This is a genomic window from Mesorhizobium sp. WSM4810 (assembly GCF_055811235.1).
This window is the reverse complement of the sequence record NZ_JBVVQV010000012.1, coordinates 1-115,343: the sequence shown is the minus strand read 5'-3', so window position 1 is coordinate 115,343 and position 115,343 is coordinate 1. Positions and strand designations below refer to the sequence as shown.

96 protein-coding genes, 1 tRNA gene and 1 pseudogene are annotated in these 115,343 nt (G+C 62.9%); 49 read left to right on the top strand and 49 right to left on the bottom strand.

All coding sequences use genetic code 11. The annotated features are described in order from the left end of the window. Nucleotides 1-31: 31 nt before the first annotated feature. Nucleotides 32-1,237 carry an acyl-CoA dehydrogenase gene (locus AC0L3O_RS18795; RefSeq protein ID WP_473535924.1) on the bottom strand — a complete coding sequence of 402 codons (1,206 nt, stop codon included), beginning with the start codon at nucleotides 1,235-1,237 and terminating at the stop codon, nucleotides 32-34. Between the two features lie 187 nt (nucleotides 1,238-1,424). On the opposite strand from AC0L3O_RS18795, the gene AC0L3O_RS18790 reads away from it, so the two are divergent. After that, nucleotides 1,425-2,321 carry a LysR family transcriptional regulator gene (locus AC0L3O_RS18790; RefSeq protein ID WP_473535923.1) on the top strand — a complete coding sequence of 299 codons (897 nt, stop codon included), beginning with the start codon at nucleotides 1,425-1,427 and terminating at the stop codon, nucleotides 2,319-2,321. Here the strand turns inward: AC0L3O_RS18790 and AC0L3O_RS18785 are convergent, their stop codons facing one another. The 8 genes from AC0L3O_RS18785 to AC0L3O_RS18750 form a co-directional block, all read right to left on the bottom strand. Next, entirely contained in the window at nucleotides 2,322-4,628 is a 2,307-nt protein-coding gene (locus tag AC0L3O_RS18785; RefSeq protein ID WP_473535922.1) for a Tex family protein, read from the bottom strand. A 363-nt stretch (nucleotides 4,629-4,991) separates the two neighbouring features. Continuing rightward, entirely contained in the window at nucleotides 4,992-6,173 is a 1,182-nt protein-coding gene (locus AC0L3O_RS18780) for a serine hydrolase domain-containing protein (RefSeq protein WP_473616271.1), read from the bottom strand. An 81-nt stretch (nucleotides 6,174-6,254) separates the two neighbouring features. Beyond that, a complete protein-coding gene (locus AC0L3O_RS18775) occupies nucleotides 6,255-7,451 on the bottom strand; it encodes a serine hydrolase domain-containing protein (protein WP_287259377.1) in 1,197 nt (398 codons plus the stop codon). 67 nt (nucleotides 7,452-7,518) lie between these two features. Continuing rightward, the gene (locus tag AC0L3O_RS18770; RefSeq protein ID WP_287173374.1) at nucleotides 7,519-8,553 is read right to left on the bottom strand and encodes an ABC transporter substrate-binding protein; all 1,035 of its coding nucleotides are present in this window, start codon (nucleotides 8,551-8,553) and stop codon (nucleotides 7,519-7,521) included. A gap of 13 nt (nucleotides 8,554-8,566) precedes the next feature. Further along, nucleotides 8,567-9,373, bottom strand: a complete 807-nt coding sequence (locus AC0L3O_RS18765) for an ABC transporter permease (RefSeq protein ID WP_128168904.1) — start codon at nucleotides 9,371-9,373, stop codon at nucleotides 8,567-8,569. Further along, entirely contained in the window at nucleotides 9,366-10,286 is a 921-nt protein-coding gene (locus AC0L3O_RS18760) for an ABC transporter permease (RefSeq protein ID WP_473535919.1), read from the bottom strand. The genes AC0L3O_RS18765 and AC0L3O_RS18760 overlap by 8 nt, the downstream gene beginning before the upstream one ends. Then, the gene (locus tag AC0L3O_RS18755) at nucleotides 10,286-11,380 is read right to left on the bottom strand and encodes an ABC transporter ATP-binding protein (RefSeq protein ID WP_128168902.1); all 1,095 of its coding nucleotides are present in this window, start codon (nucleotides 11,378-11,380) and stop codon (nucleotides 10,286-10,288) included. The genes AC0L3O_RS18760 and AC0L3O_RS18755 overlap by 1 nt, the downstream gene beginning before the upstream one ends. A gap of 125 nt (nucleotides 11,381-11,505) precedes the next feature. Beyond that, nucleotides 11,506-13,173, bottom strand: coding sequence for an amidohydrolase (locus AC0L3O_RS18750; RefSeq protein ID WP_473535918.1), 1,668 nt, complete (start codon nucleotides 13,171-13,173; stop codon nucleotides 11,506-11,508). Between the two features lie 141 nt (nucleotides 13,174-13,314). On the opposite strand from AC0L3O_RS18750, the gene AC0L3O_RS18745 reads away from it, so the two are divergent. After that, nucleotides 13,315-14,346: a histone deacetylase family protein gene (locus tag AC0L3O_RS18745; RefSeq protein WP_287259379.1), complete on the top strand. Its 1,032-nt coding sequence runs from the start codon at nucleotides 13,315-13,317 to the stop codon at nucleotides 14,344-14,346. Between the two features lie 155 nt (nucleotides 14,347-14,501). Here the strand turns inward: AC0L3O_RS18745 and AC0L3O_RS18740 are convergent, their stop codons facing one another. The 3 genes from AC0L3O_RS18740 to AC0L3O_RS18730 all read right to left on the bottom strand — a co-directional run bounded on the left by AC0L3O_RS18740 (nucleotide 14,502) and on the right by AC0L3O_RS18730 (nucleotide 16,543). Next, nucleotides 14,502-15,050, bottom strand: a complete 549-nt coding sequence (locus AC0L3O_RS18740; protein ID WP_473535917.1) for a dihydrofolate reductase family protein — start codon at nucleotides 15,048-15,050, stop codon at nucleotides 14,502-14,504. Between the two features lie 225 nt (nucleotides 15,051-15,275). Beyond that, a complete protein-coding gene (locus tag AC0L3O_RS18735) occupies nucleotides 15,276-16,202 on the bottom strand; it encodes an SRPBCC family protein (protein WP_023798025.1) in 927 nt (308 codons plus the stop codon). Continuing rightward, nucleotides 16,199-16,543 carry an ArsR/SmtB family transcription factor gene (locus tag AC0L3O_RS18730; protein WP_023798026.1) on the bottom strand — a complete coding sequence of 115 codons (345 nt, stop codon included), beginning with the start codon at nucleotides 16,541-16,543 and terminating at the stop codon, nucleotides 16,199-16,201. Before AC0L3O_RS18730 ends, AC0L3O_RS18735 begins: the two co-directional genes overlap by 4 nt. Nucleotides 16,544-17,004: 461 nt before the next feature. On the opposite strand from AC0L3O_RS18730, the gene AC0L3O_RS18725 reads away from it, so the two are divergent. Further along, nucleotides 17,005-18,648 (top strand): MFS transporter, encoded by a 1,644-nt coding sequence (locus tag AC0L3O_RS18725; protein ID WP_287064630.1) that lies wholly within the window; start codon nucleotides 17,005-17,007, stop codon nucleotides 18,646-18,648. 68 nt (nucleotides 18,649-18,716) lie between these two features. On the opposite strand, the gene AC0L3O_RS18720 is transcribed toward AC0L3O_RS18725, so the two are convergent. Next, nucleotides 18,717-19,718 (bottom strand): NADP-dependent oxidoreductase, encoded by a 1,002-nt coding sequence (locus AC0L3O_RS18720; protein WP_023798029.1) that lies wholly within the window; start codon nucleotides 19,716-19,718, stop codon nucleotides 18,717-18,719. Nucleotides 19,719-19,844: 126 nt separating this feature from the next. On the opposite strand from AC0L3O_RS18720, the gene AC0L3O_RS18715 reads away from it, so the two are divergent. Both AC0L3O_RS18715 and AC0L3O_RS18710 read left to right on the top strand, forming a co-directional pair. Beyond that, entirely contained in the window at nucleotides 19,845-20,447 is a 603-nt protein-coding gene (locus AC0L3O_RS18715; RefSeq protein ID WP_023798030.1) for a TetR/AcrR family transcriptional regulator, read from the top strand. Continuing rightward, nucleotides 20,444-21,310 carry an alpha/beta fold hydrolase gene (locus AC0L3O_RS18710; protein WP_473535916.1) on the top strand — a complete coding sequence of 289 codons (867 nt, stop codon included), beginning with the start codon at nucleotides 20,444-20,446 and terminating at the stop codon, nucleotides 21,308-21,310. The genes AC0L3O_RS18715 and AC0L3O_RS18710 overlap by 4 nt, the downstream gene beginning before the upstream one ends. A 193-nt stretch (nucleotides 21,311-21,503) precedes the next feature. Here the strand turns inward: AC0L3O_RS18710 and AC0L3O_RS18705 are convergent, their stop codons facing one another. After that, nucleotides 21,504-22,925, bottom strand: coding sequence for a coiled-coil domain-containing protein (locus tag AC0L3O_RS18705; RefSeq protein WP_287343876.1), 1,422 nt, complete (start codon nucleotides 22,923-22,925; stop codon nucleotides 21,504-21,506). A gap of 373 nt (nucleotides 22,926-23,298) precedes the next feature. On the opposite strand from AC0L3O_RS18705, the gene AC0L3O_RS18700 reads away from it, so the two are divergent. Next, nucleotides 23,299-23,583, top strand: a complete 285-nt coding sequence (locus AC0L3O_RS18700) for an SCP2 sterol-binding domain-containing protein (RefSeq protein WP_473535915.1) — start codon at nucleotides 23,299-23,301, stop codon at nucleotides 23,581-23,583. Between the two features lie 62 nt (nucleotides 23,584-23,645). On the opposite strand, the gene AC0L3O_RS18695 is transcribed toward AC0L3O_RS18700, so the two are convergent. Further along, nucleotides 23,646-24,317 (bottom strand): GNAT family N-acetyltransferase, encoded by a 672-nt coding sequence (locus tag AC0L3O_RS18695; protein WP_473535914.1) that lies wholly within the window; start codon nucleotides 24,315-24,317, stop codon nucleotides 23,646-23,648. A gap of 162 nt (nucleotides 24,318-24,479) precedes the next feature. Next, entirely contained in the window at nucleotides 24,480-25,613 is a 1,134-nt protein-coding gene (gene odc2, locus AC0L3O_RS18690) for an ornithine/lysine decarboxylase (protein ID WP_473535913.1), read from the bottom strand. A 543-nt stretch (nucleotides 25,614-26,156) separates the two neighbouring features. On the opposite strand from odc2, the gene AC0L3O_RS18685 reads away from it, so the two are divergent. The 5 genes from AC0L3O_RS18685 (at nucleotide 26,157) to AC0L3O_RS18665 (ending at nucleotide 31,400) form a co-directional block, all read left to right on the top strand. After that, nucleotides 26,157-27,356, top strand: a complete 1,200-nt coding sequence (locus AC0L3O_RS18685; RefSeq protein ID WP_473616269.1) for an amidase — start codon at nucleotides 26,157-26,159, stop codon at nucleotides 27,354-27,356. 1 nt (nucleotide 27,357) lies between these two features. Beyond that, on the top strand, nucleotides 27,358-28,257 hold the full coding sequence (locus AC0L3O_RS18680) for a LysR family transcriptional regulator (protein WP_128168892.1): 900 nt from the start codon (nucleotides 27,358-27,360) through the stop codon (nucleotides 28,255-28,257). An 85-nt stretch (nucleotides 28,258-28,342) separates the two neighbouring features. Next, nucleotides 28,343-29,011, top strand: a complete 669-nt coding sequence (locus AC0L3O_RS18675) for a DUF1007 family protein (protein ID WP_023798037.1) — start codon at nucleotides 28,343-28,345, stop codon at nucleotides 29,009-29,011. Nucleotides 29,012-29,069: 58 nt separating this feature from the next. Then, nucleotides 29,070-30,149: a nickel/cobalt transporter gene (locus AC0L3O_RS18670; protein ID WP_473535956.1), complete on the top strand. Its 1,080-nt coding sequence runs from the start codon at nucleotides 29,070-29,072 to the stop codon at nucleotides 30,147-30,149. A 480-nt stretch (nucleotides 30,150-30,629) separates the two neighbouring features. Beyond that, a complete protein-coding gene (locus AC0L3O_RS18665) occupies nucleotides 30,630-31,400 on the top strand; it encodes a transposase (protein ID WP_287286474.1) in 771 nt (256 codons plus the stop codon). Nucleotides 31,401-31,673: 273 nt separating this feature from the next. Here AC0L3O_RS18665 and denD read toward each other — a convergent pair whose 3' ends face one another. The 4 genes from denD to AC0L3O_RS18645 form a co-directional block, all read right to left on the bottom strand. Next, a complete protein-coding gene (denD, locus tag AC0L3O_RS18660; protein ID WP_473535911.1) occupies nucleotides 31,674-32,651 on the bottom strand; it encodes a D-erythronate dehydrogenase in 978 nt (325 codons plus the stop codon). A gap of 1 nt (nucleotide 32,652) precedes the next feature. Then, nucleotides 32,653-32,859, bottom strand: coding sequence for a hypothetical protein (locus AC0L3O_RS18655; protein WP_027153224.1), 207 nt, complete (start codon nucleotides 32,857-32,859; stop codon nucleotides 32,653-32,655). Nucleotides 32,860-32,922: 63 nt separating this feature from the next. Continuing rightward, nucleotides 32,923-33,900: a cation diffusion facilitator family transporter gene (locus AC0L3O_RS18650; RefSeq protein WP_473535910.1), complete on the bottom strand. Its 978-nt coding sequence runs from the start codon at nucleotides 33,898-33,900 to the stop codon at nucleotides 32,923-32,925. 186 nt (nucleotides 33,901-34,086) lie between these two features. Beyond that, on the bottom strand, nucleotides 34,087-34,770 hold the full coding sequence (locus AC0L3O_RS18645; protein ID WP_473535909.1) for a GNAT family N-acetyltransferase: 684 nt from the start codon (nucleotides 34,768-34,770) through the stop codon (nucleotides 34,087-34,089). Nucleotides 34,771-34,853: 83 nt separating this feature from the next. Here AC0L3O_RS18645 and AC0L3O_RS18640 point away from each other — a divergent pair, with 83 nt between their 5' ends. Continuing rightward, nucleotides 34,854-36,038 carry a pyridoxal phosphate-dependent aminotransferase gene (locus tag AC0L3O_RS18640; RefSeq protein ID WP_287074593.1) on the top strand — a complete coding sequence of 395 codons (1,185 nt, stop codon included), beginning with the start codon at nucleotides 34,854-34,856 and terminating at the stop codon, nucleotides 36,036-36,038. A gap of 34 nt (nucleotides 36,039-36,072) precedes the next feature. After that, nucleotides 36,073-36,453: a YciI family protein gene (locus AC0L3O_RS18635; RefSeq protein ID WP_023798044.1), complete on the top strand. Its 381-nt coding sequence runs from the start codon at nucleotides 36,073-36,075 to the stop codon at nucleotides 36,451-36,453. Nucleotides 36,454-36,645: 192 nt separating this feature from the next. Here the strand turns inward: AC0L3O_RS18635 and AC0L3O_RS18630 are convergent, their stop codons facing one another. From AC0L3O_RS18630 to trhO, 3 genes are all read right to left on the bottom strand, one after another. Continuing rightward, nucleotides 36,646-37,401 (bottom strand): SDR family oxidoreductase, encoded by a 756-nt coding sequence (locus AC0L3O_RS18630; RefSeq protein WP_473535908.1) that lies wholly within the window; start codon nucleotides 37,399-37,401, stop codon nucleotides 36,646-36,648. 278 nt (nucleotides 37,402-37,679) lie between these two features. Further along, nucleotides 37,680-38,432, bottom strand: coding sequence for a tellurite resistance TerB family protein (locus tag AC0L3O_RS18625; protein ID WP_473616268.1), 753 nt, complete (start codon nucleotides 38,430-38,432; stop codon nucleotides 37,680-37,682). A gap of 247 nt (nucleotides 38,433-38,679) precedes the next feature. Then, on the bottom strand, nucleotides 38,680-39,603 hold the full coding sequence (trhO, locus tag AC0L3O_RS18620) for an oxygen-dependent tRNA uridine(34) hydroxylase TrhO (protein ID WP_287240496.1): 924 nt from the start codon (nucleotides 39,601-39,603) through the stop codon (nucleotides 38,680-38,682). Nucleotides 39,604-39,793: 190 nt separating this feature from the next. Between trhO and AC0L3O_RS18615 the strand changes: the two genes are divergently transcribed. After that, a complete protein-coding gene (locus AC0L3O_RS18615; protein ID WP_287240497.1) occupies nucleotides 39,794-40,432 on the top strand; it encodes a 2-dehydro-3-deoxy-phosphogluconate aldolase in 639 nt (212 codons plus the stop codon). A gap of 152 nt (nucleotides 40,433-40,584) precedes the next feature. Here AC0L3O_RS18615 and mepK read toward each other — a convergent pair whose 3' ends face one another. Next, nucleotides 40,585-42,471 (bottom strand): peptidoglycan L,D-endopeptidase MepK, encoded by a 1,887-nt coding sequence (gene mepK, locus AC0L3O_RS18610; protein WP_473616267.1) that lies wholly within the window; start codon nucleotides 42,469-42,471, stop codon nucleotides 40,585-40,587. A 396-nt stretch (nucleotides 42,472-42,867) separates the two neighbouring features. Beyond that, nucleotides 42,868-44,391, bottom strand: a complete 1,524-nt coding sequence (locus AC0L3O_RS18605) for a sigma-54-dependent transcriptional regulator (protein WP_287253738.1) — start codon at nucleotides 44,389-44,391, stop codon at nucleotides 42,868-42,870. Between the two features lie 191 nt (nucleotides 44,392-44,582). Here AC0L3O_RS18605 and AC0L3O_RS18600 point away from each other — a divergent pair, with 191 nt between their 5' ends. The 4 genes from AC0L3O_RS18600 to AC0L3O_RS18585 all read left to right on the top strand — a co-directional run bounded on the left by AC0L3O_RS18600 (nucleotide 44,583) and on the right by AC0L3O_RS18585 (nucleotide 49,497). After that, nucleotides 44,583-46,421 (top strand): M3 family oligoendopeptidase, encoded by a 1,839-nt coding sequence (locus AC0L3O_RS18600; RefSeq protein WP_473616265.1) that lies wholly within the window; start codon nucleotides 44,583-44,585, stop codon nucleotides 46,419-46,421. Nucleotides 46,422-46,772: 351 nt separating this feature from the next. Further along, entirely contained in the window at nucleotides 46,773-47,564 is a 792-nt protein-coding gene (locus AC0L3O_RS18595; RefSeq protein WP_473535907.1) for a proton-conducting membrane transporter, read from the top strand. 173 nt (nucleotides 47,565-47,737) lie between these two features. Further along, nucleotides 47,738-48,886, top strand: a complete 1,149-nt coding sequence (locus tag AC0L3O_RS18590) for an aminodeoxychorismate synthase component I (protein ID WP_473535906.1) — start codon at nucleotides 47,738-47,740, stop codon at nucleotides 48,884-48,886. Next, nucleotides 48,835-49,497 carry an aminotransferase class IV family protein gene (locus AC0L3O_RS18585; protein WP_128168878.1) on the top strand — a complete coding sequence of 221 codons (663 nt, stop codon included), beginning with the start codon at nucleotides 48,835-48,837 and terminating at the stop codon, nucleotides 49,495-49,497. Before AC0L3O_RS18590 ends, AC0L3O_RS18585 begins: the two co-directional genes overlap by 52 nt. Nucleotides 49,498-49,625: 128 nt before the next feature. Here the strand turns inward: AC0L3O_RS18585 and aztD are convergent, their stop codons facing one another. Both aztD and aztC read right to left on the bottom strand, forming a co-directional pair. Continuing rightward, nucleotides 49,626-50,837, bottom strand: a complete 1,212-nt coding sequence (gene aztD / locus AC0L3O_RS18580; RefSeq protein ID WP_287259387.1) for a zinc metallochaperone AztD — start codon at nucleotides 50,835-50,837, stop codon at nucleotides 49,626-49,628. Nucleotides 50,838-50,921: 84 nt separating this feature from the next. Then, complete coding sequence (gene aztC / locus AC0L3O_RS18575) at nucleotides 50,922-51,905, bottom strand: zinc ABC transporter substrate-binding protein AztC (RefSeq protein ID WP_473616264.1); 984 nt, start codon at nucleotides 51,903-51,905, stop codon at nucleotides 50,922-50,924. A 596-nt stretch (nucleotides 51,906-52,501) separates the two neighbouring features. On the opposite strand from aztC, the gene AC0L3O_RS18570 reads away from it, so the two are divergent. From AC0L3O_RS18570 to AC0L3O_RS18525, 10 genes and pseudogenes are all read left to right on the top strand, one after another. Next, nucleotides 52,502-52,645, top strand: coding sequence for a transcriptional repressor (locus tag AC0L3O_RS18570; RefSeq protein ID WP_473535955.1), 144 nt, complete (start codon nucleotides 52,502-52,504; stop codon nucleotides 52,643-52,645). 87 nt (nucleotides 52,646-52,732) lie between these two features. After that, nucleotides 52,733-53,729: pseudogene (locus tag AC0L3O_RS18565) on the top strand (CobW family GTP-binding protein). 198 nt (nucleotides 53,730-53,927) lie between these two features. Next, on the top strand, nucleotides 53,928-54,077 hold the full coding sequence (locus tag AC0L3O_RS18560) for a hypothetical protein (protein WP_473535904.1): 150 nt from the start codon (nucleotides 53,928-53,930) through the stop codon (nucleotides 54,075-54,077). An 11-nt stretch (nucleotides 54,078-54,088) separates the two neighbouring features. Beyond that, nucleotides 54,089-54,262 carry a hypothetical protein gene (locus AC0L3O_RS18555; RefSeq protein ID WP_287227824.1) on the top strand — a complete coding sequence of 58 codons (174 nt, stop codon included), beginning with the start codon at nucleotides 54,089-54,091 and terminating at the stop codon, nucleotides 54,260-54,262. Between the two features lie 184 nt (nucleotides 54,263-54,446). After that, nucleotides 54,447-55,892: a homospermidine synthase gene (locus AC0L3O_RS18550; protein ID WP_128247073.1), complete on the top strand. Its 1,446-nt coding sequence runs from the start codon at nucleotides 54,447-54,449 to the stop codon at nucleotides 55,890-55,892. Between the two features lie 198 nt (nucleotides 55,893-56,090). Continuing rightward, entirely contained in the window at nucleotides 56,091-56,462 is a 372-nt protein-coding gene (gene omp10, locus AC0L3O_RS18545; protein WP_128170933.1) for an outer membrane lipoprotein Omp10, read from the top strand. Between the two features lie 176 nt (nucleotides 56,463-56,638). Continuing rightward, nucleotides 56,639-58,666: a 5'-nucleotidase C-terminal domain-containing protein gene (locus tag AC0L3O_RS18540; RefSeq protein WP_473535903.1), complete on the top strand. Its 2,028-nt coding sequence runs from the start codon at nucleotides 56,639-56,641 to the stop codon at nucleotides 58,664-58,666. 136 nt (nucleotides 58,667-58,802) lie between these two features. Next, complete coding sequence (hemH, locus tag AC0L3O_RS18535; RefSeq protein ID WP_128170928.1) at nucleotides 58,803-59,867, top strand: ferrochelatase; 1,065 nt, start codon at nucleotides 58,803-58,805, stop codon at nucleotides 59,865-59,867. Nucleotides 59,868-60,016: 149 nt separating this feature from the next. Further along, nucleotides 60,017-60,967, top strand: coding sequence for an SPFH domain-containing protein (locus AC0L3O_RS18530; protein ID WP_027153246.1), 951 nt, complete (start codon nucleotides 60,017-60,019; stop codon nucleotides 60,965-60,967). A 4-nt stretch (nucleotides 60,968-60,971) separates the two neighbouring features. Next, the gene (locus AC0L3O_RS18525; RefSeq protein WP_128170927.1) at nucleotides 60,972-61,442 is read left to right on the top strand and encodes an NfeD family protein; all 471 of its coding nucleotides are present in this window, start codon (nucleotides 60,972-60,974) and stop codon (nucleotides 61,440-61,442) included. Between the two features lie 76 nt (nucleotides 61,443-61,518). Here the strand turns inward: AC0L3O_RS18525 and AC0L3O_RS18520 are convergent, their stop codons facing one another. After that, nucleotides 61,519-62,520 (bottom strand): KpsF/GutQ family sugar-phosphate isomerase, encoded by a 1,002-nt coding sequence (locus tag AC0L3O_RS18520; RefSeq protein ID WP_023798068.1) that lies wholly within the window; start codon nucleotides 62,518-62,520, stop codon nucleotides 61,519-61,521. A gap of 162 nt (nucleotides 62,521-62,682) precedes the next feature. On the opposite strand from AC0L3O_RS18520, the gene AC0L3O_RS18515 reads away from it, so the two are divergent. Beyond that, nucleotides 62,683-64,413, top strand: a complete 1,731-nt coding sequence (locus AC0L3O_RS18515) for an outer membrane beta-barrel protein (protein ID WP_128247071.1) — start codon at nucleotides 62,683-62,685, stop codon at nucleotides 64,411-64,413. Nucleotides 64,414-64,482: 69 nt separating this feature from the next. Here the strand turns inward: AC0L3O_RS18515 and galU are convergent, their stop codons facing one another. Continuing rightward, nucleotides 64,483-65,388, bottom strand: coding sequence for a UTP--glucose-1-phosphate uridylyltransferase GalU (gene galU / locus AC0L3O_RS18510; RefSeq protein WP_023798070.1), 906 nt, complete (start codon nucleotides 65,386-65,388; stop codon nucleotides 64,483-64,485). A 212-nt stretch (nucleotides 65,389-65,600) separates the two neighbouring features. Here galU and AC0L3O_RS18505 point away from each other — a divergent pair, with 212 nt between their 5' ends. Then, nucleotides 65,601-66,824 (top strand): lytic murein transglycosylase, encoded by a 1,224-nt coding sequence (locus tag AC0L3O_RS18505; protein WP_473535902.1) that lies wholly within the window; start codon nucleotides 65,601-65,603, stop codon nucleotides 66,822-66,824. A gap of 127 nt (nucleotides 66,825-66,951) precedes the next feature. Next, complete coding sequence (locus tag AC0L3O_RS18500) at nucleotides 66,952-68,187, top strand: SGNH/GDSL hydrolase family protein (RefSeq protein WP_473616263.1); 1,236 nt, start codon at nucleotides 66,952-66,954, stop codon at nucleotides 68,185-68,187. Nucleotides 68,188-68,357: 170 nt separating this feature from the next. Here AC0L3O_RS18500 and AC0L3O_RS18495 read toward each other — a convergent pair whose 3' ends face one another. Next, entirely contained in the window at nucleotides 68,358-69,812 is a 1,455-nt protein-coding gene (locus AC0L3O_RS18495; RefSeq protein WP_473535900.1) for a glutamate synthase subunit beta, read from the bottom strand. Between the two features lie 143 nt (nucleotides 69,813-69,955). Beyond that, a complete protein-coding gene (gene gltB, locus AC0L3O_RS18490) occupies nucleotides 69,956-74,704 on the bottom strand; it encodes a glutamate synthase large subunit (RefSeq protein WP_473616261.1) in 4,749 nt (1,582 codons plus the stop codon). 573 nt (nucleotides 74,705-75,277) lie between these two features. On the opposite strand from gltB, the gene AC0L3O_RS18485 reads away from it, so the two are divergent. Continuing rightward, a complete protein-coding gene (locus AC0L3O_RS18485) occupies nucleotides 75,278-76,330 on the top strand; it encodes a threonine aldolase family protein (RefSeq protein ID WP_473535898.1) in 1,053 nt (350 codons plus the stop codon). Between the two features lie 70 nt (nucleotides 76,331-76,400). Here the strand turns inward: AC0L3O_RS18485 and AC0L3O_RS18480 are convergent, their stop codons facing one another. Next, the gene (locus AC0L3O_RS18480; RefSeq protein ID WP_473535897.1) at nucleotides 76,401-76,865 is read right to left on the bottom strand and encodes an Hsp20 family protein; all 465 of its coding nucleotides are present in this window, start codon (nucleotides 76,863-76,865) and stop codon (nucleotides 76,401-76,403) included. A 550-nt stretch (nucleotides 76,866-77,415) separates the two neighbouring features. Here AC0L3O_RS18480 and AC0L3O_RS18475 point away from each other — a divergent pair. Further along, on the top strand, nucleotides 77,416-78,390 hold the full coding sequence (locus AC0L3O_RS18475; RefSeq protein ID WP_473535896.1) for an alpha/beta fold hydrolase: 975 nt from the start codon (nucleotides 77,416-77,418) through the stop codon (nucleotides 78,388-78,390). A 116-nt stretch (nucleotides 78,391-78,506) separates the two neighbouring features. Here AC0L3O_RS18475 and AC0L3O_RS18470 read toward each other — a convergent pair whose 3' ends face one another. From AC0L3O_RS18470 to AC0L3O_RS18460, 3 genes are all read right to left on the bottom strand, one after another. Next, complete coding sequence (locus AC0L3O_RS18470; protein ID WP_128187916.1) at nucleotides 78,507-79,049, bottom strand: DUF1579 family protein; 543 nt, start codon at nucleotides 79,047-79,049, stop codon at nucleotides 78,507-78,509. A 120-nt stretch (nucleotides 79,050-79,169) separates the two neighbouring features. Then, entirely contained in the window at nucleotides 79,170-79,943 is a 774-nt protein-coding gene (gene hisN, locus AC0L3O_RS18465) for a histidinol-phosphatase (RefSeq protein WP_473535895.1), read from the bottom strand. 468 nt (nucleotides 79,944-80,411) lie between these two features. Beyond that, complete coding sequence (locus AC0L3O_RS18460) at nucleotides 80,412-81,353, bottom strand: N-formylglutamate amidohydrolase (protein ID WP_128173778.1); 942 nt, start codon at nucleotides 81,351-81,353, stop codon at nucleotides 80,412-80,414. 160 nt (nucleotides 81,354-81,513) lie between these two features. Here AC0L3O_RS18460 and cpdR point away from each other — a divergent pair, with 160 nt between their 5' ends. Beyond that, complete coding sequence (gene cpdR, locus AC0L3O_RS18455) at nucleotides 81,514-81,876, top strand: cell cycle two-component system response regulator CpdR (protein ID WP_006199474.1); 363 nt, start codon at nucleotides 81,514-81,516, stop codon at nucleotides 81,874-81,876. Nucleotides 81,877-81,994: 118 nt separating this feature from the next. Beyond that, nucleotides 81,995-82,069, top strand: a tRNA-Val gene (locus AC0L3O_RS18450). A gap of 303 nt (nucleotides 82,070-82,372) precedes the next feature. Here the strand turns inward: AC0L3O_RS18450 and fcl are convergent. Together fcl and AC0L3O_RS18440 are read right to left on the bottom strand one after the other, a co-directional pair. After that, complete coding sequence (gene fcl / locus AC0L3O_RS18445; protein WP_473535894.1) at nucleotides 82,373-83,335, bottom strand: GDP-L-fucose synthase; 963 nt, start codon at nucleotides 83,333-83,335, stop codon at nucleotides 82,373-82,375. Nucleotides 83,336-83,478: 143 nt separating this feature from the next. After that, the gene (locus AC0L3O_RS18440) at nucleotides 83,479-84,624 is read right to left on the bottom strand and encodes a dihydrodipicolinate synthase family protein (protein ID WP_473535893.1); all 1,146 of its coding nucleotides are present in this window, start codon (nucleotides 84,622-84,624) and stop codon (nucleotides 83,479-83,481) included. Nucleotides 84,625-84,864: 240 nt separating this feature from the next. Here AC0L3O_RS18440 and AC0L3O_RS18435 point away from each other — a divergent pair, with 240 nt between their 5' ends. The 13 genes from AC0L3O_RS18435 to AC0L3O_RS18375 all read left to right on the top strand — a co-directional run bounded on the left by AC0L3O_RS18435 (nucleotide 84,865) and on the right by AC0L3O_RS18375 (nucleotide 99,759). Next, the gene (locus AC0L3O_RS18435) at nucleotides 84,865-85,908 is read left to right on the top strand and encodes a LacI family DNA-binding transcriptional regulator (protein WP_023798089.1); all 1,044 of its coding nucleotides are present in this window, start codon (nucleotides 84,865-84,867) and stop codon (nucleotides 85,906-85,908) included. After that, a complete protein-coding gene (locus AC0L3O_RS18430; RefSeq protein ID WP_473616260.1) occupies nucleotides 85,905-86,921 on the top strand; it encodes a Gfo/Idh/MocA family protein in 1,017 nt (338 codons plus the stop codon). The genes AC0L3O_RS18435 and AC0L3O_RS18430 overlap by 4 nt, the downstream gene beginning before the upstream one ends. Continuing rightward, entirely contained in the window at nucleotides 86,918-88,519 is a 1,602-nt protein-coding gene (locus AC0L3O_RS18425) for an acyl CoA:acetate/3-ketoacid CoA transferase (protein WP_473616259.1), read from the top strand. The genes AC0L3O_RS18430 and AC0L3O_RS18425 overlap by 4 nt, the downstream gene beginning before the upstream one ends. After that, nucleotides 88,512-89,288 carry an enoyl-CoA hydratase/isomerase family protein gene (locus AC0L3O_RS18420; protein WP_473535890.1) on the top strand — a complete coding sequence of 259 codons (777 nt, stop codon included), beginning with the start codon at nucleotides 88,512-88,514 and terminating at the stop codon, nucleotides 89,286-89,288. The genes AC0L3O_RS18425 and AC0L3O_RS18420 overlap by 8 nt, the downstream gene beginning before the upstream one ends. A 20-nt stretch (nucleotides 89,289-89,308) precedes the next feature. After that, a complete protein-coding gene (locus AC0L3O_RS18415; RefSeq protein WP_473616257.1) occupies nucleotides 89,309-90,820 on the top strand; it encodes an aldehyde dehydrogenase family protein in 1,512 nt (503 codons plus the stop codon). Nucleotides 90,821-90,879: 59 nt separating this feature from the next. Then, complete coding sequence (locus AC0L3O_RS18410; RefSeq protein WP_036262246.1) at nucleotides 90,880-92,133, top strand: ABC transporter substrate-binding protein; 1,254 nt, start codon at nucleotides 90,880-90,882, stop codon at nucleotides 92,131-92,133. A 164-nt stretch (nucleotides 92,134-92,297) separates the two neighbouring features. Then, nucleotides 92,298-93,254, top strand: coding sequence for a carbohydrate ABC transporter permease (locus AC0L3O_RS18405; protein ID WP_091600425.1), 957 nt, complete (start codon nucleotides 92,298-92,300; stop codon nucleotides 93,252-93,254). Then, complete coding sequence (locus AC0L3O_RS18400) at nucleotides 93,251-94,195, top strand: carbohydrate ABC transporter permease (protein WP_091600410.1); 945 nt, start codon at nucleotides 93,251-93,253, stop codon at nucleotides 94,193-94,195. The genes AC0L3O_RS18405 and AC0L3O_RS18400 overlap by 4 nt, the downstream gene beginning before the upstream one ends. Before the next feature lie 4 nt (nucleotides 94,196-94,199). Next, nucleotides 94,200-95,315 carry an ABC transporter ATP-binding protein gene (locus AC0L3O_RS18395; protein ID WP_128173791.1) on the top strand — a complete coding sequence of 372 codons (1,116 nt, stop codon included), beginning with the start codon at nucleotides 94,200-94,202 and terminating at the stop codon, nucleotides 95,313-95,315. 5 nt (nucleotides 95,316-95,320) lie between these two features. Then, the gene (locus AC0L3O_RS18390) at nucleotides 95,321-96,823 is read left to right on the top strand and encodes a GMC oxidoreductase (RefSeq protein ID WP_473616256.1); all 1,503 of its coding nucleotides are present in this window, start codon (nucleotides 95,321-95,323) and stop codon (nucleotides 96,821-96,823) included. Nucleotides 96,824-97,031: 208 nt separating this feature from the next. Further along, complete coding sequence (locus AC0L3O_RS18385) at nucleotides 97,032-97,793, top strand: 3-ketoacyl-ACP reductase (protein WP_473616255.1); 762 nt, start codon at nucleotides 97,032-97,034, stop codon at nucleotides 97,791-97,793. 12 nt (nucleotides 97,794-97,805) lie between these two features. Further along, entirely contained in the window at nucleotides 97,806-99,434 is a 1,629-nt protein-coding gene (locus AC0L3O_RS18380) for a GMC family oxidoreductase (protein WP_473616253.1), read from the top strand. Nucleotides 99,435-99,444: 10 nt separating this feature from the next. Further along, nucleotides 99,445-99,759, top strand: coding sequence for a Dabb family protein (locus tag AC0L3O_RS18375; RefSeq protein ID WP_473535883.1), 315 nt, complete (start codon nucleotides 99,445-99,447; stop codon nucleotides 99,757-99,759). Nucleotides 99,760-99,863: 104 nt separating this feature from the next. On the opposite strand, the gene AC0L3O_RS18370 is transcribed toward AC0L3O_RS18375, so the two are convergent. The 12 genes from AC0L3O_RS18370 to AC0L3O_RS18315 form a co-directional block, all read right to left on the bottom strand. Beyond that, nucleotides 99,864-100,709, bottom strand: a complete 846-nt coding sequence (locus AC0L3O_RS18370) for an EamA family transporter (RefSeq protein ID WP_473616252.1) — start codon at nucleotides 100,707-100,709, stop codon at nucleotides 99,864-99,866. A 7-nt stretch (nucleotides 100,710-100,716) separates the two neighbouring features. Beyond that, nucleotides 100,717-101,631, bottom strand: coding sequence for an endonuclease/exonuclease/phosphatase family protein (locus AC0L3O_RS18365; RefSeq protein ID WP_473616251.1), 915 nt, complete (start codon nucleotides 101,629-101,631; stop codon nucleotides 100,717-100,719). A 95-nt stretch (nucleotides 101,632-101,726) separates the two neighbouring features. After that, the gene (locus AC0L3O_RS18360) at nucleotides 101,727-103,277 is read right to left on the bottom strand and encodes a cation:proton antiporter (RefSeq protein ID WP_473616249.1); all 1,551 of its coding nucleotides are present in this window, start codon (nucleotides 103,275-103,277) and stop codon (nucleotides 101,727-101,729) included. Between the two features lie 209 nt (nucleotides 103,278-103,486). Next, nucleotides 103,487-104,551 (bottom strand): ABC transporter ATP-binding protein, encoded by a 1,065-nt coding sequence (locus tag AC0L3O_RS18355; protein WP_473616248.1) that lies wholly within the window; start codon nucleotides 104,549-104,551, stop codon nucleotides 103,487-103,489. Nucleotides 104,552-104,580: 29 nt separating this feature from the next. Further along, nucleotides 104,581-105,375, bottom strand: a complete 795-nt coding sequence (locus AC0L3O_RS18350) for an ABC transporter permease (protein ID WP_473522085.1) — start codon at nucleotides 105,373-105,375, stop codon at nucleotides 104,581-104,583. Continuing rightward, nucleotides 105,372-106,280: an ABC transporter permease gene (locus AC0L3O_RS18345; RefSeq protein WP_473508093.1), complete on the bottom strand. Its 909-nt coding sequence runs from the start codon at nucleotides 106,278-106,280 to the stop codon at nucleotides 105,372-105,374. The genes AC0L3O_RS18350 and AC0L3O_RS18345 overlap by 4 nt, the downstream gene beginning before the upstream one ends. Before the next feature lie 59 nt (nucleotides 106,281-106,339). Beyond that, entirely contained in the window at nucleotides 106,340-107,446 is a 1,107-nt protein-coding gene (locus tag AC0L3O_RS18340; protein ID WP_473616247.1) for an ABC transporter substrate-binding protein, read from the bottom strand. Between the two features lie 242 nt (nucleotides 107,447-107,688). After that, on the bottom strand, nucleotides 107,689-108,861 hold the full coding sequence (locus AC0L3O_RS18335; RefSeq protein ID WP_473616245.1) for an iron-containing alcohol dehydrogenase: 1,173 nt from the start codon (nucleotides 108,859-108,861) through the stop codon (nucleotides 107,689-107,691). 18 nt (nucleotides 108,862-108,879) lie between these two features. Continuing rightward, complete coding sequence (locus AC0L3O_RS18330; protein WP_473616244.1) at nucleotides 108,880-110,268, bottom strand: aldehyde dehydrogenase family protein; 1,389 nt, start codon at nucleotides 110,266-110,268, stop codon at nucleotides 108,880-108,882. An 87-nt stretch (nucleotides 110,269-110,355) separates the two neighbouring features. Continuing rightward, the gene (locus AC0L3O_RS18325) at nucleotides 110,356-111,726 is read right to left on the bottom strand and encodes a glutamine synthetase family protein (protein WP_473616243.1); all 1,371 of its coding nucleotides are present in this window, start codon (nucleotides 111,724-111,726) and stop codon (nucleotides 110,356-110,358) included. A gap of 94 nt (nucleotides 111,727-111,820) precedes the next feature. Further along, entirely contained in the window at nucleotides 111,821-113,335 is a 1,515-nt protein-coding gene (locus AC0L3O_RS18320) for an amino acid permease (protein WP_473517416.1), read from the bottom strand. Between the two features lie 21 nt (nucleotides 113,336-113,356). Then, complete coding sequence (locus tag AC0L3O_RS18315; RefSeq protein WP_473616242.1) at nucleotides 113,357-114,178, bottom strand: N-formylglutamate amidohydrolase; 822 nt, start codon at nucleotides 114,176-114,178, stop codon at nucleotides 113,357-113,359. A 152-nt stretch (nucleotides 114,179-114,330) separates the two neighbouring features. Between AC0L3O_RS18315 and AC0L3O_RS18310 the strand changes: the two genes are divergently transcribed. Further along, nucleotides 114,331-115,158 (top strand): MurR/RpiR family transcriptional regulator, encoded by an 828-nt coding sequence (locus AC0L3O_RS18310; RefSeq protein WP_473616240.1) that lies wholly within the window; start codon nucleotides 114,331-114,333, stop codon nucleotides 115,156-115,158. Nucleotides 115,159-115,343 lie beyond the last annotated feature (185 nt).

Sequence of the window (115,343 nt, the reverse complement as noted above, 5' to 3'; positions counted from 1 at the left end):
TTTAAGCAGCGTTGCTGGCCTCGGGGCCGGCTCAGAAAAACGCCTGCAATCCGGTCTGCGCCCGTCCGAGGATCAGCGCATGCACGTCATGCGTGCCCTCATAGGTGTTGACCGTTTCCAGGTTCTGCGCATGGCGCATGACGTGGTAGCCGATCTGGATGCCGTTGCCGCCATGCATGTCGCGGGCCTGGCGGGCGATGTCGAGCGCCTTGCCGCAATTGTTGCGCTTGACGATCGAGATCATCTCCGGCGCCATCTTGCCCTCATCCATCAGGCGCCCGACCCGCAAGCTGCCCTGCAGCCCCAGCGCGATCTCGGTTTGGATGTCGGCGAGCTTCTTCTGGAACAGCTGCGTGCCGGCCAGCGGCTTGCCGAACTGCTTGCGGTCGAGGCCATATTGGCGGGCCCGGTGCCAGCAATCTTCCGCCGCGCCCATCGCCCCCCAGGAAATGCCGTAGCGCGCCCGGTTGAGGCAGCCGAACGGCCCCTTCAGGCCCGACACGTCAGGCAGCAGCGCGTCCTCACCGACCTCGACGCCTTCCATCACCACTTCGCCGGTGATCGACGCGCGGAGACTGAGTTTGCCGTCGATCTTTGGCGCCGACAGCCCCTTCATGCCTTTTTCCAGCACGAAGCCGCGAATCTCATTGTCCTGCGCGCCCCCACTCTTGTCGGACAACTTTGCCCAGACGACAAACACGTCGGCGATCGGGGCGTTGGAGATCCACATTTTCGAGCCCGAGATCCTGTAGCCGTTCGCCGTCTTCTCAGCGCGCGTCTTCATGCCGCCAGGGTCGGAACCAGCATCCGGCTCGGTCAGCCCGAAGCAGCCGATCCATTCGCCTGACGCCAGCTTCGGCAGGTATTTTTTGCGTTGCGCCTCCGAGCCATAGGCATGGATCGGATACATCACCAGCGACGACTGCACACTCATCATCGAGCGATAGCCCGAATCGATGCGCTCGACTTCGCGCGCCACCAGGCCATAGGTGACGTAGTTGGCGCCGAGCCCGCCATATTCTTCCGGAATGGTGATGCCGAGCAGACCCGCCTCGCCCATCTCGCGAAAGATCCCGGCATCGGTCTTTTCCTCGAGATAGGCTTCCTCGATTCTCGGAGCGAGCTTGTCGGCGGCGAATGCCGCTGCGCCATCGCGCACCATCCGCTCGTCTTCCGAAAGCTGGTCCTCGATCAGGAAGGGATCATCCCAGACGAATGCGTTCTTGTCGGCGGCCATGGCCTCGGTCTCCCAGCTCTTGCATGTCGCCCAAAAGCTTGCCCTCGGGCCTGACCCTAAGGTGTCCGGCGGTTTTGGGATAACGACAATGCATAAACAACAACATGAATTGGGGGGCTTATCGGCTTCCGGTTCGAAAAAATCAAACGAAATTGCTTCGCCAACCAATGAGCGTTAGTAATGAATCATGAACGTGCAGCGCCGCCTTTTGCATGGTATCAGCGCCCTTGCCGCCTTCGAGGCGGTGGCCCGGCTGGGCAGCTTCACCGCCGCCGCAAGGGAGCTCGATCTGACCCAGGGCGCCGTCAGCCGCCAGATTAGACTTTTGGAGGATCAGTTCGGCCGCCAGCTGTTCGAACGCGACAGCCGCAATGTCAGGCTGTCGACGGCCGGTGAGATCTATGCCGAAGCGGTGCGCGCCGCCTTGGGTCAATTGCGCGACGCAGCGCTTGGATTGATGAGCAATCGGCATAGTGGCATCTTGAACCTTGCGATCCTGCCAACCTTCGGCACACGCTGGCTGATGCCGCTCATCCCGGATTTCGTCGAAAGCAACCCTGACATCACCATCAATTTCGTCACCCGCATCGGCCGCTTCGACTTCGCCCGCGAGAGGCTCGACGCCGCCATCCATTACGGCCTGCCCGACTGGCCCGATGCCGACTCGACGCTGCTGGTGCGCGAGACAGTGGCGCCGGTTGTCTCGCCCGAATTTCTGGCTGGCCGCGCCATTGCCACGCATGCCGATATCGGCCGCCTGCCACTGCTGCATATGGCGACGCGGCCCGGCGCATGGACCGAGTGGTTCGAGCATCAGGGATTGAGCGTACCGACCGGGCCCGGCATGCAGTTCGAGCAATTCGGCACCGCCGCCCAGGCCTGCATGGCCGGGCTCGGCGTGGCGCTGCTGCCGCAGGTCCTCATCTCAGGCGAATTGCAACGGGGCCAGTTGGTGCCGGCGCCGGGCCGGCCGATGCAGAGCCGCAGCGCCTATTACCTCGTCGTGCCGCATGACAAGCGCGGCCATCCGCCGGTCGCCAGTTTTCGCGACTGGCTGCTGCGCCATGTGCCGCCGGAGAAGTAGCTACTTACGCTTCAACGCATCGGCCAACGCGGCGCCGAACGCGCCTTGTTGCACCGGCCGCTCCGGCTGGCGCTGCGGCGCCGGCGCTCGCGGCACCGGTCTGTTGCCATTGTCGCGCGGCTTCGGTGTACCGCCGTCACCATCCCTGCGCATCGACAGGCCGATGCGCTTGCGCTTGATGTCAATGTCGACGACGCGCACCTTGACCACGTCGCCGGCTTTTACCACCTCATGCGCATCCTTGACGAAACGGTCGGCCAGTTGCGAGACATGCACCAGCCCGTCCTGATGCACGCCGATATCGACGAAGGCGCCGAAAGCGGCGACATTGGTGACAGTGCCTTCCAGCAGCATGCCTGGCTTCAAATCCTTGATGTCGTCGACGCCGTCGGCGAAGGTGGCGGTCTTGAAGCCGGGGCGCGGATCGCGGCCGGGCTTTTCCAGTTCCGCCAGGATGTCTCGCACCGTCGGCAGGCCGAACCGCTCATCGACGAAGACATGCGGATCGAGCGCCTTGAGAGCGGCACTGTCGCCCATCAGCGAGCGGAGGTCACGTCCGCAGGCCGCAACGATCTTTTTCGCCACGCCATAGGCTTCCGGATGCACGGCCGAGGCATCGAGCGGTTCGGTGCCGTTGGCAATGCGCAGGAAGCCGGCGCATTGCTCGAAGGCGCGGGGTCCAAGGCGCGAGACCTTCAACAGGTCACGTCGGCTGGCGAAGGGACCCGCCGCGTCACGGTGCGCAATGATCGCCTCGGCCAGCGATGCGCCAAGACCCGAAACCCGCGCCAAAAGCGGCGCCGAGGCGGTGTTGAGGTCGACGCCGACGGCATTGACCGCGTCCTCGACCACCGCTTCCAGCGAGCGGCCGAGCCGGTACTGGTCGACGTCGTGCTGGTATTGGCCGACGCCGATCGACTTCGGCTCGATCTTGACCAGTTCGGCCAGCGGATCCTGCAGCCGCCGCGCGATCGACACCGCGCCGCGCAGCGACACGTCGAGGCCAGGGAATTCCGCCGCTGCTGTTGCCGAGGCGGAATAGACCGAGGCGCCCGCCTCGCTGACGATCACCTTGAGCGGCTTCGGCCCGGACTCGGCAGGCATGTCGGCCAGCATGTCTGCGACCAGCCTTTCCGTCTCGCGGCTGCCGGTGCCGTTGCCGATGGAAATCAACTCGACCTTGTGCAGGCGGATGAGTTTTGCCAGTTCGGCCTGCGTGCCGCGCACGTCATTCCTTGGCGGAAGCGGATAGACCGTCGTCGTCGCCAGCAGCTTGCCGGTGCCGTCCACCACCGCCACCTTGACGCCGGTGCGGATGCCGGGGTCGAGCCCCATCGTGGCGCGCGAGCCGGCCGGGGCAGCGAGCAGCAAGTCCTTCAGATTGCGGGCGAAGACATGGATCGCCTCCTCCTCGGCCCGCTCGCGCAGATCCCGCATCAAATCGAGCGTCAGATGCAGCGACAGCTTTACGCGCCAGGTCCAGCCCGCCACCTCCATCAGCCAGCGGTCGCCCGGCAGCTGGCGGCCGATGGCGTAGGCATCGGCGATCATCCGCTCGACCGGCTTCACCGGCGACGCGTCGTCGGCATCGACTTCGATATCAAGCGACAACACCTCTTCGTTGCGGCCGCGCAGCATCGCCAGGGCGCGATGGCTCGGCACATTGGCCCAGCGCTCGACATGGTCGAAATAGTCGGAGAATTTCGCGCCGGCTTCCTGCTTGCCGTCGACGACGCGCGACCGCATGAAGGCGCGTTCCTTCATGTAGCTCCGCAGCCTGCCGACCAGATCGGCATTCTCGGCGAACTGCTCGGACAGGATGTCGCGCGCGCCCTCGAGCGCCGCCTTGGCGTCGGCCACCTCTTCAGTGATGTAGGCCAGCGCCAGTTCGCTGGGCGCCGCCGCGCGGTCGGCAAGGATAGCCTCGGCCAGCGGTCCCAGCCCACGCTCGCGCGCGATCTCGGCCTTGGTCCGGCGCTTCGGTTTGTAGGGCAGATAGATGTCTTCGAGTTCCGCCTTGGTGGCGGCCGCAGCGATCTTGGTTTCAAGCTCTTCGGTCAGCCTGCCCTGGTCGCGAATGGAACCGAGAATGGTGTCGCGGCGCGCATCGAGCTCGCGCAGATAGGCTAGGCGCTCGGCCAGCAGGCGCAGCTGCGTGTCGTCCAGACCGCCGGTGACCTCCTTGCGGTAGCGCGCCACGAACGGCACCGTCGCGCCTTCGTCCAGCAGTCCGATCGCCGCCGCGGCCTGTTCGGGCCGGGCCGTGATCTCGGCTGCGATGATTGCTGCGATGCGCTCGGATGCCATGTCGTTCCTGCTGCCCTGTCGAAAAGAGCGGCGACCATAGGCGCAGAGCGTCGCCCCGCCAACCTCGCTCTTTTCGACCGATCAAGAGTTCCACAGGAAAGCACGTTGGAAATTCGCATGGCAGAATGCGCCCACGCCTGGATTTGCCGTGCCCTTCAGACGCTCATTGCCCTGCCGGGCATCTCTCCCCGTATAGTGACGGGGAGAAAGACGCCTTCGCAAAGGGTTTCGCCAACGACCAGCGTTGCAAAAAATAGCGCCGCGGGGCGGCCAGCCCCCTTCTCCCGTCAGTATACGGGGAGAAGGTGCCGGCAGGCGGATGAGGGGCAGCGCTGACATTGCCAGTCGGATACGATTGCCCTGCTAGACCATCCGGCTCAGCGCATCGAAGAAGGTGACCATATCGACATCGAGCGGCTCGTCGACCGGCTCCGGCTGCGACGACATCTTGGCGATAACCACCTCCGCCTTGGGATCGACGTAGAGCCACTGGCCGTGGATGCCGATACCGCAAAAAGCGCCGCTGGCCGCGCCGGTCTGGTACCATTTGTTGCGGTAGCGGCCTTGCGGGAAGAGGAACGCCATCGAGCCACGCTGCCAGGCGTCCGTGTCTCCGCCTGTGCTGACAGTGTCGCGCACCCAGGCTTCCGGCACGATGCGGCGGCCTTGGGCGATGCCGCCCTGCCGCATCATCTCGCCGACCCGGGCCAGATCGCGCGGCGTCGCCGAAATGCCGCCGGCCGTGCGCGCAGTGCCGGCCATATCGACTGTCACCGAGGCTTCGCTCATTGCACCAAGCGGCAGCCACAATTTCTCGTGCATCAACTCGGCGAAGCGCTGGCCGGACGCGCGCTCGAGCAGGATGCCGAGCAGGTCGGAATTGGGCGAGCGGTAGCGGAACGTCCGGCCATGCGGCTCGGCAAGGCGCTGCAGCGTCAGGATGAAGTCGGCCAGGCTTTCGGTGCCGCCGCCCGGATTCCACAGCGTCGCGCGGCGATAGCGGGCAAAGGCGCTTTCCGGATCGAGATAGGCTTCTTCGAAGTCAAGGCTGACGCTCATGTCGAGCACATGCCGCACGCTGGCATCGCCATAGGCCGAGCCGGCAGCTTCCGGCAGATAGCGGGTCACCGGCGCCTGCGGGTCGAAAACTCCCTCGCCTTCCAATATGCCGGCCAGAATGGCGGTCAGCGACTTGCTGATCGAGAAGATGATGTGGCGGGCGCCGAACTCCATATGCGGTGCGAACCAGTCGCCGACGAATTTGCCGGCTTTCGTGATCGTCAGCGCGTCGGTGTCGGAGCGCCCGAGAAAGGCCGCAACAGTCTCGGCGCCGCCGGTCAGCGCGATTTTTTCGTCAAGCAGCCCATCAAGATCCTGTGCCGGCGCCTCACTGCCGCTTGACGCTGCAGCGACACGTGCGCTCGGCACCAATTCGCCGACATTCTGGAACGACCACCGGCTGAACGGGCTTTCGCGCCAGTTGCCGAGCAGCACCTTGTTGCGGGCAAAGCCATGTCTGGTCCCGAACGCGGTCTTACCGGTCATAGCTTTTCCTTCCGGTTTTTAGGAACTTAGAGTCCGTTTCGAAATCAGATGGCCGCCAGAGTAGAGTTTCCAAACGGTCACTTAGCCAAGCGCGGCGGCGATCGCGTGGACGGCTTTCATCGTCGCCACCGAAAAGGCGATGCTGGTGAAATCGGGGTAACTCGAAAGCTTCACCACGACCATTCTCCTGTTCCAGTCGATATGGATCAGCTGGCCGAACACCCCCCGGCACATCAGCGCGCGCGAACGCGGGTCCTCGATCCAGAACTGGTTGCGGTAGCTGCCTTGCGGCAGGCTGGGATTGAAGTCCGGTCCATGCCTGCCGGTGCGCGTCGCCTCGATCCAGTCGGCCGGCACGACGCCGCCGCCATTGTCGAGGATCAACTGGCCGAAACGGCCATAGTCGCGCAGCGTGGCGTTGAAGCCGCCATCGGCGATGGCGTAGCCGGCGCTGTCGACGGTGAAGCAGGCGCTTTCATCCGCGCCGAGCTTTTGCCAGAGTTCTTCCGAAACCAGTTGCGCCAGCCGCTTGCCGGTCACCCGTTCCATGATGAAGGCGAGCACGTCGGTCTCTATCGAACGATATTCGAACGCAGCGCCATGCGGCCGGCTTGTCTCCTTGAGCCGCAGGATCAATTCGAACATATGCGATGGCCACTCGAAGGCCGGGTCGCTGTCTGGCGGCACCGGTTTCCAGCCGCTGGCGACATCGACCTGACCGATATCGGAATAGCGGTCGGTGTATTCCTCGGAAAAACGCACGCCGGACGTCATGTCGAGCACATGCTGCACGCTGGCGCCGGCCCAGCCGGTAGCTTCCAGCTCCGGCAGATAGGTCGTCACCGGCATGGCGGGATCGATCAGGCCGCGCCCGGCGAGTATGCCGAACACCGAGCCCGTGACCGACTTGGCCATCGACTGCGATAAATGCAGCGTGCGCTCGGTCATGCCGTTGCAATAGCGCTCATAGGCGATCTTGCCATCCTTGAGCACGAGGAACCCATCCGTATAGGTTTCGTCCAGCAGCCCGGCCAGCGTCGAAGGCTGCCCCGTGCTGCCGCCCACCGGCAGCGCATCGAGATCGACTTCGGCTCGCTCGAACCGGCGGCGATGGCCATTGCCGCGCCAGACTTCGACGGTCGGCAGGATTTCGCGGATGTGCTGGAACGCCCACCGGTTCCAGGGTCCCCTATCCCAGTTGAGCTTCGGCGGCACCATCTTGGGCGGCGACCCCTGCATGATCGGCGGCCGCGGATCGGAGTTGCGGTAAGAAGTCATGAGATGCGTCCCGGCAATATGAAAACGGACCCGGCGGCGCCTGCCGCCGGGTCCGTCAACGATGCGATCACTTCTGCAGTTCGGTCCAGATCCTGGTGTAGAGTGCCTGCACGTCGGGCGCGCAGGTCAGCATGAACGTGCCCTTGTCGGCGAACTCGGCGGGGATGTTGACCTCCGGCGCCGTTTTCATGTCCTCGGGCATGAAGGCTTCCGATCCCTTGATGCCGTTGGCGTAGCGCGCGAAAGTCGAGATCAGCGCGGCGTTCTTTGGATCCATGACGAAGTTCTGGAACAGCTTGGCGTTCTCGACGTTCTTGGCGTCCTTTAGCACCGCAAGATTGTCCATGAAGATTGGATAGCCCTCCTTCGGATAGCCATAGACGAAGTCCTTGTTCTGCAGGCGGGTGCGAAACGACGCGCCGTTCCAGTCGACGCTAGCGGCGAAGTCGCCCTTGGCGAACTTCTCGACCGTGCCGTAGTCCATGGAGATCCATTTCGGCTTGGCCGCCACCAGCACATCGCGCACCTTCTTCAGCACCTCCTTGTCGCCAGTGCACGGCTCGCCGCCGACATATCTGATGGCGAGATGCATGACGTCGGCCATTTCGGGAACGACGTTGATCTTGCCGACCAGTTCCGGCGGCGGATCCAAGAAGATGGCCGAGGTGTTGGGATCGCCCTTGTAGACTGCGGTGTTGACCGTGACGCCGGTCGTGCCCCACTGCCACGGCACGGTGTATTTGCGGCCCGGATCGAAGGGAACATCGACCCATTTCGGATCCATGTTCTTGAAGTTTTCCATCTTGTTCGGCTCTGTCTCCAGCAGCAGCCCTTCCTGGATCCAGATCGGCACGAAGCTCGCCGAGGGTACCACGACATCGAAGCCGCTGCCGCCCTGCCTGATCTTGGCCAGCGCCGTGTCGTTGGAATCGTAGTCGGTGACTGTCACCTTGACCTTGTATGTCTCCTCGAATTTCTTGACGAGTTCGGGGCTGGTGTAGTTGCCCCAATTGTAGATGTTGAGTTCGCCGTCGGCGCGGGCGAGACCCGCCGAGGCGAACAGCGCGGCGCTGAGTGCCGTCGCAGTCAGTTTCCACTTCATCGTATCTCTCCTGTCACTCGTGATCCTTTTTCCTGCTGATGAAAAAGAAGACGGTGACGATCAAGATAGAGATCAGCAGGAACACCGTCGAAATTGCGTTGATTTCCGGCGTGATAAAGCGCCGGAACTGGCCGAGCATGTAGGTCGGCAACGTGTCCTGGCCGCCGGACTTGACGAACTCGGTGATGACGACGTCGTCCAGCGAGATGACGAAGGCCAGCATCAACCCGGCAAGGATGCCTGGCCACAGCAGCGGAAAGGTGACGCGCCTAAATGCCTTCCAGGGTGTCGCGTAGAGGTCGGCCGCCGCGATCTCCAGCGACAGGTCCATGCTCTCAAGCCGCGCCCGGATCGGCAGATAGGCAAAGGGAATGCAAAAGGCGGTATGCGCCGCCATCAGGTAGCCCAGCCCCGAATAGCCGGTCCAGATCTTGATGCGCGAGAAGAAGATCAGCAGCGCCACCGCAGTGACGACCTCCGGCACCATCAGCGGCTGGTTGATGAAGGCGTATTTGAAGCCGAGGCCGGGATAGGGTTTGGTTCGGGTCGTGGCGAGTGCCGCCATCGTGGCAACGATGGTGGCAATGGTCGCGGCGACCAAAGCGATTTGCAGCGACCGGATGGCGGCATCGACGACCTGATCGTTGTTCCAAGCCTGGTAGAACCAGCGCAGCGACACGCCTTCCCAGACCGCGATCGAATTGCCTGAATTGAAGGCATAGACGACAAGCGTGACGATCGGCAGGTACAGCGCGAAGAAGCAGATCATTGCGATGGTGGTGAAGCCGGTCTGCCGGCGGATATCGAAGCGGCTAGCCATGCGCGCCTCCCCGGCGCCCGACGGAGCGGACATACAAAAGCAGCGCCACCATCACGATCGCCATCAGCGACAGCGACAGCGCCGAGCCGAGCGGCCAGTTGCGGCCTTGCCCGAACTGCAGCTCGATCAGATTGCCGAGCATCATGTTCTTCGACCCGCCGAGCACGCGCGGGGTGACATAGGCGCCCAGCGCCGGGATGAAGACCAGGATCGAGCCGGCGATGATGCCGGGCTTGACCAGCGGGATGATGACCCGCCTCAGCACCTGCAAGCGGTTGGCATAGAGGTCGTAACCAGCGTCGACCAGCCGGAAGTCGATCTTTTCCATGCTGGCATAGAGCGGCAGCACCATCAGCGGCAGATAGACATAGGTCATGCCGACCATCAGCGCGAAATCGGTGAACATCATCTGGATCGGCTGGTTGATGATGCCGAGCTTGATCAGCACCGTGTTGACGAGGCCCTCATTGCGGATCACCTCCTGGATGGCGAAGGTGCGGATCAAGAGATTGGTCCAGAACGGGATGGTGATCAGGAACAGCCAGATGTCGCGCTGGCGCGCCGGCCGGGTAGCGATGAAATAGGCGGTCGGGAAGCCAAACAGCAGCGTCAGGATCGTTGTCATGAACGACAGCTTGGCCGAGCGCCAGAAGATCGACAGATGCGCATCGGCGAAGGCCAGAGTGTCGTCGAAGATGTCGCGCTGCATCAGCACCGACAACCAGCCGTCGGTCGAGAATTTCCACACCACGCCGCCATACGGTCCCGGCGTCAGGAAGGAATAGACCACGACGATCAGCAGCGGGCCGGTCGCGGCGAGAAAGATGATGATCAGTGCCGGCGCCGACAGCAGCCAGCGATCGCGGATCTCTCGGCGCTCGGCCTCCTCAGCGACTTGTTCCGCGCTCGCCATCAATCCCTCAGCACTTGCGCGGCGTCGTTGCCGATCGAAATGCCGACCTTGTCGCCCCGCTCGAAACCGCAGCCGGCGCTGCGCGTGTTCTGCTGGCGCACGGTGAAGCTCTCGCTGCTGTCCAGGCGGACATGGATGTGCGTGTCGGTGCCGAAATAGACGATGTTTTCCACCGTGCCCGACAGGTCGCCCTTGCCGCTGGTCAGCTTGGCATGTTCGGGCCTGACCACCACGGTGGCATTGTCCTTCGGCAGGAAGCCCTCAGCCACGGTCGCGTCGATCGTCGCGCCGGATTTGAGCGTTGCGCGTGCCTTGCCGTTGCCCATGCCAGATATGGCCGCCGTCAGGAAATTGGTTTCGCCGATGAAGTCGGCGACGAAGCGCTCCGCCGGCTTGTCGTAGATGTCCCAGGGCGTGCCGACCTGCAGGATCTTGCCCGACGACATCACCGCGATGCGGTCCGACATGGTCAGCGCTTCTTCCTGGTCGTGGGTGACGAAGATGAAGGTGATGCCGGTCTCGTGCTGCAGCCGCTTCAGCTCGATCTGCATCTCCTTGCGCAGCTTGAAGTCGAGCGCCGACAGCGGCTCGTCGAGCAGCAGCACTTTTGGCTGCGGCGCGAGAGCGCGCGCCAGCGCCACGCGCTGTTGCTGGCCGCCGGAAATCTGGCTGGTGCGGCGGCTGCTCAGCGCCTCCATCTTGACCAGCTTCAGCATCTCGGCAACCCGCGCCTTGACTTCGGCCTTGGGCTTGCCAAGCATTTCGAGGCCGAAGCCGATATTCTCGGCCACCGTCATATGCGGGAACAGCGCATAGTTCTGGAACACCGTATTGACCGGCCGCTTGAACGGCGGCAGCGGCGCGATGTCCTGGCCATGCAGCAGGATCTCGCCGGCACTGGGGAAATCGAAGCCGGCGATCAGCCGCAGCAGCGTCGTCTTCCCGCAGCCGGAAGGACCAAGCAGCGTGAAGAATTCATTTTCGCGGATCGACACCGAAACCGTGTCGAGGGCGGCGACCTGTGACTCCCCGCTACCGAAGACCTTGCGGACGCCACGAACTTCAATTGCACTTTTACCCGGTTGTTCCGGCACGATTACCCCATTCTTGTGTCCGCTCTTCTGGCGGATCCAGTTCCCACTCGATTGTCAGCACACGGCGCATGGCTTGGCAAGCACACATCTGAATGTCGATCCAGAACGCAATTCCCGTGCCACCGTCAGGCCTGGTAGGTGATCTTGCCGCCGCAGATCGTCGTCACCGGCCGCACCATATGCAGCGCTTCCGGCGCGGTCGCCTCGATGTCGGCTGAGAGCACCACGAGATCGGCCATAAAGCCTGCCTTCAGGCGGCCCTTGCGGTGCTCCATGAACTCGGCATAGGCGCCTTCCACCGTGTAGCCCGCTAGTGATTCATGCAGCGAAAAGCTCTGGTCGGGATCGCCCTCTGCCCAAGGTTTGCGCAGCACCGCCGCCTGAATGCCCAGGATCGGATCGATCGGCGACACCGGCCAGTCGGAAGCGAAGACGACATGCGCGCCCGCCTGCTTCAGCGTCCGCCAGGCATAGCTCAGCGGCCATCTTTCGCGGCCGATGCGCGAAAGCGTCGGCTCCAGCGGGAAGTCCATGGCGCCGGGCGGGTGCGGCGGCTGCATCGAGGCGATGACGGCAAGCTCTGCGAAGCGCGGTATGTCGGCGGCAGTGACCACCTCGATATGCTCGACCCGGTGCCGGCTGTCGCGCCTGCCGTTCTTCCGCCGCGCCGCCTCATAACCATCGAGGACCGCGCGCACCGCGCCGTCGCCGATCGAATGCACGGCGACCTGCAGCCCGCGCCGGTCGGCCTCCACCGCCACCTCGGCGAGATGCTCCGGCGTAAACAGCGGCTCACCGCGCCAGCCCGGCCGGTCGGCATAGTCGTCGACCATGACCGCGGTCCAGCCTTCCAGCACGCCGTCGTAAAACATCTTGACCATGCCGGACGACAGCCATTCCGATTGGTAAGAGTTGGCCATGCTCGATGCCTTTTCCAGCCTGTCGAGCGTCATGAAGTTCTTGAAATGAAAAGGTATCTTGGTGCGGCAGAGCAGTCGCCCTTCCTGTTCCAGCCCGGCTAGCAGCTCGAGCTGGTAAAGATTGCCGTCCATGTTCTGGATCGAGGTGATGCCGTGGCGGGCGCACCATTCCAACCCGCGATGCATCAGGTCACGATCGGCCGCGACTTCGGCGGCGGAAGGGTACGGCTCGGGCTCTCCACCTGTCGCAATGCCGAGCCGCACTCGGTTCTGTCCCGAAAGCTCGAGGATTGGCCCGAACGCCTCCCCCTCGCGCAATTCGCCCGCCGCCAGGCCATCCGCTCCCATGATGATCTCGTTGCCGGGACCGAGTTGCTTGCCGTGCAGGGCGCCAGCCAGCTCCAGCGCCTTGGTGTTGGCCCACATCGTGTGATGATCGGAAGCCGACATGGCGAACGGCCGGTCGGCGATGATGCGGTCGAGATGATGGCGGGTGACCGGCTCTTCCTTGGAAAGGATGGTGTAGTCGACGCCGGCCCCAAGCAGCAATTTGGCGTTCGGCCGTGCCGCCGCATAGGCGCGGATCGCGTCGCTCAGTGCATCGAAGCCATGCACGCCCTGAAGGTGCAGATTGTCGAGTTCGGCCGCGCCGCCGAAAAGATGCATATGCGCTTCGATAAAGCCCGGCACCATCGACCCGCCTTGCGCATCGATAATCTTCGTGGCCGGCCCTTTCAGCGCCTCAATCGTCCGGCGATCCCCAACCGCGAGGATGTTGCCGTCCTTTATCGCCACCGCCTCGGCCGTCGGATTGCCTTCGTCCATGGTCAGCACACGGGCATTGATGACGATCAGGTCGGCATTTGAACTCATGATTACCCGCGGTTCGGTTGCGCTACCGACAGGCTAGACGAGTAGCTGCCGTGCCAGCAAGCCATGGCTGGTTGGCCCAGCGCCTTGTGAAAGGCAGTGCAAGACGGCTAGGGTCGCCGCATCTCACCACGGAACAATTTCATGAAGACTGTTTTTTCGCCCCTCCATGCCTGCCATTCCGGCAATGTCGAATTGATCGCCGGCGCCATCGTGCCGGCCTTCGAGAAGCCCTCGCGCGCCGAGTTCATCAAGGCGAGGGTGGAGAGCGAAAAGCTCGGCCCGGTGCTGCCGCCCCACACGCACGACCTCGCTGCCGCCAAGCAGGTGCATAGCAGCGACTACATCGATTTCCTGCCGACCGTATGGCCGCTCTGGGAAGCGTCGGGCCGGACGGGCTCGGCCATCCCCTTCACCTGGCCGACGCGCGGCTTGCGCGGCGATGTGCGCCCGCAAACCATCGATGCGCTGCTTGGCTTTTACTCCTTCGACGGCGGCGCCAGCTTCGTCAAAGGCACCTGGGAGGCGATCAAGTCGTCCTACGATGTGGCGCTGACCGCAGCCGCTCTGGTCAAGGGCGGCGAGATATCAGCCTTCGCGCTCTGCCGCCCGCCCGGCCATCATGCCGGTGCTGCGTTCATGGGCGGCTATTGCTACATCAACAACGCCGCGGTTGCCGCGCAATGGTTCCGCGACCAGGGCGCCAGGCGCGTCTCGATCCTCGATGTCGATTACCATCACGGCAACGGCACGCAGGAGATCTTCTACAGCCGCGACGACGTGCAGGTGCTGAACCTGCATGGCGACCCGATGACCGAATATCCGTTCTTCCTGGGCCACGCCGACGAGCGCGGCGCCGGCGCCGGCGAAGGCTTCAATGTCAACTACCCCATGCCGTTCGGCACCACATGGGATGCCTGGAATGCTTCGCTGGAGGACGCCTGCGCAAAACTTGCAGCTTACGCTCCCGAGGTCGTAGTCGTCTCGCTCGGCGTCGACACGTTCGAGAAGGACCCGATCAGCAAGTTCAAGCTGAAAAGCGCCGACTATCCCAGGATTGGCCGTCGCATCGCCAAGCTCGGCCTGCCGACGCTGTTCGTCATGGAAGGCGGCTACGCCGTCGAGGAAATCGGCATCAATGCGGTGGGCGTGCTGACCGGATTCGAAGATCGGTAATGCATGTCGCCCAAAGGGCTGCCCCGGGCGTTCGACCCGAGAGCGCAGCGGTGATGGCAGCTACGCCACTTGGCCGCCGATCGTCTGGAGCGCGCCACTTCCCCGGGCCCTCCCAATTCGACAAGCCTGGTTGACGGGAAACAGCGGATCGATCGTCATTGTCTGCTCTCCGGCGCGTAATGGAGGATGACAACACCTGACTTGAGCGTCCTCGTCTCGAGATGCTTCAGGCGTATCAGATTCGGGCCGCCCTTGAAGAGCGGCGTGCCTCTCCCGAGAATGACGGGGTTGATCCCGAGGTGATACTCGTCGATCAGGCCGTGCTCCATCAGGGTCGCCGTGAAGTCGGCGCTGCCGAACACGAAGATGTCTCCGCCGTCCCTGCTCTTCAGCTTGGAGACTTCTTCCGCGACATTGCCGTTGAAGAGCTTCGTGTTGTTCCAGTCGGCGCTTTTCAGCGTGCGCGAGAAGACCAACTTCTCGATCTTGTTCATGAAATCCGCGATCCAGCCTTGCTCGGACGGCCAATAGGCTGCCATGAGCTCGTAGGTCACCCGGCCGAAGATCAGCGTGTCGGCCTTTTCCTGGGTCTCACGAATGTAGTTCTCGAGTTCTTCTTCGAAGACGAACCAGTTGATGTCCCTGTCCGGACCTTCGAAGAAGCCGTCGACACTCACCATGTCCCATATGATCAGCTTTCTCATAGAAACCTCCTCTTCGTGTATCCCTTTGTGAATTCTCGGCCTATCCCGTGAAGCGGAAGCGCATGTTGGTGATCTGCCCCGCTTCCGAGAGCTCGGTCTTCTCCAGCCTGATCGGCACCATGCCGTTCTGACTGAAGCGGCGGATGCCGTCGCCGATGAGGACAGGCGCGACATGGAGAACTCGTCCGCAACCCCTGATTCGGGCCGACGGGAAGTCGCAGCATTTCAGCGGGATGCGACGAAGCGTTCCAGTTTGCCCAATGTTTGCAGTCCCAGTTCCACGGCACCGAAGCCCTTCGCCTCCTGGAACTCGGCAGCCGTGCTGAATACCATGCCCAGCGTTACCTTCGTTGCCCCGTCCTGATCCTCGAACGAGGCCCAGGCGTCGGCATGCTTCGGCCCGTTCTCGCCCCAATGCAGCGTATAGCTGATCCTCTCTTCGGGCCGGACCTCGTTATAGAGATGGTGGTTCGGGAAAACCGTGCCGTCAGACGCGATCATGTCGAATACCCACTCGCCGCCCGCTCGCAAGTCGATCCTCTTCGTTCGACAGGAGAAGCCTTCCGGCCCCCACCATTGCGGCAGCGTTTCAGGGTTCATCCACGCGCCCCAGACGATGGACCGCGGCGCCTGAATCACCCGCTGCAGCACCATGGTTCGTTCGGCCGCGCCCGCGAGGTTGTCCAGGCCGGCACCGAAGCCCGCCCGGTAGCCTGCTTCCATGTCCTGCGCCAGCGAGGAAAGTTGCACCGTCACGACTAGCCGGCTGCGCTCGTGCGTGCCTGAGAGATCTGCCGTCACCAGCGCTGCTGATTGCGTCACGCCTTCGCACGAGATCACCTCGTAGTTCACACTGCACAGCGCTGGCTGCAACACCAGCCAGCCGCACTCGCAGCGGATGTCCGGCTGGCCCTCTGCCTTGCAGAGCGAGATCTCGCGTCCACCCACCCTGGTGTCGGCCTCCAAAAACTCCACGGTGACCGAGGGCGACGGCGCAGCCCAGATCGCCCGCGCGGCCGGCGCCGTCCAAGCCTCCCACAGCACGGCCAATGGCGCGGCCACGTCCCGTTCGAAGGTCAGCGTCGCAAAACGGCCCTTCCTATCATCGGGCACCGCACGGGTCGCACTGTTTGTAGCGAGGTTCTGTGTCATTCTGCGCGCTCCTTCTTCATCACATTCATCACAAATGCGTCCAACCGGTCGAGCCGAGCTTCCCAGATGGCCCGCTGTTCATCGAGCCATGTTCGCGCTGGATCCAGAGCCTCGGGTACGATGGCGCAGGTGCGTATCCGCCCGTCCTTGGACGTGGTGATCAACCCTGCCTCCTCCAGCACGGAAAGGTGCCGCATCACCGTGGGCAGCCGCAGCCCCGTGGGCCCAGCCAGATCCGTTACCCGCGCAGGTGTTTCGGCGAGCCGGGTCAGGATCGACCGGCGGGTCGGATCAGCGAGCGCGTGGAAGAGCAGCGAGAGATCAAGATCATGCTTAGCCATGTTGCTAACTATCGCCCAATTTGCCGGTGGCGCAAGCAACAACTTCGTCAAGTCGCTAAGTATTTTTTGCGCAACGCGCCGAGTTCTTGGAGCAGGCGGATTCTGTTGCCAAGTCCGCAGAGAAGTTGCTCGTAGCGATGCTCGCACGGGCTGATGCTTGCAATCGAAGACAAAATCCTGAAGCCGCCAGTCCGCTTCCCACCAATCTCAGCCGTTCGCGTTTATCGGTTCACGGCAGCAGGCAGCGGGCGCGGCGGACAGAAAGTCGGACACCTCACCGAAGCGCTTCACGCGGCCTGCAAGAATGGCCGCCGACCTGTTCCCGCCACCGCTATCTCTTTGTTGGACCATGATCTTCTTTGAAAAGGCGTTCGCCCTTTGCGAGGTCATGCTCTACTTCTAGGACGGCATGAGGGCACCGATTCTGGAAGAACGCAGCATTTGAAGTCGGGGAAGCATCGATGATCGACGACGAGCCGGACAGCGAACGCGTCTCGGCGCTGGCGCCGTTCCGACACGGCATTTTCCGCGCCGTATGGTCCGCCAGTCTGGTTTCGAATTTCGGTGGCTTGATCCAGGGCGTCGGCGCCGCCTGGATGATGACCACGATCGCCACCTCGTCCTATCAGGTTGCGCTGGTCCAGGCCTCGACTACCTTGCCGATCATGCTGTTTGCGCTCGTTGCCGGCGCCATCGCCGACAGCTTCAACCGGCGCAAGGTCATGCTGATTGCCCAGATCTTCATGCTGATCGTCTCGGTTCTGCTGACCGTGTTCACCTATCTTGGCTTGATAACGCCGTGGACGCTGCTGGCCTTCGCCTTCCTGATCAACTGCGGCACGGCGCTTTACAACCCGTCATGGCAGGCTTCTGTCGGCGACATGGTGCCGCGCGCCAAGCTGCCGGCGGCCGTCGCGCTCAACTCCTTGGGCTTCAACCTGACGCGCAGCGTCGGCCCGGCGATCGGCGGCATCATCGTTGCCGCCGCAGGTGCTGCAGCGGCCTTTGCCGCCAACGCATTGAGCTATGTCGGGCTGATCATCGTGCTGGCCCGCTGGAAGCCGGAATTGCCGGCCTCGACACTGCCGCGTGAGACGCTGGGCGCGGCGATGGGTGCTGGCCTGCGCTACGTCGCGATGTCGCCCAATATCGGCAAGGTGCTGGTAAGGGGTGCGGCTTTCGGCTTCAGCGCCGGTGCGGTCCTGGCACTGCTGCCGCTGGTGGCGCGCAATGTCGTCAAGGGCGATGCCTTGACCTACGGCATCATGCTCGGTGCTTTCGGCATCGGCGCCGTCGGCGGCGCGCTGATCAGCGTCAGGCTGCGGCAGATCCTGTCGAGCGAGACGATGGTGCGCATGGCATTCGCCGGCTTTGCGCTCTGCGCCTTCAATGCCGCCGTCAGCGATCAGGCCTGGCAAACGTCGCTCGGGCTGCTCATCGGCGGCGCCTGCTGGGTGGTCGCGCTGGCGCATTTCAACGTCACGGTGCAGATGTCGACGCCGCGCTGGGTGGTCGGCCGGGTGCTCTCGGTCTATCAGACGGCGACCTTCGGCGGCATCGCCCTCGGCAGCTGGATCTGGGGTGTCGTCGCCGATGCGCAGGGCGCCGAGTTCGCGCTGACCGCGGCCGCCGTCGCGATGCTGGCGGGCGGCGCGATCGGCCTGTTGCTGCCCTTGCCGCAGCAGGCGGTGCTCAACCTCGATCCGCTGAACCGTTTCAAGGAGCCGCACCTTGCGCTCGACCTAAAACTGCGCAGCGGCCCGATCGCCATCATGATCGAATACATCATCCGCGAGGAGGACGTGCCGGAATTCCTGGCCACCATGGCCGAGCGCGGCCGCATCCGCCGCCGTGACGGCGCCCGCAACTGGACGCTGGCGCGCGATCTCGAAAATCCCGCAATATGGATCGAGCACTATCACACGCCGACATGGCTCGAATACATCCGCCACAACAAGCGGGCCACCCACGCCGACGCCGTTGTCGGCGAGCGCCTGAGGGCGCTGCACAGCGGCGACGAGCCGCCGCGCGTCCGCCGCATGATCGAGCGTCCGACAACCGCCGGCACCGCGATCGTCATGCCGAAAGGACCAATCGAGCATTAGGTTGGCGGAAGCCCTGTCGGAGGAAGCACGCGCAAGCTCATTCGCTTGTGCCGCGTTGCGCCGACAAGCTATTTGACCTTGATGATGACCTTGCCCTTGGCCCGGCCCTGTTCAATGTATGCCAATGCCTCGTTGGTCTGCTCAAGCGGAAAGACGCGATCTATAACCGGGCGGATGACGCCCGTTTCGATGAGCGACGTGATTTTTGTCAACTGCCCGCCATTGGCCGCCATGAACAGGAACGAATATCGGACATCTGCGCGTTTCCCCCGTCGCCTGATGCCTGCGCTCAAAACGCGCATGACCAGGTTCAGCACCCAGTTCAGCCCTTTCTCCCTGGCAAACCCAGGATCGGGCGGACCGGAGATCGAAACGGCGACGCCACCTGGCTTCAACACACGCAGGGACTTTTCGAGGGTCTTGTTGTCCTGGCTATTCAGGACGACATCGTAGCCCGAAAGGACTTTCTCGAAGTCATCCTTCTTGTAGTCGACAATGACATCGGCGCCCAGCTTCCTGACCATATCCGTGTTCGACGCGCTTGTTGTCGTGGCGACCGTTGCGCCGAGGTGCTTTGCCAATTGGATGGCGAATGTCCCCACTCCACCGGAACCAGCCTGAATGAAGACCTTCTGTCCTTTCTTCAGCTTCGCTTTTTCAACCAGCGCCTGCCAGGCGGTCAGCCCCACCAGGGGAATGGACGCAGCCTCTTCCATGCTGAGGTTCTTTGGCTTCAGGGCCACGTCCGCATCATTAATGGCGATGTATTCAGCGAACGCTCCGATTTGACCGTCGCGCGCTCGCGCATAGACCTCGTCGCCCGGTTTGAATTGTCGGACTTTCGCGCCGACGCGAATGACCGTTCCGGCCACGTCATGGCCTGCGACAAAGGGTCGGCGGTAGGGCAGGATGAGCTTGAATTCTCCGTCCCTGATCTTGGAGTCCAGCAGATTGACGCTGGCGGCATGGATCTGCACCAGCACGTCATTGTCCCCTGCTTCCGGCTCTGGAACCTCTCCAAGCCGTAGGCGAGCTTTCTTTGCATATCGATCGACGAAGAAGGCCTTCATTGCAGCTTTCCTAAAGTGAGGAGACCCGGAGCGCCCGATCGACATCTCCGGTGCCTCGCCCTATTGCATTATAGTCACTTAATGATAATATGGTCGTAATTCAATAGCTGATCGAAGGAGAAAAACATGCGCTACGAGAAAGGCAGGAGGGAAGCATCGCGGCAGCGGATCATGGATGTAGCGACCGAACGGTTTCGCTCCGACGGCATCGCTGCATCAGGTCTCGCCGGCATCATGGGCGAGGCGGGACTGACCAATGGAGCTTTCTATCCCCATTTTCCGTCCAAGGCGGCGCTTGTGCGTGAGAGTTTGGCGGCCGCCCTGGAGGTTCAGACGGCCCAGATCCAGGAGCTGTTGGCCGCCGGCGGCGCGTCATTGGCCATCGATACGTATCTGTCGGCGGAACACCGAGACAATCCAGGCAAAGGTTGCGCTTCAGCCGCGCTGTTGCCCGAAATTGCGCGTGAGCCGATCGAGACGCGCCAAGTTTACGCCGAGCACCTGCTCAAGCTCGTACGCCAGGTAGCGGCCGAGCTTACGCCCGACGCTCGCGATCCCGAGGCTGTCGCGTTTGGCGTCTTCGCGACCCTGATCGGCACGCTTGAGCTGTCCCGCGCGGTGAACGGAACCGAACTGTCCGATCGCATTCTTGAGGCTGGCGCGGTGGCGGCGAAGGCGCTGCTCCAGCCCCACGAGAACGGCAAGCCGGAAGAAAGGAAACCATCATGAACGTGCATCATCTGTCGCGACCTGCCGCGATCATCAAACACAGGGACGTGCCGACGAAAACGGTCGACGTCGACGGTACGAAATTCGCCTACCGGGAGCTCGGGCCCACAACCGGGGTACCGGTGATCTTCCTTACTCATCTGAGTGCGGTACTCGACAATTGGGATCCCCGGGTCGTCGATGGCATTGCCGCAAAACGGCGCGTTATCACCTTCGATAACCGTGGTGTTGGCGCATCAGGCGGGTCCACTCCCAACACGGTGGAGGCGATGGCCCGCGACGCGATCGCCTTCATCCGCGCCCTCGGCTTCGAGCAGGTCGATCTGCTCGGCCTATCTCTTGGCGGCTTCATCGCCCAGGCGATTGTTCAGCTGGAGCCTAATCTGGTTCGCAAGATCATCCTCGCGGGAACCGGCCCAGCCGGGGGTACCGGCATCGACAGGGTGACGTTCGTCACCATCTTCGACATGATCCGCGCCGCGCTGACCATCAGGAACCCAAAGAACTACCTCTTCTTCACCCAAAGCCCCAACGGCAAGAAGGCGGCGCGCGAGTTTCTGCAGCGCTTGAAGGAACGGACCAATGACCGCGACAAGCCCATCGCCCTCGGCGCTTTCAGCCAGCAGCTCAAGGCAGTCCGTGCCTTTGGCCTTGAGCGCCCTGCCGACCTCTCGCGTGTCCGGCACCCGGTGCTCGTGGTGAATGGCGATCACGACAGAATGGTGCCCACCAGCAATTCCGTCGACCTGGCACGACGCTTCCCCAATGCCGAGCTGGTCCTGTACGAGGACGGCGGGCATACGGCCATTTTCCAGTATCACCGCGCCTTCGTGGAAAAGGCCCTGGACTTCCTCGAGGCCTAATCCGACCGTGCCGGTGTGGCCAGTTGGTGGGCAAATGACGCTTCGATCCATGCGCTAACCTGACGGGCAACACCGTACACTAGATCGGGGAAGCCCTGAGGAAGGAAGCGCACGCAAGCTAATTCGCCGAATCTGCGTTGCTTCGACAACGGACCTTCAGTCTGTTCCCGTAAAGCCAAGTGACACCCGTGCGTCAGGATGCGGCGCGCAGGCTCGTACGGACGCGCCGCCTGCTTGTGGCGCGGGACTTCTCCGCCACGACACCGGTGATCTCGACCACGCCGTTCTCATGCGGTTTGGCGTTTGTGACCTTGTGGAGACGCTCATAGGGCAACAATTCCTTGACCCGGGCGTCGAGCACCGCGACTTCGGCTCGCAGGTCCTCGCATTCCTGCCTCTGGACATCGAGCTGTATCTGTTCGGATGCCTGCTGCAGGGAAAGCTGCGAAAAATTCGCGCTCACGGTCGAGAGGTGCATCTTGTCGTTTTCGTTCTCCTTTCTGAGAACCGACAATCTTTCCTCCGCAATTTGCTTTTCGGCGACAGCGTCGCTCCATTGAGCCTTGAGATTGGCGATCTCGCTCGCGGCTTGATTGTTCTCGTTCGAGGCGACTTCAAATCGTGATTGGAGGTTGCGAATTTCAGAACGCAGGCCGCCGATCTCAGCGAAACTACGCGCACGCTCGGCTTCCCTGTCACCTTCCATAATACGGGCCGCTTCCGTCATTTCCGACAACTTCGCTTGCGCGATATCGAGCGATTTCTGCAGCCGCATCTCCTCTTGTTCGCTCTTGCCGAGCGCAGACAGCAGTTCCGAAAGTCGCGCCGCGTCACTGGCATGAATCGTCGAGAGCTCGTCCAGCCGGTGCCGCGCCTCAGCTTCCCGCTTCAGCGCCTTGTCGAAGTCGATCGACAGGCTGACATGCTTTTCCCGCAATATCTCGTTCTCGCGCGCGCATCGGTTGGCCTCGGCCGTTCTGGCCGAAAGCGTTTTGATGAGGTCGCCGAACTCCGCTTCGCGCTCTGCGCTCGCATTGCCTGCCACGACGAGTTCCAGCTTTGCTGCAGCCAGCGCACTGCGAAGTGCCTCCTTGTCCTCGGCCAGGCTTATCTCGCGCTGCTGCAGGGCCTCGACGGCGCTTTCACGCTCGCGCTGCTTTCTGGTCGCATCGTGGAACTGCTCCGATAGCACTCTTTGCTGCGTGGTCAGGCTGACATTTGCCAGTTCCAGTTCGTTGGCGCGAAGAATGTCCCCGTGAAGCAGCTTCAGGAATTCGCCTGTCAGGTGATGCGAGGTCGCGATCTCCGACAGTTTCGTGTTGATCTCCTCCAGATACTCGCGCGCATCGTCAAACAGCCCCTCAACGGCATCTAGCGCAGCCAGGCGGGTTTGTGTGTGGGAGGTCAGCCGCCGTGCGATCTCGGGAGCGTCGGCATCGTCCTCGGGCTGAGAGTTGTCATTCCTTGCCGCGAGGTTCTCATCCGGAACGTTGTCCAACGGCGATTGGTCGTCCAGGTTGAGACACTCATCGAACGCATCCGCCAAATCGGCTTCGAGTTCCTTGAATGCCCTGTCCACCGTCTCGGCACGCTTGATCAGACTTCTGATTTTCATGACTGAACATCCCCTACTGTAACGCCATCTGGGGTCTTGATCCTCGCCTCCCGGATACGGGTTCATCCCCTTCCCCCTGATCGCGCGGTGGCGCATGAGGCGAGCCCACGCTAGGGACAGGCCTGGCCACTGTCCTCGTCTGTTTGAATGATGCAGACCTTGTAACTGCCAGTGTGGACAGCGCAGCTTCACTGCGGCGATAAAACCCATCATCATATCGGGAACCGCGTTGACGTAAACGTCAACCCGAAGCTATATGCGCCGGCGACCTTGATCGCGAAATGCGCAAGACGGCGACTTCGGGCCGGATCAAAGTGCCCCAGACCGAAGTGCAATGGGGTGCGACAAACGCAACGAGACGAGGAGAACGGCCATGGGCGTTCAGGAAATTGCCGACAAGATCAGCGCGCGCGTGGCGAGTGCCGGGTTTGATCGTTCCGTCAAATTCGATACCGGAGGCGACGGCGTCATCGTCATCGACGGCGCTGCTGTATCGACCACCGACGCGCCGGCCGACTGCACGATAAAGCTTTCGCTCGACGATCTGGAATCGCTGACATCAGGCGATCTCAACCCGACCATGGCGTTCATGTCCGGCAAGATAAAGGTCGAAGGCGACATGAGCGTCGCCATGGCGCTGAGCCAGTTGATCGGCTGACCCATTCCAATCCTGGATGGAAACAAGCCGCCGCCCGATGGCAGCGGCTTGTTTCCGATCCGTCAGGCAGCGAGCGACAGCCGCTGTGCCTTCAGCTTGCGCCCGGCCGCCTTCAGCGTGCCCTGCGCGCCGGCGAGCACGCCTTCCAGCAGCTCCAGCGCCAGCAGGCGGTGCCGCTCATAAGGTCCCGGCATGGCCAGCGAGCCGGTTTTATCGGCCGAGAACCCGAAGCGCTCGTAATAGGGCGCATCGCCGACCAGCAGGATCGCCGCATGGCCGAGGCGCGCGGCTTCAGCGATTGCATGGCGCATCAGCGCCGAGCCGATGCCGGCATTCTTGATTGTGGGATCGACGGCGAGCGGGCCAAGCAGAAGGGCGGACCTACCGCCCTCGCCCAGCACGACATCCCAGAGCCGCACGGTGCCGGTGACAGCGCCCGACGCATCGCGTGCGACAAAGGCAAGGCCTTCCGAAGGCCGGCGGCCGCGCCGCAGCTTTTCCGACGATTTTCTCCGGCGCTTCGGCCCCATGGCGCGATCGAGCAAGGCCTCGCGCGCCGGGACGTCAGCAGCGGTTTCGGCGGTGATGACGAAAGCGCCAGCAATCTCCCCCCTAGAGGGGGAGATGTCGCCGAAGCCGACAGAGGGGGGCGCCGCGCGTGCAGCGTCGGCGCCACGCAGTCCAAGAGAGGTCGCGACAGCTGAGGCGACCCCCTCTGGCTGCTTTGCGGCCATCTCCCCCTCAAGGGGGGAGATTTGCCGGCTCACAGCGCCATCAACAATGAAATCCACAATTTCCATTTCCGCGATCCTTCACGAGCGGATTGTTCCACAGGCGAACCGAAGCGGGCGATCTCGTCGCCCGCGCCGGATGATCTGACCGGCTCTTGCGAGCCGTCAGATCACGTAGGATCGGAGAGGCTCGAAGCCGTTGAAGGCGACCGAGGCGTAGGTCGTCGTGTAGGCGCCGGTGCCCTCGATCAGCACCTCGTCGCCGATGGTCAGCGACAGGGGCAGCGGATACGGCGTCTTCTCGTACATCACGTCGGCCGAATCGCAGGTCGGGCCGGCGAGCACGCACGGCGCGGTCTCGGTGCCGTCATGCGCGGTGACGATCGGGTAGCGGATCGCCTCGTCCATCGTCTCGGCGAGGCCGCCGAACTTGCCGATGTCGAGGAAGACCCAGCGGACATTGTCGTTGTCGGCCTTCTTCGAGATCAGCACGACTTCCGACTTGATGACGCCGGCATTGCCGACCATGCCGCGGCCCGGTTCGATGATGGTCTCGGGAATCGCGTTGCCGAAATGCTTGCGCAGCGCCGAGAAGATCGCCTGGCCATAGGCCTGTGCCACCGGCACGTCCCTGAGGTAACGGGTCGGGAAACCGCCGCCCATATTGACCATCTTGAGCACAATGCCTTCGTCAGCGAGCGTAGCGAACACCTTTTTGGCGTCGCCGAGCGCGCGGTCCCAGGCGGTCAGGTCGGTCTGCTGCGAGCCGACATGGAACGACACGCCATAGGCGTCCAGCCCGAGCGCCCTCGCGTGGCGCAGCACGTCGACCGCCATCGCCGGCACGCAGCCGAACTTGCGCGACAGCGGCCATTCGGCGCCTTCGCCGTCGGTCAGCACGCGGCAGAACACACGGGCGCCGGGTGCAACGCGGGCGATCTTCTCGACCTCCTCGACGCAGTCCACCGCGAACAGCCGGATGCCGAGTTGATAGGCGCGCTGGATGTCGCGCTCCTTCTTGATGGTGTTGCCGAAGGAGATGCGGTCCGCCGCCGCGCCGGCGTCCATCGCCATCTCGACTTCGGCAACGGAAGCAGTGTCGAAGGACGAGCCCATCGCAGCAAGCAGGCGCAGGATTTCCGGCGCCGGATTTGCTTTCACCGCATAGTAGATTTTCGAATCGGGAAGCGCCTTCTCGAAGGCGCGGAAATTGTCGCGCACGACATCGAGATCGACGACGAGGCAAGGGCCGTTCGGACGTCGGGTGGCGAGGAAGTCAAGGATGCGCTGGGTAGCCATCGGGGTCTCTCCATAGCGCCTTTCGGCGCACACAAAGGCTGCGGACACGGGTCATCGACCTCGCGAACACGCGGTGGACAAAGGCGGGACGTCAATCCGTGGAACCAGCCGGTGGAGACCCCGGAACCATGAAGCGCCGTCTCGCGGCGGTGAACCTTGGCCTTGCCCGGCCTCGATTCGCTTTGTCTGCCTTGGCTTGGATTGGGAGAACCCGTTCCGCACTGCCGGCAATGAAGGTGTGCCTCTTCAGTAACCCCGGTCTTTGGACGACCGGCAGAACACCAGAAAGGCCCGCACCGTCGTTGCTTCAAGGTGTCCTCGGTCTGGCGGTTGGCCGCTAAACCGACTGGAGGGGTTAGCTCCAGTTACCTTACCGATATCCCTCACCATTTTGAGGATCGGCGGACACCCACAGGCACGTGCGACTTTGGGCAAGCGCGATATAAGGTCGATGGATTTCACAATCAATAAAAATCGTACGCCAGGTTGTAAAATTCCTGGCCTCGAACAATGTTGCAACAACTGTATCCGGATATCGAACGCATGACAGGCACTCGCGGCCCTCTGAACGCTTTTCTCGACCTCGACGGTATCCCTGTATCCAATGCGCAATCCGGCCCGCTTGCCGGCCTGCGGCTGGCCGTCAAGGATATTTACGACGTCGCCGGCTACCGCACCGGCTGCGGCAATCCGCAGAAATACCAGGAGGCTTCACCCGCCTCGGCGACAGCGCCGGCCGTCCAGGCGCTGCTTGATTCGGGCGCGCGCTTCGTCGGCAAGACGCAGACCGACGAACTGGCCTTCTCGCTGATGGGGCTGAACGCGCATTTCCCGTCGCCGGTCAATCCGGCAGCACCTGATCGCGTCACCGGCGGCTCGTCCTCCGGTTCCGCCGCCGCGGTCGCCGGCGGGCTGGCCGACATCGCCGCCGGATCCGATACCGGCGGCTCGATTCGCGCCCCGGCAAGCTTTTGTGGGCTGATCGGCCTGAGGACCACGCATGGCCGCATCTCGCTCGAAGGCGCCATGCCGCTGGCCCCTTCACTTGATACGTTCGGCTGGTTCGCCAGAGACATGGTCACCTATGACAAGGTCGGCGCGGTGCTGCTCGCCGACGATCTGCACAACCAAGAATTGCAGCGCCCCCTCGCGCTGGATGCGCTGGACGGGCTCGTGCTCGGCCCGCAGGAAGCCGACGAGTATCGCGCCATGGTCCGCACTGTCGCATCGGTGCTGGGCGCTTCGCGCACCGTTGCCCCGCTGTCGCATTCCACCGACGATCTCTATTGGTGCTTCCGCAAACTGCAGGGGTACGAGGCGTGGCAAAATCATGGTGCCTGGATCGCCGGCGGCGATCGGATGCTCGGCCCCGGCGTTAAGGAGCGCTTCGAGCATGGCGCAGCCATCGACGGGGCAACCGCGCAATTCGAAACGGAACGTCGCGTTTCGTTTCGTCTTGAGCTTGCCGACCTGCTTGGCGAGGACGGCGTTCTTGTGCTGCCGACCGCTCCAGGTGCCGCCCCGCTCAAGGCCGCCTCATTCGCCGATTTGCAGACCTATCGCGAACGCGCGCTGAGACTGTTGTGTCTTTCCGGTCTGTCCGGCTTTCCGCAGATCACCCTGCCGCTGGGCCTGGTTGACGGCGCCCCGTTCGGCCTCTCGCTGCTCGGACCGAAAAACAGCGACCGGCAGCTGATGGCGCTTGCCGCGCGCATCCTTTCAGCCCACCAGAGGAGCGCATGACATGGATACGCTGACCCGCATGCGCGCCTTCATCGACGTTGTCGAGGCCGAAGGATTTTCGGCAGCGGCGCGCAAGATCGGCCGCTCCAAGGCGCTGCTGTCGAAATATGTGCGCGAGTTGGAGGACGAGCTCGGCGCGCTGCTGCTCAACCGCACCACCAGGCAGTTCTCGCTGACCGAGGCCGGCCACACCTATTACCGCCGCGCCTCGGAAATCGTCCGCGAGGTCGACAGCCTGGCCGATGCGGTGCGCGAATCCTCTGGCGACGTGCGCGGCAGGATCAAGCTGTCGGCGCCGCGCACCTTTGCCGACGCGCCGATCGGCCTATCGCTGATCGACTTCGCCAAGCAGCATCCCGACATCGTGCTCGACATTCATCTCGATGACCGCTTCGTCGATCTGGTCGAGGAAGGCTTCGATCTCGCCGTGCGCATTTCGCGGCTGGAAAGCTCCTCGCTGATCGCCAGGCGCCTGGCGCCGTTCTCGGTGCGGCTGTGCGCATCTCCCGAGCTGATCGCCAGGCACGGCATGCCGACGCGGCCGCAGGACCTTGGCCGCATGCCCTGCATCATCGACACCAATGGCCGCTGGCTGACCAACTGGCCGTTCAAGGGCGACAGCGGCGACACGGTGACTGTTTCGGTCTCCGGTCCGATCGAGGTCAACAGTCCGATGGCGGCAAGAGCCGCCGCCGTGGCGGGATTGGGATTTTCAGTCCTGCCGGATTTCATCGCAGCGCCCGACATCGAAAGTGGCCGGCTGGTGACCGCGCTGGATGACCGCATCCTGCCGGGTGGCGGCATTTTCGCCGTCTATCCGCACCGGCGCTATTTGCCTGCGAAAGTTCGCGTCTTTGTCGATTTCCTGGTGCAGTGGTTCAAGACGATTGACAATGCATGAGCTTTTGGCCGCCCGGGGTCCCATTTTCGCCCGCTTTCTGGTAACTCTCGACAGTCACCGAAGTCGATGGAATCACCCACCCAGAATGAACCTGAAGCGGCAAGCAATCATGATGGCTTCGGCCATGGCGGCGACTTTTGCCACGGTCGGGCCAGCCGACGTGCATCCCCACGTCTTCGCCGAGGCTCGCCTCGAAGTGATCCTCAGCCCGGATCACCAAAGCGTGAAGGCCTTGCGTCATGTCTGGCGCTTCGACGATTTGTTTTCGAGCACGGTGATGATGGAGTTCGACAAGAATTCCGACCTGAAGCTTGACGACAAGGAGCTGAAGGAAGTCGCCGACACCGTCCACGCTTCGCTGGCGGAGTTCAATTACTTCCAGCTCGTCACCGTCGACGGCAAGGATGAGGCGATGAGCCCGCCGCCGCAGCTGATGGCGAATTTCGACAACGACCAGCTCATTATCCTGTTCGAATCCGAACCCAAGGCGCCAACCAGGCTGGCCGGCAAGATCGATATCGGCGTCTATGACCCGACCTTCTACACGGCGATCGATTTCACCGAGGATGCCAATATGCAGGTCGCCGACTTGCCGTCGACATGCACGAGCAAGGTCGTTCGTCCGAACCCCGACGAGGCGATCGCCGCGAACCAGAAGAACCTGACGGACGCCTTCTTCAATGATCCGACAGGCACCGATATGAGCAAGATATTTGCGACCAAGCTTGAACTGAACTGTCAGCCAAAAGGATAATCCGGTGACGAAACCGTCCCTGCGTTTGGCTTTCGGCCTTTTAGCCGCCGCCCTTGTCATGACGCACGTCCTCGGCTCAGCCCACGCCCAGAGCTCGCTCGGCATCGGCACCAATGACGGGATGGCTCCCACCACCGGCCCGTTCGCCCAAATCCTGATGTGGATCAATCTGCGTCAGCAGGAATTCTACCGCGCGCTTGCCGGTGCGATGAAGGCGATGCGTGAGGACGGCAGCAAGCTGTGGCTGCTTATCGGCCTGTCCTTCGCCTACGGTATTTTCCATGCCGCCGGCCCCGGTCACGGTAAGGCGGTGATCTCGTCCTACATGGTCGCGAACGAAGTCGCGCTCAGGCGCGGCATCATGCTGTCCTTCGTCTCGGCCCTGTTGCAGGCGGTGACGGCGATCCTGGTGATGATGCTCGCCTACTTCGTCCTGCGCGGCACCACCATATCGATGACCGACGCGGCATGGTTCCTCGAAGTCACGAGTTTTGTCTTTGTCACCCTGTTCGGCGCCTGGCTTTTGTGGCGCAAGGCCGGCCCTGCCATCCTTCGCCTGTTCGGTGCGAACCCTGCCTATAGCCTTTCGGCGGCCCATGCCGGCCATTCGCAAACAGGCCATCCTGCACATGCGCATTCGGTGCATGCGCTTCACGCACATGGCCATGACGGCCACGATAACCATGATAGCCATGACCATGGCGCACACGACCGTCGCCATGACCATGGCGGGCACCATCACCATGCGGCGGGCGATGTCTGCGAGACGTGCGGACATTCACACGCGCCCGACCCGGCGCTGCTTTCCGGCGACCGCTTCGACTGGCGCACTGCCTGGTCTGCGGTGGCCGCGGTCGGTATCCGGCCGTGCTCGGGCGCGCTGATCGTGCTGAGCTTTGCCATGCTCAACGGGCTGTGGTTCGGCGGCATCCTGTCGGTGCTGGCGATGGCACTCGGCACCGCGATCACCGTCTCGATCCTGGCGACGCTGGCGGTGACGGCCAAGAACTGGGCGGTGTATTTCGCTGGCGACGGCCGCATGGGCAACCGCATCCATTCAATCGTCGAGATCGGCGGCGCCGCCTTCGTCTTTTTGTTCGGGTTGCTGTTGTTGTCGGCGAGCCTGACTGGCGGATGAAGCAGTCCCTTCACCCTTACCGGGCGTCGGCGCTGCCCCTCACCCTTACCCTCTCCCCGTAAAAAACGGGGAGAGGGGGATTGCCAAGGTTGAGGCAGCCCCCTCGCCCCGTTTACGGCATATGCGCTAAGATAGGAGTTGCAGCGGGGAATCGGTTGTGATTCTACGCTGCGATGACTCACGAATCGCTTGTAGATGACGGCTGGGCCGAGACGATTGAGCTTCTCGGTGGTGAAGAGTTGATCGCGGGGAGTGCTCGCGAGACGAAGGCGTTCCTGCGGCCGCCGGGCGTCAGATCGGCTACTGATCTGTTGCGCCTGACTCTGGCTTACTGCCTTGGCAAGGTGGGCATGCGGGGCGTCGTGGCCTGGGCGGCGGCGAGCGGGATCGCCGACATCTCGGACGTGGAGCCGGCTGCGCAACGCAGGGCCGTGGCTGCAGCAGTTGATTGGGTATCTTTTGAAGCGCGAGGAGGTAGGCTTGGCCAAGGGCCGGCTGATCCGCATCCTCGATGCGACATCGGTTGCCAAGGCCGGTGTGCATGAGAAGAAGAACAATGGCCTTTGGCGTATGCACTGCGCCTTCGATCTTGAGCGCGAGCAGTTCGATTTCCTCGAGATCACCGACCAGAGCGAGGCCGAGCTGATCGACCGCGTGCCGGTGGTGGCGGGCGAGATCCGCATCGGCGACCGCGCCTATCTGCAGGCCGAGCGGATCGCAAAGGTCATGGCGCAAGGCGGCGACGTTGTCGTGCGTGCGGCGTGGAAGAATGTGCGATGGCTCGATGCCAGCGGTAAGCCATTCGATCTCATCGGCCACCTGAAGAGCTGCCGCGAGGAGGTCATCGAAACGCCTGTCTGGCTGGGCCTCAAGAAGAAGGGCGAGCCCCTGAAGATGCGCCTGATCGCCTTGCGCAAATCCGAGGCCGCGACACAAGAAGCGCGGCGCAAAATCAACAAGGAAGCCAAGGCCAAGGGCAAGCAGGTTCAACCGGAGACGCTGATTGCTGCCGGCTTTGTTATCCTTGTGACCTCGCTTGACCAGGAGGAGTTTCCCTCCGGCACAGTTCTCAAGCTCTATCGCATGCGCTGGCGCATCGAGCTCGCCTTCAAGCGTCTGAAGAGCCTGATCGGACTGCGCGCGCCTCCCGCCAAAGACCCAAGGATCGCAAAGCCTTGGATTCTTGCCCACTTCCTCATCGCGCTTGTGACCGAACCCCTCTCGCAGGAGTTGGGTGTCTCTCCCCCTTGAGCGACGGACGCCCGCTGCTGTGGCGCGCTACCCGCCAGATCGTCGCCTCTCTGATCGCAGCGATCTTTGCTCAACCTCCCTTGGCAACCCTGCGCCAAAATCTCCATGCCTTGCGACATCGATGGCGTGAACCACCACGAAAGCGCAAATTTCAGTCCATGCCGAAGCTATCTTAGCGCATATGCCGTTTACGGGGAGAGGATGCCGGCGGGCAGGTGAGGGCAGCGCCGAGATCGGCACGTTGTGTGTTACCGCTGGCCCGAATATCGACACCTAACCCGCGATCTTCCCGTCCAACTCGTCCTCGATATGCGCGCGGATGATGTCGTCGAAGCTGGTTTCGGCGGCAAAGCCAAGCTCCCTCGACCGCCGCGCCTCGAACCGTGTCGGCCAGCCCTTGACGATCGCCCAGATCGTATCGTCGGGCTCCTCGCGGATTAGGTTCACCGCCTTGGCGCCGGCCATGCGTTCCAGGGCCTCGATCTGCTCGCCGACCGTGACGGCGACGCCGGGCATCGTCAGATTGCGGCGCGGCCCGACGGCGTCGCCGTCGATCGCTGCTGCGTGGATCAGAAAATTCACCGCCGAGCGCGGGCTGGCGTGGGTGTGTACGACAGAGCGCGGCACCGGCAATATTGCTTCCTGGCCGTTCAACGGCTCGCGGATGATGCCGGAGAAAAAGCCTGAAGCCGCCTTGTTGGGCTTGCCCGGCCTGACGCAGATGGTCGGCAGCCTGATGCCGATGCCATCGAAGAAGCCGCGCCGCGTATAATCGGCGAGCAATGCTTCGCCCATCAGCTTCTGCGTGCCGTAGGAGGTTAACGGCGTCGGGTGGAATTCGTCTGATATAATGTCCGGAAACGGTGCGCCGAACACGGCGATCGACGACGTGAAGACGACGCGCGGCGCAAACCCCGCCAGTCTTATGGCATCGAACAGCGCCCTTGTGCCGTCGAGATTGACGCGATAGCCGAGATCGAAATTGGCCTCCGCCTCGCCCGACACGACGCCGGCGAGATGAAAGATCACGTCTGGGCGCGACGCGACCAGCCGTTCCATCGCGCTCGCCGCGGCGAGATCGCCTGTATGGATGGCGACGTCGACGCCATCCAGTGTCGGCGCCTGCGGCGGCACGATGTCGTGAAGGTCGAGCGCGGCGACCTTCCGGCCGCTGAGCGTTCCATCCTTCGCCAGCCGGGCGATGAGCTTGCGGCCGACCATGCCTGCCGCGCCGGTAATCAAAACACGCATATCAATGATCCTTTTTGCGCTGGCTGCGGCCACGCAGCCAAAACACGACGAAAATGGCCACCATGAAGACAGCGGCAATAATAGCGGCAAGAATGGTCGACACGCGGCCGACCGCCAGCATCACGGTTGGCAAATAGTAGGCGGCGATGCCGAACAGCAGCAGCACCCACAGTGCGCCGATCGCCGCATTGCGCGTGTCGCGATCCATCACGCGGCCCTGACACGGCGGGGATTCATCAACTTCGTTACCAATGCCATGGAACTCCTGGGATCAGTGATGGTGGCGATGATGCGGAGCCGCATCATGCGCATGGTCGTGCTCGCCATCGTGCTTATCATCGGCGCAATGGCCGAATTCCGGTTCTACCGTGGCGTGGGCAATGCCATGCGCGGCAAGCCGCTTCTTGATGGCGCTGACCGCTTTGTGGGCATCGACGCCATCGTTGAGGCAAGCATGCAAGGTCGCCATGTTGCTTGACCCGTCAAGCGACCAGACATGCATGTGATGCACCTCGCGCACGCCGTTCACCGTCCCTTCTATGTCCCTGGCAATCAGGTCGCGATCGAGGCTCGCCGGCACGCCTTCGAGCAGGACATGGGCCGCTTCACGCATTAGCGACCAGGCTGTGGACAGGATCAGCAGCGAGACAAGGACCGACAGGATCGGATCGATAGGCGTCCAGCCGGTCGCCAGGATGATCAGCGCAGCCATGATCGCCGCCGCCGAGCCAAGCAGATCGCCGAGCACGTGCAGGATGGCGCCGCGCATGTTCAGGCTGTCGCGGTCGCCGCCATGCAGCACGAAGAAGCAGCCGATATTGACCAGCAGGCCGGCGATCGCAACGACCAGCATCGGCCCGCCGAGCACGGGCGCAGGCGTCAGCAGGCGTTCCCAGGCCTCATAGATGATCCAGAGCGCAATGGCGAAGATGGCGATGCCGTTGGTATAGGCGACCAGCGTCTTGACCCGGCCGAAACCGTAGGTGAGGCGAACCGTGGCCGGCCGGCCGGCCAGATGAAAAGCATACCAGGCAAGCCCGAGCGCGATACAGTCGGCGAGCATGTGGCCGGCATCTGCCAGCAGCGCCAGCGATCCCGTCAAGAGACCGCCAAGCGCTTCCACGACCATGAAGCCGGCGGTCAGGCAGGCGGCGATCAGCACGCGTTTCTTGTCGGTCGAGCCGTGCACATGACCGGCGCCGTGGCTGCGGTCATGCCCTTGCGAACCATGGTCGTGGGTATGCGCCACCTGCGAACTCCTGTCAGAACTGATCCATCCCGGCAGAATCCGGACGGAGGCTCTGTGTTCTTGTTTGACCATGATCTTTGCCCGAAAACCGGCTTCCACTTTTCGGGATCATGGTCCTTCTGGTTTGACCACGATCTTGCCCGAAAACTCGCCTTCACTTTTCGGGATCGTGGTCCTGGGTCATGGTCAGGCGCCGAACTCGGCGCGGAAATCCTCGAGCCGTCGCTTCTGCCGGCCGTCGCCGTCGAAATTGCCCGGATCGAGCCATGCCTCATAGGCTCTACGCAGTGCCGGCCACTCCTTGTCGATGATCGAGTACCACGCGGTATCGCGGTTTTCGCCCTTGACCACAAGATGCTGCCGGAAAATGCCCTCGAACTTGAAGCCGAAACGCTCCGCCGCGCGCTTCGACGGCTCGTTGCGGTTGTTGCATTTCCATTCGTAGCGGCGATAGCCAAGCTCGAAGATGTATTTCATGAACAGGAATTGCGCTTCCGTCGCCGCCGGCTTGCGCGAGATCAGCGGACCCCAATAGATGTTGCCGATCTCGATAACGCCATAGGCAGGGTCGATGCGCATCAGCGTCTGGCGTCCGGCGACCTTGCCGCTGGCCTTGTCGATGACGGTGAAGAACAGCGGGTCCTCGCTGGCTTCGGCCTTGTCCAGCCACGGCTGGAAGGCGGCGCGGGTCTGCGGCGGATAATCGGGCAGCCAAGCGAAGCGGCCGTCGACATCAGGCACCGACGACGCCTCGAAAAGGCCGTCGCCATGCTTTTCGGAGCTCAGCGGCTCAAGCCTGACAGTGCGCCCCTCCAGCACCTTGCGTTCCGGCCACGGGCGCGGTTGCCAATTCTTGAGATTTTCCGACACCCAAAGCTCCAATCCGTTTGACTTTTGCGAAAGGACGCTCACAAAAACGCTCGCTCGGTGAAAGAACCACAGGGACGGGAAAAATGCTCCACACGATTTCGGCCTTCGATCGTCTCGGCGAGGAAAACGCCTTTGCGGTGCTGGCTCGTGCCACCGCGCTCGCCCATCAGGGCCGCGATATCGTCAATCTCGGCATCGGCCAGCCCGACTTCAAGACGCCGCAGCACATCGTCGAAGCCGCAATCAAGGCGCTGCGTGACGGCCACCACGGCTATACGCCGGCCAACGGCCTGCTGGCGACACGCGAAGCGGTGGTGCGCCGCACGCTGACCACAACCGGCGTCGAGGTGTCGCCCGAGGCGGTGATGATCCTGCCCGGCGGCAAGCCGACCATGTTCGCCGCTATCCTGATGTTCGGCGAACCGGGCGCCGAGATCCTCTATCCCGATCCCGGCTTTCCCATCTATCGCTCGATGATCGAGTTCACCGGTGCTGCTCCGATACCGGTGCCGATGCGCGAGGAGAACGGCTTTGCCTTCTCGGCGCAGGAGACGCTGGCGCTGATCACGCCGAAGACCAGGCTGCTCATCCTCAACTCGCCGGCCAACCCGACCGGCGGGGTCACCCCGCGCGCCGAGATCGAGAAGCTGGTCAAGGGGCTGGAAGCGCACCCGGACGTCGCCATCCTCTCCGACGAGATCTACGACGTGATGACCTATGACGGCGAGACGCACTTCTCGCTGCTCAATTTCCCCGAAATCCGCGACCGACTGATCGTGCTCAACGGCTGGTCGAAGACCTGGGCGATGACCGGCTGGCGCATGGGCTGGTCGATCTGGCCGAACGGCGACAAGGGCGCCCACCTCTACGACAAGGTGCGCAAGCTGGCGGTCAATTGCTGGTCCTGCGTCAATGCGCCGAGCCAGTATGCCGGCATCGCGGCCATCGACGGTCCGCAGGACGACGTCGACAAGATGATGCGCGCCTTCGACCGCCGCAGGAACGTCGTGGTCGAAGGCTTGAACGCCTTACCAGGCGTTTCCTGCATCACGCCGAAAGGTGCTTTCTATGCCTTCCCTAATGTCTCAAAAACTGGTTGGAAGGCCAAGAAACTCGCCTCGGCTTTGCTTGAGGATGCCGGCGTGGCGCTGATCGGCGGACCTGATTTCGGCGTTCTCGGTGAAGGCTATATCAGGCTGTCCTACGCCAATTCCGAAGAGAACATCCTGCGCGCGCTGGAACGGATCAAGGCGTTTCTGGGCAAGTGAGGGCGGGTACGCGACCGACGAAAGGAGATGTCAGATGTTCTATGCCATCCTTGCCTATCACGTGGAAGAAGTGATCACGGCGCTGACGCCGGAGGAGGACGCGGCGCTGATGGCCGACCTGCTCAATATCCACGAACGGCTTTACCGGGATGGCAGCCTCGGCCCGGCGGCGCGGCTCGGGGCGACCCAAGACGCGTGCACCTTGCGCGGGCCGGGCGCCGGAATGGTCATTGACGGACCCTTCGCCGAGACCAAGGAGCAATTGTTGGGACTATACGTCGTCGACTGCGCCACGCGCGACGCCGCGATCGCGATTGCGCGCGACTTTCGCCGTGTCAATCCGACGGCCGTCTACGAAATCCGCCCTATTTCGCTATATCTTCCGGGCGTGCCGCTTTCGGTGACGCAGTCCTAAAGCGCATCGCGTTTGAAGGATGCGACGCGCTTTAGTTCTTGTTTTATGCATGTCGTTATCGCAAAACCGCTGCGCACTTTTGCGCGACATGCATTAGCCAAAATTGAACGCCGTCCGGCCGGGTCCCCCCGGCGTTCGCCAGCCTTTCATCGTGCCAGTGGCACGATGAATTCGCTTACGCGAACCGGCCGCTCACCCTCGCCCGACATACGGCATCTTCGTCGCCATCACGGTCATGAACAGCACGTTGGCGTCGAGCGGCAGGCTGGCCATATGGAGGACGGCATTGGCGACCTGCTGGACATCCATCACCGCTTCGGCGGCGATGGAGCCATTGGCTTGCGGTACTCCGACCGTCATAGCCTGCGCCATGTCGGTCAAGGCGTTGCCGATGTCGATCTGGCCGCAGGCGATGTCATAAGGCCGGCCGTCCAGCGCCAGCGTCTTGGTCAGCCCGGTAATGGCGTGCTTGGTCGCGGTGTAGGGCACTGAACCCGGACGCGGTGCGTAGGCAGACACCGAGCCGTTGTTGATGATGCGGCCGCCCATCGGCTGCTGCCTGCGCATGGCGCCGAAGGCGGCGCGGGCGCACAGGAACGAGCCGGTGAGATTGACCCCGACAATTTCGTTCCACACCTCGACGGGGATCTCGTCGATCAATGTCGACTTGTAGCTCGTGCCGGCATTGTTGAAGAGCAGGTCGACACGACCGAAAGCCGCCGCCACCGTCTCGAACAGATCGTCGACCTGGTCGGCCTTGCTGATGTCGCAGGCGACCGCCAGCGCCTTGGCTTGTGTCGATCCGGCATCAGCGATTGCCTTGTTCAGCACCGGCTTGCGGCGTCCGCAGAACACCGTATTCCAGCCGGCCCTGAGCAGCGCCGTGGCGACGGCTTTGCCGATGCCCGTGCCGGCGCCAGTGACGATGGCTGTTTTGTATTCTGTCATAACTGTCCTCCTATAGCGCCGCATGCCCGCAAGGACGCTATAGCACCATGACTTTGAGCGATTTTGAATTTGCGCATGATCGCTTCCAAAAATCGATTCCGATTTCGGCTCATGCGCTAACCGGCTGCGACAAAAAGGGCGGCCATTGGCGGCCGCCCTGATCTGAACCGGCTGGGAGGAGGAAAGCCGATCCGACTGCTTAAAATCATGCGCTTCCTGGGTAAACGAGACATTAACGCGAAAGGACGCCGCATTCCCGCTCTCCGCGGCCCTGAAGTCTACCAGCGCGAATTGGCGGTTGCCTTGCCCGATCCCGGCACCTCTGGCGCCGGCACTTTTGCCGCCGACACCGTCGCCTCGACATGGTCGAGCAGTGCATCGGGCAAGCTGAGGCGGCCGGCGAGCAGATCGAGATAGCCGCGTTCGGCACGTGTATTCGGATCGATGGCGAGGCGCGAGGCGGTGTAGAGCTCGAGCTTCTGGGCGTCGGTTTGGGCGCCGGCGACCAACGTATCCAGGTCGAGCGGTCTTTCCAGTTCCGACAACAGGAATTTCTCCGCGTCGGAGTCGATGCCCGCGAGACTGAGCTTGCCGGCGATCTTTTGCCGTTCGTCGTCATCGATATGGCCGTCGGCCTTCGCCGCCGAAATCATCGCGCGCACCAGCGTCAGCGTGAATTCGTCCTCGCCTTGCGGCGCTTGCGAGGGATGAAAGCTGGTGTCGGCGGGCGGCGGCAGCAATTCCGGTTCACCGGCAACTTGCGTTTCAGCCGGCGCCTTGCCGTTCTTGTAGTTCTGGTAGGCCTTGTAGGCGAGGCCGCCGACGACGGCCAGGCCGCCGAGCTTCACCGCCGTGCCGGCGACCTGACGGCCAGCGCCGGTTCCGAGCAGCACCGCGGCCAGCGCGCCAGCGGCCAGCGGATTGTCCTTGGCCATTTGCACCGCCTGGCCCCCTCTGTCGCGCACGGTCGATCCGGTTCCGGGAATTTGCGAGCCGAGCAGATCGTCGAGGAGCTTCTTGGGATCGAACATCAATGCCTCCAGAATTGGCCGGCCGAAAGCGCCGGGCAGGTTTTCGGACGTTGAACAGGTAGGCCCCGCATATGGACATTACAATGACGGATGGGCGCTTTGCCGGTGATGGCACAAACGAGATGATCTCAGGATCCGCCTTGTTCAACGCGTTGGACCGAAGATCGGAATCGATTTTCGAAAAGCACGATTTATGGATTCAAAGTGTTAGAGCGCACTTTGTGCGTCCAAGCCGACGCACGTCGCTTTAACGTCCAATGTGCGGAGCCCTGCCTTGCACTTGCGCCAGCTCGACCTGGCGTTGACGCTCGGCGTAGCGGGCGCGATCCTCGCGGGAACGGGCATCGTAGCAATGCGGGCATGAGATGCCGGCGGCGTATTTCGACGACAGCAGGTCCTGCCCGGTCAGCGGATGCCGGCAGGCGCGGCAAAGTTCGGCCTCACCCTCGACCAAGCCGTGCGACACCGAGACGCGTTCGTCGAAGACGAAGCACTCGCCCTGCCAGAGGCTTTGCTCGGCGGGCACCTCTTCGAGATATTTCAGGATACCGCCCTTGAGATGGAACACATCCTCGAAGCCGAGCGACTTCACATAGGCCGTTGCCTTCTCGCAGCGTATGCCGCCGGTGCAGAACATGGCCACCCTCCGGCCGACGAGTTCGGCCCGATGCTGCTCGACCCAGGCCGGGAATTCGCGAAAGCTCGTTGTCGCGGGATCGACCGCTCCCTTGAACGTGCCGATCGATACCTCGTAGGCGTTGCGCGTGTCGATGACGATCGTTTCCACATCCGAGATCAGCGCGTTCCAGTCGGCCGGTGCGACGTAGGTGCCGGCGCTTGCCGCCGGATCGAGATCCCCAACACCCATGGTGACGATCTCGCGCTTCAGCCGCACCTTCATGCGGTGAAACGGCATCTGCGCGGCGCTGCTGTACTTGACCTCGAGACCGGCGAGACCTTCGATGGATTCGAGATGATCGATGAGCGCGGCAATGTCAGCTTCGCTGCCGGCGACCGTGCCGTTGATGCCCTCATGCGCCAGCAGCAGCGTGCCCTTGATACCGCGTCCGCAGCAAAAGGCGGCGAGCGGCGCGCGCAACGCCTCGAAGTCGTCGAGCCGGGCAAACCTGTAGAGCGCGGCAACGCGCAGGGCTTGATTGGGCAGTGTCATCGCCGAAGCCACTAAACGCTCATGAAAGCCAATTCAAGGCCGGCGCGCGGAGCAGCCTCTCCTTGGCGGCCTTGACGGCCGGTCTGACGGACTTGCCGGCAGCGCGTGACATCGCGACACGCTTCGCTTCGTGGACAGAAAACCGGCCTTCTGCTAACCGATTGAACGGATCAATACCGGAGAGAGACAAATGCCCAGCAAGACCGAAAAGCTCCTGTCGCTCCTCAACGGCCAACCGGTTATCCCGGTGCTGAAGATCGCCAATCTCGCTGATGCCGTGCCGCTGGCGCGCGCGCTGGCGCGCGGCGGCCTGCCGGCGATCGAGATCACGCTGCGGACCGCTGATGCGCTGGAGGCGATCCGGCTCGTGGCAAGCGAGATCGAGGACGCCATCGTCGGCGCCGGCACCATTCTGGAGGCCCGCCAGTTCGACGAGGCGGCGGCAGCCGGATCGAAGTTCATCGTCAGCCCCGGCATCACCCGCGAGCTTCTGGCGGCGGCGAAGGACAGCGACGTTCCGTTGCTGCCCGGCGCCATCACGCCCGGTGAGATCATGGCCGCCCGCGAGGCAGGCCTGCGCTTCCTGAAATTCTTCCCGGCAGAACAGTCGGGCGGCATTGCCTCGCTCAAGGCATTCGCCTCGCCGCTCGCCGATGTCCAATTCTGCCCGACCGGCGGCATCACCGACAAGAACGCCAGCGACTATCTGAGCCTGCCCAACGTCATCTGCGTCGGCGGCTCCTGGGTGGCGCCGGACGATTTGGTCAAGGCCGGCAAATGGGACGAAATCGAAGCCCTGGCGCGCGCCGCGAGCAAGCTCGGGCGATAGAGACAACTCTCACCCCAAGCAGACCAATGCATGCCGCGCAAAAGCATGCCCTCGGGCCTGACCCGAGGGCGTGCAGCGGTTTTGCGATAACGACATCCATAAAAAAGCCGCGCGGGTTACCGGCGCGGCTTTTTTATTGGTTGGTCGATCCGCTACTCGGTCCTGAAGCGGGCGACCGACAGGAACTTGACGGCATTGCCGGTGAACCGGTTGGCGTCGGCCAACTGATCGTCCGCCTGGAAGCCCACGGTATAGACTTCGGTTGGGGGCGTGTGCACGATATTGTAGGCGTAGCGCTGCGCCGTCGTCGCGCTGGAGACGGTGGCGACATTCTCGCCGCTGTTCAACGCCCAGCGCGCCGCCGTCGGCTCGGCGGCGACTACCACGGACTTGGGACCAGGCTTCAGGTCACGGGCGGTTGCCCTGGCTGCCTTGCGGGTGGTCTTCACACCCGTGCCGATCGCCACGGCCGGATCGGAGCCAGCCGGGCGGGCAAAGACAGCCTCACGCGGCGATGCGGCATTGCCCTTCGCCAGCTCACCGAGGACCGCGCTTGGCTGGGAGAGCGAAGCGACCTGGTATTCGTCGGTTGCGCTGACCCGTTCAAGGACGGCTTTGACCGCGTCAGACTGGACTGCGGCAGACTGGACCTGGTCAGGCTGGGCCAATTCGGGCTGGGCCAGATCGGGCCGAGCCGACGGCAGCACCGAGAACACATCGGTAGCGGTCTTGCCGTGCCCGGCGGTATCCGCCAGCGCCAGAAGCACAGCCTTGTCCTGCGGCGCAAGGTCGGCCGCTGCAAGGTCGGCCGGCAACGAGTGATTGGGGCGCCAGCTCGGCAACGGAATGTTGTTGGCGGCAACCTGCGCCACATCGGCGACAACGGACGGTTCGGCCATGCCGAAGGGAGCGTTCGCCGGCGCTTGCGCGGTCGTCACCGCCTGTTCGGCGGTGGCGGTGGCATCCGCCACGCCGAACGGAACGTTTTCGGGCGGCTGAGCGACATCGGCCTTCGGACGCGGGGCGAAATCGGGCAGCGGCACGCTACGCGCCGGCAGCGCCGCGATGATCGTTTCCGGCGTGTCCTCCTCCGGTTCCGGAGCAGGCGCATCGGCGATTTGCGGAATCTCGGCGCGCTTCGCATCCTCAGGCGATACGATGGCAATGCCCGGAAGCTTGCTGTTCCTGGCGGCCGGCGCCGGCTTGGCGTTCGCCAGCTTCACGCTCGCCGGCTTCACATTTGTTGACTTCGGCGTTGGCGCGGCCACCACATCGGCGCTGTCATCGGCCTCGTCTTCACCGCCGCCGAATAAAGCCGCCAGCAGACCGCCGGATCTTTTGGCACCTCCACCTGCGCTGGCCATTTCGATGGCGGGAGCGCCGGCGCCCTTGCGCGCCTTGTACGAGGCGAGCGCCTGTGAATAGCCGGGCAGCGGCTTGCCGTCGCTCGGCACATGCAGCGTCTTGCCGTTGGGGAACACGCGCGCCAGTTCCTGGCGGCTGATGCCAGGCCAGTGCCGCACATTGCCGACATCCATGTGGACAAAGGGCGAGCCGGACCTCGGATAATAACCGACGCCACCGCCCTGCATCCGCAGACCGATGTCGCGCAGTTTCTTCAGCGGCACGCCGGGAATGTAGAAGTCCATGGCCTTGCCGAGCGTATGCTGGCTTTTCTTGGCAACGCCCCTGCTGCGGCTGCGCAGCATCGAGTTCGTCGACGACGAGCGATAACCGCACACGACCTGGATGTAGTCGCGGGCGCCGCTCTGCCGGTAAGCCTCCCAGACCAGGTCGAGCAGGCGCGGATCCATCTTGGTCGGCTCGTTGCGGCGCCAGTCGCGCAGGATGACGTTGATCTTTTTCAGACCCGCCTGATCGTAGCGGCCGCCGCGCTTGAAGACGATCTCCGCCTTCTCTTTGGTGTGCAGGTTGTAGAGTTTCAGCGAACGTGTCTGGGCGCTGGCGCCGGTCGCAGCCGCTGTAAGGAAGCCAAAGGCGAGAATCACCGCTGCCAGCCATCTCGGCCAGGCGCTCATGTGATAGTGCCGCCCGTTTGTGTGTCGTTCGACTTTGTTCAAATCAAAAGGCCTTGCAGGCTGCCGTTTGTCCCCGGATTTGACCAACGGATGCGGTGGTGTTCACATCCGAATATCGATCCTAATGGTTAATCATCGCTTATTGAAGCCGAAATGCGGTAACACCGTGGCGATATCCCGTCAAAAATATTGCACGGGGTTTCTTGGTAAACTGCTGGTTTAGATCATGTTTTGGGCTTTGCCTGAACACGATCTGTTACCAGACGCCTCAATGCGTGAACACTGCCGGCAAGCGCGTCGCCCGACCGCGTCACGCCCGATTCGACGACTGTCGATTGTCCTGATGCCGGGCTGGCAAGCTGGTCCGGGCTGCCTTTGTCAGCCAGAGTTGCCTTGTCAAGAAGCAAGGCGGTCGATACGGCCCGTATCCGGATCGATGCCATATTCCTTGAGCTTCCTGTAGAGCGTCGAGCGGCCGATGCCGAGGCGGCGGGCAACTTCGCTCATCTGGCCGCTATAATGGTCGATGGCGAGCTTGATCATTTCGAGTTCGACTTCGGCCAGCGCCCGCACATTGCCGCGTTCGTCCAGCGCCCGCAGCGTGCCGAAGCGAGGCTGCGGCCTGGCTGGCGGATCGAGCTCGGCTACAGCGATGCCGTTATCCTCGCCAAGCGGCTCGGTGACCAAAGGCAACGCGGGCAACGCGCCATGCGCATCGAGGTTGACGGTGCCCTCGACCTGCGCCCGGATCTGCGGAAACTCCTCTTCCGTCAGCAGATCGCCTTCGCAAAGCACCGAGGCCCGGAAGACGGCGTTTTCCAGCTGGCGGATGTTTCCCGGCCAGTCGTAGGCCTGCAGCATGGCGAGCGCCGCAGCCGAAATGCCGTGCAGGCGATGACGTGGACCGGTGGGCGCAACCTTGTCCAGAAAATGCTCGACCAAATATGGAATGTCGTCGCGACGGTCGCGCAGCGGCGGCACGAAGATCGGATAGACGTTCAGGCGGTAGAACAGATCCTCGCGGAACTTGCCGTCCTTGACCTGCTGCAGAAGATTGCGGTGTGTCGCCGAGATCAGCCTGATGTCGACCCTGACGGTCGAACGCCCGCCGACCGGATCGACCTCACCGTCCTGCACGGCGCGCAGCAGCTTGACCTGCACGTCGAGCGGCAGGTCGCCGATCTCGTCGAGGAAGAGCGTGCCCGAATGCGCCTCGACGAACTTGCCGGTGTGTTTTTCGGTGGCGCCGGTGAACGAGCCCTTCTCGTGGCCGAACAGGATCGATTCGACCAGATTGTCGGGGATGGCGCCGCAATTGACGGTAACGAACGGTTTGGAGCGGCGATCGCCGCTGCCCTGGATGGCGCGCGCCACCAGCTCCTTGCCTACCCCGGATTCGCCTTCGATAAGGATCGGGATGTTGGACGCGGCCGCCTTCTGGCCGAGACGGATCACCCGGTCCATCGCCGGGCTGTGCGTGATCATGTCCTTGAAGGTCAGATGGCCGCCGCGCCGCCGCGACGTGCGCTTCACTTCCCCCTCGACCGCCTCGACTTTGAGCGCGTTGCCGATCGATGCCTGCAGCCTGTCGGGAGATGCCGGCTTGACGACGAAATCGAAAGCACCGTGACGCATGGCCGAAACGACGGTTTCGATGCCACCCTGGGCGGTTTGCACGATGACCGGAACCTGGATGCCGCGCTCACGCATCGCCTTCAGCACGCCGATGCCGTCGAGGCCCGGCATGACGAGGTCGAGGATGACCACCGACACGTCGCGCGCCTTGGGCCCGTCGAGCGCATCGAGACCGGCCTCGCCGCCATCCGTGATGATCGCGCTGTGGCCGAATTTCGTCACCGCCGCCTCGAGCAGCCTGCGCTGCACGGGATCGTCATCGACTATGAGTATGGAACCTGTCATGACTGGTTCAACGATGCTCGCCCAATATGCCCACCCCACTGTGCCCACCCAATGGGGAACCCTATGGATCATCCTGGCACAGGGTTCTAAATAAGATTTCAAAAAACCCGGTGAACGAATTGCTTAGGATTTGACCGGCTTTCTCATCCCATTGATTCTTTGGCCCTTTGACAAACTGGAAAGTGTCGGCAATGAGCATGGTTTTTGGTCGGCAGCTTGCGGCGGCGGCGTCCGGTCAGGGCGCGGCGGAGCTCGGTGATCTGCCGGAATGGGATCTCGTCGATCTCTATTCGGGCATGGGCGCCCCCGAGCTGAAACGCGACATTTCAAAGGCGATCGCCGATGCCATCAGCTTCGAGAGCCGCTGGAAAGGCACGCTCGCCGCCGAGGCGGAGCGTGCCGACAGCGGCAGGCTGGGCGAGGCGCTTGCCGCCTATGAGGCGCTGGAGGAACTGATTGGCCGGATCGTCTCCTATGCCGGACTGATCTATGCCGGCAACACCGCGGATCCGCAGCGCGCCAAGCTCTATGGCGACATTCAGGAGAAGATGACCGACGCCAGCGCGCATCTTCTGTTTTTCGCGCTCGAACTGAATCTTGTCGACGATGCCGCGATCGAAACCGCGCTTGCTGCCGATCCTGCCTTCGCTCACTACCGGCCGTGGGTGCTTGATCTGCGCATGGACAAACCCTACCAGCTCGAAGACCGGGTCGAGCAGCTTCTCCACGAGAAGTCGATTACCGGACGCGGCGCCTGGAACCGCTTGTTCGACGAGACGATGACCGATCTGCGCTTCGACATCGATGGCGAAGAGCTGACCCTGGAGCCGGCGCTGAACCGCCTCCAGCACGCCGATGGCGAGGTGCGCCGCCGGGCTTCTGAAGCGCTGGCCGCAACCTTCCGCAAGAATCTGCGCACGTTCACGCTGATCACCAACACGCTGGCCAAGGACAAGGAGATTTCCGACCGCTGGCGCGGCTTCGCCGACATTGCCGATTCGCGTCATCTCGCCAACCGCGTCGAGCGCAGCGTGGTGGATGCCCTGGCCTCAGCCGTTCGTGACGCTTACCCGCGCCTGTCACACCGCTACTACGCGATGAAGGCGCGCTGGCTCGGCATGGAAGTGATGAACCACTGGGACCGCAACGCGCCGTTGCCGGAAACCCCGCAAGCGATCATCGGCTGGGACGAGGCCAAGAACACGGTGCTTTCCGCCTATCAGCGCTTTTCACCTGATATGGCGGAGATTGCCCGGGTTTTCTTCGACCGCAACTGGATCGACGCGCCGGTAAGGCCTGGCAAGTCGCCGGGCGCCTTCGCGCATCCGACCGTGCCGTCGGCGCATCCCTATGTCCTGCTCAACTACATGGGCAAGCCGCGCGACGTGATGACGCTGGCGCATGAGCTTGGCCACGGCGTGCATCAGGTGCTCGCCGCAAGCCAGGGCGCGCTGATGGCCTCGACGCCGCTGACACTGGCCGAGACGGCGTCCGTCTTCGGCGAGATGCTGACGTTCCGCTCGCTGCTGGACCAGACCACCGACAAGCGCGAGCGCAAGGCCATGCTTGCCCAGAAGGTCGAGGACATGATCAACACGGTCGTGCGCCAGATCGCTTTCTACGAGTTCGAGCGCAAGGTGCATGCCGAGCGCAAAAACGGCGAGTTGACATCGGACAGACTCGGCCAGTTCTGGCTGGAGGTGCAGGCGGAAAGCCTCGGGCCGGCGATCAAGCTGCGCGAGGGTTACGAGGTCTTCTGGAGCTATATTCCACACTTCATCCATTCGCCTTTCTACGTCTACGCCTATGCGTTCGGCGACTGCCTGGTGAATTCGCTCTATGCGGTCTATCAGAATGCAGAGCGTGGCTTTCAGGACAAATATTTTGCCATGCTGCGCGCCGGCGGCACCAAGCATCATTCCGAGCTCCTGGCTCCCTTCGGTCTTGATGCCACCGATCCTGCTTTCTGGCAGATCGGCCTTGGCGTGATCGGCGAGCTGATCGACGAGCTCGAAGCTTTGGACAATTGACGCACAGCGCTGAACATCCAGGTTCGACAGAACAGATTAGCCGCAATGCATATTGAAGGCCATTCTATTCTTTCCCTAAATATCTGTTCTTAAATAACTCCATGGAATTTTTCCGTTAGCTTTCCGGAAGGTGTATGATAGCGTCCCGCCTCAAGCTCAGTCGGGCGCGGCCAAATCTTCGGCCGGTCACGGCGCTTCGACGATTGCGACAGCGCCGTTGGCCATGGCAGGAAAGCCGGTCGCCGACAGCGCGATTTAAGCCGGCTGTTCCACGAGCAGCGGAGCCACCATTGAATGGTCCTTGTGCCAAGGTCCCAGGCCACGGCAGATGGATCGGACTGGAGAGAGACAATGGGCACTTTTTTCTACATGCTCCTGGCGTTCCTGGTAGGTGTGTTGGCTGGCTGGTTCATCTGGGGACGCCCGCGTGGCGATCTCGACAGCCTGCGCGGTGACATGGGCCGCACCCGCAGCGAGCGCGACAGGCTGCGCGCCGACGCCGACCGCCTGACCCGTGAGCTGGAAGTATGCCGCGGCGCCCGCGCCGACCTGGAGCGCCAGTTGGGCGAGGCGCAAGGCACCAAGGCCGGTGCGACAAAGGCAGCAATCCCGGCACCGCCGGCATTGATGGCGACATCCGCGCCGGCCAACACGACGCCCGCCAAGGCGACGCCGGCCAAGACCGGGCCGGCTAGGTCCGGGCCAGCAAAGACCACGTCCAAGAAACCGGCGGCCGGGAAGGCGGCAGCCGCGCCGAAGGCCAGTGCATCGAAAGCGAGTCCGTCGCAGGCAAGTGCGCCAAAACCTCCCGCATCGAAAACCAGTGCTGCACCAAAGAGCGCTGCGCCAGCGGCACAGAAAGCCGCGACAACAAAGGCGGCGGTGGGCAAAGCCAGCAATCTGCGTCGCCTGATCGGCATCGGCCCGGCCAACGAGCGACTGCTCCACGGGCTAGGAGTGACGACCTACGCGCAAATCGCCGCCTGGACGGCCGCCGACGTCAAGCGGATCGAGGAGACGTTGAACTTCGACGGCCGCATCGAGCGTGAGCGCTGGATCGAGCAGGCGAAACTGCTTGCCGCCGGCGATGAGGAGGAATTCGCGCGCCGCTTCCCGACCGCGGGGACCGGGAGCAACACCTGAATTGCCTGCCGGAATCGAGCACATAAGAGACCGGCGACGCCCGCGAGGTGCCGCCGGTTTGCTTTTTGCACCAAGCTGCGTTTGCGTCTTGAGACGCCGGTCTCTCGATTGCGCGCGATCGAGCCGCCATATAGAGCGATAGCTGGCGTCATCGATCGCAGCATCAGAGTCCCATGCCCCTGCCCTCTGCAATTTTTCGAAATGACGAGCGCGCTCATCAGCTCGTCTTCGACCAGCCGGCCGACATCATCGTGGCGCATGAGGCAGAGGATTTCCTGCCGGCGCTGGACATTGCGCAGGCCGCGCATGACGCCGGCAAATGGCTGGCCGGCTATTTCTCCTACGAGGCCGGCTACCTGCTCGAGCCGAAGCTCGTTCCGCTGCTGCCGGGCGGACGCCGCGCCCCGTTTGTCTGCCTGGGGATCTTCGACGCGCCTGTCGAACAGCCGGTCGTGCCGTCGACCAACGGCCCGATCTTCGACGCCCCGATCTTCAACGCCAAGGCCGCCTGGACTTCGGAAGACTACGCAAAACGCTTTGCCCGGCTCCACAATCACATTCGCAAGGGTGATTGCTATCAGGGCAATCTGACCTTTCCGGTTCATGCGCAATGGTCGGGCGATCCGCTGGCCGCCTTCGATGCGCTGACGGAGCGCCAACCGGTGAAATACGGCGCGCTGATCGCGCTCGGCGATCCGGTCGTCTTGTCGCGTTCGCCGGAACTGTTCTTCGAGATCGACGCCGCAGGCATGATCGAGACGCATCCGATGAAGGGCACCGCCCCGCGCGGCGCGACCAAGGCGGAGGACAAGCGGCTGAAGACGTTCTTGCTCAATGACGAGAAGAACCAGGCTGAGAACCGGATGATCGTCGATCTCCTGCGCAACGACATTTCGCTGATCAGCGAAGTCGGCACGCTGGAGGTGCCGGAGCTTTTCCGCATCGAGAGCTACCCGACCGTCCACCAGATGGTGAGCCGCGTGCGGGCCAAGCTGTTGCCCGACCTCACCATCCGCCGGATATTCGCTGCGCTGTTTCCATGCGGATCGATCACCGGCGCCCCGAAAATCCGCGCCATGGAAATCCTGCACGATCTGGAAGCCACGCCGCGCGACGTCTATTGCGGCGCGATCGGCTGGATCGCGCCCGGCGGCACGATGCGCTTTTCGGTGGCGATCCGCACCATATCGCTCTTTTCCGGCGGCGAGGCCGTCTACAATGTCGGCGGCGGCGTCGTCTTCGATTCGACGGCCGAGGAGGAGTATCAGGAGTGCCTGCTGAAAGCGCGCTACGCGACGGGAACACCGCCGATTTCGAGCTGATCGAAACCATGCGCTGGCAGCCGGGCCAGGGCTTCCTCCGTTTCGACCGCCATTTGGCACGCCTTTATGGCTCGGCGGCCGAACTGGGTTTTGCCTGCGATCCGCAGAAGGTCGGCGAGATGCTCAGGAACGCCGTCGACCGGCCCGACATAGCCTTGCGCACACGCCTGGTCCTGTCGCGCAGCGGCAAGGTGACGGTCTCGGCGCTGCCTTATGAGCCGCACGCAGCCGACAAGGTCTGGAGGCTGCAGCTGGCGCGGGTGCGGCTTGATTCAAGCGACACGCTGCTGCGCCACAAGACGAGCCGCCGGGATATCTATCAGCGGGCGCGGGCCGAATATCTGATCAGCCGGGCTGACGAGGTTCTCTTGGCCAACGAGCGCGGCGAAATCTGTGAGGGCACGATCACCAATCTCTTCGCCGATTTCGGTGACGGAGCGCTGGCAACACCGCGGCTCGATTGCGGCTTGCTGCCTGGCGTGTTGCGCGGCGAATTGCTGGACGAAGGCCGCGCCCGCGAAGCAATCTACAGCCTGGATGATCTGAAGTCGGCCAAAGCGCTGTTCGTCGGCAATTCACTGCGCGGACTGATCCCGGCACGGCTTGGCTGAAATGCAATCGGTGCCGGACGATGCGCCCATTGCTGGGTCTCGAGCATGGTTCCCTTGCGAGTTGGAGAAGATGCGTCCGGCCCGAGAAGGAATGGGCCGGACGCGCGGCAGCCGCTTGGGAGGAGCGACTATTCGCCTTCGTGGGTTTGACCGGAGCCGCCGACGGAAACGATGTTGAAGGGCTTGCCTTCGATGGCAATGTCGCCGGTTTTCTCGAACGACGCCGCGTCAACGAGATGCAGCACACCTTGCAGTGGGTCAGTGACCACGATCTTGTCGCCGGCGACCGCGACACGCGGCCTCGGATCGCTCCAGTGACCGTCCATCGAATAGGGGTCGGTCAGCTTGAGCGAGTTTGCGATCTCCCCCTTCACGACGTCGAGCTGGTGAAGCTGGCCGTCCTCGGTGAAGACGTAGGCGAACTTGGCACGAACGGGGTCGACCGCGAAATGCACGCGGCGCGTCGGAAGGTTGATCAGCCGGAATGCGTCGCTCTCGATCGTCGGATCGATCAGCACCACCTTGTCGGCGCCGTAGTTGCCGAGGAAATATTGCAGGCCTCTGCCGCCGATCAGCGTCGTCGTTTTGCCATCAGGCAGGCTGTCGGCATAGGGCAGATGACGGATCGCCGGGCTGCCGTCGCCATGGCTGACGACAAGCAGGCCGGTCGCGCAGGCGAAAGCCAGGATATTGCCGGAAGACGCCTCGCCGTGGAGGTCTGGGCAGGCGTGGCTGCCGCCGATCGGCGCGCCGGCCTTGTCAGCGACCCTGATGCCGACCGGAAGCTCGTCCGGCTTTTCCCGGTTCGGCTCCGACAGCAGGACATGGGAGCCGAAGGCGACTGCGACGCCGTGCTGCGGCGCGTCCGTCTTCACTTCCCTGAAATCCGGCTTGCCTTCCAGGGCCGACTTCTCGGAGATGATGCGGGCGACACCCTCGCCGTCGAAAAAAACGGCGAAGTCGCCGTCATGCTCGACGAAATGCGACGGCTTCTTGCCCGTGATCTCGACGCCGGCAAGTTTTGGCGCTTCGACGTCGATGTCGCCGTGCTCGCCGTGGTCCTCGAAGGAAATGCCGCTCGCGATCCCGGCAACGACGCCGGCCGAGCCCTGCACGGCAAACACGGTCCTGCCGCTTTCGCTGCGATGGAGCGACGCCGGCCCTTTGATCTCGAACGTGTCGAGCTTTTCGCCATCGACCGCATCGATTACGGTCACCTTCGGGTCCGCGTGGTCCGAGATGAAGAGGCGCCATGCGGTCACCTCCTCGGCGTGGGCAGCACTTGTTGATAGGGACACAAGCAGCGCGATGGCCGTGGCTGACGCCCAATTTGTCCTCACGGTATTCTCCTTGAATGTTATTACATGACTATTGGTAATCGAGGAAAAGGCGGATTGCTCCGCCTTTCCATCACAGGCTGGCGGTCAGCTTCCGAGGATCGCGCCTTTGATCGTCGTGACGTTGTGCCGCATCATCTCCAGATAGGTCGCAGCCGGACCGTTCTTATCCGACAGGGCGTCGAAGTAGAGCTCACCGCCGACTTTCAGGCCCGTCTCGCTGGCGATCTGCTCGACCAGGCGCGGATTGGTGACGTTCTCCACGAAGATTGCCGAAGCCTTGTCTTGCCTGATCTGTTTGATCAGGGCCGCGACGTTGGAGGCTGATGCCTCGGATTCGGTGGAGACGCCCTCCGGCGCCAGGAATTTTATGCCGTATTCGTGTTCGAAATAGCCATAGGCGTCGTGGGAAGTGATGATCGTGCGCTTGTCCTCGGGGATCTCAGCTACGGCAGCCTTGATCTCCGCTTCCAGTGCCTCGAGCTGCTGGCCGTATGATTCGGCATTGGCCCGATAAGTATCACAGCCGGCTGCATCGGCGGCACAGAAGGCGTCGGCGATGTTCTTCACATAGAGTTCGGCATTGTGCACGGACTGCCATGCATGGGGATCGGACTCGCCGTGATGATGGTGCCCTTCCTCATGGCCCTCTTCCGCCGCGGCGTGTTTTTCCCCGCCCTCGGCGGCTTTATCCTGATCGTGGTGACCTTCTTCCTCGGTCTTGCGCAACACCTCGCCGCCTTTGGTCAATTCCACGATCGGCGCCTTCGTCGCGCTCGCCTCGACGAGACGCTGGAGGAAGCCCTCGAACTGGAGGCCGTTGACCAGCACCACGTCGGCCGAACCGACGGTTGCCGCGTCGGCCGGCTTTGGTTCGTAGACATGGGCGTCACCATTCGGGCCGACCAGCGTGACGATGTCGACACGATCGCCGCCGACATTCTTGGCAAAATCGGCGATGATCGAGAAACTGGCGACAACCCTAAGGTTCTCGGCAGCGGCCACCGACGGAGCGATTGGCAACGATGTTATAGCGCCTATCACGGCGGCGAGTTTTAGCGTCCTGGACATTCGATCGACTCCTTTGTTCAAGCGGTTCTGTGGGAGATGCGCCGGACGCGTGGCGAGCAGCCGCGCGCCCCGGCAGAGATAAAAGGGAATGTGGATCGTGCCCGCCGACAAATGATCGCCGGGCCGTACGATCCCATCGAGGCACGCTGTTGCGGCCCAGCGGCAGGTCTTGATGCGTCAGGTCTTGAAAGATCACACAAGCAGCCATTCGATCCATCACCGCGGGAGCCATCGAAGTCAGCCCCGCTCTTGACGATCCGTTATGTTATGTTATCACGTTCGTCAATCCAAAATGTTATACTATTACTGACGCTCGCCATTGTGCTCAAAACTGCCTGGAACACGAGGGAACAGCGGATGCCTGGACGCAACCAGCAGCTGGTACTCGACGCGCTGACGCGCTCCGAGAGGCCGATGGGGGCCTATGAACTGCTTGGACTTCTTCGCCAGGAAGGGCTCCGCTCGCCGCTACAGATCTATCGCGCTCTGGATCGGCTCGTCGAGCAGGGCCTGGTTCACCGGATCGAGAGCCTGAGCGCGTTTGCGCTCTTGCGTCCACAGCGAATGCGGCACCCTATGGGCGCGCCGCCTTTGCAATCTGCGCGAATTGCGGGCGCGCAAGTGAGGTTCATGACCCGGCATTGGAGCGGGTGCTGCGCCGGATTGCCCGACGGCAGGGCTTCCAAACCAACTCGGCCACGGTGGAGCTTTCGGGTCTGTGCGAGGCTTGCGCGCATTGAACAGACGCCAGTCTTCCGTCTACGGGCGATCCAATCGGCTCGCGCCTGACCCAGCTGAAATCCGCAATCCAACATCCGGAGACGACTATGCCGCTTGAAGCCCAGAAAATGCCCGTCACGGTTCTTACCGGCTACCTCGGCGCCGGCAAGACGACGCTGCTCAACCGCATCCTGTCCGAACAGCACGGCAAGCGGTACGCCGTGATCGTCAACGAGTTCGGCGAGATTGGCATCGACAACGACCTCATCGTCGATACCGACGAAGAAGTCTTCGAGATGAACAACGGCTGCATCTGCTGCACGGTGCGCGGCGACCTGATCCGGATCATTGAGAGCTTGATGCGGCGCAGAGACCGTTTCGACGCCATCCTGATCGAGACGACCGGCCTTGCCGATCCCGCCCCCGTCGCCCAGACCTTCTTCGTCGACCACGATGTGAGGCAGAAGACGACACTCGATGCGATCATCACCGTCGCCGATGCCAAGCATCTCCTCGGCGAGTTGGATCATGCCCACGAGGCGCAGGAGCAACTCGCCTTCGCCGATATCGTCATACTGAACAAGACCGACCTGGTGGCGCAGGCCGAACTCAAGGCAGTGGAGGCGCGCATTCGCAGGATCAACCCGACGGCTGCGATCAAGCATTCCATACGTTGCAACGTTCCACTCGACGAGGTTCTGGATCGCGGCGCGTTCGATCTGAACCGTGTCCTCGAAGTCGAGCCGGACTTTCTCGACGCGGGCCACAACCATGTGCATGACGATCACGTCACCAGCTTCTTTCTCGTCACGGAAGCTTCGATCGATCCGCGCAAGTTCTTGCCGTGGATCCAGATGATCACACAGAAATTCGGCATCGACATGCTGCGCATGAAAGGCATCCTGGCGTTCGAGGGCGATGAACACCGCTTTGTCGTTCAGGCCGTCCACATGCTGCTCGAAGGCGATCACCAGCGCCCCTGGAAAGCCCTGGAAAGCGGGGGAGAAGCGCGTCAGCCGCCTGGTATTTATCGGCCGCAACCTGCCCAAAGGCCTGACGGCTTCCTCAAATGCCGCGCCGAAATGGACACGCTGGTGGCGCTGAATGCATAGGTTCGGCAAGGCCGACGACAGCGCGCGTCTTTTATCCCGTTGCTCTGGCCGAGCGCCTTCGTCTTCGGGACGGGATTGGATATGAACCGTCTCGCGAACTCACTCGCCCCGCGGCCTTGCCCTTCCGGAGAAGACCAGACAGATCAAGGTCTGGGTTCGCAGGGCTTGCGGGCTCGATGACGATGTCGTCGTGTCCGTCACGGAGCTGGTATGCCGCAAAAATGGCTGTCCCGACATCGAAACGGTGATCGGCATATTGCGTCCCGGCGAGAAAATCGAGACGATCCGGCTTCGCAAGGCAATCGCCGATGTGACCTCGCGCGATCTGCCGCGAGGGTGAATGGATCGGACATGCGCAGAGTGTTCGGCCTCTCGACCGAAGCTGTTGCGCTTACCGAGTGTCACCGGAATGTGACCGAGATCGGGAACCATCGACGAGAGCTGGTGCTCGCCGCATCTTTCGCCGCGCCATTGCGGGCGGCCGACTTCGCCCAACTCGACTACAAGGGCCAACTCGGGAAATGACCGCCGACCGTCAGCGACTGGTCGTCCTCCTTAACCACATGACGAATGCGGCGTAGCTCGCGGCTTTTCGCTGGTTTATGACAATGATCTGTGGTTGTAGCGCGTGGCGGTCGGGCAAAAAAAATGCTCCGCTTTGCGTCTGTTTGCCCGGCTTTTCAGCCTATCTGAGGGAGTAATCGATAAAATGGCGAATGAAAACTGGCCCGTTTACGGTGAGATCACCGGCCCTGTCGTGATGATCGGCTTCGGCTCGATCGGACGGGGAACGCTGCCGCTGATCGAGCGCCATTTCAAGTTCGACAAGTCGCGCATGACGGTCATCGACCCACGCGATACCGATCGCAAGCTGCTCGACGAGCGCGACATCACCTTCATGCAGGATGCGGTGACCAGCAAGAACTACAAGAAGCTTTTGACGCCGCTGCTGACCAAAGGCGGTGGCCAGGGCTTTTGCGTCAACCTGTCGGTCGACACCGGCTCGGTGGATTTGATGCGGCTCTGTCGCAAGCTGGGTGTGCTTTACATCGACACCGTCGTCGAGCCATGGCTCGGCTTCTATTTCGACACGAAGGCCGACACTGGCAGTCGCACCAATTATGCGCTGCGCGAATCCATGATCGAAGAAAAGCGCGCGCACCCCGGCGGGGCGACCGCAATCTCCACCTGCGGCGCCAACCCAGGCATGGTCTCGTGGTTCGTCAAGCAGGCGCTGGTCAACCTCGCCACCGATCTTGGCCTCGAATTCTCCGAGCCCGCGCAGCACGATCGCGAAGCTTGGGCCAGGCTGATGAAGAAGGCCGGCGTCAAAGGTATCCACATTGCCGAGCGCGACACACAGCGCACCAAGAAGCCGAAGCCGATGAACGTGTTCTGGAATACCTGGTCGGTCGAAGGCTTCATCTCGGAAGGGCTTCAACCGGCCGAGCTCGGCTGGGGCACGCATGAGACGTGGATGCCGAAGAACGGCAAGAAGCACAAGCATGGCTCGAAGGCCGCAATCTATCTGGAGCAGCCGGGCGCCAACACGCGTGTGCGCAGCTGGTGCCCGACGCCGGGCCCGCAATATGGCTTCCTGGTGACCCACAACGAGTCGATCTCGATCGCCGACTTCTTCACCCTGCGCGGCAAGAAGGGCAAGGTCCAATATCGCCCGACCTGCCACTACGCCTACCATCCCTGCAATGACGCCGTGCTGTCGCTGCACGAAATGTTCGGCGCTGCCGGCAACGCACAACCGGTGCATCACGTGCTCGATGAAAACGAACTGGTCGACGGTGTCGACGAGCTCGGCGTGCTGCTCTACGGCCACGACAAGAACGCCTATTGGTACGGCTCGCAGCTGTCGCTGGTGGAGGCGCGCAAGCTGGCGCCTTATCAGAACGCGACGGGCATGCAGGTCACCTCGGCAGTGCTGGCGGGCATGGTCTGGGCGCTGGAAAATCCCGAGGCCGGCATCGTCGAGGCGGACGAGATGGACTACAGGCGATGCCTGGAAGTGCAGTCGCCCTATCTCGGGCCGATCAAGGGCTATTACACCGACTGGACGCCGCTCGACAACCGCCCTGGGCTGTTCCCGGAAGACCTCGACAAAAACGACCCATGGCAATTCCGCAACATCCTCGTTCGATAGTTCAACATCCTCGTTCGAAAGCAATGTCTCACTGCCTTGCAATCGTCTGGAAATCGGGCGATTGAAGGAAGGCGGCCTGGAGCGACGTGCATCCATTTGGACGCACAAAGTACGCTCTGGTGGTTCGAGTGTACGCATCGTGCTTTCCGAAAAATCGCATCGATTTTCGGGCCAATGCGAGAGGAGAGGATCTTGATCATGACGATTGCGCGCAAATTGCTTTCGGCCGGCATTGTCGCGGCCGCTGCCGCCTTGGCGGCGTGCACCACCGCCGGCCCGGGCGGGCCACCATCGGCCACGCGGAGTCCGGTCGAAGGCTCATGGATCGACGCGCAGGGCACGGGCCTGTCGACCTTCGCCGGCGGCAGCTTCAAGACCGTCGCCACCGACACCGGCCAGAAGCTTGCCGACGGCAGCTACGCCATGACCGGCGGCACCTCGGTCCAAATCCAGGGCACTTCGCTGATCCGCCAGACGCCGATCAGCTTCAACTGCTTGTTGATCTCCACCTCGCAGCTTAATTGCACCAGCGTGAGCGGGCAGAACTTTGTGCTGACGCGACGCACCTGAGCCCATACTGAATGCTTTTGCAAAGGACGGCGGCTTGAGGCCGCCGTCTTTTTGTGCCGGCAAAGCTGGGCCCGATTCCGCTTGCATCGGCTAAAACGCGATGTGAACATTGGCGAAAAGCCGGCTGTTATGTTCCAGTCGAGCAAGGGCATAAACAGGTCATCCGGGAGACGAAGATGAAGAAGACCGCCGCCATTGCCGCCCTGTCGGCGTCTACGCTTGGCCTTTCGACCGGCATGTCCTTTGCCGACTACACGCTGAACATCCTGCACATCAACGACTGGCACAGCCGCATCGAAAGCAACAACAAATATGAATCGACCTGCTCGGCCGAAGAGGAGACCAAGGGCGAGTGCATCGGCGGCGCGGCGCGGCTGATCACCGCGATCATCCAGGAGCGCAAGAAGCTGGAAGGCCAGAACGTGCTGTTGCTCAGTGCCGGCGACAATTTCCAGGGTTCGCTCTTCTACACGACCTACAAGGGCAAGACCGAAGGCGAATTCCTCAACCAGATGAAATTCGACGCCATGGCGGTCGGCAATCACGAGTTCGACGACGGCGAGGCGGCGCTGGCGCCGTTCCTGGACATGATCAAGTTTCCGGTGCTCGGCGCCAACGTGAAGGCCAACGCGCAATCCAAGCTCGGTGACCGCGTGAAACCGTCTGTTGTGATCGAGGTCGGCGGCCAGAAGATCGGCGTCGTCGGCGCGGTCACCAACGACACGCCGGAACTCACTTCGCCAGGCCCTAACGTCACGATCGAGGACGACGTCAAGTTGATCACGTCAGAGGTCGAGAAGCTGAAGGGAGAAGGCGTCAACAAGATCATCGCGGTCACCCATATCGGCTACAAGCGCGAGCGCGACGTCATCGCCAAGATCCCGGGTGTCGACGTGGTGGTCGGCGGCCACAGCCATTCGCTGCTGTCCAACACCGACCCCAAGGCTGAAGGCCCCTACCCGACGATGGTCGACAATCCGGACGGCTACAAGGTGCCGGTCGTCCAGGCGGCGTCCTTTTCGAAATATCTCGGCGAGTTCAAGGTCGTGTTCGACGACAACGGCGTCGTCAAGCAAGCCAGCGGAGACCCGATCTACCTCGACAAGTCGATCACGCCGGATTCCGCCGTGCTTGCCCGCATCAAGGAGCTTGGCGCGCCGATCGAGGCGTTGAAGAACAAGGAGGTCGCCGAGACCACGAAGGCGATCGACGGCAGCCGTGAGAACTGCCGCACCCGCGAGTGCGAGATAGGCAATCTTGTCTCCGATGCCGTCCTCGACCGCGTCAAGGACCAGGGTGTGCAGATCGTCGTCACGAATGGCGGCGGCCTGCGCGCTTCGATCGACCAGGGCACCGTCACTATGGGCGAGGTGCTGAACGTGCTGCCGTTCCAGAACACAGTGGCGACCTTCCAGATTTCCGGCAGGGATCTGGTTGCCGGGCTGGAGAACGGTCTCAGCCAGATCGAGGACGGCGCCGGACGCTTCCCGCAGGTTGCCGGCCTGAAGTATTCATTCGACAAATCGGCCGCCCCGAATGCCGGGCGCGTCAAGTCGGTCGAAGTCATGCAAGGCGGCGCGTGGACCACGATCAATCCGGATAAGGATTACCTGGTCGCCACCAACAACTTTGTGCGCCAGGGCGGCGACGGCTATAGGGTCTTCGCCGACAAGGCCAAGAACGCCTACGATTACGGTCCGGGCCTCGAACAGGTGGTCGCCGATTATCTCGGCGCGCATCGGCCCTATACGCCGAAGCTCGATGGCCGCATCACCGAAATCACGGCCGCCGCCGCCGCGGAACCGGCCGAGGCTCCCGCTCCGGCCGAGCCCGCAAAACCAGCAGAAACGGCTCCAGCCGCAGCTGCGGACACGGCGATGCCCGAACCGCCGGCGGGTTCGGACGATATAGCCACGACACCGCCAGCCGTGCCGGCGGAACCCGCCCCGGCAACGCCGGCGCCTGCCGAGCCGGCCAAGCCAGCCGAGGCGGCACCGGCGCCTGCGGCGGAACCGGCAAAGCCGGCCGAGGCAACGCCGGCCGAAAGCAGCCATGTGATCGTTGCCGGCGATACCTATTGGGACCTGGCGGAAAAGGCCTATGGCGATGGCGCCAGGTGGAAAACGATCTCCGATGCCAACAAGGACTACGAGCCGCGCCGCCTTCCCGTCGGCGCAACCTTGACCATCCCGGCCGCAAACTGAATTCTTCGGTCATCGTTGGAAAACCCGTCCGGCTAACTGGGCGGGTTTTTCTGCTTTCGCTGATAAGGTGCGGCCAGACGCTGCATTGAAAACCGGCGCGGCATCGCTAGTTTCGCGCAGTGTCCGGAGACCCGTTATGACGCTTTCCAACCCTGCCGATCGAAAAGCCGCGAAGGTCGTCGGCCCACTGCCGGCAGGACAGCCGCCGGTCGGGGCGGGCAGGATCGGCGTCATGCTGGTTAATCTCGGCACGCCCGACGGCACCGAATTCAAGCCGATGTGGCGCTATCTCAGGGAATTCCTGTCCGATCCGCGCGTCATCGAGCTCAACAAGGCGATCTGGTATCCGATCCTCTACGGGCTGGTACTCACCACGCGGCCGAAGAAGTCGGGCGCCAACTATGCGAGAATCTGGAATCGGCAGCGCAACGAGTCGCCGCTGCGCACCTACACCCGCGCTCAGAGCGAAAAGCTGACCGAGGCGCTGCGCGACCTGCCCGGCGTCAGCGTCGACTGGGCAATGCGTTACGGCAATCCTTCGACCGAGAGCGTCGCCAAAGGGCTGGTCGCGCAGGGCTGCGACCGCATTCTGACTTTTCCGCTTTATCCGCAATATTCCGCGACCACGACCGCGACCGCCAACGACCAGCTGTTTCGCGCGCTGATGAAGATGCGCCGCGCTCCGGCGATCCGCAGCGTGCCGCCCTACTATGCCGAACCGGTCTATATCGAAGCGCTCGCCGCGTCGATTGAGCGCCATCTGGCGAGCCTCGATTTCGAGCCGGAAATGGTCATCGCCTCCTATCACGGCATTCCGAAACCCTATTCCGACAAGGGTGACCCCTATCAGGCCCATTGCCTTGAGACGACCCGGCTGCTGCGGGAAAAGCTCGGCTGGGATGAGAAGAAGCTGATCACCACGTTCCAGTCGCGCTTCGGCGCGCAGGAGTGGCTGCAGCCTTACACCGACAAGATGGTCGAGAAATTGCCCGGAGAAGGCGTGAGATCGATCGCCATCGTCAATCCGGGCTTTTCTGTCGACTGCATCGAGACGCTGGACGAGATCGGCAGGGAGGCGGCCGAGACTTTCCATCATGCCGGCGGCGAAAAGTTCGCGCATATTCCCTGCCTCAACGACAGTGCCGAGGGCATGGCGGTGATCGAGGCGATGGTGCGGCGCGAACTGTCGGGTTGGGTGTGAAGCCGATACAATCGAGCGCCGCGAACCGGCTTTCTATGCACCGGTAATCCACTATCACCTGATTGTAACGTTCCTGAAACACACTTAAGTGTTTGGTGAAGTCGCTCGCGTTGAAACATTTCCGTGGCCGGCATCTGAGGGAGAGCCAAATGGATTTCAGTGGTTTCGATATCGCGCTTCTTGTTCTTGTCGCTCTTGTCGTGCTCGTGCTTTTCAAAGGCATCCGGACAATCCCGCAAGGCTACAATTACACCGTCGAACGCTTTGGCCGTTATACCAGGACATTGAGCCCCGGCCTCAACCTCATCGTGCCGTTCGTCGACCGCATCGGCTCCAAATTGAACATGATGGAGCAGGTGCTCGACGTCCCGACGCAGGAGATCATCACCCGCGACAACGCCACCGTCGCCGTCGACGGCGTCGCCTTCTACCAGGTGCTCAACGCGGCGCAGGCCGCCTACCAGGTCGCCGGGCTGGAGAACGCCATCCTCAACCTGACGATGACCAACATCCGTACCGTGATGGGGTCGATGGACCTCGACGAGCTGCTGTCGAACCGCGACGCCATCAACGAACGCCTTCTGCGCGTCGTCGACGAGGCGGCGCATCCCTGGGGCATCAAGATCACCCGCGTCGAGATCAAGGACATCAATCCACCGGCCAATCTCGTCGAATCGATGGGGCGCCAGATGATGGCCGAGCGCAACAAGCGCGCGCAGATCCTCGACGCCGAAGGCCTCAAGCAGTCGCAGATCCTGGAAGCCGAGGGCCGCAAGGAAGCCGCCTTCCGCGACGCCGAGGCGCGCGAACGCTCGGCCGAGGCCGAGGCCCGCGCCACGCAAGTGGTGTCGGAAGCGATCGCCAAGGGCGACGTGCAGGCGCTCAACTACTTCGTTGCACTGAAATACACCGAAGCACTGACCAGGATCGGCTCCGCCACAAACAGCAAGGTCGTGCTGATGCCTATGGAAGCTTCGTCATTGATCGGCACGCTCGGCGGCATCGGCGCGATTGCCAAGGAAGTCTTCGGCAGCGAGGGCACTGCCGGCACCACGCGGCAAGCTGCACGCCCGCCCGTGGTTCGTCCCAGCGAGACCTGAGGCCATGTTCGAACGCATCATTTCCGAACTCGGCCCCTGGGTTTGGATGGTTCTCGGCTTCGTCCTCCTGGTGATGGAGGTCATCGCACCGGGCATATTCATGCTGTGGATCGGCATCGCCGCGCTGCTGATCGGCGTGGTGTCCCTGCTCATCTGGGACGCGGACTTCTGGACCTGGCAGATCCAGGTTCTCGCCTTCCTGGCGATGTCGCTGGTTTCAACCTATGTCGGCAAGAGACTGGTGGGTGGGCGCGATGATGGCACCGATCAGCCACTGCTCAACCGCCGCGGCGCACAGATGATCGGCAGGATGGCCACCCTGGACGAGCCGATCAGGGACGGCCGCGGCCGCGTAAAGCTGGGCGATACGCTATGGCGCGTCTCCGGCCCCGACCTGCCGGCCGGCACGCAGGTGCGCGTGACGGGCGCGGCCGACGCCGATCTGGAACTGACGGTCGAGGCGGTCCTGGACTGATCCGACCATCTCGGCGGGCGACTTTTCAAACAGGCCTGATGTCTCTCAGAGACTGTTTCGATTCGCTCTGGCGAGCTCAGGCCGCGCCGATGCGCAGCAGATCGTGCAGATGGACAAGTCCGACCGGCCGTCTGCCTTCGACAACCATCAGGCTGGAGATGGTCGAACTGTTGATCGTCTGCAGCGCGGTCGCCACCAGCGTATCCGGTCCGGCCGTCTTCGGCTCCTTGGTCATGACCTGATCGACGCTCATCGCCAGAAGATTGCTGCCGATGTGGCGCCTGATGTCGCCGTCGGTGATGATGCCGATCAGCGCACCATCCGCAGCGGTTATCGCCACACAGCCAAACCCCTTGCGCGACAATTCGAGGATCGCTTCTTGCATTCCAGTGCCGGAAGGCACCAGCGGCAGCCTGTCGCCGACATGCATGATCTCGCGGATCTGCGTCAGATTGGCGCCAAGTTGCCCGCCGGGATGGAAGGTGCGGAAATGATCCGGCGTGAAGCCGCGCGCTTCGAGCAGCGCGATGGCCAGTGCATCGCCGATCACCAGTTGCAGCAGCGTCGATGTCGTCGGCGCCAGGCCGTGCGGGCAGGCTTCCGACGCACGCGGCAGCAAAAGCACCACATCGGCCGCCCGCGCCAGCGCCGATCGCTCTCCGGCAGTGACTGCGATCAGCGGAATCGAGAAGCGCCTGGAATAGGCGATGATGCCCTTGAGCTCGCGGCTCTCGCCCGACCACGATATGGCGATGATGGCGTCGTCCCTGGCGATCATGCCGAGGTCGCCATGATTGGCTTCGGCAGAATGGACGAAGAAAGCCGGCGTGCCGGTCGAGGCGAGCGTCGCCGCGATCTTTGAGCCGATATGGCCGCTCTTGCCGACGCCGGTGACGATGACGCGGCCAGCGATATGCGACACAATATCGACGGCGCGCGCGAACGGTTCGGTCAATCCGTTTTCGAGCGCGGCCGCCAGCGCCGCGACACCGGCCTGCTCGGTCGCTACCGTTCTAAGCGCCGAGGCGATCGAAGCCTGCCCATCGAGCCGCTTCTTGTCTGGGGATCCCGCATGCATGGCTGATGCGATTAGCGCTTTGCTGCGCGCCTGTCCAACGGAATTGCCATCCGTCAGCCGTCAAGTGGGCTTTGATCGACCGCCGCCTCAACCCGACGTTAACCATCCCCGTTTACGGTTCGGTAAGTATGGCGCGCGTGCGCCGCGCAAGCAGTGGTAGCGATGTCCGGGGCCCCGCCTGAAAAGAAAAGAAGACGAAACGGCAAGGCGGTCTGCGCCTTGCTGCTGGCGACCAGCGTCTTCGCCTTGCTGCGGCCTGCGCAGCCCTATGCCCAGGTAACCGAGCTGCGCGGCGAGGTTTCGGAATCGGCGATTCTGGACGACCAGCAGCGCAAAACCAGGCAATTGAGCATCGCCCAGGATCAGACGGCGCAGGCCGGTGCAACCACCCAGAGCACTGCGCCGACGCCCGCCTATCAGCCGGCCAGCCCGGGCGCCGTGCAGGACGACGACGCGGCACCCGCGACCGGCAGCATTTTTGATCCGCCGGAAGCAACCGACGATCCGTTTGCGGACGCCCCCGTTCCCGTCCCGCCGCGCCGGCCATCGAGCGCAACCCAGGGCGCAGCCGATCAGGACGAAGCCGCCGAGACACAGGCCGCCACCGCGGCGACGGCCCCGACGGATGACGAGGACACCGCCGAGACGGACCCAATCAATTCCCGTGCCGTGACTATCGATTCCGCCGACAGGCAGCAACTCGATCCGGGCGCCGAGCGCGCCGAAGCCATCGAAGGCCGCGACAGGAGGGCCGAGGACGATCCGTTCGCCGCCACCGGTATCAAACTCGGCTCCTTCGTGATCAGGCCGACGCTCGAGCAAGGCCTGAAGGCCTCATCGAATGCCGATTCAAGTAGCGAAGGAAAGCCGGCCCTGCTGTCGGAAACGACGCTGCGCTTCAACGCGATCTCCGACTGGCGGGAGAATTCGGCTATCGTCGACGGCTACGGGACCTTTCTCAAGACCCTATCGGGCGACGAGGTTGAGGAGGCGCGCGGCCGTGTCGAAGGCACGCTCAATGTCGACTTCGACAACGATCTGCGCGCTATCGCCAAGCTCGGTTACGAGGCGGCGCCGGAATCGGCTTCCTCGCCGGTCGTCATCGAAGGCACCGCCGAGCAGCCGGTGCGCCAGACCATTGATGGCAGCCTGGCGGTCGAGAAGGATGCCGGCAAGATGCGCTTCGCCCTGACCGGCGCAGTCGAACACGACATCTACGGCGACGCCAGGCTTTCGACGGGCGGAACGCTGTCGCAGAAAGACCGCGATTCCACGCTCTATACCGCCACCTTGCGCACCGGCTATGAGATTTCGCCCGCCATCACCCCTTTCACCGAGGTCGAAATCGGCCGCCGGGTCTATGATTTGCGGGTCGACAGCAATGGTTTCGAACGATCCTCGACGCGGCTTGGGGTTCGGGCCGGCGCCGAGCTCGACCTCGGCGAGAAGCTTGCCGGCGAGTTCTCGGCCGGCTGGCTGCGCGAGGCGATCGACGATGACCGCCTGCCGGCAATTTCGGGTGCCACGGTGAACGCCGACCTCAGATGGTCGCCGCAACGCGGCACCACGATCGGCCTCACCGGGCAGACGATCGTCGAGGGCACGACAACCGCCGACGAAAGCGGCACCATCCTTTACTCCGGCCTCCTCACCGCCGAACGGGAAATCCGTGCCAACCTGATCGGCAACGCAGCTCTCGGCGTAGACTGGCGCGACTACATCGGGTCGGACGGCCAGGATCTGACGCTGAGCGCCGAGGCCGGACTGACATGGTGGCTGAACCGATATGCCGGACTGACCACCCGCGCCAGAACTGAAAAACAGACCAGCAACATCGAGGGCCGCGACTACACCGCCCACAGCATCTTTGTCGGGGTGACGCTGCAGCCGTAAACCAAGCCGCCGCGCACCCTCGGTTCAGGCCCGAGGGCATGCTTTTGCGCGCATGCATTAGCCCGGGGGTTAGAACGCCGCGCCCCGCTGCTCTGACGGTTTCATCTCGTCGAGAAGCTTGCTGATAACGCCCGCCATGCGTCCGTTCATGTCGCTGCGCCACAGCGCGAAGGCGACGTTGGCCTCGACAAAGCCTTCCGGCGATCCGCAATCGAAGGTGCGCCCTCGGTAGTGGCAGCCATAGAAGGGCTGCTGCTTCTCCAGCTTCAGCATCGCATCGGTGAGTTGTATCTCGTTGCCGGCGCCCTTCTCCTGGCCTTCGAGTATCCCAAATATCTCCGGCTGCAGGATGTAGCGCCCGTTGATGTATAGGTTGGAGGGTGCCGTGCCGGTCTTCGGCTTTTCCACCATGCCGGTAATGCGGAAACCGTGATGCGTATCCTCGCCTCGGCCGACGATGCCGTATTTATGGGCCTCGGCGGGGTCGCATTCCTGAACCGCGACGATGTTGTTGCCGGTCTCGGCATAAAGCTCGACCATCTCCTTCATGCAGCTTTTTTCGGACTGCATGATCATATCGGGCAAAAGCAGCGCGAAGGGCTCGTCGCCGACCAGCTCGCGGGCACACCAGACGGCATGGCCAAGGCCAAGCGGCACCTGCTGGCGGGTGAAGCTGGTCTGCCCTGGCGAAGGTTGCAGCCGCTGCAGGCGGGCGAGCTCGTCGTCCTTGCCGCGTTGGGCAAGCGTGTCATAGAGTTCGAACTGAACGTCGAAATGGTCCTCGATGACCGCCTTGTTGCGTCCGGTCACGAAGATGAAATGCTCGATGCCGGCTTCGCGTGCCTCGTCGACCACATACTGGATGACAGGCCTGTCGACGACGGTCAGCATTTCCTTGGGTATGGCCTTGGTGGCCGGGAGGAAACGCGTGCCGAGGCCAGCGACCGGGAAAACTGCCTTGCGAACTCTCTTCATGCTGTCAAATATCCGCTTCTAAGGCTGTTCGGCAATCCCGCTTCAAGACATTTTCGTGCCGGAATCTGGGATTATGGAACGGCTGGTCAGAAAAAATCTGTAGTCCGTAAAGCACCAACCCGCCTTTTCGTTCCCAACGGCACCTATGGTAAACTAAATGCTAACCGGGTTAGGCGATGAATGATCTTCCTGTGATGAAGAAGGAGGAAAAGATGTCCGTTCGCGACGCCGCAAAGCGCTTCACCAGCATCGTTGCGGCCGCCAGCCTTTCGCTTGCCTTGCTGATGCCCACCGGATCGGTTTTTGCCGACACCGGTTTCCGGCAATGGGTGGCGAGCTTCCGCGCCACCGCGGTGCGGAGCGGCGTTTCCGGCGCCGTTTACGACCGCGCATTCGAGGGCATCAGCGATGCCGACCCGGTCGTGCTGGAAAAAGCGCGTTATCAACCCGAATTCACCGCGCCCGCCTGGGACTATTTCGACAACCGCGTCCATGACCAGTCGGTCGCTGTTGGCAAGCAGATGGCCAGGAAGTGGAAGCCGTGGCTGGACAGGATCGAGGCAAGATACGGCGTCGACCGTCACATCCTGCTGGCGATCTGGTCGATGGAATCGAACTACGGCGAAATCCTCAAGCGCGACGATGTCATGCGCAATGTCGTGCGTTCACTGGCAACGCTTGGCTATGCTGATTCGAGACGATCGAAGTTTGCCCGCACACAGTTGATCGCGGCGCTGAAAATCCTGCAAAGGGGCGACATCGATAAAAGCCACCTCAGTGGCTCATGGGCCGGCGCCATGGGCCATACCCAGTTCATTCCCACCAGCTACCAGGCCTATGCGGTCGACATGGACGGCGACGGCAAGCGCGACATCTGGAATTCGATTCCCGATGCATTGGCAACGGCCGCCAATCTGCTCAGGAAGAACGGCTGGCAGGCCGGCAAGACCTGGGGCTATGAAGTCAGCCTTCCCGACGGAAAGAAGTTCCCGGCCGGATCGAAGTCGTTGTCGCAATGGCAAGCGCTGGGTGTCACGCGTGCCAACGGCAAGCCGTTCAAGAGTGGGGAGAAGGCCACGCTGAAGGTGCCAGGCGGCCGTGGCGGCCCGGCTTTCCTGATGGTCAAGAATTTTTCGGTCATCAAGCGTTACAACAATGCCGACAAATATGCGGTTGCCGTTGGCCTTCTTGCCGACGAAATCGCCGGTTATGGCGGGCTTGTGCAGGACTGGAAGCGGCCTTTCACGAAGCTCTCCTTCGAGGAGAGGCAGGAGCTTCAGCAACGGCTTTCCCAGTACGGCTACTATGACGGCAAGTTCGACGGCAAGATCGGCGAGGGATCGAAAGCCGCCATCATGGCCTTCCAGGCGAAGGCTGGCTTGACCCAGGACGGACATCCGAGCATGGAAGTGCTCAAATGGCTCAGGCAGAACTAGTCTCGCATAGGGCAGACCTGGAGCATCGGACCCAAACCGGTTTTGAGGAAATCCGATGCTCAACTTAAGGTAGAGCGGCGGCACGGTTGTATCAGAGTCCGGCGCTCTTTAGGGATGGAGACGGTAATTGGTTTCGGCTGCGCGTATCCGTGTGATCCTTCGTCGCGTGCCGATCCTGATTCTGGCTATTGCCGTCCTGGCCGTCGGCGCTGCCGCCGTCTTTCACACGCCGGCCGTGGCGCAGGAAGAACAAAGGCGTGGCTGGTCGCTGCGCGACCTGTTGTTTCTGCGCCGAAGCGAGCGGGTGGAGCCGCCGCGACTGATTGAGCCGCGACGGATTCAGAGGATCGGGCCACGCAAGCCAAAAGTCAGAAAGTCGCGTGCCGCGCCGCGCCGGCCGGCTGAGCCGGCAGCCCCCATTGTCCAGAAGGCGCCGGATGCCCGCACCGTTCTGGTGGTCGGCGATTTCATGGCGACCGGCCTCGCCGAGGGTCTCGACACCGCCTTTGCCGAAAACAACAAGGTCAGGATCGTCGGCCGCAGCAATGGTTCGTCCGGTTTTGTGCGTGACGATTTCTACAACTGGCCCGAACAGATCAAGTCGCTGATCGAGACCGAAAAGCCCGCGGCCGTGATCGTCATGCTGGGTTCCAACGATCGGCAGCAGATGCGCGTGAACGGTGAACGCGAACAGCCACGGACCGAAGCGTGGACCGAGGAATACGAACGCCGTACCGATGCGTTCGGCAAGGCCATTGCATCGGCCAAGGTGCCGTATCTGTGGGTCGGCATGCCGGCCTTCAAGGCGCCGAAGATGACCTCCGACATGCTGGCTTTCAACGACATCTACCGCTCGACGGCCGAGAGCCACGGCGGCGAATTCGTCGACATCTGGGACGGTTTCGTCGACGAGGAAGGCGCCTTTGTCACCAGCGGGCCTGACATCAACGGCCAGCCGGTGCGCCTGCGCACCGACGACGGCATCCGTGTGTCGAAAGCCGGCAAACGCAAGCTCGCCTTCTATGCCGAAAAACCCTTGCTGAAGATCCTTGGAATGACCTCGCCTCCGGGCACACTGGCAGCTTATGCGCCAGCCGGCGCTCCGGTCGGGGCGCCGGCGCCGACACCCATGGCCGTCGATCGCACCGTGCCGATGCTGCTCAGCGATCCGGCACTCGACGGCGGTACGGAACTTCTCGGCGCCGCAGCGCCGGCAAAGGCGGACGGGCTTGGCGAAAAACTCTTCGTCGAGGGCAAGGTATCAGCTGCTTCGCCCGGCCGCGCCGACGATTTTTCCTGGCCGCCAAGGAAGCGGCCTGCGGCGGCGGCCGTGCCCGAAACGACCACGGCGATCACTCCCTAACGCGCGTCGCTGTGACCGGCCCCATGCGACGCGCTTCAGGTTGTTTTTTAAGCATGTCGTTATCGCAAACCGCTGCACACTTTTGCGCGACATGCATTAAACCTGCTCCGGGCACCGGAAGCGCAGAAAACGCCCTCAGATGGCCGCGGGAGTAGCGTTTCCGAACGGTCTCAGCGCGGCAGCACGCTCGATCCCATCAGCGCCTCGTCGATCGAACGCGCTGCCTGACGGCCCTCGCGGATCGCCCAGACGACCAGCGATTGACCGCGGCGCACATCGCCCGCCGCATAGAGCTTTTCGACGCTGGTCTTGTAGTCGCGATCATTGGCCTCGACGTTGTTCGAGCGGCGGCTGTCGATGGCGATCTTCATCTGGCCAGCCAGTTCCGACACCGGCCCGACGGCGGCCGGCCCGGCAAAGCCGATAGCGATGAAGGCGAGATCCGCACGGATGACGAATTCCGTGCCGGCGATCGGCTTGCGCTTTTCATCGACCTCGCAGCATTTGACGCCGGTCAACGCGCCGTCCTCGCCGATGAATTCGAGCGTCGCCACCTGGAACTCGCGCTCGGCGCCTTCCGCCTGCGAGGACGAGGTGCGCATCTTCGTCGCCCAGTAGGGCCAGACCGAAAGCTTGTCCTCCTTTTCCGGCGGCTGCGGCCGGATGTCGAGCTGGGTGACACGCACGGCGCCCTGGCGGAAGGCAGTGCCGACGCAGTCGGACGCGGTGTCGCCGCCGCCGACGACGACGACATGCTGGCCGCCGGCGACGATCGGCGGCGAGGGCCACGCCACCGACTGGATCGGCTCGCCGCCGATGCGCTTGTTCTGCTGCACCAGGTAAGGCATCGCGTCATGCACGCCGTCGAGATCGTCGCCGGGAATGTTGGCCGGGCGCGGCGTTTCCGAACCGCCGCAATAGAGCACCGCATCATATTCTGCGAGCAGCTCCGCCACCGGCTTGTCGACGCCGACATTGATCCCGCAATGAAAACTCACGCCCTCGCCTTGCATCTGCTCGATGCGCCGGTCGATATAGTGCTTCTCGATTTTGAAGTCGGGGATGCCGTAGCGCATCAGCCCGCCCGGCCGGCTCTCGCGCTCGTAGACGTGAACGTCGTGGCCGGCGCGGCCAAGCTGCTGGGCGGCCGCCATGCCGGCCGGCCCCGAGCCAATGATTGCGACGCGCCTGCCGGTCTTCCTTTCCGGCGGATAGGGCCGGATATGACCGGTTTCATAGGCCTTGTCGGCGATCGCCTGCTCGATCGTCTTGATGGCGACCGGAATGTCCTCGAGGTTCAGCGTGCAGGCTTCCTCGCAAGGTGCCGGACAGATGCGGCCGGTGAATTCCGGGAAGTTATTGGTCGAATGCAGGTTGCGGATCGCATTGGCCCAGTCGCCATTGTAGACGAGATCGTTCCAGTCCGGGATCTGGTTGTGGACCGGGCAGCCGGTCGGCCCGTGACAGTACGGAATGCCGCAATCCATGCAGCGCGCGGCCTGTTTCTCGACCTCCTTGTCCGACATCGGCAGCGTGAACTCGCGAAAATGCCGGATGCGGTCGGAAGCCGGCTGGTACTTGTGCACCTGCCGGTCGATCTCGAGAAACCCTGTTACCTTGCCCATAGTCCAGTCCCTGCTGTCCAGATGGCGCGCTCGACGACGCACCCGTTAACCTCATAAGGCAGCCATGGCAACCTTCAGTCCGAGGCCAGGATTGTTGATGAAGGCGCCGCCCGGGAAGCTTTGCTTCCCGGCAATCCCAATACCTATTCCGCCGCAACGCCCATGCGCATGCGTTCCATTTCGATCAGCGCGCGGCGGTATTCGACCGGCATGATCTTCCGGAATTTCGGCCGGAAAGTCGCCCAGTTGTCGAGGATCTCGCGGCCGCGCACCGAACCCGTGTAATGGACGTGGTTCGAGATCAGCTGATAGAGCCGCTCCTCATCATGGCTGGTCATGTCGCCGGACACGTCGACGCGGCCTTTGTGGTCGAGATCGCCGCCATGATGGAGCAGTTTCTCCATCAGGTCGTCTTCTTCGGGAACGGGTTCCAGTTCGACCATCGCCATGTTGCAGCGCTCGGCGAAATCACCCACCTCGTCGAGCACATAGGCGACGCCGCCCGACATGCCGGCGGCAAAGTTGCGGCCGGTCTGCCCGATGACGACGACAATGCCGCCGGTCATGTACTCGCAGCCATGGTCGCCAACGCCTTCGACGACGGCGGCGACGCCCGAATTGCGAACCGCAAAACGCTCGCCGGCGACGCCGCAGAAATAGGCCTCGCCCTCGGTCGCGCCGTAGAGCACCGTGTTGCCGACGATGATCGACTCCGCGGCGACGATCTTCGTGTTCTCCGGCGGGCGGATGACGATGCGGCCGCCCGACAGGCCCTTGCCGACGTAGTCATTGGCCGCACCGACCAGCTCGAACGAAACCCCACGCGCCAGGAAGGCGCCGAAGGACTGGCCGGCGGTGCCGGTGAGCTTCACCGAGATCGTGTCCTCGCGCAGGCCCTTGTGCTTGAAGCGCTTTGCCACTTCGCCCGACAGCATGGCGCCGGTCGAACGGTCGACATTGCGGATCGGCAGCTCGATGCTGACCGGCTGCCTGGCGTCCAGCGCCGGCTTGGCCAACTCGATCAGCTTGCGGTCGAGCACGTCGTCGATCGGATGCTTCTGCCGCTCGGTCCAGTGCACCGCCTCATGCGGCGCATCCGGCTTGAAGAACATCTTGCTGAAATCGAGCCCGCGTGCCTTCCAGTGCTGGATCAGCCCCCGCTTTTCCAAGAGGTCGGTGTCGCCGATGATCTGGTCGAGGTGGGTGTAGCCCATCTCGGCGAGCAGCGCCCGGACCTCTTCCGCCACATAAAAGAAGAAGTTGATGACATGTTCCGGCGTGCCCTTGAAGCGCTTGCGCAACACCGGATCCTGCGTCGCGACGCCGACCGGGCAGGTGTTGAGATGGCACTTGCGCATCATGATGCAGCCGGCCGCGATCAGCGGCGCGGTCGAGAAGCCGAATTCGTCGGCGCCAAGCAGCGCGCCGATGACGACGTCGCGGCCGGTGCGCAGGCCGCCATCGACCTGCAGCGCGACGCGCGACCTGAGGCCGTTGAGCACCAGCGTCTGGTGCGTCTCGGCAAGGCCCATCTCCCACGGGCTGCCGGCGTGCTTGAGCGAGGTCAGCGGCGATGCGCCGGTGCCGCCGTCATAGCCGGAAATGGTGATGTGGTCGGCGCGCGCCTTGGCGACGCCGGCCGCAACCGTGCCGACACCGACTTCCGAGACCAGCTTGACCGAGACATCAGCCGCCGGGTTGACGTTCTTGAGGTCGTAGATGAGCTGCGCCAGATCCTCGATCGAGTAGATGTCGTGATGCGGCGGCGGCGAGATCAGGCCGACGCCGGGCGTCGAATGCCTGACCTTGGCAATGGTGGCATCGACCTTGTGACCGGGCAGCTGACCGCCCTCGCCGGGCTTCGCGCCTTGCGCGACCTTGATCTGCATCACATCGGAGTTCACCAGATACTCCGCCGTCACGCCGAAACGCCCGGAAGCGACCTGCTTGATCGCCGAACGCTCGGGGTTCTTGCCGCCGTCCGGCAGCGGCAGGTAACGGTCGGCCTCTTCGCCGCCCTCGCCGGTGTTCGACTTGCCGCCGATCGTGTTCATGGCGCGCGCCAGCGTGGTGTGCGCTTCCCTGGAGATCGAGCCGAAGGACATCGCCCCGGTCGAGAACCGCTTGACGATATCGGCAGCCGACATGACCTCGTCGAGCGCGACCTTCTTGCGTCCGGTTTCTTCGGCCAGCCTGATCTTGAACAGGCCGCGAATGCTCTGCGCCCGCGCCGTCTCGCTGTCGATCTGAGCGGAATAGTCCTTGAACGTCTGCCACGATCCCTGGCGCACGGCGTGCTGCAGGGTGGCCACCGCATCGGGCGACCAGATATGCGCTTCGCCGCGCATGCGGAACATGTATTCGCCGCCGACCTCGAGGCTGTTGCGCAGCACCGGGTCGTTGCCGAAGCCGTCGGCGTGGCGGCTGACCGTTTCGGCCGCGATCTCTTCCAGCCCGACGCCTTCGATCAGCGTCGCGGTGCCGGTAAAATATTTTTGCACGAAATCGGTCTTCAGCCCGATGGCGTCGAAGATCTGCGCGCCGCAATAGGACTGGTAGGTCGAGATGCCCATCTTCGACATCACCTTGAGAATGCCCTTGCCGATCGACTTGATGTAGCGGGAGACGACCTCATTGGCGTCGACTTCGGCCGGCAGCTCGCCGCGCTTATGCATGTCGAGCAGCGTGTCGAAGGCGAGATAGGGATTGATCGCCTCGGCGCCATAGCCCGCAAGGCAGCAGAAATGATGCACCTCGCGCGGTTCGCCGGACTCGACCACCAGCCCCACCGACGTGCGCAATCCCTTGCGGATCAAATGATGGTGGACCGCCGCCGTCGCCAGCAATGCCGGGATGGCGATGCGGTCCGGCCCGAGCTGACGGTCGGACAGGATGATGATGTTATAGCCGCCGGCGACCGCCGCCTCGGCGCGCTCGCACAGCCGGTCGATGGCGCCCTGCATGCCGGCCGCGCCTTCGTTCGAAGCATAGGTGATGTCGATCGTCTTGGTGTCGAAACGGTCCTCGGTGTGACCGATGGAGCGGATCTTCTCAAGATCGCCATTGGTCAGGATCGGCTGGCGCACTTCGAGCCGCTTGCGACGCGAATTGCCGACGAGGTCGAAGATGTTCGGCCTCGGCCCGATGAACGACACCAGGCTCATCACCAGTTCCTCGCGGATCGGGTCGATAGGCGGGTTGGTGACCTGGGCGAAGTTCTGCTTGAAATAGGTGTAGAGCAGCTTCGATCTGTCCGACATCGCCGAAATCGGCGTGTCGGTGCCCATCGAGCCGACCGCTTCCTGGCCGGTGGTCGCCATCGGCGACATCAGCAGCTTGGTGTCTTCCTGGGTAAAGCCGAACGCCTGCTGACGATCGAGCAGGCTGACGTCCCTGCGCAGCGCCCGCGGCTCGACCGGCTTCAGGTCTTCGAGGATGAGCTGGGTGTTGGCGAGCCAGCTCTTGTAGGGATGCCTGGTCGCGATCTCCGACTTGATCTCCTCGTCGGAAACGATGCGGCCCTTCTCCAGGTCGATCAGCAGCATGCGGCCGGGCTGCAGCCGCCACTTCTTGACGATCCTTTCCTCCGTCACCGGCAGCACGCCGGCTTCCGAGGCCATGATGACGCGATCGTCGTCGGTGACGATATAGCGCGCCGGGCGCAGCCCGTTGCGGTCGAGCGTGGCGCCGATCTGGCGGCCGTCGGTGAAGGCCACCGCCGCCGGCCCGTCCCACGGCTCCATCAGGGCGGCGTGGTATTCATAAAAGGCCTTGCGATCTTGATCCATCAGCTTGTTGCCGGCCCAGGCCTCAGGGATCAGCATCATCATTGCGTGAGCGAGCGAGTAGCCGCCCTGCGTCAGGAATTCGAGCGCATTGTCGAAACAGGCGGTGTCCGACTGCCCCTCATAGGAGATCGGCCACAGCTTGGAGATGTCGTTGCCGAACAGTTCGGAATCGACCGAGGCCTGCCGCGCCGCCATCCAGTTGACGTTGCCGCGCAGCGTGTTGATCTCGCCATTGTGGGCGACCATGCGATAGGGATGCGCCAGCTTCCACGACGGGAAGGTGTTGGTCGAGAAACGCTGGTGGACGAGGATCAGCGCCGTCTCGAAACGCGGATCGGTCAGATCCTTGTAATAGGCGCCGACCTGATAGGCCAGGAACATGCCCTTGTAGACGATGGTCCGCGATGACATCGACACGACGTAGAAGCCATTGTCGACGCCCTTGGTCTCTTCGTGGATACGACCGGAAATGACCTTGCGCAGGATGTAGAGCCGCCGTTCGTAATCGTCGTCGCTCTCGATCTCGGCGCCACGACCCAAAAACACCTGCCGCTGGACCGGTTCGGAAGCAGCGATATCAGGCGCCTTGGACAGCGATGAATTGTCGACCGGCACGTCGCGAAAGCCGAGCAGCGGCTGGCCTTCGAGCTGCGCAACTTCGGCGATGATGCCTTCGATATGCGCCTGAAGCTCAGGATCGCGCGGCATGAACACATGGCCGACGGCGTAATGGCCGAGCTTGGGCAGTTCGACGCCCTGGCTGGCCATCTCCTCGCGGAAGAAGCGGTCGGGAAGCTGCACCAGCACGCCGGCGCCGTCGCCCATCAGCGGGTCGGCGCCGACGGCGCCGCGATGCGTCAGATTTTCGAGCACCGCAAGGCCGTCCATGACGATCTGATGCGACTTCACGCCCTTCATATTGACGATGAAGCCGACGCCGCAGGCATCGTGCTCGTTGCGCGGATCGTAAAGGCCGTGGGCGGCGAACCCGGTATGGGTCCGCCCGAACTTAGACAGGCCAGTGGCGATGGACGGATTTTTGACGGCTGGCGCTTTCGTCTGCGCGGCCGGGCCGTTTGTCGCAGATGGCGTCACTTCCGTCATCGTCCTGTCCTCCATGCCAGCCCTTCGGGCGCTGGTTTGCGTTGGGAAGCACATGAGCTTCCCTCTCATCCTTGCGGCACGTCTTGCGAAATCCTTGCAGAACCAGGCGGCCTGGTTCGCATCCGGCAATCGTACAGGCCAGAGCCGGGCTGTCTACCTGTCGCTCGCGGCAATGGCCGGAGAGGCCCAATGATACGCCAATCCAGCCTGTTTTGTGCGACAAAATAAGACAGCACTACTGTCCTAAATTTTTATGACAGAAATTGCGGATGCGCACAAGACCGATTCACAACAATCATGGGCATCCAGAGATAGAAAATTACGCGCCACCCCGTCAAAACGCAACCTTCAGTCGTCCGCCTTAATGCATGTCGCGCAAAAGTGTGCAGCGGTTTTACGATAACGACATGCATGAAAACAAAAACCTAAAGCGCGTGGCATGAGGCCGGCCGAACGCGACGCGCTTTAGGTCCGGCCTCTCGCTGGCTTTACCGCTTTTCCGGCGCTTGGCACTTGCGAGCGGCATGCGAAAGCGGCCAAGGTCGCCTTGATTTTCCCAGCACAGGCAAACGCATGAATTTCGCTTCCGACAATTGGGCAGGCGCCCATCCCAGCATCGCCGCGGGCCTGTCGGCCCATGCCGGCGGCTTTTCCACCGCCTATGGCGACGGCGCCCTCGACGAGGCCGCATACCAGCGCTTCAACGAAATCTTCGAGCGCGAGGTCGCGGTGTTTTTCGTGGCCACCGGCACCGCCGCCAATTCCCTGTCGCTGACCGCCTACAACAAATCGGGCGGCATTTCCTTCTGCCATCGAGAGTCGCATGTCATCGAGGATGAATGCGGCGCCCCGGAATACTTTACCGGCGGCTCACGGCTCCATGCCGTCGACGGTGCGCTGGGCAAGATCGATCCGAACGACCTGGACAGGGCGGTCGGCCGGTTCGCGCCTGAAATCGTCCATTCCGGGCGCCCGATGGCGGTGTCGATCACCCAGTCGACCGAGGTCGGCACCATCTACACACTAAACGAAATTGCCAGGATTTCGGCGATCGCCAAGCATCACAAACTGCCGCTGCACATGGATGGTGCCCGCTTCGCCAATGCGCTGGTCGCGCTCGAGACAACACCGGCGCAGATGACCTGGAAGGGCGGCGTCGACATCCTCTCTTTCGGCGCCACCAAGAACGGCTGCTGGTGCGCCGAGGCTATCGTGCTGTTCGACCTCGACCGCGCCAGGGAACTGGCCTTCCTGCGCAAGCGCGCGGCGCAATTGTTCTCGAAATCGCGCTTCATCGCAGCGCAGTTCGAAGCCTATTTCAAGGACCACCTGTGGCTCGACACGGCCCGGCATGCCAACGCCATGGCAGCACGCCTCGCAGCACTGATCGAGGATTCCGCGTCGGCGCGTCTGGCCTGGCTGCCGCAAGCCAACGAAGTGTTCGCGGTGATGAAAAAGGCCAAGGCTGAACGGGTGCATTTGGCCGGTGCCGCCTTCTACGACTGGCACAAGCCGCACGACTTTGATGGCCATATCGGCGAGGACGAAGCGCTCTATCGTTTCGTCACCAGCTTTGCGACCACGGCCGAAGAGGTCGACCGCTTTGGCGAGCTAATTGCTGGATAGCGGCACCTATCCATCAAAAGGGCGGCGCCAGGCGCCGCCCTCGTCTGTTAGGTCGTCTTTGTGACGCAGCTTACGCGGTGGTCTTGGCCTCGATCTGCTTGGCCTTCGCCGAAGACGCGGTGATCGCGATCTTGCGCGGCTTCAGCTCCTCGGGAATATTGCGCTTGAGGTCGATGAAGAGCAGGCCGTTCTTCAGCGAGGCGCCGACGACATCAACATGGTCGGCAAGCTGGAAGCGGCGCTCAAAGGCCCGGCTGGCGATACCGCGATAGAGCAGTTCGGAGCCTTCGCCATTGCCTTCCTTGCGCTCACCCTTGACAGTCAGAACGTTGCGGTGAGCCTCGATCGAGAGCTCATCGTCCGAGAAGCCGGCGACCGCCATCGAGATGCGATAGGAATCCTCACCGGTGCGCTCGATGTTGTAGGGCGGATAGGTCTGTGCACCTTCCGGCTGCGCAAGCGAATCGAGCATGGTGAACAGCCGGTCGAAACCGACGGTCGAACGATAAAGCGGTGAAAAATCAACGTGACGCATGGTGTGTTCTCCTGTCGAGCAACAAGGTTTGCGTATGGCCGGTACGAAACCCGTGACGGCGTTCCGGATGGGCCAGCGGCCCCGACATTGGCGGCCGCAGCAGCCATTTGGGGAGCACGAGAAGGCATTTCAAGATTCTGCCGCCTCGATGAACGGCAGATGAACCGCGGCTTCGGCGAACGTTCAGCTAAGTCGCGCTAATCTGCTTCCAGGATCAAGGAACAGGCGGCGGTTACAGCGTCGCGCGTCCTCTCGGACACGCAAAAGGAAGCTGTAACACTTTGATTGCGCATGATTCACAGCGAGATCGGCTGCGGTTTTCGCGGTTATGCGCGAGATGCCGCAACGAGGCCGACCGGGTGTAACGTCCCTTCCTCCCGGATCGACGGGGGGCCGGAAGCACGCCGCAAGCTGCTTTCGGCCTCACTCGCCGGCTGCCTCGTTCCAGCCTTTCCAACGCGTCCGGAATTCCTTTGCTTTTGCTGCATGGGCGACTATGCCTACCAAAGCTTGCGCCATGCAGGCAGCGACACATAAAACGCAGCGCCGAATGACGGACCTCCTCGCCAAAATTCCCCTCTTCCGCGAAATTCCGGGCAATCCGCCACCGGAAAATGCGGCCGCTGGTTTCTTCACCACGCGCGACGGCAAGAAGATCCGTTATGGGCTCTTTGCCGCCGTTGCCCGCCCGATGAAGGGCACCGTGGTCCTCTTGACCGGCCGCAACGAGTGCATCGAAAAGTATTTCGAGACCATCCGCAACCTCGCCGACCGCGGTTTTGGCGTCGCCACCTTGGACTGGCGCGGTCAGGGCGGTTCCGACCGGCTGATCAGCGATCGCGAGCGTGGCTATGTCCGCAGTTTCTTCGACTACACCGGCGACCTGGAACAGTTCTTCGAGGAGATCGTGCTGCCCGACTGCCGGGGGCCGTATTACATATTGGCCCATTCGGCCGGGGCGGTGATCACGCTGCTTGCCGGGCCGTCGATGGTGAACCGCGTACGGCGCATGGTGCTGATCGCGCCCTTCCTGGCGGTACCCGACCTGCCGGTCTCGACAACCACCGTTCGCCGCCTCTGCTCGCTGTTCTGTCTGCTGGGTCTTGGCAAGCTTTATGCCGCCTGGGGTCCGCGGCCCAGAAAAACCATACCCTTTGCCGTCAACAAGGTGACATCGGATCCCGAGCGGTATCGGCGCAACACGCTGCTCTACGAAACCTACCCGCAGCTGGCGCTCGGCGGCCCGACGATCCGCTGGCTGAAAGCGGCGGCGCAGGCCTCCGAGGTCATCAGCGATCCCGACTTCATGGCCAGGATCCGGGTTCCCTTGCTGGTGGTCGCCGCCGGCGCCGACCAGGTCGTCTCGACGAAAGCGGTGGAAACCTACACCAGACGCCTGCGTCTCGGTTCGCTGCTGGTGATCGATGGTGCGCGCCATGAAATATTGCAGGAGACCGACTTCTATCGCGAGCAGTTCTTTGCCGCCTTCGATGCCTTCATTCCGGGAAGCGACGACAACGCCTGATTGAGTGCCGCGCTCCCTCCGGACGCCAAAAGACCGCTCCAAACCATTGAAAATCCATGATTTGGCTTGAAAGAATGACTTGGCTTGAAAAAATGTCTGCCAGGTCGATCGTCGGCCTACACTTGCCGGGCGAAATCCATGATCCAATTGGTCTCCCAGGTCTTGCCGCCATCCGGTGAAAAAGCCTGCTCCCAGCGCGCCGATTTTTCAGTAATCCGCGACCACAGGAAGCGAACCTGGATATCGCGTCCGTCGAAGACGTCTTCACATAGGAACGTGCCGACACCTGCTTCGAAGGCGCCGCGCATCGGAATATCGATGGTCGCCGGGCTGCGGCCGTCGATCCACCAGATCGACCATTGTCTCGTCGCCGGATCGAAGGTCCGCAGCGTGGCGGCGCGATAGGCGCCGCCGGGCAATTCAATCACATTGTCATCGACATTGCCGAGCCCGCCAAGGATCGGGCGCACCTCGCATGTCCCGCCAAACACGTCCCAGTTCGTGTCGCCTTGCAGGCGCTCCTGCAACCTTCGATGACTGACGTTCCAGCGTCCGAAGAAGAAATCGAAATCGGCCCGCCCATCTGATGGAGCATTTTCTGCCGGCGCATTTTCTACTGGAGCATCTTCGGAACGGCTGGTTGTTGACTGCGTCGGCATGAGACTCCCTCCCGTGGCATTGTCTCCATAGCCGAGAGCTGCTGACACCCTGCCGTCAGGAGCATTGGGTTATCGTCGCCGTGGGCACCTCAGTGCGTAATGGCCAGCTGCCCAGCCGGTTCAGCCACGCAACGCCGCCATCGCGGCGGCATGAAGCTCCGGCGTTGCCGCAGCCAGGATGTCGCCGCCCCTTTCCGCCGGTCCGCCTTCGAAGGTGGTGACGACGCCGCCGGCCTTCTCGATGATCGGGATCAGCGCGACGATATCGTAGGGTTTCAAATCGGGGTCGGCGACGATGTCGACGCTTCCCGCCGCGACCATGGCGAAGGCATAGCAGTCGGTACCGTAGCGGGCGAGCTGGACCTGCCGCTCGAACAGGTCGTAGCGCAGGCGCGCATCTCCCTTGAACAGTGCTGGCGTGGTGGTGAACAGCGTCGCCTCGGCGAGGCTTGTCGTCTTGCGTGTGGTCAGCCTTCGCGGTCCGCCCGGGCCTTCATAATGGGCGCCGGACGCGTTGGCGTAGAAGAGCTCGCCGGTGAAGGGCTGCGACATCATGCCGGCAACGGCATCGCCGTCGACCGTCAGCCCGACCAAGGTTCCCCACACCGGCAGGCCGGAAATGAAGGCACGGGTGCCGTCGATCGGATCGATCACCCAGACATGCCTGCTGGACATGTTCTCGCTGCCATGCTCCTCGCCGAGGATGCCGTGATCGGGATATTCCGCTGAAATAAGCGCCCGGATGACCCGCTCGGCCTCGCGGTCGGCCTCGGTGACCGGGTCGAAGCTGCCTTGCTCCTTGTTGGCGACTGCGCCCTGGGTGCGGAAGCGCGGCAAGGTTTCGGCTGCGGCGGCATCCGCAATGCGCCGCATGAAATCGATGCTGATGTCCAACTGATTCTCCCGCGTAATGCATGTCGCGCAAAAGTGTGCAGCGGTTTTGCGATAACGACATGCATAAAACAACAACCTAAAGCGCGTCGTCCGGTCAAACGCGAGGCGCTTTAGCGTGCTGGAACCATCGTCTGCCTGTGGATTTCCGCCAAAACAAGGGCGTGCGGGACTTTTGCGCATCGACGACTGTTGCTCGAATGCAACGCTGGCGCCCTCGAAACGCAGTTTCCACATCATAGTGAATTAAAAACGCCGCACGGCGGCTTGACATTTGTGCATCGCACAATAGATTTGTTCTCGGACAGGTTCTCCTGTCCATGCCCTCCTTGGGCGTTTCCTCCCTAGACTTCGACCGTGTCGTGCAAACGATGCGGTCTTTTTTTCGGCGCGGCACTCAGCCGATTGCGCGTCCCGACCCGCACCCCGATGCCTTTATCCGGCGCCAGATCTCGTTTCGTTTTTCGGCAATCATTCGGCGGCAAGCGGCAGGTCGATAAAATTGTGGTCGGGCATCGCCATCAGGTCGGCCGAGAATTGCGCCAGATCGTCGGCGAGCGCATCGAAGCCGGCGGATTTCTGGAACGTCCGCTCGTTCATGTAAAGCCCGCGATTGACCTCGATCTGCAGTGCATGGAGGTGGCGCACGGGGCGGCCATAGTGCTCGGTGATGAAGCCTCCGGCATAAGGCTTGTTATGGGCGACGGTATAGCCCATGCCGATCAGCAGGCCGATCGCCGTCTCGGTCAACGCTGCCGCGGCGGAGATGCCGAAACGGTCGCCGACGATGAAGTCGGGCCTGACACCGCTGTCGCCGACCCTGATGCTCGCCGGCATCGAGTGGCAATCGATCAGCACGGCAAAGCCGAACCGCGCATGGGTCCTGGTCAAAAGCCGTTTTAGCGTCTCGTGATAAGGCTTGTAGACAGCCTCGATGCGCCCGACGGCTTCCGCCAACGGCAAGCGGCCGGCATAGATTTCGAGCCCCTCTCCTACCAGCTTGGGCACGGTGCCAAGCCCGCCGGCGACGCGCGCCGAGCGGATATTGCAGAACGACGGCACGGGTTCGGCGAACATGCGCGGATCGAGTTCCCACGGCTCCCGGTTGACGTCGAGATAGGCGCGCGGGAAGTTTGCCGCCAGCATCGGCGCGCCGAGCGCGACGGCGCCGCCGAACAATTCGTCGACATAGCAATCTTCGGAGCGGCGGATGGCGTTTCGGTCCAGCCTTGCCATCGCCAGGAACCGGTCCGGATAGTGACGGCCGCTATGCGGTGAGTTGAAGAGGAAGGGGACGCGCTGTTCGGCGCCCGACCGGATTTCGAAGGGGGGAACGACCGAAAAATCCTCGGCTGCCGTTTTCAATTTGAACGAACCCGGAAACACCAATGCATCATGATTGGAAAGTGCCACCTCGCCGGCCGCATGTCCAGCGTTTCGGCGTGCGGACCACTTTGTTAAAGCCGGATCGGGCCTTTATCGTTCACTTGATGTTTACCCTCACCTCCTCATATACAGGATGGTTAACGGGCTGCCCACGGCAGTCCCGGGCGGGTGATTCGGACGGGATAAGATGGCACGCATTCTGCTGGCGGAAGACGACGACGACATGCGCCGGTTCCTCGTCAAGGCGCTGGAGCGTGCCGGCTACCAGGTCAGCGATTTCGACAATGGCGCCAGCGCCTATGAGCGGCTGCGCGAAGAGCCGTTCTCGCTGCTCTTGACCGATATCGTTATGCCGGAGATGGATGGCATAGAACTCGCCCGCCGCGCCACCGAGATCGATCCCGACCTCAAGGTCATGTTCATCACCGGCTTCGCCGCCGTTGCGCTCAATCCGGATTCCAAGGCGCCGAAAGACGCCAAGGTGCTGTCGAAGCCGTTCCATCTGCGCGACCTCGTCAACGAGGTCGAAAAGATGCTGCAGGCAGCCTGACACGCTTTCCGCCGCCGGCTTCCGGCGCGCCTTCGACGGTGCGGCAAGGCGAACCGTTCTTTCCCTTTTCCTGCTATTGACGCGCCGTGGCAAAAATGGTGTATGCGCGGCTTCGGATGGGCGTGTAGCTCAGCGGGAGAGCACTGCATTGACATTGCAGGGGTCACAGGTTCAATCCCTGTCACGCCCACCATCCAGACAATCCGCCGTCTCTCGTACCCGCAGATTTACGGGTGCGTCCAGGCTGGACCGCGTGAATGCCGTATTTTTGAGAATGCCAAGCTGGCCCCAGCCAAGCTTCTCAATTCAAGTCGGCTGAGAATATCTTTTCGGCTACATCGACGATATGAAATCTGGTGTCCGTTGGAGGCATCGCTCTTCCAGGTGCATCCGAAACGGCATCCAACATGTCGGCGAGCGGCTTTGCATTGGACACGGCCAACAGACGGCCGCCCAAGCCGTCATGTCTGGTGGCAGCAATCAGCGTCGATTGAGATCAAGCCGCGCCGAGGCGGAGATCGCCCGTCTCGATATGCTGGAGAAACCAGGCATAGGTCTGCTCCAAGCCACTCTGAAGCGAGTACCGCGGGCGCCAGCCCGTGGCAAACAGGCGCGACACGTCCATCAGCTTGCGCGGCGTGCCGTCCGGCTTCGTCGCATCGAATGTGAGCACCGCCTCGGCGCCGACGACGGAGAGCATGGTGCGGGCCAGTTCGGCAATGGTGATGTCTTCGCCCGAGCCGACATTGACGTGGCTGTCGCCGGCATAGTTTTTCAGCAGCCAGACCAGAGCGTCGGCGGCGTCGTCGACATGCAGGAACTCGCGCATCGGCGCGCCCGATCCCCAGACCTCCAGGGTTTTGTCGCCGGCGCGCTTGGCCTTGTGTGCCTTGCGCATCAGGGCTGGTACGACATGGCTGGTGGAGAGGTCGAAATTGTCGCCGGGGCCATAGAGGTTGGTCGGCATCGCCGAGATGTACTCGACACCGTATTGGCGCCGATAGGCCTGGCACAGTTTCAGCCCGGCGATCTTGGCGATCGCATACCATTCGTTGGTCGGTTCGAGCGGACCGGTCAGCAAGGCATCCTCGGAGATCGGCTGCGCCGCAAACTTCGGATAGATGCAGGACGAACCGAGAAACAGCAATTTCTGCACTTCGTTGCGGAAGGCGCTCTCGATGACATTGGTCTGCATGATGAGATTGTCCTGCAGAAAATCGACCGGCAACCTGTTGTTTGCCAGGATACCGCCGACCTTGGCCGCCGCCATCACCACCGCGTCCGGCCTGTGGCCAGCCATCCAGCGCCGCACGCCGGCCTGGTCCATCAGGTCGAGTTCATCGCGGGATGCGGTCAGGACCTCGCAGTCCTCGTCCGCCAGCCTGCGCAATATGGCCGAGCCGACCATGCCACGATGCCCGGCCACGAAAACGCGCTTGCCCCTTAGGTCGAAATCCATTGGCGTATTCCTATGCAGAACGGCCGCTTTGACCATCTGGCGTCGGCGCGCCGGATGAACCTGCTTCGGACGCATAGCGCATACAGATTTGCCGAGACAAGCCAAATCGGAGATTCGGGCGAGCTCTTCTTGTGGTATGGCGGTCAGACACCCGCCACGGCGCACAGGCTCTTCATTCTGGCGACGGCAAGCTCCGGGTCGGCCAGCAATCCGGCCTGGTCGGCGAGGCGGAACACATCGGCATAGTGGCAAATGCCGCGTGCCGACTGCATGCCGCCGACCATCGAAAAATGGTCCTGGTGGCCGTTCAGCCACGCCAGCAAGACGATACCGGCCTTGTAGTACTCGGTTGGCGCCTCGAAGATTTTCCGCGACAGCGATACCGTCGGCGCCATCAGCGCGTCATAGCCGGCGCGATCGTCGTCGGCCAGCCTCGCCAGCGCGGCATTGGCGACCGGCGCGATAGCGTCGAAAATCCCGAGCAGCGCATGCGAGTGTCTTTCGCCATCGCCGGCGATCAGCTCGGGATAGTTGAAATCGTCGCCGGTGAACATGACCACCCCTTCCGGCAGCCGGTTGCGCAGGGCAACCTCTTTGCCGGCATCGAGCAGCGATATCTTGATCCCCTCGACCTTGCCGGCGTGGCGTTCGATGATGGCGACGACCGTGTCGAGCGCGGTGTCGAAATCATGGCTGCCCCAATAATTCTTCAGCGCCGGATCGAACATGTCGCCCAGCCAGTGCAGGATGACCTTGCCGGAGGCTTGGCGAAGGATGCGGTCATAGACGCTGGCATAGTCTTCGGGACCCTTTGCGACAGCCGCCAGCGCCCGGCTGGCCATCATGATCGCCTTGCCGCCCAGGCCATCGATGAAACCGAACTGCTCCTCATAGGCCGCGATGACATCGTCGAGCGTCCGGGCGGCGCCTGGCGCCAGATGGTCTGTCCCGGCGCCTGAGGCGAGATCGGCGCCCTCGATGGTGCGCGCCTCGGCGATCGAGCGGCGGATCAATTCCCTGGCGTTTGTCCAGTCGAAACCCATGCCGCGCTGCGCGGTATCCATCGCCTCGGCGATGCGGAAGCCGAGCCGCCACAGATGATGGCGGAACGCCATCGTGCGCTCCCAGTCGACCGCAGGATGAGACCACGGATCGGTCATCGCGAGGGGATCGGCAACGACATGAGCGGCGGCATAGGCGATGCGCGAAAACCGCGCGCCGATCACCGGCTGTGCCGGCTGGCCGACAAGGCGGTAGCGACCGCCCTCCCCGGGCAAGGCAATGTCCATCGATCTCTCCCTTCGTCGCGCTATTAAATGGAACGTTCCAACAAATCAAGGACCTTTTGTCGATTCTCGATCCATACCCCAGAATGCTGCATCGCAGCGAAGAAGGCAGTCTAAGAGCGGCATTTAAGCGCCGACTGCCGGATTTTTCGAATTCTGGAAAATTCTGATTGACTCAAATCCAGCCCAGAATTAGAACGTTCCAATAAAATTCGGCCGGAAAACACCGGAGGACGTATCTGAATGGCCAGCAGGCCCAAGGCGACGATACTCGACATTGCCCGTGAGGCGGGCGTGTCCAAGTCGACGGTGTCGCTGGTGCTGCAGGGCAGCGGGCTGATCCGACCTGAGACTGCGCTGAAGGTTCGCAAGGCGATCGAGGATGTCGGCTATGTCTACAACCGCGGCGCCGCCAATCTGCGCAAGGCCCATTCCAACGTCATCGGCATGGTCATCAACGACCTTACCAACCCGTTCTTCGCCGAAATGGCGGTCGGCATGGAGCGTGTGTTCCAGTCGGCGGGCATCGTGCCGTTCATCGCCAACACGGCGGAAAACCCGGTGCGCCAGGAAGAGGTGCTGAAATCGCTGATGGAGCAAGGTGTCGCCGGGCTGATCGTGTCGCCGGCGCGCGGCACGACTCCCGGTGCGTTCCGCCGCATCGAGATGGCGGGCCTTCCGATCGTCTTCACCATGCGCCGCCTTCCTGAAAGCCGCATCCCGGTGATCGCGCCCGACAATCACCGCGGCGCCTGGCTCGCCACCGCCCATCTGATCGGCAAAGGGCATCGCCGGCTGGCGTTCTTCGGCGGCTCATCGGATCTGGTAGTCTATCACGAGCGGCTGGGCGGTTTTCGCGAGGCCTGCGAGGGGCTCGGCATCGCCAAGCGCGATACACTGGTCGTCGAAGGCGAAACCAGCCGCAAGGGCGGCATTGCCTGCCTGGAGACGGCCCTCGCCATGGCCGAGCCGCCGACCGCGGCGCTGTGCTTCAACGATGCGGTTGCCTTCGGCGTCATGCTGGCGCTGCGCAAGCGCGGCCTCGAGCCCGGCGCGGATTTCGCCGTTGTCGGCTTCGACGACGTGATCGAAGCCCAGCACTACATGCCGGCGCTGACCAGTGTCGCGGTGGATTCGGCGGGCCTCGGCGAGCGCGCCGCCCATGTCATGCTGAAGATGATCCAGTCGCGCACCACGCGCGCCGAGGATCATATCGGCGCCGTCAACCTCGTCGTCAGGGACAGTTGCGGTCCTGATCGCCGTGCCGGAATGGGAGACGCGGCATGACCGTCAGATGGGGACTGATCGGCGCAAGCACGATCGCCAGGCAATTCGTGATCAACGCCATCCGCGGGCAACCGAACAGCGAGATCACGGCGGTGATGAGTTCCAGCCCGGAGCGCGCCGCTGCCTATGCCAAGGAGAACGGCATTGCGCTCGCCGTCTCGACGCTCGATGCATTGCTCGGCTCCGACATCGACGCGGTCTACATCTCGACCACCAACGAACTGCATCTCGAACAGGCACTGGCCGCCATCACCGCGGGAAAACATGTGTTGTGCGAAAAGCCGCTGGCGCTGACCAGCGCCGATGCGCGCAAAATGGTCGCCGCCGCCAAGGCGGCCGGTCTCGTGCTCGGCACCAACCATCATCTGCGCAATGCCGGCTCGCACCGGGCGATGCGCGAAGCCATTGCCGCCGGCCGCATCGGCAAGCCGATTGCCGCGCGCGTCTTCCACTCGGTCTATCTGCCCGAAAATCTGCAGGGCTGGCGCATCACCAGGCCGGAAGCCGGTGGCGGCGTGGTGCTCGATATCACCGTGCACGATGCCGACACGCTGCGCTTCGTGCTCGGCGACGATCCGCTCGAGGTTTCGGCGTTCACCCAGGCCGCAGGCATGGCCAGCGGCGGGCTGGAGGACGGCGCCATGTGCATCTGGCGCTTCAGATCGGGCGTCATCGCCCAGTCGCATGAGGGCTTCACCACCAAATTCGCCGGCACCGGCTTCGAGGTGCATGGCAGCGAAGGCTCCCTGATCGCGAAAGATGTGATGACGCAGAAGCCGATCGGCTCCGTGCTGCTGCGCACGGCAAAGGGCGAGGAGGAATTGAGCTTCGACCGCGAAGATCTCTATGTCCGTTCCCTGCGCCAGTTCCATGCGGCGATCGGTGGCGAAGGCCAGCCGTCGGCCACCGGCGAGGACGGCGTCTGGTCTCTGACATCAGCCGAGGCGGCGTTGCAATCAGCGAAGTCCGGCAGATCGGTCGCGATCGATCCGAATCTCGGGGGCGCAGCGTGAGCAAACTCGTCTCCGCAGCGCAAGCCGCCAGCCTGATCGGCGACGGCATGGTCGTTTCGGTGTCGTCGTCGAGCGGCCTCGGCTGCCCGGATGCGGTGCTTGCCGCGATCGGCGAGCGCTTCGACGCGCAAGGCCATCCGAAGGACATCACAACGCTGCACCCGATCGCCGCCGGCGACATGTACGGCATCAGGGGTATCGACCACCTGGCCAAGCCCGGCCTGCTGAAGCGCACGCTGTGCGGCTCCTATCCGTCCGGCCCTTCATCCTCTGAACCGCCGCAGATCTGGAAGATGATCGGTGACAATTCCGTCGCCGCCTACAACGTGCCCTCAGGCATATTATTCGACATGCACCGCGAGGCCGCTGCCAAGCGCCCCGGCGTGCTGACCAAGGTCGGCCTCGACACCTTCGCCGACCCGCGTCATCAGGGCTGCGCCATGAATGCGGCGGCCAGCGAGCCGATCGTTTCGGTGCAGCAGTTCGACGGCGAGGAATGGCTCTATTTCCGCTCGATCGTGCCTGATGTCTCCATCATCCGCGCCACCACCGCCGACGAGCGCGGCAACCTCACCTATGAGCACGAGGGCGCCTATCTCGGCGGGCTGGAGCAGGCGCTCGCCGCCCGCAACAATGGCGGTATCGTCATCGCGCAGGTCAAGCGCGTCGTCGAGAACGGCACGCTGAAGCCGCATGACGTGCGCGTGCCCGGTGTGCTGGTCGACCATATCGTGGCGGCGCCCGACCAGTTGCAGACGACGCTGACACCCTACGACCCGGCCATCTCCGGCGAGATCTTCCGCCCGCTGTCGACTTTCCGCAACGCCGAGATGAGCGTCCAGAAGGTCATCGCGCGACGCGTCGCCATGGAGCTTGCCGACGGCATGGCCGTCAACATTGGCTTCGGCATCTCGGCCAACGTGCCGCGCATCCTTATCGAGGAGGGCCAGCACGGCAAGGTCACCTGGGTGATCGAACAGGGCGCGGTCGGCGGCGTGCCGCTGCTCGATTTCAAGTTCGGCTGCTCGTCGAACGCCGACGCGTTTATGCCTTCGCCACACCAGTTCATCTACTTCCAGGGCGGCGGTTTCGACGCGTCGCTGTTGTCCTTCCTGCAGATCGACCGCCACGGCTCGGTCAACGTGTCGAAGCTTTCGGCGCGGCCGCATGTCACCGCCGGCGCCGGCGGTTTTGTCGACATCACCGCGCGGGCCAAGAAGATCGTCTTTTCCGGTTTCTTCAATGCCGGCGCCAAACTGTCGCTCGCCGATGGCGGCATCCGTATCGACGGGGAAGGCAAGGTCAAGAAATTGGTCGGCGAGGTCGAGCACATCTCCTTCTCCGGCAAGCGCGCTGTCGCGCAAGGACAGGACATCACCTATGTCACCGAGCGCTGCGTCATGAAGCTGACGCCGGATGGGCTGATGGTGACTGAGTTGGCACCGGGCATCGACCTCGAGCGCGACGTGCTGGCGCAGGCCGAGATCCCGCTCGCCGTCGCCAACGACCTGAAGGTCACGCCGGACGCGCTCTACCGTGACCGGCCGATTGGACTGTCGCTCAATGGCGGCGCCTCGCTTGGAGGCGCGCATGGCTGAGCGTCTCGTCAGCTTTGAAACAGACGGTGCCATCGGCATCGTCACGATGCGCCGACCGGAGAAATTCAACGCGCTCGACATCGCGATGCTGCGCGCGCTGGAAGCCGCACTCGATACGGCCGAGGCCGCGGACGGCGTTCGCGTCGTGCTGCTGTGCGGCGAAGGCAAGGGTTTTTGCGCCGGCGGCGACGTCGAAGCCTGGTCGCAAATGAGCGCCGCCGATTTCCAGGTGCAATGGGTTCGCTACGGCCACCGCGTCTTCGACCGGCTGGCGCGGCTGCGGCAGCCGACGATCGCCGTGCTGTCCGGCCATGCACTGGGTGGCGGGCTGGAACTGGCGGTCGCCTGCGACTTCCGCGTCGCCGAGGCGCAGGTGAAATTAGGTTTTCCGGAAACCTCGATCGGCGTGGTGCCCGGCTGGTCCGGCACGCAGCGCGCGGTGCGCCGCTTCGGCGCCCAGACGGTGCGGCGCATGGCGCTTGGCGGAGAACTGTTCGTGGCTGCCGAAGCACTCGTTCTGGGCATCGTCGACCGGGTGGTCGAAACGGGCAACGCATTCACCGAGGCCAGGGCCTGGGCCGGCAAGATCGCCGAGCGCGGCCCGCTGGCAACCGAAGCCGCCAAGCTGATGATCGCGATCGCCGAAGGCGAGGACAGTGCCGCCGCAACCGAGGCGCTGGCCAGCGGCTTCATCGCGCTGACCGGCGATCTCAAGGCCGGTGTCGACGCTTTCAAGACCAAGCAGAAACCAGCGTTTTCAAGATCATGAGAATGCAAACGGAAGCTCACATGAACTTGCCCCTCACCATCGCCATGCCCGCCGAGGCATCCGCAGCACCGAAGACCTACCGGCTGCTGATCGACGGCAAGTTCGTCGATGCCCGCGACGGCCGCACGCTGGAGCGCAACAGCCCCGGCCACGGCTTCACCGTTTCGCGCTATGCGCAAGCCGGCGAAGAGGAAGTCGAGGCGGCGGTACAGGCCGCGCACAAGGCCTTCGAGACCGGCCCCTGGCCGCGCATGAAGGCCGGCGAGCGCGCCGCGATCCTGCTCAAGGCGGCGGACCTGATCGAAGCGCGGCTCGAGGCGATTGCCCGGCTCGACGCGCTGGAATCCGGCAAGCCGATCACCCAGGCGCGTGGCGAGATCGGCGGCGCCGTCGACATCTGGCGCTATGCCGCGGCGCTTGCCCGCACGCTCCATGGCGAGAGCTACGCCAATCTCGGCGACGCCATGCTGGGCGTCGTGCTGCGTGAACCGATCGGCGTCGTCTCGATCATCACGCCATGGAATTTTCCGTTCCTCATCGTCAGCCAGAAACTGCCGTTCGCGCTCGCCGCCGGCTGCACGGCTGTGGTCAAGCCGAGCGAGATGACCTCGGCCTCGACCTTCGTGCTCGGCGACATCCTGATGCGGGCCGGCTTGCCGGACGGCGTCGTCAACATCCTCGCTGGCCTGGGCGCCGATGTCGGCGCGCCGATGGTCGCCCATCCGCTGGTCGAGATGGTGTCGTTCACCGGTTCCACCCGGGTCGGCAAGGTGACCATGGCATCGGCTGCGAACGCGCTGAAGAAGGTCTCGATGGAGCTCGGCGGCAAAAACGGCCAGATTGTCTTTCCAGACGCCGACCTCGAAGCCGCCGCAGACGCGGCGGTGTTCGGCGGCTTTTTCAACGCCGGCGAATGCTGCAACGCCGGCAGCCGGCTAATCGTCCACGAGGCGATCGCCGACGATTTCCTCGACGCGGTGAAGGCGCTCACCGCAAGGGTCATCGTCGGCGATCCGCTCGACGACAGCACCAAGGTCGGCGCGATGATCTCTTCCGAGCACCTTTCCAAGGTCGCCGGCTACGTGGCGGCGGCGGCAAACGACGGCAGCAGCGTCTATAGCGGCGGCAAGCAGATCGCCTCCAATGCCGGTCAGTATCTCGACCCGACTATCCTTCGCGGCGTCACCGAAGACATGGCCATTGCACGTGAAGAAGTGTTCGGCCCGGTGCTCTCGGTGCTGACGTTTGAATCGATTGAAGAGGCGTTGCGCATCGCCAACAACACGCCCTATGGTCTATCGGCGGGTGTGTGGAGCGCCAGCATCGACACCTGCATGTCGGTGGCGCGGAGTGTGCGTTCGGGAACCGTTTGGGTGAACACGTTCATGGAAGGTTATCCCGAGCTGCCTTTCGGAGGCTACAAGCAATCCGGTCTCGGACGCGAACTCGGCAAGCGCGCCGTCGAGGATTATACCGAGGAAAAGACAATCCAGTTTCATCGCGGCCAGCGCACCGGATGGTGGGTCGGCTGAGCTGTGAAGAACCCGGCGGACAGCCGCCGGTCGTGTAGCTGCAACAAGGGAGGAAGTACATGTTGCGCAAACTGCTTATCGGAACGGCTCTCGGCTCGGGTCTTGCGTTCGCGGCCCATGCCCAGGACGTCAAGGAAGTCGAGATGCTGCATTGGTGGACGTCTGGCGGCGAAGCGGCTGCCTTGAACGTGCTCAAGGAGGATCTGGCCAAGCAAGGCTTTGCCTGGAAGGACGTGCCCGTGGCCGGCGGCGGCGGCGACGCCGCCATGACCGCGCTGAAGGCGATGGTTGCGGCGGGCAACTACCCGACCGCCTCGCAGATGCTCGGCTATACCGTGCTCGATTACGCCGCGGCCGGCGTGATGGGCGACCTGACCGAGACGGCGGTAAAGGAAGGCTGGGACAAATCCGTGCCGGCCGCCCTGCAGAAATTCTCGGTCTATGACGGCAAGTGGGTCGCGGCTCCGGTCAACGTCCACTCGGTCAACTGGCTGTGGATCAACAAGGCGGTGATGGACAAGATCGGCGGCACCGAGCCCAAGACCTTCGACGAATTCATCGCGCTGCTCGACAAGGCCAAGGCGGCGGGCGTCATCCCGCTCGCGCTTGGCGGCCAGAACTGGCAGGAAGCCACCATGTTCGATTCCGTCGTGCTGTCGACCGGCGGACCTGAGTTCTACAAAAAGGCCTTCAACGACCTCGACGAGGAGCAGCTGAAATCCGACACGATGAAGAAGTCGTTCGACAACCTTGCCAAGCTCGTCACCTATGTCGACCCGAACTTCTCCGGCCGCGACTGGAACCTCGCCACCGCCATGGTCATCAAGGGCGATGCTCTGGTGCAGGTGATGGGCGACTGGGCCAAGGGCGAATTCAACGCCGCCAAGAAGACGCCGGGCACCGACTTCCTGTGCTATCGCTTCCCGGGCACCGACGGCAGCGTGGTCTACAACTCCGACATGTTCGGCATGTTCGACGTTCCGGAGGACCGAAAGGCCGCCCAGGTCGCCTTGGCCACCGCAACTTTGTCGAAGAGCTTCCAGTCGGCCTTCAACGTCGTCAAGGGCTCGGTCCCGGCCCGCACCGACGTGCCCGACACCGACTTCGACGCTTGCGGCAAGAAGGGCATGGCCGACCTGAAGGCCGCCAACGAAGGCGGCACGCTGTTCGGTTCGCTGGCGCAAGGCTATGGCGCGCCGCCCGCCGTCGCCAATGCCTACAAGGACGTCGTCTCGAAATTCGTCCACGGCCAGATCAAGACCTCGGACGAGGCCGTGACCCAATTGGTCAACGCAATCGAAGACGCCAAATAAGAACCGGCATGAAAGGACCTTCCCCGCTCCGGTGGGGAAGGTTCCACCAAGCCAGGATGGTCGGCTTCTGGTCGGAATGGCGCCGGCGATCAACCAACACGCCCCGTCTCGACGGGGCTATCCTTCCCCGCCTGGCGGTGAAGGGACCCGCGAGGGAGGAGCCCATGACAACGGTCGCAACCCAGATCAAGCTGACGCCGGAGCATAATGCGCGCCCGGGCGCGTCGGTGCGTTCGCGCCTGCAGGACGCGCTGCCGAAGATCGTGCTGGCGCCAAGCTTTGCGATCACCATCGTCTTCGTCTACGGCTTCATCCTGTGGACGGTCTATCTGTCCTTCACCAACTCCAAGACCTTCCCGTCCTATGCGCTAACTGGGCCGCGTGCCTATCAGAGGCTATGGCGCTGGACCTTCGAGAGCGACCCGCCGTCGAGCTGGTACACGTCGATCACCAATATGGGCATTTTCGGCTTTCTCTACATCTTCATCTGCCTGGCGCTCGGCCTTTTCCTGGCCATCCTGCTCGACCAGAAGATCCGTGGCGAAGGCATGTTGCGGCCGATCTATCTCTACCCGATGGCGCTGTCCTTCATCGTCACCGGCGTCGCCTGGAAATGGTTCCTCGATCCCGGCCTCGGCCTGGAGCAGACGCTGCATCAATGGGGCTGGACGAGCTTCCATTTCGACTGGATCAAGAACAAGGATTTCGTCATCTACACCGTGGTGATCGCCGGCGTCTGGCAGGCCTCGGGTTTCATCATGGCGATGTTCCTGGCCGGCCTGCGCGGCATCGACGGCGAGATCATGAAGGCGGCGCAGATCGACGGCGCCACCACGGTCCAGCTCTATCGCCGGATCGTCATCCCGCTGCTGCGGCCGGTCTTCCTCTCGGCCTTCATCGTGCTCGCTCACCTCGCCATCAAGTCCTACGATCTGGTCGTAGCACTGACCAGCGGCGGGCCGGGCGGCTCGGCCTGGCTGCCGTCGAACTTCATGTATGAGTACACTTTCAAGCGCAACGAAATGGCCGTCGGCTCGGCCAGCGCCGTGATCATGCTGATGACCATCACCGCGATCATCGTGCCCTATCTCTATTCCGAGCTCAGGGAGCGGCCGCGATGAGCGTCATTGCCACGCCCACTCGCCAGAGCACTGGCGGCATCAGCGCCAGGACCGTCAACCGCATCGTCATCTACGGCCTGCTGGCGCTGTTCGCGCTGTTCTACCTGATGCCGCTGTTCGTCATGCTGGTGACCTCGTTCAAGACCATGGACGAGATCCAGAACGGCAACATGCTGGCGCTGCCGCAGGCGCCGACCTTCGAGCCGTGGCTGAAGGCGTGGGGCGAGACCTGCGTCGGCCTGACCTGCGCCGGCATCAAGGGCTATTTCTGGAATTCCATCAAGATGGTGGTTCCGGCGGTGCTGATCTCGACGCTGCTCGGCGCGCTCAACGGCTATGTCCTGACCAAATGGCGCTTCCGCGGCCACACGCTGGTTTTCGGGCTGATGCTGTTTGCCTGCTTCATCCCTTTCCAGTCGGTGCTGTTGCCGATGGCGACGATCCTCGGCAGCCTCGGCCGCTTCGGCGTGACGCTGCGAAACGCAACGGGATTTTCATTCGGCTTGGGCAATCCGACGGTCAATCTGGTCTTTGTCCACGTCGTCTACGGGCTCGGCTTCACCACCTTGTTCTTCCGCAATTATTACGAGGCGTTCCCGACCGAACTGGTCAAGGCGGCACAGGTCGACGGAGCCAGCTTTTTCCAGATTTTCCGGCGCATCATGCTGCCGAATTCAATGCCGATCTTCGTCGTCACCGTCATCTACCAGTTCACCAACATCTGGAACGACTTCCTGTTCGCCTCGGCCTATGCGGGCACCGGCGACGCGATGCCGATGACCGTGGCGCTGAACAACGTCGTCAACACCTCGACCGGTGTCGTCGAATACAACGTCAACATGGCGGCGGCGATGATCGCCGCACTGCCGACCCTTCTCGTCTATGTGGTCGCTGGCCGCTATTTCGTGCGCGGCCTGATGGCCGGCGCCGTCAAAGGATAATCGAATGGCTTTTCTCGAAATTGATGGGCTGAGGAAGCGGTTCGGATCGGTCGAGATCCTGAAGGGCATCGACGTTGATCTCGAAAAGGGCGGCTTCCTCGTGCTGGTCGGCCCGTCCGGCTGCGGCAAGTCGACCTTGCTCAACACCATCGCCGGCCTGGAAACTATCACCGAAGGCGAAATCCGTGTCGACGGACGCACGATCAACGATCTCCACCCCTCGAAGCGCGACATCGCCATGGTGTTCCAGAGCTATGCGCTCTATCCGAACATGACCGTCGCGGGAAACATTGCCTTCGGCATGGAGATGCGCGGCGTGCCGGCCCACGAGCGCCAGAAGGCGATCGACAAGGTGGCGAAGGTGCTGCAGATCGGCCACCTCCTGCAGCGCAAGCCGAGCCAGCTTTCCGGCGGTCAGCGTCAGCGCGTCGCCATGGGCCGGGCGCTGGTGCGCGACCCCAAGCTGTTTCTCTTCGACGAGCCGCTCTCCAATCTCGACGCCAAGCTGCGCGTCGACATGCGCATCGAGATCAAGCGGCTGCACGCAACCACCGGCACCACGATCGTCTACGTCACCCACGACCAGATCGAAGCGATGACGCTGGCCACCAAGATCGCGGTGATGCGCGACGGCGAGGTGCAGCAATTCGGCACGCCTGCCGAAATCTACAACAACCCGACCAATCTGTTCGTCGCCGACTTCATGGGCTCGCCGGCGATGAACCTGATCCCGGCGACGATCGGCGGCAATGGCAATGCGCTTTCCGTGGTGCTGCAGCGCGAGGCGCGCGAGCCGATCTCGCTGCCGCTGGCCGATGCGCCGACTGGTCTGTCGGCATTCCACGACAAGCCGATCATTTTTGGCGTCCGTCCCGAGGCCCTGACCGATCCTGAAGGAGCCGAACGCAACGCATCGAACATCGCCACCGCCGACTGTCACATTGAGGTTGTGGAACCGGCGGGGTCCGACACCTTCGCCGTCACCAATCTCGGCGGCAAGGCGGTGGTGGCGCGTCTGCGCGCCGACGCCAACATCCAGCCGGGCACGGTCACGCCGCTCGCCTTCAACCTGACCAAGGCGGTGTTCTTCGATCCGGCGACCGAGAACCGCATCCTCTGACAGCCATGACAAACCCGGACATCGTCATTATCGGCTCCGGCATCGGCGGCGCCACGATCGCTTCCGGCCTTGCCGGCAGTGGCGCCTCGATCCTGATGCTGGAGCGCGGCGAACCGCTGCCGGCGACGCCGCACACGCGCGACACGCGCGCCATCTTCGTCGACGGCCACTACCGGCCGAAGGAGATGTGGCGCGAGGCCGGGGGTGCTGCGTTCAATCCCGGCAATTATTACTATGTCGGCGGCAATTCGAAATTCTATGGCGCGGTGCTGATCCGCTACCGCAGGGAAGACTTTTCCGTCATGGAACACTATGGCGGCGTCTCGCCGGCCTGGCCGTTCTCCTATGAGGAATTCGAGCCGTGGTATTCCAGGGCCGAGCAGCTTTTTCGCGTGCGCGGCGCACTCGGCGAAGACCCGACCGAACCGTTCCACTCGATCCCCTACCCCTTCGGGCCGGTGCCGGACGAGCCGCCGATCGCCCGCGCCCGCGCCGAACTCATGGGCCTCGGCCTGCATCCGGCATCGCTGCCGCTCGGCGTCGACATCGATGCCTGGCTAAAGGACGGCAAGACAGGCTGGGACGCGTTTCCCAACACCGGGACCGGCAAGGTCGACGCCCAATCGGGGCCGCTGACAGCGGCACTTGCCGACCGGAACATCAGGCTCGAGACCGGTGCTCATGTCGAATACCTCGAAGCCTCACCGGATGCCACGACGATCGCAGCCGTTCACTATCGCCAGGACGGCATACTGAAGAAAGTGACGCCGAAACTGGTCATCCTCTCGGCCGGAGCGGTCAATTCCGCCGCCATCCTGCTGCGTTCGCCGTCCCCGAACGGAAACGGCCTTGCCAACCGCTCCGACCAGGTCGGCCGCAACTTCATGAACCACAATTCGAGCGCCATGCTGGCGATCGATCCGCGCCGCAGGAACACCTCCGTCTACCAGAAGACGCTGATGCTCAACGACTACTACCTATCCGACGGCAAGGGCGGCAAGCCGCTCGGCAACGTCCAGCTTCTCGGCAAGATCGACGGTCATATCCTGAGGGCCAACGTCAAGCTTGCACCCAAATTCGCGCTGGACTTCATGGCCGCCCACGCCGTCGACTGGTACCTGATGTGCGAGGACCTGCCAGACCCCGAAAGCCGCATCATGGTCGACGGCAAGGACATCGTCATGCAGTGGCGGCGCTCCAACATGCAGTCGCTCGACGGGCTGACCAAGGTGATGCGCGAGAACTTCCGCGCCTGCGGCTATCCGATCGTCCTGTCGCGGCCTTTCGACAAGCGCACGCCGTCGCACCAGTGCGGCACGGTCAAGATGGGCGACGATCCGGCAACCTCGCCGCTCGACCCGTTCTGCCGCTCGTTCGACCACAAGAACCTGTTTGTCGTCGACGCTGGCTTCCTGCCGAACTCGGCCGCAGTCAATCCGGCGCTGTCGATCGCCGCACAAGCGCTGCGCGTCGCCCACCATATCCGCAAGAGCGAGCTTGTCCTATGATCGGTCTGCGCCGCCCCTCATCCGCCTGCCAGCACCTTCTCCCCGTGAACGGGGAGAAGCCCGCTGGCCGCAACCTCGCCGCCTTTTTTGCAACGCTGACGATTGGCAAAGCAGGCGATGAAGGCGTCCTTCTCCCCGTCACTATACGGGGAGAAGTGCCCGGCAGGGCGATGAGGGGCGGCGCTGACGTCCAAAGGAACATCTTCACATGAGCCGTCCGGCAGCCATCGTCACCGGCGGCGCGCGCGGCATCGGCCTTGCCTGCGCCGAGGCGCTGGCCGATGCCGGCTTCGATATCCTTGTCGTGGACCTTGCCGAAAAAGCCGGCGACGGGGTTGCCGCTGACATCACCGCCCGCGGCGCGACATTCGCCTACCATTGCGGCGACATTGCCGACCTCGACGACCATGCCGCATTGGTCGATGCCGCGACGAACGCCTTCGGCCGCATCGACTGCCTGGTCAACAATGCCGGCATCGGCGCCGTGGTACGTGGCGACCTGCTGGAATTGAAACCGGAAAACTTCGACCGGATCCTCGCCATCAACCTGCGCGGCACCATCTTCCTCAGCCAGGCCGTTGCCAGGGCGATGCTTGCGGCGCCGGGTGACCACCCAAAATCGATCATCACCATCACCTCGGTCAGCGCCGAAATGGCCTCGCCGGAACGTGCCGACTATTGCATCTCCAAGGCCGGACTTTCGATGTGGGTGAAAACCTTGGCGCTACGCCTCGCCGCCGAAAATATCGGCGTGTTCGAGGTGCGGCCGGGCATCATCCGCACCGACATGACCGCAGGGGTAATGGCCAAATACGACGCGCTGATCGACGGCGGTCTGGTGCCGGCCAAGCGCTGGGGCGAAGCCGCCAATGTCGGCGCCGCCATAGTGGCACTCGCCGGCGGCAAGCTCGGCTTTTCGACCGGCTCGATCATCAATGTCGACGGTGCGCTGTCGGTGCCGAGGCTGTGAACAGGTGACGCCATGACCGACTACATCATCGTCGGCGCCGGCCCGGCCGGCTGCGTGCTGGCCAACCGGCTGAGCGAAGAGCCATCGAATTCAGTGCTGCTGCTCGAAGCGGGCGGCAAGGACTGGCACCCGCTGATCCACATGCCGGCCGGTTTCGCCAAGATGACCAAGGGCATCGCCGCCTGGGGCTGGTCGACCGTGCCGCAAAAGCACATGAAGGACCGCGTCTTCCGATACACGCAGGCCAAGGTGATCGGCGGCGGCTCCTCCATCAACGCCCAGATCTACACACGCGGCAATGCCCGCGACTACGACGCCTGGGAGAAGGACGAGGGCCTTGCCGGCTGGGGCTATCGCGACGTGCTGCCCTATTTCAAGCGGGCCGAGAACAACCAGCGCTACGCCAACGATTTTCACGGCGACCAGGGTCCGCTCGGCGTGTCGAACCCGATTGCGCCGCTGCCGATCTGCGAGGCTTATTTCCGCGCCGGACAGGAGATGGGCATTCCCTTCAATCCAGACTTCAACGGGGTAGCCCAAGAAGGCGTCGGTTATTATCAATTGACCCAGAAGGACGCGAGACGCTCCTCTGCCTCGGTCGCCTATCTCAGGCCGATCCGCGCACGAAAAAACCTGACCGTCAGGACCGATGTGCTGGTCACGCGCATCGTCATCGACAAGGGCCGCGCCGTCGGTGTCGAGATCGTCGACAGGCCGGGCGGCGAGAAGAAAATCCTGCGCGCCGAGCGCGAAGTGATCGTCTCGTCCGGCGCCATCGGCTCGCCGAAGCTGCTGATGCAGTCGGGCATCGGCCCGGCCAACCATCTGAAGTCGGTCGGCGTGACGCCGGTGCACGACCTGCCCGGCGTCGGCTCCAACCTGCAGGATCATCTCGACCTGTTCGTCATTGCCGAATGCACCGGCGACCACACCTACGACAACTACGCCAAGCTGCACCGGACGGTGTGGGCCGGCCTGCAGTACCTGCTGTTGAAAAAAGGTCCGGTTGCCTCCAGCCTGTTCGAGACCGGCGGCTTCTGGTACGCCGACCCGACCGCCGCCTCGCCCGATATCCAGCTGCATCTCGGCCTCGGCTCCGGCATCGAGGCCGGTGTCGAAAAACTGAAAAATCCGGGCGTGACGCTGAACTCGGCCTTCCTGCGCCCTCGATCGCGCGGCACGGTGCGGCTGAACAGCGCCGACCCCGCCGACCGCCCGCTGATCGACCCGAACTACTGGTCCGATCCCTACGATCGCGACATGTCGATCAAGGGGCTCAGGCTGGCGCGCGAGATCATGCGGCAGAAAGCGCTGGCCCCCTACGTGCTGCGCGAGGTGCTGCCGGGACCGGCACTCACCAGCGACGACGAGCTGTTCGACTATGCCTGCCGCAGTTCCAAGACCGACCACCACCCTGTCGGCACCTGCCGCATGGGCCATGATGCGATGAGCGTGGTGACGCCCGATCTCAGGCTGCGTGGCATCGAGGGCCTGCGCGTCTGCGACGCCTCGGTGATGCCGCGCATCCCATCCTCCAACACCAATGCGCCAACCATCATGGTCGGCGAAAAAGGCGCCGATCTGATCCTTGGCCGCGACCCGCTGCCGCCGGCCGTGTTTTCCACCAACCAAGCGGCATGAGATCCCAAGAATGATCAGGCACTGTGTTTTCGTTCGATTCCGCAATGACGTCACCGACGACGAGCGCGCGGCCATCCATGCCGACCTCGAGGCGCTGCGGTCGGTGATCGACGGCATGGCCAAGGTCGAATTCAGCGCCAACACCAGCCCAGAGCCGTTCGCGCGCGGCTTCACGCACGGCTTTACCATCGACTTCAGCGATGCCGCCGCACGCGACGCCTATCTGGTGCATGAGGCCCACAGCCGAGCCGGCGCTCGGCTGGTCGCGGCGCTTGAAGGCGGAACCGACGGGCTGATGGTGTTCGACCTCGAGATAGGCGCTTAATGCATGTCGCGCAAAAGTGTGCAGCGGTTTTGCGTTAACGACATGCATAAAACAACAACCTAAAGCGCGTCGCGTGAGGTCGATCGAACGCGACGCGCTTTAGCCTATCCAAGCCTCAGCGCGACGACGCCGGCAACAATACTGAGCACGGCGGCACCGCGCCAGGCGGTCATCTTCTCGCCAAGCGCAAACACCGAGATCATCATGGCGAACAGGATCGAGGTTTCGCGCAGCGCCGCGACCGAGGCGATCGGCGCCTTGGTCATCGCCCACATCACGATCCAGTAGGCGGCGCCGCTGAGCACGCCGGTGTACACGCCCGCCTTCCAGTCGCGCGCCAGCAGCGGCAGCGCCTTTGGTCCGCGGAAGATCAGGCACAGCACCAGCGCCCACAGCGCATCGCAGACGAACAGCCATGCGGCATAGCTCGACGCCGTCGCGGCCAGCCGCGCGCCGCTGCCGTCGGACAGCGTATAGCCGGCGATGAAGATCGAGGTGCCCAGCGCAAAGCCGACGGCGCGCAGGTTCAGCCTTTCCAGATGCGCGCCGCCGCGAAATGACAGCACCAGCGTCCCGGCCGACAAGAGAACAATGCCGACAATGGCGAGCGGCGCCGGAACTTCGGCGACGACCACAATGCCGCCAAGTGCAGCCAGCAACGGTGCCGTGCCGCGCGCCAGCGGATAGGTCTGGGCGAAATCGCCGGCCTTGTAGGCGCCTATCAGGAACGTCCTGTAACCCATGTGGAAGATCACCGAGGCGATGATGTACGGCCACACTTCCGCTTTCGGCACCTCGACAAATGGCAGCGCCAGAAGCGCCACGGCGCCCATGCCGAGCGTCATCAGCGTGATCGACAGGAAGCGGTCGAGATGGACCTTGACCAGCGCGTTCCAGATCGCGTGCATGGCGGCGGCAGCAAGCACCGCGAAGAAGACGGACAAGGTCATCGGCGGCTCATGCGCCTTCGGCCCCCGTCGCGAACGGCGTTTCCAGGTCGATGTCGACCCGCAGCGGAAAATGGTCGGAGGCGATTTCGCCGATATCGGCACTGGCCGAGCGCACCCGTCCCGCCAACATGCCACCGACGAAGCAGTGGTCGAGCCGTCGCTTTGCCAGCCTGCCGTCGATGGTTTTCACATGGGTGTGGAAATCCGCCGTTGGTTCGCCGGCGACGGCGGCGGCATCGACAAAACCGTTGAGATAGGCAGCACCGCGATGGTACGGCGTGCTGCAGACGATGCGCCGGTACTCGGCGCTGCCCGGCTCCATGTTGAAATCGCCCATCCAGATCGCCGCCAGCGGGTTTTCCGGCTCCGGCTCGCCATTGCTCCAGTTGCGCACGGGCTCATCGTCGGCGCCGCTCCACGGGCCGCCGTCGGACGGCGCGCGGCGATGCTCGGCGAGCAGATAGTCGATCTGCTCCAGCCGCTCTTCGGCGGCGATATGCGCCAGATGCAGCGACAGCACCCGCACCGGACCGGCAGGGGTGCGGATCATGCATTCGAGCGCTGCGTTGCGGGTGTTGAGCGGACGCACGGTGCGGCGCAGCGGCAGCGTGTGCAGGCGCGACCAGACGATCGGCAGCCTGGACAGGAGCATGGTGCCGAATTGCCGCCGACGGTTGACGATGCGGCCGTCACGCCGTTCGCTGGCGTCCATGTCGAAGGCCGGCCCATAAACCCAATAATGTTCGGGCAGCAGTCGCGAAAGGATTTCCGGCTGGTCGTCCTCGTTGCTGCGCAGCCAGTGCCGTTCCACCTCCTGCAAGGCGATGATGTCGGCGCCGGCGACGATCTTGGCGCAGCGCGAGAGATCGTAGCGACCGTCGCCGCCGAACCCGTACTGGATGTTGTAGCTGACCAGCTTCATTACTTATCCGGCTCAATTCCCTGAAAGCAGTAGCCGTTGGGCTGATCGGCTGCAATGTGCAGCCGGATACAGAGCGCTTGGGCCAGATAGCGCAGCTAGGTCGTCAACGGCTGGAAACATCCCGGCGGAGAGGCGGCCAGTTCCGACCAGTCGATTTCCTCCTCCAGGCGATGATATGCTTCGTCGCCGATCGTTCCGTCGATGCGCAATTGCTCCAGTGCGTCACGCTGGCTCTTGATGGCATAGAGGCGCAACCTGTCGTACTCGGTCGTAGCCTGGGCGTCCTCCGGGTTTTCAGCGATCGTGCGCTGCGCGGCAAATTGCTCGCGGACCACGGCCGCGGCATTCGATGTCTTGCCGCTCAACACGTCCAGCGCGGCCTGCATGATGGCGACGCGCGCCTGGGCGACTTCGCGGTCGACAATTTCGTCCGGATCGAGACGAAGCAGGCGCAGCAGCGGCTTCAGGCTGATGCCTTGCAGCACCAGGGTGCCGAGGACGACCGAGAAAGCGGCGAGCACGATCGGGTCGCGGCCGGGAAAGTCAGCCGGCAAGGCAAATGCTGCTGCAAGCGTGACCAACCCGCGCATGCCGCACCAGCCGATCAGCACGCCGCCGCGAAACGACGGCGCCTCGGCCTGCCGTTCCGCGTCACCGAAGCTGGCGAGCCACCTCATGATCGCGCCGCATCCCAGCACCCAGACGAGACGCGAGACGATGACGACAGCCAGCACGGCTGCGGCAAAGACAAACGCTTCGACCTGCCCCTGCTCGGCAAGCCGGCCGACGATCGATCGCGCCTGAAGTCCCATCAGGACGAAGGCAAGCACGTTGAGCACGAACACCGCCGTCTCCCAGACCGAATAGGAGCTGACGCGATTTCTGGCCGGCATGCGGCGCGGCGCGGTACGTGCGATGGTCATGGCATAGACGACGATCGTTATGATGGCGGAGAGCCCGATCCTGTCGGCCAGGATCCAGACGCCGAACGTCCCGGCAAATTGCACCACCGTGCCGCTTGCCGGATCTCTGATGCGGCTGAGGGTGACGAGAGACAACCGGCCGAGCACGTAACCAGCGGCAAGGCTGCCGACCGTCGACAGCAAGATCACCGGAACCGCGCTGCTCACCAGGATGGAGCCGGCAGCTGCGGAAACCGCCATGCGGTAGATCAGCAGTGCCGTGGCATCGTTGAGCAGGCTTTCGCCTTGCAGGATCGCGGTGACGCGGTGCGGCACCTTGAACTGTCCAAGCACGGCCGACGCCGCCACGGCATCGGGCGGCGCCACGATCGCGCCCAGCGCAATGGCCGCAGCGATCGGCAGGCCTGCCATCGTCCATCCAACGAGCGCCACGGCAGCGGTGGTGAAAACGACGGCGCCAAGCGCCAGCAAGAAAAGCGGCAGTCTGTAGCGATTGAGATCGCGCAGCGACGTGTCGTAGGCCGCGTCAAGAAGCACCGGCGCGATGAACAAGGCAAGCGCCAGTTCGGGATCGATCTCGATGGTCGGCGCAAACGGCAGGAAGGCGATGCCTGCGCCTGCCAACGCCAGCAACGACGGATAAGGAACCTGGAGACGCCACGACAACGCCGTCAGCGCGACAGCGATCAGCAGGAGAACAAGGGTCAACTCGAAAAGCGCCATGCCTTATCGTAGCGGCGAAGCCGGGCGATTGGCAGGCAAAAAAACGGCGACGGCTTTGGCTGGTGAATGGTGAATGGTGAATGGTGAATGGTGAATGGTGAATGGTGAATGGTCGCTTGCAGAGAAATCTCGGCGCGTAAAGCCCCTTCTTGCTATTCACTATTCACTATTCACTATTCACCATTCACTACTCACCATTCACTCTTCCCCTAGTGCAACACCAGCATGTCGCCCGACGAGAACGAAATCTCGGCCTTCTCGCCGACAGCGGGCGGCGGCGCGGCCGGGCTGTTGAACGTGTCGAGCGACACCGTGCTGCCGCCGATGCCGACGCGAACCCGGATGACCGAGCCGAGGAAGTGCACTTCGGTGATCTCGCCCGAAAGACTGGAGTCGCGGCCGGGATGGCGGCCGAGCGAAATCGCCTCGGGCCGCAGCGCCAACGACAGCGTGTCGCCGGACTTGGAGCCGTTCAGCTTTCCCTGCAGCGAGACCTCTTGCGAATTGACGCGCACCTTGCCCGAGGCTGCATCGGTGACGGTGCCTTCGAGCACGTTCAGCGTGCCGACGAAATTGGCGACGAACTTGGTCGCCGGCCGGTTGTAGATCTCGAACGGCGTGCCGACCTGCTCGGCCTTGCCGCCATACATGACGGCGATGCGGTCGGAGATCGACAGCGCCTCTTCCTGGTCGTGGGTGACGAAGACGGTGGTGATGCCGAGCTTCTTCTGGATCGAGCGGATTTCCTCGCGCAGCGAGACGCGCACCTTGGCGTCGAGCGCCGACAGCGGTTCGTCGAGCAGCAGGAGCTTCGGCTTCGGCGCAATCGCCCGCGCCAGCGCGATACGCTGCTGCTGGCCGCCGGAGAGCTGATAGGGATAGCGGTCGCCCATCTGCGGCAGCTTTATGAGGTCGAGCATCTCGGCAACGCGCCTGTCGGCATCGGCCTTTGGCATGCCCGCGACCTTAAGCCCGAAGCCGATGTTCTGCGCCACGGTCAGGTTCGGAAACAGCGCATAGGCCTGGAACACCATGCCGACATTGCGCTGGTTGGGCTTGAGCCGGGTGATGTCCTTGCCGGCCACGACGATCTTGCCGGCGCTCGGCTCCTCGAAGCCGGCGACCATGCGCAGCACCGTCGTCTTGCCGCAGCCCGACGGCCCGAGGAAGGAGACGAATTCGCCCGGCTCGACGTCGAGGTTGAAATCCTGGACGACGGTGGTGGCGCCGAAGGCTTTTCGAACCTGCTGGATGGAGAGGAATGGCTCGGCCATGGCTTTTCTTTCGGTCAGTACTTTTTCGATCAGTTTGGCCGGTTCGCCGATCGCGGCGCAAAACGCGACAGGATCTGGATCAGCGACATGCAGCCCCAGGTGATGGCGAACGAAATGAGCGCCAGTGCCGATGGCTCATAAGCGCTGTTGGCGCCGATGTTCTGCAGATAGGGGCCGAACGCCGGGCGATTCAGCAGCGACGCCATGGTGAACTCGCCGATGACGATGGCAAAGCTCAGGAACGCGCCGGACAACACGGCGATCAGCACGTTCGGCAGGATGATGCGGGCGATGATGGTGGTCCAGCCGGCGCCGAGGATTTGTGCGGCTTCGGTGAGCGTTCTGACGTCGATGGTCCTGAGACCGGTATCCACCGCCCGGTACATATAAGGCAGCGCCAGCACTGCATAGCCGATGACCAGCAGAGCATCGGCGCCGCGTGCTGTCGCCAGAAAAGGCAACGTCGAATTCGAACCGAACATCCTGATGTAGCCGAAGACGATGACGATGGCGGGGATAACCAGCGGCAGCAGGGTGATGAACTCTACGACCGGCCGCAGATGCGGTAGCCGCAGCCGTATCCAGTAAGCCGTCGGGACGACGAGGAGCACGCCCAAAAGGATGGTGAAGATCGCCACCACGACGGAATAGGTAAATGTCGCCTGGAAATTTGGATCTCCGAACACCGAGCGGTAGGCGTCAAACGAGTATTCGCCTCGCCGCTTACGCAAGGAGAATTCAAAGGTCGCCAACAGTGGCAGGATAAAATAGGTGGTTCCCACGCCAAAAACCAGCCAGGCCCAAAAACGGCTGCCTTGCTTCATTTCAGCCACCGTTCGGCTCGCCGTTGGAACAAAATGTAGAAGAGATTGGCCAGGCCGGTGATGACGATCATGCCGAATGCAAGGGCATAGCCTAGATTCGGATTGTAAAGCACGTCGCCGCGAATCTGCGCGAACAGCTGGATGGGCACGATGTTGAGTGACGGCCCCGTCAGTGCATAGGCCGTTGCGACCGCGCCGAACGCGTTGGCAAAAAGCAGGACCGTGGTGCCGAGAAAACTCGGCCATAACACCGGGATCACCACCATGCGCCAATATTGCCAATTGGTTGCGCCGAGCGTGGCGGCAGCTTCGCCCCATTCCTTCTTCAGCCCATCGACCGCCGGCGTGATGATGACGATCATCAATGGAATCTGGAAATAGAGGTAGGTGAGGATCAGGCCCCAGAACGAAAAAATACTGAAGCCGAGCGAATAGATGTTGATGCCGAAAATGTCTCGCAACAGGATCGTCGCCACGCCGAGCCGACCCAGCGTCGCGATGAACGAGAATGCCAGCGGCACGCCGGCGAAATTCGAGGCGACGCCCGAGAAGGTCAAGGTCGCCGAGCGCAGCCACGACGGCAGGCCGCCGCGAATCACTGCCACGGCCATCGCAAGGCCAATCAGGGCGCCGAGCACCGCAGAAACAAAGCTGATCTGAATGGAGACCCAATAGGCGGCTGCGAGCTTGGGTTGCGACAACGCTATGATGTTGTCGAGCGTATAGTCGCCGGCTGCATTTTTGAACGCGCCGGCGATCAGCCCTACCGTGGGCAAGATCAGAAAGAGCAGCGCGAAAACGAAGAACGGCGCTACGCCCAACCAATGCAGTGGCAGCCGAAGGCGGCTGATCTCCGGCGCGCCAGGGCTGACGCGGGCTGTCTGGGATAGTGTGGAGTCTGCCATGGACTTCCCGAACTTGGCATAGGGCGCCGGCCGGCGAACCGGCCCGGCGCCCTATGGAACTATTTCACGACGGCGCCAACGATGGCATCCCAGTTCGTGCTGATTTCCTTCTTGGCGGCGTTCTGCTCCTCCAGGGTTGGGAAGATCGCCTTTTCGTAGTTCTCGGCGGCCGGCAGCTTGTCCAGCATCTCCTTCGGGATCACGCCCTTCTTGGCAAGGTCGTTGAAGCGGATCGGGTGGCAGTAGCCCTTCAGCCAGCCGAGCTGGCCTTCGTCCGAGTAGAGATACTCCATCCACAGCTTGGCGGCGTTCGGATGCGGCGCATAGGCGCTGATCGCCTGCACGTAGACGCCAGCCACCACCGCGCTCTTTGGCACGACGATTTCGATTTCCGGATTGCCGGCCATCTTGTCGCGCATGGCGAGCAGGTTGTAGTCCCAGTTCATCACGATCGGTGTCGTGCCCTGGGCGACAGCTGCCGCTTCACCGTCGACCGGCACGAAGTTGCCGGCATCGTTGAGCTGCTTGAAGAACTGCAGACCCTTGGCGGCGGCATCCTGGCCGCCGGTACCGCCAGCCGCGAGGCCCGAAGCGTAAACCGACATGACCGCGTTGTTGGACGAGCGCGGGTCACCGGCGAGCGCCACCGAATTGGCATACTCCGGCTTCATCAGGTCAGCCCAGTCCTGTGGCGCGTTCTGCACGACGGCCTTGTTCACGCCGAAGGCGAGCACGCCGTAGTAGTCGCCATACCAATAGCCATCGGCATCCTTGGCGCTGTCAGGGATCGTATCCCAGGTCGACACCTTGTAGGGTTGGACCAGGCCGTCTGCTTTGGCCGACGGGCCAAAAGACAGGCCGACGTCGATGACATCAGGCGCCTGTGGGCCCTTATTGTCCTTGTTGGCCTTGATCGCCTCGATCTCGTCGCCGGAGCCGGCATCGGGATTGAGCTCGTTGACGGTGATTTCCGGATATTTCGCCTTGAAGCCGGCGATGACGTCGCCATAGCCGCACCAGCTGTGCGGCAGCGCGATGGTGGTGAGTTGGCCTTCCGCCTTGGCGGCGGCGACCAGTTCATCCATTGACTGCGCCGACGAGATGGCAGAGGTCGCCATCAGGGCGACGGCCGTAAGGGAAAGTACTTTTCCCGTGAATTTGAACATGTGTTCTCTCCGTTGAACTGACGCCGTTGGACGCCTGCGATGCGGTATCGTTTTCGTGTGACAGCCCGATGAATGGTTTGTGAAAGCGATGCCCTGCAGTACGAAAAAGTAAACTCTTTTTAACCGGCTGTAGCAATCGCCTCGCAACTATTTTTCCGGCTAACGAGTTTCCGTCTTACCTTTCATCTTTCCCCCTTTCTTGCCCTCAATTTCCCGGATCAGTTTCCGGCGCGAATACTGTGTCAGGCGGTGCCGGCAATGGCATTTTCGAGCAGCGTCAGCGCCGCCTTCCTGGTCAGCTTGACAGGGTTGCCGCCGGCGGTCGGATCGACCACTGCCATGTCGGCGATCAGGCCCTTGCGCTTCTTGTCCATGTCGAGCCCTTTGATCAGGCCCGGCAGCGCGTGCGGCACCTCCAATTCCTTGCGCAGCTTGATGACGGCCTTGGCGAAGCCGTCGAAGCCGCCCTTGATGCCGCAATAAGCCGCGAGCCGGGCGATGCGCGCCTCGATGGCGTCGCGGTTGAAGGCCAGCACATAAGGCATGAACACGGCGTTGGTCATGCCGTGATGGGTGTCGTAGAGCGCGCCGATCGGATGCGACAGCGAGTGGATGGCGCCCAGCCCTTTCTGGAAGGCGGCGGCGCCCATCGCGGCCGCGCTCATCATGTGGGCGCGGGCGACGAGATCCTTGCCGTTGGTATAGGCCTTCGGCAGGTTCTCGAAGACGAGCCGCACGCCTTCGACGGCGATGCCGTCGGCCATCGGATGATAGCCCGGCGCGCAATAAGCCTCGAGGCAATGGGCGAGCGCATCCATGCCGGTGCCGGCGGTGATGAAGCCGGGCATGCCGACCGACAGTTCCGGATCGGCGATGACGATGGCCGGCAAAAGTTTCGGATGGAAGATCACCTTCTTGGTGTGGGTCGCTTCATTGGTAATGACGCCGGCGCGGCCGACCTCCGAGCCGGTGCCGGCCGTGGTCGGCACGGCGATGATCGGTGCGATCGCGTCGGAGTTGGCGCGCGTCCACCAGTCGCCGATATCCTCGAAATCCCAGACCGGCCGCGTCTGGCCGGCCTGGAAGGCGATCAGCTTGCCGAGGTCGAGCGCCGAGCCGCCGCCGAAGGCGATCACGCCGTCATGCTTGCCCTTCTTGAACACCGCAATGCCGGCGGTCAGGTTGGAGTCCACCGGGTTCGGCTTGACCTCGGAAAATACGCCATAGGGTACCTTGGCATCGTCGAGGATCTTCAACGTCGAAGCGACGACCGGAAGTTTGGCCAGCCCCGGATCGGTGACGAACAGCGGCCGCTTGATGCCGGTGGCTTCAAGCACATCAGGCAATTCCTTGATGCGCCCCGCGCCGAAGCGCACGGTCGTCGGATAGTTCCATTTGGAAATCAATTTTGTCATTTCCGTCTTTCAAAAAAATCAGATGGCTTCACGCAGATGATATGACTTCGGCCTCGTCAGATTGTCGTAGCCGATGGCCGACAGCGCCGCGCCCTTGCCGGTGTCCTTGACGCCGGTCCAGACCAGCGCCGGATCGAGATAGTCGCAGCGGTTCATGAACACGGTGCCGGTCTCGACGCGATCACCGATCGCCGCCGCATGCTCGGTGTCGCGCGTCCAGATCGAGGCCGTCAGCCCGTAGGGGCTGTCGTTCATCAGCGCGATCGCCTCCTCGTCGTTGCGCACCTTCATGATGCCGACGATCGGCCCAAAGCTCTCCTCGCGCATGACGCTCATCTGGTGATCGACCCCGGTCAGCACTTCCGGCGCCAGATAGGGCGAGCCCGGCTCGTCATTGGCCACCTTCATGTTGATATGCGCCCTGGCGCCCTTGCGCAGGGCCTCGGCCTTCTGCTCGCGGATCAGGTCGGCGAAGCGCGCCTGTGCCATCGGCCCCATCGTCGTCGCCTGGTCGAGCGGGTTGCCGACGACGTAGTTCCTGGTTTCGGCGATGAAGCCTTCGACGAATTCGTCATAGACCTTCTCGTGGACATAGACGCGCTCGATGCCGCAGCAGCACTGGCCGGAATTGTAGAAGGCGCCGTCGACCAGGTTGGCGACGGCATGGTCCATCTTGGCATCGGCCAGGACATAGGCCGGATCCTTGCCGCCGAGTTCAAGGCCGAGCGTCATGAAGGTGCCCGCTGCGGCCTTTTCGATGGCGCGGCCGCCGGCAACCGAGCCGGTGAAATTGACATGGTCGATCTTGCCCGAGCCGAGCAGTTTTTCGGTCTGCGCATGGTTCATGACGAGGTTCTGGAACAGACCCTTGGGCAGGCCTGCTTTGTCGAACGCCTGTTGAAAACGTTCGCCGACCAGAAGCGTCTGCGCCGCATGCTTGAGGATGACGGCGCTGCCGGCCATCAGCGCCGGCACGATGGTGTTGACGGCGGTGAGATAGGGATAGTTCCACGGCGCGATCACCAGGACCACGCCGAGCGGCACCTTCTTCACATAGCGGCGAAACCCATCCTTGGGATTGAAGGCCATCACCGGCTTGAGTGCCGCTTCCGCAATCTCGACCATGTAGCTGGTGCGTTCCCTGACGCCGCCGAACTCGCCGCCATAGCGCACCGGGCGGCCCATCTGCCAGGCGATCTCCGGCACGATCTCGTCGGTCATGGCGACCAGCGCTTCCAGCATGGCGAGCATGTACTTGCCGCGCTCAACGATCGGCGTCTCAGCCCATTTCTCCTGCGCCGCCTTGGCACGCTCGACCGCGGCATTGATCGCCTGGTCCGTGGCGATGGGCCGTTCGGCATAGATCGAACCATCGACGGGAGATTTTATCTTGACCGTGTCGGTCATTCCTTGGGTCCTCGCAATTTACGACAATCTCGGTTTTGAGCCGCCCGCCCGTCCGGCAGCAAAGCTGAACGGCAACGCTGGCGTAGTTTAGTACCGCTCAAACCCCCTGTGCAGTTCCCAATCGGTAATGCGGCGGTCGTATTCGAACTGCTCCCAGTGCGCCGTATGGACATAATGCTCGAGCACGCCGTCGCCGAGCGCCTGCTTCAGCATCTCCGATTTTGCCAGCGTCTCGGTGGCGTCACGCAAGGTCTTCGGAATTTCCGGCAGCTGCGAGGCTTGATAGGCATCGCCGACGAAGGGTTTTTGCAGGTCAAGCTTTTCGTCGATGCCGGCCAGGCCGGCCGCGATCAGCGCGGCGAAGGCGAGATAGGGGTTGAGATCGGCGCCGCCGATGCGGCATTCCATGCGGATGCCCTTGGTGCCCTCGCCGCACAGGCGGAAACCGGCGGTGCGGTTGTCCTCGCTCCACATGATCTTGGTCGGCGCGAAGGTGCCGGCCTGGAAGCGCTTGTAGGAGTTGACGTAGGGCGCCAGGAACCAGGTGAATTCCCTGGCATATTTGAGCTGGCCCGCCGCCCATTGCTGGCCGAGCGTCGACAGTGTCCATTCGGCCTTTCTGTCGTAAAAAAGCGGCGTCTCGCCGTCGGCGCTCCACAGCGAATTGTGGATATGGCTGGAATTGCCGGCCAGCCCGTAATTGTACTTGGCCATGAACGAGATCGCCTTGCCTTCGGACTCGGCGATTTCCTTGGCGCCGTTCTTCAGGATGACGTGGCGGTCGGCCATCTCGAGCGCCTCGGCATAGCGGACATTGATTTCTTCCTGGCCCGGACCCCACTCGCCCTTGGAGTTCTCAATCGGAATGCCGGCTGCCTGCATCTCGTTGCGCAGCCGGCGCATGACGCCTTCTTCCTTGGTGGTGATGCCGATCTGGTAGTCGCCGATATAGGGCGAGGCTGTGTCGAGGCCTTGCCAGTGCTTCTTGCGGGCGGAATCGTAGGTTTCGCTGAACAGATAGAATTCGAGCTCGGAGGCGAAATAGCCGAGATAGCCGCGCTCGGTCAGACGCTTGACCTGCTTCTTCAGGATGGCGCGCGGCGAATGCGGCAGGTCGTCATGGCTGTGGTGGTCGAGCACGTCGCAGATCACCAGCGCCGTCTTTTCCAGCCATGGAATGCGCCGCAGCGTCGACATATCCGGCTTCATGACGAAGTCGCCATAGCCTTTCGACCAGCTCGCCGCCTTGTAGCCGGGCACCGGTTCCATATCGATGTCGGCGGCCAGGAGATAGTTGCAGCCATGCGTCTCGTCATGGGCGGAATCGACGAAATACTGTGCCAGGAACCGCTTTCCCGCCAGCCGCCCCTGCATGTCGACAATGCACGCCACCACCGTATCGACCTCACCGCTGGAGACCGCCTTTTTCAACTGATCGAACGAGAAATTTCCGGCCATTCTTGCAAGCTCCGCCGCCCTTATGGCGCTTCGAGAGTTCAACTCTGGACCCGGCCGCGGAAGCGCGGCCGGGTAGTTGAGATACCAAAACAGGTTAGGCTTTCTGCGCGTGCTCCAGCGCGAACTCTTCTTCCGGCGACAGGATCAGCTTGTGACGGCCGACCAGCCCGAAATAGACGATCGCGATGGCGAACCACAGCGCCACCCAGACCACGCCCTTGGTGAAGTTCGCGTCCTGAATCTGGTAGAGCAGGGTGACCACGCCGATGATGATCGTCAGCACGGCGCCCGGGACGCCGAGCGGGCTGCGATAGGGACGTTCCATGTTCGGCTGGTTCTGGCGCAGCAGGATGAAGGACACCGCCTGCAGGATGTAGGAGAACATCGCGCCGAACACCGCCATATTCAGCAACACCGAGCCGATGAGCGAACCGGCCGTAGCGCCGCCAAGCGCGAACCACATGATCAGCATGATGCCGAAGCCGACGATGGCGCCCGCAAACATCGCCACATACGGCGTCTTGTACGATTTGTGGGTGACCGACAGCGCCGACGGGAAATAGCCGGCGCGGCTGAGCGAATAGACCTGCCGGCCCATGGCGAAGATGATGGTGTGGAAACTTGCTATCAATCCAATCAGCGCGATGACGCCAAGCAGCACTGCACCGGAGTCGCCATAAATCGCCCGGAAGCCGTCAAGCAAAGGCTCGCCGGAAGTCGCGAGCTTGAAGGAACCGACTCCGATGACCGACGGGTTGAGCAGCACGATCATGAAGGCCGAGACCATCAGCGTCAGCATGCCGGCGATAATGCCGCGCGGCATGTCGCGCTTGGGGTCGACCGATTCTTCCGCCGCCAGCGGAAGCTGCTCGATAGCCAGGAACAGCCAAACCGCAAAAGGCAGCGTCGCCAGCACGCCCGAGAAGCCGAACGGGAACATTGAGCCATTGCCTTCGGGAAGCTCCATCGCCGCTCCGTCCGGGCCGACGCCGATGTTCAGCGCCCAGCGCGAAAAGTCCATGCTCGGGATAGCGCTGATCCAGAAGACAATCAGCACGGCCAGCGACAGCAGCGTGACGATCAGCGTGACGCGGAAGGACAGCGCGACGCCGAAAATATTCAACGCCAGGAACAGCCCATAGGTCACCAGCCACCAGAGCGGCGGCCAGACGCTGGAGTCGGGAAAGGCGACCGACCAGATGCCTCCCATATAGGAGCCGATGAAGAAGGCGATGACGGCGGGCGTCACCACATACTCGACGTTTTCGCAAAGCCCGGTGATGAAGCCGCCCCACGGCCCCATCGCCGTCCGGGCGAAGGAGTAGGCAGCGCCGGTGTGCGGCAAAGCCGGGCTCATCTCGGCGATCGAGAAGACGAGGCCGACATACATGATGGCGATGATGATGCCGGCCACCAGCATGCCGCCCCAGCCGCCTGTCCCGAATCCGAAATTCCAGCCCGAAAAATGCCCGGATATGACGGCGCCGACGCCGAGCGCCCACAGATGCCAGACATTGGCGTGACGCACCAGTTGCCGGTCCTCGAAATAGGATTTGTCGCGCTTCGCGTATGCGACGCTGCCAACTTGCTTCGTATTACCGCCTGCCATTTGAAAGTCCCCTTCTTCTTGTCAGTTGACCGGTTCCACCGGATGGCCGAGCCCGCGCCGGCCAGATCCCTGGGATCCGGATGACGGCTCGAGATCGGAAAAAATCCCCGTGAGCAGATCCGCCCATTTTCGCTGCCCGGCTTCGTCGGATATTTCGTCGTTGCGGATTTCGATCATCGCGCAGGGTAGCTCCCGCGGGCGCGCGTGCCGTTCCAGCGTGAAATAGACACGGTCGGCCGGCGAATAGGGTTCGTTGATGCCGACTGTGACGCCGGCGAGCCGCTGCAGCGCGGCGACGAGCGGCGCTGCCAGGCGACGATCCTCGTCATGGATGACGCCGATGTGCCAGGGCCGGCTCTTGCCGTTGTAGACCGGGTTGAAGGAATGGATTGAAACCAGCCGCGTCTCGAGCCCGCGCGCCAGCCTTGTGTCGATGATACGCGCGACCGCATCGTGAAAAGGTTGCCAGGACAGGGCGATGCGCGCGGCGCGCTGCTTCTGCGACAGGCCGGCATTGCCCGGAATAGTTGTGGCCTCGCTGACCGGCGGCACCAGATCGGGTGCGTCGAGCGGGCGGTTGCAGTCGATGACAAGCCGCGAAATGCGGGTCTCGACCAGCGTCGCGTCAAGCGCCGCGGCCATGCGGCGGGCCACCGCCAGCGCGCCGGGATCCCAGGCGATATGGCGGGAAAGCTCTTCGGCAGCAAGGCCGAGCGTTCCGAATTCCGGCGGCAGGAAATTGGAGGCGTGGTCGCAGGTCAGCACGAAAGGGCTCGATCCGCCGGGGTTCGTCACCCCTACGGTTTCAGGCGATGCAAGGCTGGCGGGCCGTGCTGTCTCCATTATCCTGTCGTCCCCGGGGAGCGCTGTATCGTATGTTACGTATTTTGCCTCATTGCGTCCCTGTGGATGATTTCATACAGTTTGTCCGGCTTTGTCAAACGCGATTTCGGGTCAAATGCGATTTCGGCAAAACGGCCGGGCATGGGGAAAAGATGATTTCGAGCATTGCCGAACTGATCTCGGATCGCATCGGCACGATGCCGGCGGGCGAGCGCCGCGCAGCGCAGACGCTGATCGCCAGCTATCCGCTGATCGGCCTGAAGACCGTCGCCGAATTCTCAGCTGCCGCTGGCGTCTCCTCGCCGACGATCCTGCGTTTCGTCGCCCGCCTCGGCTTCCAGAACTACCCGGAATTCCAGTCGGCGCTGCAGGACGAACTGGCGGCGCAACTGCAGTCGCCGGCATCGCGCACTCTCGACCCGCCATCGCCGAACGGCGGCGCGGTGTCGCCGATGCTGGAGGCGACGCTCGACAACATGCGCGAGACGTTCAGGCACCTGTCCGACAAACAGCTTGCCGACATCGTCGCAAAGCTTGCCGACCGACGCGGCAAAACCTTCCTGATCGGCGGCCGCTTCACCGATCCGCTGGCGCGCTACATGGCCGCCCACCTCGCCATCATCCAGCCCAACGTCTTTCACCTCGCCGGACAGGAAAGCGTCTGGCGCGATCGGCTGATCGACATGGGCAAGCGCGACGTGCTGGTGATCTTCGACATCAGGCGCTACCAGGACAGCCTGGTTCGCTTCGCCGAGACGGCGCACCAGCGCGGCGTGCAGATCGTGCTGTTCACCGACCAGTGGCTGTCGCCGATCGCCCGCTTCGCCCGCCATGTCATCGCCGGGCGCACTGCCGTGCCCTCGGCCTGGGACTCCTCGGCGGCCCTTTTCGTCGTGGCCGAAACGCTGATCGGCGCCGTCACCCGGCAGCTCGAGGCCGACGGCGCCAAACGCATCCGCGAGTTGGAAAGCCTGCGGTAGGGAATAGGGACGCGGCCTGAACTCGACCGCATGATCACTTCCATGCCGGAGAAGGCGGCCAGCAGGCTGCAAACGCAAAACGGCCCGCGTGATGCGGGCCGTTTTTTATTTGGTTGCGGGGACAGGATTTGAACCTGTGACCTTCAGGTTATGAGCCTGACGAGCTACCGGGCTGCTCCACCCCG

Bases quoted from the DNA above. Each gene is read 5' to 3' on its own strand.
- AC0L3O_RS18795 (WP_473535924.1), bottom strand. From the start codon at position 1,237: ATGGCCGCCGACAAGAACGCATTCGTCTGGGATGATCCCTTCCTGATC.
- AC0L3O_RS18790 (WP_473535923.1), top strand. From the start codon at position 1,425: ATGAACGTGCAGCGCCGCCTTTTGCATGGTATCAGCGCCCTTGCCGCC.
- AC0L3O_RS18785 (WP_473535922.1), bottom strand. From the start codon at position 4,628: ATGGCATCCGAGCGCATCGCAGCAATCATCGCAGCCGAGATCACGGCC.
- AC0L3O_RS18780 (WP_473616271.1), bottom strand. From the start codon at position 6,173: ATGACCGGTAAGACCGCGTTCGGGACCAGACATGGCTTTGCCCGCAAC.
- AC0L3O_RS18775 (WP_287259377.1), bottom strand. From the start codon at position 7,451: ATGACTTCTTACCGCAACTCCGATCCGCGGCCGCCGATCATGCAGGGG.
- AC0L3O_RS18770 (WP_287173374.1), bottom strand. From the start codon at position 8,553: ATGAAGTGGAAACTGACTGCGACGGCACTCAGCGCCGCGCTGTTCGCC.
- AC0L3O_RS18765 (WP_128168904.1), bottom strand. From the start codon at position 9,373: ATGGCTAGCCGCTTCGATATCCGCCGGCAGACCGGCTTCACCACCATC.
- AC0L3O_RS18760 (WP_473535919.1), bottom strand. From the start codon at position 10,286: ATGGCGAGCGCGGAACAAGTCGCTGAGGAGGCCGAGCGCCGAGAGATC.
- AC0L3O_RS18750 (WP_473535918.1), bottom strand. From the start codon at position 13,173: ATGAGTTCAAATGCCGACCTGATCGTCATCAATGCCCGTGTGCTGACC.
- AC0L3O_RS18745 (WP_287259379.1), top strand. From the start codon at position 13,315: ATGAAGACTGTTTTTTCGCCCCTCCATGCCTGCCATTCCGGCAATGTC.
- AC0L3O_RS18740 (WP_473535917.1), bottom strand. From the start codon at position 15,050: ATGAGAAAGCTGATCATATGGGACATGGTGAGTGTCGACGGCTTCTTC.
- AC0L3O_RS18735 (WP_023798025.1), bottom strand. From the start codon at position 16,202: ATGACACAGAACCTCGCTACAAACAGTGCGACCCGTGCGGTGCCCGAT.
- AC0L3O_RS18730 (WP_023798026.1), bottom strand. From the start codon at position 16,543: ATGGCTAAGCATGATCTTGATCTCTCGCTGCTCTTCCACGCGCTCGCT.
- AC0L3O_RS18725 (WP_287064630.1), top strand. From the start codon at position 17,005: ATGATCGACGACGAGCCGGACAGCGAACGCGTCTCGGCGCTGGCGCCG.
- AC0L3O_RS18720 (WP_023798029.1), bottom strand. From the start codon at position 19,718: ATGAAGGCCTTCTTCGTCGATCGATATGCAAAGAAAGCTCGCCTACGG.
- AC0L3O_RS18715 (WP_023798030.1), top strand. From the start codon at position 19,845: ATGCGCTACGAGAAAGGCAGGAGGGAAGCATCGCGGCAGCGGATCATG.
- AC0L3O_RS18710 (WP_473535916.1), top strand. From the start codon at position 20,444: ATGAACGTGCATCATCTGTCGCGACCTGCCGCGATCATCAAACACAGG.
- AC0L3O_RS18705 (WP_287343876.1), bottom strand. From the start codon at position 22,925: ATGAAAATCAGAAGTCTGATCAAGCGTGCCGAGACGGTGGACAGGGCA.
- AC0L3O_RS18700 (WP_473535915.1), top strand. From the start codon at position 23,299: ATGGGCGTTCAGGAAATTGCCGACAAGATCAGCGCGCGCGTGGCGAGT.
- AC0L3O_RS18695 (WP_473535914.1), bottom strand. From the start codon at position 24,317: ATGGCCGCAAAGCAGCCAGAGGGGGTCGCCTCAGCTGTCGCGACCTCT.
- odc2 (WP_473535913.1), bottom strand. From the start codon at position 25,613: ATGGCTACCCAGCGCATCCTTGACTTCCTCGCCACCCGACGTCCGAAC.
- AC0L3O_RS18685 (WP_473616269.1), top strand. From the start codon at position 26,157: ATGACAGGCACTCGCGGCCCTCTGAACGCTTTTCTCGACCTCGACGGT.
- AC0L3O_RS18680 (WP_128168892.1), top strand. From the start codon at position 27,358: ATGGATACGCTGACCCGCATGCGCGCCTTCATCGACGTTGTCGAGGCC.
- AC0L3O_RS18675 (WP_023798037.1), top strand. From the start codon at position 28,343: ATGAACCTGAAGCGGCAAGCAATCATGATGGCTTCGGCCATGGCGGCG.
- AC0L3O_RS18670 (WP_473535956.1), top strand. From the start codon at position 29,070: ATGACGCACGTCCTCGGCTCAGCCCACGCCCAGAGCTCGCTCGGCATC.
- denD (WP_473535911.1), bottom strand. From the start codon at position 32,651: ATGCGTGTTTTGATTACCGGCGCGGCAGGCATGGTCGGCCGCAAGCTC.
- AC0L3O_RS18655 (WP_027153224.1), bottom strand. From the start codon at position 32,859: ATGGATCGCGACACGCGCAATGCGGCGATCGGCGCACTGTGGGTGCTG.
- AC0L3O_RS18640 (WP_287074593.1), top strand. From the start codon at position 34,854: ATGCTCCACACGATTTCGGCCTTCGATCGTCTCGGCGAGGAAAACGCC.
- AC0L3O_RS18635 (WP_023798044.1), top strand. From the start codon at position 36,073: ATGTTCTATGCCATCCTTGCCTATCACGTGGAAGAAGTGATCACGGCG.
- AC0L3O_RS18630 (WP_473535908.1), bottom strand. From the start codon at position 37,401: ATGACAGAATACAAAACAGCCATCGTCACTGGCGCCGGCACGGGCATC.
- AC0L3O_RS18625 (WP_473616268.1), bottom strand. From the start codon at position 38,432: ATGTTCGATCCCAAGAAGCTCCTCGACGATCTGCTCGGCTCGCAAATT.
- trhO (WP_287240496.1), bottom strand. From the start codon at position 39,603: ATGACACTGCCCAATCAAGCCCTGCGCGTTGCCGCGCTCTACAGGTTT.
- AC0L3O_RS18615 (WP_287240497.1), top strand. From the start codon at position 39,794: ATGCCCAGCAAGACCGAAAAGCTCCTGTCGCTCCTCAACGGCCAACCG.
- mepK (WP_473616267.1), bottom strand. From the start codon at position 42,471: ATGAGCGCCTGGCCGAGATGGCTGGCAGCGGTGATTCTCGCCTTTGGC.
- AC0L3O_RS18605 (WP_287253738.1), bottom strand. From the start codon at position 44,391: ATGACAGGTTCCATACTCATAGTCGATGACGATCCCGTGCAGCGCAGG.
- AC0L3O_RS18600 (WP_473616265.1), top strand. From the start codon at position 44,583: ATGAGCATGGTTTTTGGTCGGCAGCTTGCGGCGGCGGCGTCCGGTCAG.
- AC0L3O_RS18595 (WP_473535907.1), top strand. From the start codon at position 46,773: ATGGGCACTTTTTTCTACATGCTCCTGGCGTTCCTGGTAGGTGTGTTG.
- AC0L3O_RS18590 (WP_473535906.1), top strand. From the start codon at position 47,738: ATGCCCCTGCCCTCTGCAATTTTTCGAAATGACGAGCGCGCTCATCAG.
- aztC (WP_473616264.1), bottom strand. From the start codon at position 51,905: ATGTCCAGGACGCTAAAACTCGCCGCCGTGATAGGCGCTATAACATCG.
- AC0L3O_RS18555 (WP_287227824.1), top strand. From the start codon at position 54,089: ATGCGCAGAGTGTTCGGCCTCTCGACCGAAGCTGTTGCGCTTACCGAG.
- AC0L3O_RS18550 (WP_128247073.1), top strand. From the start codon at position 54,447: ATGGCGAATGAAAACTGGCCCGTTTACGGTGAGATCACCGGCCCTGTC.
- omp10 (WP_128170933.1), top strand. From the start codon at position 56,091: ATGACGATTGCGCGCAAATTGCTTTCGGCCGGCATTGTCGCGGCCGCT.
- AC0L3O_RS18540 (WP_473535903.1), top strand. From the start codon at position 56,639: ATGAAGAAGACCGCCGCCATTGCCGCCCTGTCGGCGTCTACGCTTGGC.
- hemH (WP_128170928.1), top strand. From the start codon at position 58,803: ATGACGCTTTCCAACCCTGCCGATCGAAAAGCCGCGAAGGTCGTCGGC.
- AC0L3O_RS18530 (WP_027153246.1), top strand. From the start codon at position 60,017: ATGGATTTCAGTGGTTTCGATATCGCGCTTCTTGTTCTTGTCGCTCTT.
- AC0L3O_RS18525 (WP_128170927.1), top strand. From the start codon at position 60,972: ATGTTCGAACGCATCATTTCCGAACTCGGCCCCTGGGTTTGGATGGTT.
- AC0L3O_RS18520 (WP_023798068.1), bottom strand. From the start codon at position 62,520: ATGCATGCGGGATCCCCAGACAAGAAGCGGCTCGATGGGCAGGCTTCG.
- AC0L3O_RS18515 (WP_128247071.1), top strand. From the start codon at position 62,683: ATGTCCGGGGCCCCGCCTGAAAAGAAAAGAAGACGAAACGGCAAGGCG.
- galU (WP_023798070.1), bottom strand. From the start codon at position 65,388: ATGAAGAGAGTTCGCAAGGCAGTTTTCCCGGTCGCTGGCCTCGGCACG.
- AC0L3O_RS18505 (WP_473535902.1), top strand. From the start codon at position 65,601: ATGTCCGTTCGCGACGCCGCAAAGCGCTTCACCAGCATCGTTGCGGCC.
- AC0L3O_RS18495 (WP_473535900.1), bottom strand. From the start codon at position 69,812: ATGGGCAAGGTAACAGGGTTTCTCGAGATCGACCGGCAGGTGCACAAG.
- gltB (WP_473616261.1), bottom strand. From the start codon at position 74,704: ATGACGGAAGTGACGCCATCTGCGACAAACGGCCCGGCCGCGCAGACG.
- AC0L3O_RS18485 (WP_473535898.1), top strand. From the start codon at position 75,278: ATGAATTTCGCTTCCGACAATTGGGCAGGCGCCCATCCCAGCATCGCC.
- AC0L3O_RS18480 (WP_473535897.1), bottom strand. From the start codon at position 76,865: ATGCGTCACGTTGATTTTTCACCGCTTTATCGTTCGACCGTCGGTTTC.
- AC0L3O_RS18475 (WP_473535896.1), top strand. From the start codon at position 77,416: ATGACGGACCTCCTCGCCAAAATTCCCCTCTTCCGCGAAATTCCGGGC.
- AC0L3O_RS18470 (WP_128187916.1), bottom strand. From the start codon at position 79,049: ATGCCGACGCAGTCAACAACCAGCCGTTCCGAAGATGCTCCAGTAGAA.
- cpdR (WP_006199474.1), top strand. From the start codon at position 81,514: ATGGCACGCATTCTGCTGGCGGAAGACGACGACGACATGCGCCGGTTC.
- fcl (WP_473535894.1), bottom strand. From the start codon at position 83,335: ATGGATTTCGACCTAAGGGGCAAGCGCGTTTTCGTGGCCGGGCATCGT.
- AC0L3O_RS18440 (WP_473535893.1), bottom strand. From the start codon at position 84,624: ATGGACATTGCCTTGCCCGGGGAGGGCGGTCGCTACCGCCTTGTCGGC.
- AC0L3O_RS18435 (WP_023798089.1), top strand. From the start codon at position 84,865: ATGGCCAGCAGGCCCAAGGCGACGATACTCGACATTGCCCGTGAGGCG.
- AC0L3O_RS18430 (WP_473616260.1), top strand. From the start codon at position 85,905: ATGACCGTCAGATGGGGACTGATCGGCGCAAGCACGATCGCCAGGCAA.
- AC0L3O_RS18420 (WP_473535890.1), top strand. From the start codon at position 88,512: ATGGCTGAGCGTCTCGTCAGCTTTGAAACAGACGGTGCCATCGGCATC.
- AC0L3O_RS18415 (WP_473616257.1), top strand. From the start codon at position 89,309: ATGAACTTGCCCCTCACCATCGCCATGCCCGCCGAGGCATCCGCAGCA.
- AC0L3O_RS18410 (WP_036262246.1), top strand. From the start codon at position 90,880: ATGTTGCGCAAACTGCTTATCGGAACGGCTCTCGGCTCGGGTCTTGCG.
- AC0L3O_RS18405 (WP_091600425.1), top strand. From the start codon at position 92,298: ATGACAACGGTCGCAACCCAGATCAAGCTGACGCCGGAGCATAATGCG.
- AC0L3O_RS18400 (WP_091600410.1), top strand. From the start codon at position 93,251: ATGAGCGTCATTGCCACGCCCACTCGCCAGAGCACTGGCGGCATCAGC.
- AC0L3O_RS18395 (WP_128173791.1), top strand. From the start codon at position 94,200: ATGGCTTTTCTCGAAATTGATGGGCTGAGGAAGCGGTTCGGATCGGTC.
- AC0L3O_RS18390 (WP_473616256.1), top strand. From the start codon at position 95,321: ATGACAAACCCGGACATCGTCATTATCGGCTCCGGCATCGGCGGCGCC.
- AC0L3O_RS18385 (WP_473616255.1), top strand. From the start codon at position 97,032: ATGAGCCGTCCGGCAGCCATCGTCACCGGCGGCGCGCGCGGCATCGGC.
- AC0L3O_RS18380 (WP_473616253.1), top strand. From the start codon at position 97,806: ATGACCGACTACATCATCGTCGGCGCCGGCCCGGCCGGCTGCGTGCTG.
- AC0L3O_RS18375 (WP_473535883.1), top strand. From the start codon at position 99,445: ATGATCAGGCACTGTGTTTTCGTTCGATTCCGCAATGACGTCACCGAC.
- AC0L3O_RS18370 (WP_473616252.1), bottom strand. From the start codon at position 100,709: ATGACCTTGTCCGTCTTCTTCGCGGTGCTTGCTGCCGCCGCCATGCAC.
- AC0L3O_RS18365 (WP_473616251.1), bottom strand. From the start codon at position 101,631: ATGAAGCTGGTCAGCTACAACATCCAGTACGGGTTCGGCGGCGACGGT.
- AC0L3O_RS18360 (WP_473616249.1), bottom strand. From the start codon at position 103,277: ATGGCGCTTTTCGAGTTGACCCTTGTTCTCCTGCTGATCGCTGTCGCG.
- AC0L3O_RS18355 (WP_473616248.1), bottom strand. From the start codon at position 104,551: ATGGCCGAGCCATTCCTCTCCATCCAGCAGGTTCGAAAAGCCTTCGGC.
- AC0L3O_RS18350 (WP_473522085.1), bottom strand. From the start codon at position 105,375: ATGAAGCAAGGCAGCCGTTTTTGGGCCTGGCTGGTTTTTGGCGTGGGA.
- AC0L3O_RS18345 (WP_473508093.1), bottom strand. From the start codon at position 106,280: ATGGCAGACTCCACACTATCCCAGACAGCCCGCGTCAGCCCTGGCGCG.
- AC0L3O_RS18340 (WP_473616247.1), bottom strand. From the start codon at position 107,446: ATGTTCAAATTCACGGGAAAAGTACTTTCCCTTACGGCCGTCGCCCTG.
- AC0L3O_RS18335 (WP_473616245.1), bottom strand. From the start codon at position 108,861: ATGACAAAATTGATTTCCAAATGGAACTATCCGACGACCGTGCGCTTC.
- AC0L3O_RS18330 (WP_473616244.1), bottom strand. From the start codon at position 110,268: ATGACCGACACGGTCAAGATAAAATCTCCCGTCGATGGTTCGATCTAT.
- AC0L3O_RS18325 (WP_473616243.1), bottom strand. From the start codon at position 111,726: ATGGCCGGAAATTTCTCGTTCGATCAGTTGAAAAAGGCGGTCTCCAGC.
- AC0L3O_RS18320 (WP_473517416.1), bottom strand. From the start codon at position 113,335: ATGGCAGGCGGTAATACGAAGCAAGTTGGCAGCGTCGCATACGCGAAG.
- AC0L3O_RS18315 (WP_473616242.1), bottom strand. From the start codon at position 114,178: ATGGAGACAGCACGGCCCGCCAGCCTTGCATCGCCTGAAACCGTAGGG.
- AC0L3O_RS18310 (WP_473616240.1), top strand. From the start codon at position 114,331: ATGATTTCGAGCATTGCCGAACTGATCTCGGATCGCATCGGCACGATG.